This window comes from Niabella ginsenosidivorans (assembly GCF_001654455.1).
GTDB classification, from domain to species: Bacteria; Bacteroidota; Bacteroidia; order Chitinophagales; family Chitinophagaceae; genus Niabella; species Niabella ginsenosidivorans.
On sequence record NZ_CP015772.1, the window covers coordinates 2,941,244 to 3,056,586 of the forward strand.

General features: G+C 43.6%; 88 protein-coding genes, 3 tRNA genes and 1 pseudogene (1 of these 92 cut by a window edge). 30 read left to right on the forward strand and 62 right to left on the reverse strand.

The window, feature by feature from the left end; genetic code table 11:
* Window positions 1–236: 236 nt before the first annotated feature.
* On the reverse strand, window positions 237–2,507 hold the full coding sequence (locus tag A8C56_RS12225; protein WP_067756347.1) for a RelA/SpoT family protein: 2,271 nt from the start codon (window positions 2,505–2,507) through the stop codon (window positions 237–239).
* Between the two features lie 258 nt (window positions 2,508–2,765).
* On the opposite strand from A8C56_RS12225, the gene A8C56_RS12230 reads away from it, so the two are divergent.
* Together A8C56_RS12230 and tig are read left to right on the forward strand one after the other, a co-directional pair.
* Window positions 2,766–2,850 (forward strand) — tRNA-Leu (locus A8C56_RS12230).
* Window positions 2,851–2,920: 70 nt separating this feature from the next.
* Window positions 2,921–4,324, forward strand: a complete 1,404-nt coding sequence (gene tig / locus A8C56_RS12235) for a trigger factor (RefSeq protein WP_067756350.1) — start codon at window positions 2,921–2,923, stop codon at window positions 4,322–4,324.
* Between the two features lie 192 nt (window positions 4,325–4,516).
* Here the strand turns inward: tig and A8C56_RS12240 are convergent, their stop codons facing one another.
* The 3 genes from A8C56_RS12240 to A8C56_RS12255 all read right to left on the reverse strand — a co-directional run bounded on the left by A8C56_RS12240 (window position 4,517) and on the right by A8C56_RS12255 (window position 8,354).
* Window positions 4,517–6,208 carry a glycoside hydrolase family 32 protein gene (locus tag A8C56_RS12240; protein ID WP_084490179.1) on the reverse strand — a complete coding sequence of 564 codons (1,692 nt, stop codon included), beginning with the start codon at window positions 6,206–6,208 and terminating at the stop codon, window positions 4,517–4,519.
* A 74-nt stretch (window positions 6,209–6,282) separates the two neighbouring features.
* Entirely contained in the window at window positions 6,283–7,878 is a 1,596-nt protein-coding gene (locus tag A8C56_RS12245) for a glycoside hydrolase family 172 protein (RefSeq protein ID WP_169818773.1), read from the reverse strand.
* A gap of 405 nt (window positions 7,879–8,283) precedes the next feature.
* Window positions 8,284–8,354, reverse strand: a tRNA-Gln gene (locus tag A8C56_RS12255).
* Between the two features lie 193 nt (window positions 8,355–8,547).
* Between A8C56_RS12255 and mdh the strand changes: the two genes are divergently transcribed.
* Window positions 8,548–9,477 (forward strand): malate dehydrogenase, encoded by a 930-nt coding sequence (mdh, locus tag A8C56_RS12260; RefSeq protein WP_067756359.1) that lies wholly within the window; start codon window positions 8,548–8,550, stop codon window positions 9,475–9,477.
* Between the two features lie 215 nt (window positions 9,478–9,692).
* Entirely contained in the window at window positions 9,693–10,787 is a 1,095-nt protein-coding gene (locus tag A8C56_RS12265; protein WP_067756362.1) for a lipase family protein, read from the forward strand.
* Window positions 10,788–11,198: 411 nt separating this feature from the next.
* Here A8C56_RS12265 and A8C56_RS12270 read toward each other — a convergent pair whose 3' ends face one another.
* The 9 genes from A8C56_RS12270 to A8C56_RS12310 all read right to left on the reverse strand — a co-directional run bounded on the left by A8C56_RS12270 (window position 11,199) and on the right by A8C56_RS12310 (window position 25,113).
* Entirely contained in the window at window positions 11,199–15,248 is a 4,050-nt protein-coding gene (locus tag A8C56_RS12270) for a hypothetical protein (RefSeq protein ID WP_157097959.1), read from the reverse strand.
* A 65-nt stretch (window positions 15,249–15,313) separates the two neighbouring features.
* Window positions 15,314–18,250 (reverse strand): DEAD/DEAH box helicase, encoded by a 2,937-nt coding sequence (locus tag A8C56_RS12275; RefSeq protein ID WP_067756367.1) that lies wholly within the window; start codon window positions 18,248–18,250, stop codon window positions 15,314–15,316.
* Between the two features lie 107 nt (window positions 18,251–18,357).
* Window positions 18,358–19,242, reverse strand: coding sequence for a reverse transcriptase family protein (locus tag A8C56_RS12280; RefSeq protein WP_067756370.1), 885 nt, complete (start codon window positions 19,240–19,242; stop codon window positions 18,358–18,360).
* Window positions 19,223–19,513, reverse strand: a complete 291-nt coding sequence (locus A8C56_RS12285; protein WP_067756373.1) for a helix-turn-helix domain-containing protein — start codon at window positions 19,511–19,513, stop codon at window positions 19,223–19,225. Before A8C56_RS12285 ends, A8C56_RS12280 begins: the two co-directional genes overlap by 20 nt.
* Window positions 19,514–19,570: 57 nt before the next feature.
* Window positions 19,571–19,789 (reverse strand): hypothetical protein, encoded by a 219-nt coding sequence (locus tag A8C56_RS12290; RefSeq protein WP_067756376.1) that lies wholly within the window; start codon window positions 19,787–19,789, stop codon window positions 19,571–19,573.
* Between the two features lie 402 nt (window positions 19,790–20,191).
* On the reverse strand, window positions 20,192–22,168 hold the full coding sequence (locus A8C56_RS12295; RefSeq protein WP_218917183.1) for a YWFCY domain-containing protein: 1,977 nt from the start codon (window positions 22,166–22,168) through the stop codon (window positions 20,192–20,194).
* A 25-nt stretch (window positions 22,169–22,193) separates the two neighbouring features.
* Entirely contained in the window at window positions 22,194–23,624 is a 1,431-nt protein-coding gene (locus A8C56_RS12300) for a relaxase/mobilization nuclease domain-containing protein (RefSeq protein ID WP_067756382.1), read from the reverse strand.
* A complete protein-coding gene (locus A8C56_RS12305; protein WP_067756385.1) occupies window positions 23,609–24,001 on the reverse strand; it encodes a plasmid mobilization protein in 393 nt (130 codons plus the stop codon). Before A8C56_RS12305 ends, A8C56_RS12300 begins: the two co-directional genes overlap by 16 nt.
* A gap of 251 nt (window positions 24,002–24,252) precedes the next feature.
* Window positions 24,253–25,113 carry a toprim domain-containing protein gene (locus A8C56_RS12310; RefSeq protein ID WP_067756388.1) on the reverse strand — a complete coding sequence of 287 codons (861 nt, stop codon included), beginning with the start codon at window positions 25,111–25,113 and terminating at the stop codon, window positions 24,253–24,255.
* A 240-nt stretch (window positions 25,114–25,353) separates the two neighbouring features.
* Between A8C56_RS12310 and A8C56_RS12315 the strand changes: the two genes are divergently transcribed.
* Window positions 25,354–26,025: a hypothetical protein gene (locus A8C56_RS12315; RefSeq protein ID WP_067756391.1), complete on the forward strand. Its 672-nt coding sequence runs from the start codon at window positions 25,354–25,356 to the stop codon at window positions 26,023–26,025.
* Window positions 26,026–26,092: 67 nt separating this feature from the next.
* Here A8C56_RS12315 and A8C56_RS12320 read toward each other — a convergent pair whose 3' ends face one another.
* The 4 genes from A8C56_RS12320 to A8C56_RS12335 all read right to left on the reverse strand — a co-directional run bounded on the left by A8C56_RS12320 (window position 26,093) and on the right by A8C56_RS12335 (window position 30,107).
* Window positions 26,093–26,875 carry a hypothetical protein gene (locus tag A8C56_RS12320; RefSeq protein WP_157097960.1) on the reverse strand — a complete coding sequence of 261 codons (783 nt, stop codon included), beginning with the start codon at window positions 26,873–26,875 and terminating at the stop codon, window positions 26,093–26,095.
* A 248-nt stretch (window positions 26,876–27,123) separates the two neighbouring features.
* Window positions 27,124–29,037 carry an AAA family ATPase gene (locus A8C56_RS12325; protein ID WP_067756396.1) on the reverse strand — a complete coding sequence of 638 codons (1,914 nt, stop codon included), beginning with the start codon at window positions 29,035–29,037 and terminating at the stop codon, window positions 27,124–27,126.
* Window positions 29,024–29,530, reverse strand: coding sequence for an ABC-three component system middle component 5 (locus A8C56_RS12330; RefSeq protein WP_067756399.1), 507 nt, complete (start codon window positions 29,528–29,530; stop codon window positions 29,024–29,026). Before A8C56_RS12330 ends, A8C56_RS12325 begins: the two co-directional genes overlap by 14 nt.
* Before the next feature lies 1 nt (window position 29,531).
* Window positions 29,532–30,107 carry an ABC-three component system protein gene (locus A8C56_RS12335; RefSeq protein WP_067756402.1) on the reverse strand — a complete coding sequence of 192 codons (576 nt, stop codon included), beginning with the start codon at window positions 30,105–30,107 and terminating at the stop codon, window positions 29,532–29,534.
* A 438-nt stretch (window positions 30,108–30,545) separates the two neighbouring features.
* On the opposite strand from A8C56_RS12335, the gene A8C56_RS12345 reads away from it, so the two are divergent.
* The gene (locus tag A8C56_RS12345) at window positions 30,546–30,833 is read left to right on the forward strand and encodes a hypothetical protein (RefSeq protein ID WP_067756410.1); all 288 of its coding nucleotides are present in this window, start codon (window positions 30,546–30,548) and stop codon (window positions 30,831–30,833) included.
* A 13-nt stretch (window positions 30,834–30,846) separates the two neighbouring features.
* On the opposite strand, the gene A8C56_RS12350 is transcribed toward A8C56_RS12345, so the two are convergent.
* The 9 genes from A8C56_RS12350 to A8C56_RS24475 form a co-directional block, all read right to left on the reverse strand.
* Window positions 30,847–31,941, reverse strand: a complete 1,095-nt coding sequence (locus tag A8C56_RS12350; protein WP_067756413.1) for an endonuclease/exonuclease/phosphatase family protein — start codon at window positions 31,939–31,941, stop codon at window positions 30,847–30,849.
* Window positions 31,942–32,140: 199 nt separating this feature from the next.
* Complete coding sequence (locus A8C56_RS12355; protein WP_067756416.1) at window positions 32,141–32,350, reverse strand: hypothetical protein; 210 nt, start codon at window positions 32,348–32,350, stop codon at window positions 32,141–32,143.
* 116 nt (window positions 32,351–32,466) lie between these two features.
* Complete coding sequence (locus tag A8C56_RS12360; RefSeq protein WP_067756419.1) at window positions 32,467–32,757, reverse strand: hypothetical protein; 291 nt, start codon at window positions 32,755–32,757, stop codon at window positions 32,467–32,469.
* Window positions 32,758–32,783: 26 nt separating this feature from the next.
* Window positions 32,784–33,149, reverse strand: coding sequence for a hypothetical protein (locus A8C56_RS12365; protein WP_067756422.1), 366 nt, complete (start codon window positions 33,147–33,149; stop codon window positions 32,784–32,786).
* A gap of 67 nt (window positions 33,150–33,216) precedes the next feature.
* Window positions 33,217–33,744, reverse strand: a complete 528-nt coding sequence (locus A8C56_RS12370; RefSeq protein ID WP_067756425.1) for a hypothetical protein — start codon at window positions 33,742–33,744, stop codon at window positions 33,217–33,219.
* Window positions 33,745–33,817: 73 nt separating this feature from the next.
* Complete coding sequence (locus A8C56_RS12375) at window positions 33,818–34,069, reverse strand: hypothetical protein (RefSeq protein WP_067756428.1); 252 nt, start codon at window positions 34,067–34,069, stop codon at window positions 33,818–33,820.
* A gap of 53 nt (window positions 34,070–34,122) precedes the next feature.
* Window positions 34,123–35,166 (reverse strand): DUF932 domain-containing protein, encoded by a 1,044-nt coding sequence (locus A8C56_RS12380; protein ID WP_067761961.1) that lies wholly within the window; start codon window positions 35,164–35,166, stop codon window positions 34,123–34,125.
* A 62-nt stretch (window positions 35,167–35,228) separates the two neighbouring features.
* A complete protein-coding gene (locus tag A8C56_RS12385) occupies window positions 35,229–35,612 on the reverse strand; it encodes a single-stranded DNA-binding protein (RefSeq protein WP_067756431.1) in 384 nt (127 codons plus the stop codon).
* Between the two features lie 29 nt (window positions 35,613–35,641).
* Window positions 35,642–35,842 carry a hypothetical protein gene (locus A8C56_RS24475; protein ID WP_157097962.1) on the reverse strand — a complete coding sequence of 67 codons (201 nt, stop codon included), beginning with the start codon at window positions 35,840–35,842 and terminating at the stop codon, window positions 35,642–35,644.
* Window positions 35,843–36,382: 540 nt separating this feature from the next.
* On the opposite strand from A8C56_RS24475, the gene A8C56_RS12390 reads away from it, so the two are divergent.
* Entirely contained in the window at window positions 36,383–36,811 is a 429-nt protein-coding gene (locus tag A8C56_RS12390; protein WP_067756434.1) for a helix-turn-helix domain-containing protein, read from the forward strand.
* Window positions 36,812–36,929: 118 nt separating this feature from the next.
* Here A8C56_RS12390 and A8C56_RS25290 read toward each other — a convergent pair whose 3' ends face one another.
* The 17 genes from A8C56_RS25290 to A8C56_RS12470 form a co-directional block, all read right to left on the reverse strand.
* Entirely contained in the window at window positions 36,930–37,055 is a 126-nt protein-coding gene (locus A8C56_RS25290; protein ID WP_262492406.1) for a hypothetical protein, read from the reverse strand.
* 285 nt (window positions 37,056–37,340) lie between these two features.
* Entirely contained in the window at window positions 37,341–39,509 is a 2,169-nt protein-coding gene (locus A8C56_RS12395; protein ID WP_067756437.1) for an outer membrane protein assembly factor BamB family protein, read from the reverse strand.
* Window positions 39,510–39,635: 126 nt separating this feature from the next.
* Window positions 39,636–42,668: a right-handed parallel beta-helix repeat-containing protein gene (locus tag A8C56_RS12400; protein ID WP_067756439.1), complete on the reverse strand. Its 3,033-nt coding sequence runs from the start codon at window positions 42,666–42,668 to the stop codon at window positions 39,636–39,638.
* 24 nt (window positions 42,669–42,692) lie between these two features.
* Window positions 42,693–44,069 carry an SGNH/GDSL hydrolase family protein gene (locus A8C56_RS12405; protein ID WP_067756442.1) on the reverse strand — a complete coding sequence of 459 codons (1,377 nt, stop codon included), beginning with the start codon at window positions 44,067–44,069 and terminating at the stop codon, window positions 42,693–42,695.
* Window positions 44,070–44,239: 170 nt separating this feature from the next.
* Window positions 44,240–44,524: an alpha-L-fucosidase gene (locus tag A8C56_RS12410; protein WP_067756445.1), complete on the reverse strand. Its 285-nt coding sequence runs from the start codon at window positions 44,522–44,524 to the stop codon at window positions 44,240–44,242.
* 21 nt (window positions 44,525–44,545) lie between these two features.
* Complete coding sequence (locus tag A8C56_RS12415) at window positions 44,546–45,799, reverse strand: MFS transporter (RefSeq protein ID WP_067756448.1); 1,254 nt, start codon at window positions 45,797–45,799, stop codon at window positions 44,546–44,548.
* 17 nt (window positions 45,800–45,816) lie between these two features.
* Window positions 45,817–46,875 carry a glycoside hydrolase family 88 protein gene (locus A8C56_RS12420; RefSeq protein ID WP_245645446.1) on the reverse strand — a complete coding sequence of 353 codons (1,059 nt, stop codon included), beginning with the start codon at window positions 46,873–46,875 and terminating at the stop codon, window positions 45,817–45,819.
* Between the two features lie 170 nt (window positions 46,876–47,045).
* The gene (locus tag A8C56_RS12425) at window positions 47,046–48,311 is read right to left on the reverse strand and encodes a polysaccharide pyruvyl transferase family protein (RefSeq protein WP_067756454.1); all 1,266 of its coding nucleotides are present in this window, start codon (window positions 48,309–48,311) and stop codon (window positions 47,046–47,048) included.
* A gap of 42 nt (window positions 48,312–48,353) precedes the next feature.
* Window positions 48,354–49,571 carry an alginate lyase family protein gene (locus tag A8C56_RS12430; protein ID WP_067756457.1) on the reverse strand — a complete coding sequence of 406 codons (1,218 nt, stop codon included), beginning with the start codon at window positions 49,569–49,571 and terminating at the stop codon, window positions 48,354–48,356.
* Between the two features lie 38 nt (window positions 49,572–49,609).
* Complete coding sequence (locus A8C56_RS12435) at window positions 49,610–51,559, reverse strand: heparinase II/III family protein (protein WP_067756460.1); 1,950 nt, start codon at window positions 51,557–51,559, stop codon at window positions 49,610–49,612.
* A 217-nt stretch (window positions 51,560–51,776) separates the two neighbouring features.
* On the reverse strand, window positions 51,777–53,456 hold the full coding sequence (locus A8C56_RS12440) for a RagB/SusD family nutrient uptake outer membrane protein (RefSeq protein WP_067756462.1): 1,680 nt from the start codon (window positions 53,454–53,456) through the stop codon (window positions 51,777–51,779).
* Between the two features lie 24 nt (window positions 53,457–53,480).
* On the reverse strand, window positions 53,481–56,504 hold the full coding sequence (locus A8C56_RS12445) for a SusC/RagA family TonB-linked outer membrane protein (RefSeq protein WP_169818774.1): 3,024 nt from the start codon (window positions 56,502–56,504) through the stop codon (window positions 53,481–53,483).
* 721 nt (window positions 56,505–57,225) lie between these two features.
* Complete coding sequence (locus tag A8C56_RS12450) at window positions 57,226–58,437, reverse strand: FecR family protein (protein ID WP_067756468.1); 1,212 nt, start codon at window positions 58,435–58,437, stop codon at window positions 57,226–57,228.
* A 65-nt stretch (window positions 58,438–58,502) separates the two neighbouring features.
* Window positions 58,503–59,108 (reverse strand): RNA polymerase sigma factor, encoded by a 606-nt coding sequence (locus A8C56_RS12455; RefSeq protein ID WP_067756471.1) that lies wholly within the window; start codon window positions 59,106–59,108, stop codon window positions 58,503–58,505.
* A 414-nt stretch (window positions 59,109–59,522) separates the two neighbouring features.
* A complete protein-coding gene (locus tag A8C56_RS12460; RefSeq protein WP_067756474.1) occupies window positions 59,523–60,815 on the reverse strand; it encodes a lysine N(6)-hydroxylase/L-ornithine N(5)-oxygenase family protein in 1,293 nt (430 codons plus the stop codon).
* Window positions 60,793–61,845: a heparan-alpha-glucosaminide N-acetyltransferase domain-containing protein gene (locus tag A8C56_RS12465; RefSeq protein WP_067756477.1), complete on the reverse strand. Its 1,053-nt coding sequence runs from the start codon at window positions 61,843–61,845 to the stop codon at window positions 60,793–60,795. The genes A8C56_RS12460 and A8C56_RS12465 overlap by 23 nt, the downstream gene beginning before the upstream one ends.
* Window positions 61,846–61,867: 22 nt before the next feature.
* Window positions 61,868–62,491 (reverse strand): GNAT family N-acetyltransferase, encoded by a 624-nt coding sequence (locus A8C56_RS12470; RefSeq protein ID WP_067756480.1) that lies wholly within the window; start codon window positions 62,489–62,491, stop codon window positions 61,868–61,870.
* A gap of 360 nt (window positions 62,492–62,851) precedes the next feature.
* Here A8C56_RS12470 and A8C56_RS12475 point away from each other — a divergent pair, with 360 nt between their 5' ends.
* The 3 genes from A8C56_RS12475 to A8C56_RS12485 all read left to right on the forward strand — a co-directional run bounded on the left by A8C56_RS12475 (window position 62,852) and on the right by A8C56_RS12485 (window position 65,389).
* Window positions 62,852–63,652 (forward strand): helix-turn-helix domain-containing protein, encoded by an 801-nt coding sequence (locus A8C56_RS12475; protein ID WP_067756484.1) that lies wholly within the window; start codon window positions 62,852–62,854, stop codon window positions 63,650–63,652.
* Between the two features lie 400 nt (window positions 63,653–64,052).
* Window positions 64,053–64,550 (forward strand): type IV toxin-antitoxin system AbiEi family antitoxin domain-containing protein, encoded by a 498-nt coding sequence (locus A8C56_RS12480; protein WP_084490184.1) that lies wholly within the window; start codon window positions 64,053–64,055, stop codon window positions 64,548–64,550.
* On the forward strand, window positions 64,547–65,389 hold the full coding sequence (locus A8C56_RS12485) for a nucleotidyl transferase AbiEii/AbiGii toxin family protein (RefSeq protein WP_067756487.1): 843 nt from the start codon (window positions 64,547–64,549) through the stop codon (window positions 65,387–65,389). Before A8C56_RS12480 ends, A8C56_RS12485 begins: the two co-directional genes overlap by 4 nt.
* On the opposite strand, the gene A8C56_RS12490 is transcribed toward A8C56_RS12485, so the two are convergent.
* Window positions 65,386–65,661, reverse strand: a complete 276-nt coding sequence (locus tag A8C56_RS12490; RefSeq protein ID WP_157097963.1) for an RNA polymerase sigma factor — start codon at window positions 65,659–65,661, stop codon at window positions 65,386–65,388. The genes A8C56_RS12485 and A8C56_RS12490 overlap by 4 nt on opposite strands.
* Before the next feature lie 167 nt (window positions 65,662–65,828).
* On the opposite strand from A8C56_RS12490, the gene A8C56_RS12495 reads away from it, so the two are divergent.
* The 18 genes and pseudogenes from A8C56_RS12495 to A8C56_RS12580 all read left to right on the forward strand — a co-directional run bounded on the left by A8C56_RS12495 (window position 65,829) and on the right by A8C56_RS12580 (window position 80,026).
* Entirely contained in the window at window positions 65,829–66,266 is a 438-nt protein-coding gene (locus A8C56_RS12495) for a hypothetical protein (protein ID WP_157097964.1), read from the forward strand.
* Window positions 66,267–66,562: 296 nt separating this feature from the next.
* The gene (locus A8C56_RS12500; protein ID WP_067756495.1) at window positions 66,563–66,898 is read left to right on the forward strand and encodes a DUF4134 domain-containing protein; all 336 of its coding nucleotides are present in this window, start codon (window positions 66,563–66,565) and stop codon (window positions 66,896–66,898) included.
* A 35-nt stretch (window positions 66,899–66,933) separates the two neighbouring features.
* Window positions 66,934–67,242 carry a DUF4133 domain-containing protein gene (locus A8C56_RS12505; protein ID WP_067756498.1) on the forward strand — a complete coding sequence of 103 codons (309 nt, stop codon included), beginning with the start codon at window positions 66,934–66,936 and terminating at the stop codon, window positions 67,240–67,242.
* 76 nt (window positions 67,243–67,318) lie between these two features.
* Window positions 67,319–69,787, forward strand: a pseudogene (locus A8C56_RS12510) (TraG family conjugative transposon ATPase).
* A 23-nt stretch (window positions 69,788–69,810) separates the two neighbouring features.
* The gene (locus A8C56_RS12515; protein ID WP_157097965.1) at window positions 69,811–70,188 is read left to right on the forward strand and encodes a hypothetical protein; all 378 of its coding nucleotides are present in this window, start codon (window positions 69,811–69,813) and stop codon (window positions 70,186–70,188) included.
* A 68-nt stretch (window positions 70,189–70,256) separates the two neighbouring features.
* Window positions 70,257–70,928 carry a conjugal transfer protein TraI gene (locus A8C56_RS12520; protein ID WP_067756506.1) on the forward strand — a complete coding sequence of 224 codons (672 nt, stop codon included), beginning with the start codon at window positions 70,257–70,259 and terminating at the stop codon, window positions 70,926–70,928.
* Between the two features lie 10 nt (window positions 70,929–70,938).
* Window positions 70,939–71,580, forward strand: coding sequence for a hypothetical protein (locus tag A8C56_RS12525; protein ID WP_157097966.1), 642 nt, complete (start codon window positions 70,939–70,941; stop codon window positions 71,578–71,580).
* A complete protein-coding gene (locus A8C56_RS12530; RefSeq protein WP_067756511.1) occupies window positions 71,577–72,212 on the forward strand; it encodes a hypothetical protein in 636 nt (211 codons plus the stop codon). The genes A8C56_RS12525 and A8C56_RS12530 overlap by 4 nt, the downstream gene beginning before the upstream one ends.
* Window positions 72,213–72,276: 64 nt before the next feature.
* Window positions 72,277–73,521, forward strand: coding sequence for a conjugative transposon protein TraJ (traJ, locus tag A8C56_RS12535; protein ID WP_067756513.1), 1,245 nt, complete (start codon window positions 72,277–72,279; stop codon window positions 73,519–73,521).
* A gap of 15 nt (window positions 73,522–73,536) precedes the next feature.
* Entirely contained in the window at window positions 73,537–74,139 is a 603-nt protein-coding gene (gene traK / locus A8C56_RS12540; protein ID WP_245645447.1) for a conjugative transposon protein TraK, read from the forward strand.
* An 11-nt stretch (window positions 74,140–74,150) separates the two neighbouring features.
* Complete coding sequence (locus A8C56_RS12545) at window positions 74,151–74,648, forward strand: hypothetical protein (protein ID WP_157097967.1); 498 nt, start codon at window positions 74,151–74,153, stop codon at window positions 74,646–74,648.
* The gene (gene traM / locus A8C56_RS12550; protein ID WP_067756520.1) at window positions 74,632–75,966 is read left to right on the forward strand and encodes a conjugative transposon protein TraM; all 1,335 of its coding nucleotides are present in this window, start codon (window positions 74,632–74,634) and stop codon (window positions 75,964–75,966) included. Before A8C56_RS12545 ends, traM begins: the two co-directional genes overlap by 17 nt.
* A 27-nt stretch (window positions 75,967–75,993) precedes the next feature.
* Window positions 75,994–76,818, forward strand: coding sequence for a conjugative transposon protein TraN (gene traN / locus A8C56_RS12555; protein ID WP_084490186.1), 825 nt, complete (start codon window positions 75,994–75,996; stop codon window positions 76,816–76,818).
* A gap of 75 nt (window positions 76,819–76,893) precedes the next feature.
* Entirely contained in the window at window positions 76,894–77,682 is a 789-nt protein-coding gene (locus A8C56_RS12560) for a hypothetical protein (protein WP_157097968.1), read from the forward strand.
* 63 nt (window positions 77,683–77,745) lie between these two features.
* Window positions 77,746–78,672: a hypothetical protein gene (locus A8C56_RS12565; protein ID WP_067756530.1), complete on the forward strand. Its 927-nt coding sequence runs from the start codon at window positions 77,746–77,748 to the stop codon at window positions 78,670–78,672.
* 9 nt (window positions 78,673–78,681) lie between these two features.
* Window positions 78,682–79,068 (forward strand): hypothetical protein, encoded by a 387-nt coding sequence (locus A8C56_RS12570; protein ID WP_067756532.1) that lies wholly within the window; start codon window positions 78,682–78,684, stop codon window positions 79,066–79,068.
* An 11-nt stretch (window positions 79,069–79,079) separates the two neighbouring features.
* On the forward strand, window positions 79,080–79,706 hold the full coding sequence (locus tag A8C56_RS12575; RefSeq protein ID WP_067756535.1) for a hypothetical protein: 627 nt from the start codon (window positions 79,080–79,082) through the stop codon (window positions 79,704–79,706).
* A gap of 32 nt (window positions 79,707–79,738) precedes the next feature.
* Window positions 79,739–80,026, forward strand: a complete 288-nt coding sequence (locus tag A8C56_RS12580; RefSeq protein ID WP_067761965.1) for a hypothetical protein — start codon at window positions 79,739–79,741, stop codon at window positions 80,024–80,026.
* Window positions 80,027–80,329: 303 nt separating this feature from the next.
* Here A8C56_RS12580 and A8C56_RS12590 read toward each other — a convergent pair whose 3' ends face one another.
* From A8C56_RS12590 to A8C56_RS12625, 8 genes are all read right to left on the reverse strand, one after another.
* Entirely contained in the window at window positions 80,330–81,433 is a 1,104-nt protein-coding gene (locus A8C56_RS12590) for a site-specific integrase (RefSeq protein ID WP_067756542.1), read from the reverse strand.
* Window positions 81,434–81,840: 407 nt separating this feature from the next.
* A tRNA-Leu gene (locus A8C56_RS12595) sits at window positions 81,841–81,924 on the reverse strand.
* Between the two features lie 145 nt (window positions 81,925–82,069).
* A complete protein-coding gene (locus tag A8C56_RS12600; RefSeq protein ID WP_067756544.1) occupies window positions 82,070–84,106 on the reverse strand; it encodes a glycoside hydrolase family 2 protein in 2,037 nt (678 codons plus the stop codon).
* Between the two features lie 441 nt (window positions 84,107–84,547).
* Entirely contained in the window at window positions 84,548–87,859 is a 3,312-nt protein-coding gene (locus A8C56_RS12605) for a DUF5107 domain-containing protein (RefSeq protein WP_067761966.1), read from the reverse strand.
* Between the two features lie 44 nt (window positions 87,860–87,903).
* Window positions 87,904–89,241 (reverse strand): sugar porter family MFS transporter, encoded by a 1,338-nt coding sequence (locus A8C56_RS12610; protein WP_067756547.1) that lies wholly within the window; start codon window positions 89,239–89,241, stop codon window positions 87,904–87,906.
* A 270-nt stretch (window positions 89,242–89,511) separates the two neighbouring features.
* The gene (locus A8C56_RS12615; RefSeq protein ID WP_067761968.1) at window positions 89,512–92,253 is read right to left on the reverse strand and encodes a glycoside hydrolase family 2 protein; all 2,742 of its coding nucleotides are present in this window, start codon (window positions 92,251–92,253) and stop codon (window positions 89,512–89,514) included.
* Window positions 92,254–92,328: 75 nt separating this feature from the next.
* Entirely contained in the window at window positions 92,329–93,855 is a 1,527-nt protein-coding gene (locus A8C56_RS12620; protein ID WP_169818775.1) for a sulfatase, read from the reverse strand.
* Between the two features lie 211 nt (window positions 93,856–94,066).
* Window positions 94,067–96,943, reverse strand: a complete 2,877-nt coding sequence (locus tag A8C56_RS12625) for a sugar-binding domain-containing protein (protein WP_084490188.1) — start codon at window positions 96,941–96,943, stop codon at window positions 94,067–94,069.
* Window positions 96,944–97,140: 197 nt separating this feature from the next.
* Between A8C56_RS12625 and A8C56_RS12630 the strand changes: the two genes are divergently transcribed.
* Together A8C56_RS12630 and A8C56_RS24485 are read left to right on the forward strand one after the other, a co-directional pair.
* The gene (locus tag A8C56_RS12630; RefSeq protein ID WP_067756553.1) at window positions 97,141–97,470 is read left to right on the forward strand and encodes a DUF6934 family protein; all 330 of its coding nucleotides are present in this window, start codon (window positions 97,141–97,143) and stop codon (window positions 97,468–97,470) included.
* Window positions 97,471–97,667: 197 nt separating this feature from the next.
* Window positions 97,668–97,826: a hypothetical protein gene (locus tag A8C56_RS24485; RefSeq protein ID WP_157097969.1), complete on the forward strand. Its 159-nt coding sequence runs from the start codon at window positions 97,668–97,670 to the stop codon at window positions 97,824–97,826.
* A gap of 133 nt (window positions 97,827–97,959) precedes the next feature.
* On the opposite strand, the gene A8C56_RS12640 is transcribed toward A8C56_RS24485, so the two are convergent.
* The 10 genes from A8C56_RS12640 to A8C56_RS12685 form a co-directional block, all read right to left on the reverse strand.
* Complete coding sequence (locus tag A8C56_RS12640; protein WP_245645448.1) at window positions 97,960–99,174, reverse strand: glycoside hydrolase family 88 protein; 1,215 nt, start codon at window positions 99,172–99,174, stop codon at window positions 97,960–97,962.
* Between the two features lie 101 nt (window positions 99,175–99,275).
* Window positions 99,276–99,986 (reverse strand): SGNH/GDSL hydrolase family protein, encoded by a 711-nt coding sequence (locus A8C56_RS12645; protein ID WP_067761973.1) that lies wholly within the window; start codon window positions 99,984–99,986, stop codon window positions 99,276–99,278.
* A gap of 10 nt (window positions 99,987–99,996) precedes the next feature.
* Window positions 99,997–102,012 carry a polysaccharide lyase family 8 super-sandwich domain-containing protein gene (locus A8C56_RS12650; RefSeq protein ID WP_067756559.1) on the reverse strand — a complete coding sequence of 672 codons (2,016 nt, stop codon included), beginning with the start codon at window positions 102,010–102,012 and terminating at the stop codon, window positions 99,997–99,999.
* 36 nt (window positions 102,013–102,048) lie between these two features.
* Entirely contained in the window at window positions 102,049–103,341 is a 1,293-nt protein-coding gene (locus tag A8C56_RS12655; protein WP_071609338.1) for a glycoside hydrolase family 88 protein, read from the reverse strand.
* Window positions 103,342–103,345: 4 nt separating this feature from the next.
* Entirely contained in the window at window positions 103,346–106,129 is a 2,784-nt protein-coding gene (locus tag A8C56_RS12660) for a sugar-binding domain-containing protein (protein WP_084490189.1), read from the reverse strand.
* Window positions 106,130–106,148: 19 nt separating this feature from the next.
* Window positions 106,149–107,780 (reverse strand): glycoside hydrolase, encoded by a 1,632-nt coding sequence (locus A8C56_RS12665; protein WP_245645449.1) that lies wholly within the window; start codon window positions 107,778–107,780, stop codon window positions 106,149–106,151.
* Between the two features lie 141 nt (window positions 107,781–107,921).
* Window positions 107,922–109,529 (reverse strand): hypothetical protein, encoded by a 1,608-nt coding sequence (locus tag A8C56_RS12670; protein WP_067756566.1) that lies wholly within the window; start codon window positions 109,527–109,529, stop codon window positions 107,922–107,924.
* 143 nt (window positions 109,530–109,672) lie between these two features.
* A complete protein-coding gene (locus tag A8C56_RS12675; RefSeq protein WP_067761977.1) occupies window positions 109,673–111,394 on the reverse strand; it encodes a RagB/SusD family nutrient uptake outer membrane protein in 1,722 nt (573 codons plus the stop codon).
* Window positions 111,395–111,472: 78 nt separating this feature from the next.
* Window positions 111,473–114,304, reverse strand: coding sequence for a SusC/RagA family TonB-linked outer membrane protein (locus A8C56_RS12680; RefSeq protein ID WP_245645450.1), 2,832 nt, complete (start codon window positions 114,302–114,304; stop codon window positions 111,473–111,475).
* Between the two features lie 49 nt (window positions 114,305–114,353).
* Window positions 114,354–115,343, reverse strand: partial view of a RagB/SusD family nutrient uptake outer membrane protein gene (locus A8C56_RS12685; RefSeq protein ID WP_067756570.1) — the 3' portion only. Its footprint extends 783 nt past the window's final position; only the last 990 of its 1,773 coding nucleotides appear in the window; the start codon falls outside the window, past its right edge; its stop codon occupies window positions 114,354–114,356.

Consider the following 115,343-nt stretch of genomic DNA (forward strand, 5'->3'; position numbering starts at 1 on the left):
ATTCTGCAGTCCTGCAAATATTTCTTTCTGCTTTTTAATCGGTGATGCGCTCCAGGGCACTTTTTAGTTGTTTCAGTTGAATTTCATTCTTATCAGGATCGTCTGTACTGTTATTTTCCCGGTTCTGCCAATCAAGCAAAGACCCGGGGTGTATTTCTTTAACAGCCGGCAGCTCCAATAGATATCATAGCATTACAAAAGTCAGATGCTGATCCGTTGCAATTCACAACAGGGGTTTACCGGGCCGCAGAAGTAGCCGGCAAATCTTCGGTATCGTACCGCTCTACAGATTCAATCCCTTCCAGGTCTTTCAGCCGGTTTACCAGCTCATCCAGTTCCTCCTTATCATGCACATATACTTTTATATTTCCTTCGAAAAGCCCTTCCGAGGCTTCAATTGTAAGCGCGGCAATATTGATCTTTAACTCTGCTGAGATCAGGCTGGTGATCTTGCTGACCACGCCCACATCATCCATGCCGATGATCTTGATACCGGTAAGAAAAGAGATTTCCTTGTTCTTGGCCCATTTTGTTTTTACGATCCGGTGCCCGTAGTTGGCCAGCAGCTTGGGTGCGTTGGGGCAGTTGGTGCGGTGAATGGCCAGCCCCTTCCCGGTTGTAATGAAGCCGAAAACATCATCGCCCGGAATAGGCTTGCAGCAATTGGCCAGGTGATACATGATCTTATCGCTGCTTTCGCCAAAAATGATCAGCTCCGTATCCTGCTGTTTATTTCCGCCTGTAGCAGGCACGGCCTGGCTTTCAATTTTATTTTCCTGAACAATTTTTACAACCTTGGGATATTCGATCCGGTCGCCGATCACCTTAAAATCTTTTAACTCCTTCAGGTCGATATTCTTTATGGCTACCTGGTAAAAGAGCTCCAGGTTGGAGTTGAGCTTATAAAAATGCACCAGCTCATCAATATTGGATTGCTGCATGGAAGCCCCCATGCCTTCCAGCTTGCGCTGCACCGTATACCGGCCTTCGTCGGCCACTTTTTTCTTTTCTTCCTTCAGCGCTTCTTTTACCTTTGCTTTGGCCTTGGCGGTTACCACAAATGAGAGCCAGTCTTCTGAAGGGGTCTGCTTATTGCTGGTAATGATCTCCACCTGGTCGCCGCTCCTCAGTTTATAGCTGATGGGCACCAGCTTATGATTCACCTTGGCGCCAATGGTCTTTGCCCCCACCGCGGTATGTATGGCAAATGCAAAATCAAGAGCAGTGCTTCCCACCGGAAGCATTTTTATATCGCCTTTAGGCGTATAAATATAAATTTCCTCGGTAAGAAAGCTGGTTTTAAAATCCTGCAGAAAATCAACGCTGTCTGCATCCGGGTTACCCAGCGCTTCCCGTATCTGCTGGAACCATTTATCAAAACGGTTCTCATTGCTGGCTCCTTCTTTGTATTTCCAGTGTGCTGCCAGGCCCTTTTCGGCTATTTCATTCATGCGTTTGGTGCGGATCTGCACCTCTACCCATTTTCCCCTCGGGCCCATTACCGTGGTATGCAGGGCCTCATACCCGTTGGACTTTGGGTTACTCACCCAGTCCCGCAGGCGCTCAATAGAAGGTGTATATTCATCCGTAATAAGGGAATATACTTTCCAGCAATCCTCCTTTTCCCGCTCCGGTGGAGAATTGAGGATAATGCGGATGGCAAATAAGTCGTATACTTCTTCAAAGGTCACCCCCTTCTTTTTCATCTTATTCCAGATGGAGTGGATGTTTTTAGGGCGGCCGTATATTTCAAAGTCGAATTTATTCCTTTCCAGTTTTTCCTTGATCGGCTTTATAAATTCATTAATGTACCGGGTACGGTCACGCCTGGTTTCCGCCAGTTTGCGGGCAATTTCCCTGTACGTATCCGGTTCCAGGTATTTCATGGCCAGGTCTTCCAGCTCCGTTTTGATGCTGTACAGTCCCATGCGGTGTGCCAATGGTGCAAAAACATAAACGGTTTCGGAAGCAATTTTCAGCTGTTTTTCCCGCTTCATACTATCCAGCGTACGCATATTATTAAGGCGGTCCGCCAGTTTGATCAGGATCACCCGCGGGTCATCGGTCAGCGTAAGGAGGATCTTCTTAAAATTCTCCGCCTGCTGTGAGGCTGATGTATCAATCACATTGGAGATCTTGGTCAGCCCATCAACAATGCGGGCTATTTCAGAGCCAAATTCCCGTTCAATATCCTGCAGGGTAATATCAGTATCTTCCACCGTATCATGCAGCAAAGCACAGATTGTTGAGCGAACGCCCAGGCCTATTTCTTCCACGCAGATCTTTGCTACCGCAATGGGATGTAAGATATAGGGCTCACCGCTTTTCCGCCGCATACTGCTATGGGCTTCTGCCGCCATTTCAAACGCATGACGGATGATGTTCTTATCGCCGGGTTTTATCTTATCTTTCAGCGCCCTGAGCAAAGACCGGTATTCTCTTAAAATAAGCTTTTTTTCCTGCTCTTCGTTCAGACTGTATTTAGGTTTTTGCTCTACTGTTTTCATGCAATACGACTCCTGCTGCTTCTTTTTATGGGTTCAAACACTCACTAAAATTACATATTTTATATATGGATGCACAATTTGCTTAAAAAGCAATGATTCCTACTGATTTATGCACCCAATGGCCGTTGTGCGGCTCCTGTGTTACACTCCTTCTGAAGACGATAAAAATTATTGGAATGTTGTATAAAAACTGATTTTTTAACCAATAATGTGCTACATTTGCAGCCCTCCCGAAAACTTTCGGGTATAAAGTTCTTACCGGATGTGGTGAAATTGGTAGACACGTCAGACTTAGGATCTGATGCCGCAAGGTGTGGGGGTTCGAGTCCCTTCATCCGGACCATTCCAAATTTATGGTTTGTGGTTTATGGTTTATAAACTATAAACTGTAAATTAATAAACTATAAATTTTTATGGCTACGATTACGCAAGAAAAAATTGGCCCCCTGCATGAAAAACTGAGTGTAAAGCTTGAGAAGGCTGATTATTTACCCGGTTTTGAAAAATCTTTAAAAGAATACAGTAAAAAAGCAAGTATCCCGGGATTCCGCCCCGGAAAAGTTCCCTCCGGCCTCATAAAGAAAATGTACGGCCCTTCTCTTTTTATGGATGAGGTGCTGCGTTCTATTGACAAAGAAGTGGTCAATTACCTGGAAACAAATAAGGTCAGCATTTTTGCCCAGCCACTCCCGCTGGAAAATGACCTGTCTAAACTGGATGTGCGCAATCCCGGTGAATATGACTTCCATTTTGAAATTGGTTTAAAACCGGATTTTAAAATGCTGGACCTGGCCAAGGCCGAAATTACCGGTTATAATATTGACATTACGGATGCAATGGTGCAGGAAGAGATTGAACGGCTGCAAAACCGGTATGGCAATATGGCCGATAAAGAAACGGTTGAGAATGACGACAATGTTGTAAACATCACCTTTACAGAAACCGATGCTACGGGCAATGAAACAGAGGATGGTATAAAGAAAGACAATTCCCTCCTGGTAAAATATTTTGCACCTGCGGTAAGGGAACAGCTGACCGGCAAAAAAGCCGGAGACAGCATTAACATACGGCTGGGCGATGCCTTTGAAGATAAAGAATTGGATTTCATTGCACAGGACCTGGGCCTTGATAAAAAGGATGCCGCCACAAAAGACAAAACGTTCCGGGTAACCATTACTAAAGTTGGGCTCCTGGAAAAAAGAGAACTGAGCGAAGAATTCTTTACCCAGTTATACCCTGCCGGCGATGTAAAGACCGAAGAAGATTTTAAAAAGAAAGTACACGACGAAATTTACAGCTACTGGGCAGCACAAAGCCGTAACCAGATCCATGACCAGTTGTTCCATAAATTAGTGGAAGATACTGAAATTGAGTTTCCCGAAGCATTCCTGAAAAACTGGCTGACTTCTCAAAACAACCAACAGCAGGAAGGAGAACATCCCCAGCCGGTAAAAACCGAGGAAGAAATTGAGGCAGAAATGCCTTCTTTCCTGAACCAGCTGAAATGGACATTGATCACTGAAAAAATTGTTACTGAAAACAATATCCAGGTGTCGCCGGAAGAGATTAAAGATTTTGCAAAGCAGCAATTGCTCCAGTATATGGGCGGGCAACTGGGTGCTATTGATGATCAGCCCTGGGTGGATGATTATATTAACCGAATGATGAAAGACCGGAAATATGTTGAAGACGCGTACAACCGGATCCAGTCCCAGAAAGTATTTGAATGGGCAGAAACCAAGGTGCGCCCCAAAGCAAAATCGATCAGCGCTGAGGAATTTACAAAGATGGTAAGCGAGCACCATCACCATCATTAATCATCACCACGATAAACAGATTAAAAGACCGTCCTGATCATTGAGACGGTCTTTTCTTTGATACGATCAGCTCCAATGAAAAACTGTCATCCCAATAAGCTTAAATGCAACGCTTTTATGGTTGCCTCACCATGACATTCGTTTTTAGCAATGTACTTATCCTTTCAATCGTTAATGTCAGAAAAGATGATATTACTGCCATATACTTTTTAGCTCATATACTTCAAGACCGGAAACTTTAACCGTGCCTCCTTTGACGGCCAGCGACAAAGAGCGGTTACTGTCTTCAATATTGATATTAACGGGCATATATACAAGGCCATTATTGGCAAACAGCTCAAGCCCGGTTCTGTCTGCATAGATCTGCAGGCTTAGTTTTCCATCCAGCAAAAGAGCCGGCGCTTTCACCCCATCCACTACCAGTTGCTGATGCAGTACATCATACGTTACCCTAACACCACGAATGTTCAACTGCACTTCTTTTGCTTTACCGGGTCTGAGCTCCATACGTACCTCTGCCAGTTCAATGCTGATATTCTTTAAAGGATTGGCACTATGTTCCCTGAGGGTTTTATTGCCCAGCTTATACATTTTACCCCTCAGGCCCTCCACCTCTTTTACGGGCATACGGGTCAGCCGTATGCCTCCGGCAGTTTTAATCAGCCTGAGCTCCATTGGCAAACTCATCGATTGATTAAAAGGCATTGCCCCCTTTGCGGTATTGGTACGCCACCAGCCGATCTCAATACGGCGGCCGGCAGGCGCCTCATTAAAGGTTTGAGGAGCATAAAAGTCGCGCCCGTATTGGTTTTGCAGCTTTTTTTCTTCTTCTGTAAAATGCGTACCGTCAAAACTGCCGATCGCATATTCTGTATTTGCGCCCGTAAGCACCCATTTCTTTACCCCGTTCATACCCTGTACCGGCAGCTCATAGAACTCGGGGCATTCAAACAGGTAGTGGTCGTTGCCAATGCCCCCGTAAGTAATACTTACCGGCGCCCAGTTTTTAAGATCCGGAGAAGTAAGGAACTGCATACTATTCTGCCCGTTATTACCCCGTTCTACCCATAAAACCATTATCCATTTTTTGGCAGGCTCATACCAGATGACTTTGGGATCACGGTTGTCTTTATTAATGCGTGGTACCACTGCTTTATGGTACTGATGAAAATTGCGGCCGTCTGTGCTCCAGCTCATATACTGTCCCCAGCCCCTGGCGCCTGTATGGAACAATACCATTGCCGGTTTTCCGTTTTCGCCCAGCCCGCTGGTATTATTTTTGTCTACAACTGCACTGCCGCTGAATACCGGTCCTCCCTGGTCCGGGTGTATGGCGTCACCCAGTTCTGTCCAGTGAATCAGGTCTTTACTTACCGCATGCCCCCAGGTCATGTTGCCCCATTCCCGTCCGTAGGGATTGTGCTGGAAGAACAAATGATATTCGCCATTAAAATACACCATCCCGTTCGGGTCATTGGTCCAGCCCCGTTTGGGTGAAAAATGGAACTGTGCCCGCAGCGCTTCTTTATATTCATTGCGGTTGGTATCTGCATCACTTTGCAGTACCGGTTCAAATATTGTTGTTGTATCACTTACTTTATCCACTCTCAGCTCAACGGGCCTCCCTTTCCATTCATCAATGCGCATATAAGCATACCAGTCCGGCTTGCCCTCCGCTAATTCCATATCCCAAAAACGGGTGTTTACGCCATCCACCCACAGCTCCAGATTCCGTTTGGGGGCGCCATTTTTTACAGGCAACACCAGGTACTTTTTTTCTGCTGTAAAATAGGTACTGATGCTTTTGGTATGCACCTGTTCCTGAGCCAGGCCCGGCAGAAGAATTGCGAGCAATAAAGTGCTGCTCATTATGTGCTTCATCATATATTCTATGCTTTTATATTAAGTTTACTGCCTTATAGCTGTTATGATCTTATTGTTTTATAACGGTTATAACATTATTGATCATCCGAGCCCGGAGCACCATACCAGTAGGTAGTGGCGGCAGCGTCAATGGTGCCTCCCTCCCAACTCAACATTTCCATGTCAAAGGAAAACGCCTTATGAAAAGGTATGGCGTCTAATATCCTGGTTCTTGTAAAGGTATTGTATCCTTTTGACGAAGGGTTGTCGACTCTTGGCGCATTGGCAAATGGCGTCTGATAGATCACAACAGGTGCCCACGAGGTGTTATAATAATCTTCCAGCCCGGTACCAAACTCTGAAGGAAAGGTTTCGTTGTCAACATAAGCCTTGGCATCCCCCTCTCCATACCATGTGCTCATATGATTGTTTACAGATAATGTATTGCCCATATAAATACCTTTTCCTTTGATAGCGGCAAAATTCCAGTCGATAGGGGCATCCGGATCTTTGGCGGCAACCTTTGTTACATCATAATCCCATTTGGCGTCCTTTATATTTTTTTCATATTTATAGGTTGTATGAAAATATAGGGTATTGGCATCCCAGTTCAACGGGGCTGTTATTGCAATGCCACTCAGATTTACTGCAAAGTCATTTTGGTTTATAAAAGAGATTACAGCTGTTCTTTTGTAAGGCATCACCCATCGGCTGGTGAGCGCTCCCCTGTCTGTTAATTCCCTGTACCAGCTTTTGACGGGCATGCCGCCATAACCGCTGCCTATAAAATCCCCAAGCGGGCAGAGCACGGTCTGCTTCCCGTCAAATATTATCTTTAAAAATACGCTCCGCCATATTTTTCCATAGTCCTTTTTTTTATCTGCTTTATCTGCAGTCAGCTTTATCATAATTTCCCGAACGGCATTTGCACCACCCGGTAAAGGAATGCCGGCCGTTTCTCCTTTGACCAGTGTTTGCTTCCATACCGTTTCCTTCCCTGATGGAGGTGCCGGGTTCCACAGCAATGCTTCGGCTTTATTAATAGCTGCCTTATACAGGGAGAGCTGTTTAAAAGCAAATGTTTCTACTTTTGTTCCCGGCGCATAGGTTCTGTAATTGATCTGGTAATAGTGGGGCTTATTAAGGGCGGATGTGTCTGTATATTCCCAGGTTACCTTACAATGTTTTTGATACAGCAACGGAAGATATAATGTATTGCCCCCTTTTCCTTCAGGCTCATAGCTGCTATGCGGGTTTAACAATGCCGATCCTAACCGGAACCCCTTTAATAAATCAAATGCTGGTATTTTAAGAGATGCCTTTTTTTCATTGTCAAAATAAAAGCGCAGGGTCCCGGGCTTTACAACTGTGGTCAGCCAGAAACGTACAATAGCGCCCGGGCCGTCAGCATCCATCATTACAAATTCTTTACGCCCTTCATTTTTTTCGTTCCTGATAAACTGGTTAAAATCAGCATTTGCAAACCATCCCGGCTGATCTGCGGCTATGGATCGCCTGTCATAACTACTTGCCTGTCTGAGCGTATACTGCGGATCGGGAAATTTTGCAATAGCCGTAAAGTCGGTCATCTCCCCCAGCAGCGCCGGCAGGGTTATTTTTTCCTGGCAGTTGCCATAAAGTGTTACGGCAAGTAATAGCATAAAGTATGCAAGTGAGCTCTTTTTCTGCATCAGCATATTTTATAAACAGATGGCAAATAATTTCCCGGCATCAGGAGCATTACCAACAAATGTTTTACAAGTGGTTACTATATCTGGCCCAAAGTTATACAGAAAGCATTTATTGCTGTTTAAATCTTCAGATCAACGAAAATACTTATTTTTTACGCATGGAATAGCCTGCAAATACCAGAATAACCAGGATAATAATGATGAATTCGAACATGCAATAAAAGTAAGAAAGATCAATGATACCTGTTTGAAAATAAGACCTGTAAAAAATCTTCATTCATGCTCCGGCCATACAAATTTCAACCTGATCCCTAAATATAGGATCACAATAAAAAAGAAGGTAAAATAAAAAAGCGCAGATTTGTGTATACCTGCGCTTAATCAATTGAAATTCAATATTAGTTGTTGACCCATAAGGATTCGAACCTTAACAGACAGAACCAAAATCTGTAGTGCTACCGTTACACCATGGGTCAATCCGCCCAAAATGCTGATGAGGATCAGATTTGGGATTGCAAAAATAGGGAAATCTGCTGTTGTAACAATACGTTTTAAAAATATTTTTTCCGGCTTTTTAATTTAATACGTCGATTTTGACCTTACGTTAGTTTCATGAAGATTAATGAGTTAAATTTGTTACTATTCAATTCATCTTTAAAACGATTTATAATGAAAGTTACTGTAGTAGGAGCCGGAGCGGTTGGAGCTACCTGTGCTGACAATATTGCCAGAAAAGAATTAGCATCAGAATTGGTTTTGCTGGACATTAAAGAGGGCGTGGCTGAAGGCAAGTCGATTGATATGATGCAGACAGCAGCGTTGCTGGGATTTGATACAAAGATAAAAGGTGTTACCAACGATTATGTGGCTACAGAAAATTCCGATGTGGTAGTGATCACATCCGGCCTGCCGCGTAAACCGGGCATGACCCGCGAAGAGCTGATTGGTGTAAATGCCGGGATCGTAAAAAGCGTAACTGAAAATATTCTGAAATATTCTCCTGATACTATCCTTATTGTAGTATCCAACCCGATGGATACCATGAACTATCTGACCCTTCAGACCTCCGGCCTGCCCAAAAACCGGGTATTGGGAATGGGCGGCGCCCTGGATTCTGCGCGGTTCCGTTATTACCTGAGCCAGGAACTGGGCTGCTCACCGGCAGATCTGAACGCTGTGGTCATTGGCGGACATGGAGATACAACAATGATCCCTTTAATAAAACACGCTACCTGGGGCAGCACGCCGGTAACGAACTTTTTAACACAAGAGCAGCAGGATAAAATTGTGGCGGATACTATGGTAGGTGGCGCCACACTAACCAAACTGATCGGTACCTCTGCCTGGTATGCACCGGGAGCTGGAACGGCGGCAATGGTAGAAAGCATTCTGCGTGATGAAAAAAAGCTGATCTCCTGTGGTGTGGCGCTGGACGGGGAATATGGCCAAAAAGATATTTCACTTGTAGTTCCGGTAACCCTGGGAAAGAACGGCTGGGAAAAGATTATTGATTTTAAACTATCTGACGAAGAACAGGCTGCATTTAATAAAAGCGCTGACGCGGTACGCAGTATGAACAATGTATTAAAGACCTTATAGTTTTTCATGATTGTTTGTTTTTATCCCGGTTCGTTCGGCGGACCGGGATTTTTTTACCGGCGCGCTGCTGCATTACATCCCTCAAATCCGGGCAGGGCTATCTTATGACTGCAGCCTTCTATTCCTACAAAACATACCCGTAACATTCCGTTCCCCGCCCGGAGTAGAATAATGTACAAATGGCTATTTTTGACCGATTCTAAATAATAGGGCTTATGAAATTAAAGCTGTTGATCCTTCCTGTTCTTTTAATTGTTATCCGGACTGCGGCGCAGAAGTTTGAGCCGGTCTTTGACCCCAAAGAATATGCGGCGTTTCTTTCCATGGCATTTTATAAAAGCAGCATTCCGGATAAAGAGCAACGAAGCAAGGTAAAAGATCCTTATCATATGGTATATGAATCGCATGAAATGGGAATGAAAAATCTATGGTGGCTCTATACCAATGATCATAACCAGGCCGTGATCATTATTCGCGGGACTGTTGGAGATATGGCCAGCTGGCTGGAAAATTATTATTGCCCGATGCTGCCTGCCACAGGTTCGCTGCAGCTAAATGACACCACAATATTTCACTACAAGCTGGCGGAGCGTAAGGATGCCTATGTACATGCGGGGTGGACGATAGGAATGGCTTATCTGGTAACCGATATGCTGCCAAAAATTAAAGAATCGTATCAAAAGGGCATAAAGGATTTTTACATTTTCGGGCATAGCCAGGGAGGCGCACTGGCCTACCTGGTAGATTCTTATTTATATTATAAAAGGCAGGCGGGAGCTCTTCCGGCAGACCTGCATTTTAAAACCTATACCAGCGCCGCACCCAAACCGGGTAATGCGCAGTATGCCTATGACTTCGAGTTCATTAATAAAGGCGGCTGGACCTATTCCGTTGTAAACAGCGCTGACTGGGTACCGGAAACCCCTTACAGCATTCAGCGGGTATCTGATATGAATACCGTAAACCCGATTGTAGACATTCCAGAAGCCCTGAAGAGAGCCAGATTTCCTTTACGGCAGGTAGGAAACTTCTACTATGGAAAGCTGAACAGGAAAACCCGGAAAGCTCAAAAGAAATACACCCGTATTCTCGGGCACAAATTATATAAGCTGGGCATAAAAAAAATATTACCGCAGTTGAAGGAGCCTCAATACATGCCTTCCATGAGTTACATGCGTGCAGGAACACCGGTTGTATTAATGCCGGATGAAACCTATTATAAAAATGTAACCCTGAAAAAAGACGACAAATTTGCCCATCATCATTTTGCACCGTATTATTATTTACTGCAAAAGCAGTACCCGCAATAATATGAACGAAGAACAAATAAACCGAGAGTGATTTTATAATCAACACAAGCGGAATGTCACCCGGCTTGTCAGGTTACGGGGCCTGATTTCATCGTAAAAAAAATCCTTTGTTTCTCCGCCGGTTCGGATCTGGCATTAAATATTGACCCGTCATTGAACCGGACCCTATAACGCCTGTCGATAGTGCATTGAAAGCATAAAAAAAACCGCTCTTTTTGAGCGGTTGTGTGCCCGGGACTGGATTCTCAATCCCGTAGCTATAAATTTGTTATAAGTAATATGTGTCAAATATGCGTCAGGACTTCGTTTCAGCCGATTTTTATCACTTTTTTACAGTTGTTTCCTGTCAATACAAATCTAAGTTTTTTGTGCAACAAATTAAAAGAATGTGTCGGTCTATTTTAGACTCACTCAAAACTTATTGTTTTCAATATATTTATCAATATACTTCCCAGATAGGAGAAGAAGAAACATCCCCCAGCTTTCCGTACAAACTTTTAAGCGTTCTACCCATCCAGAAACTGTCTCCATATTAATTGCTAATTGATAGTTTTCTTCATCACCTTTAGGTTCTGGGAAGATGTAATCTCTAACATTAAGCATAGCTTTAAAATACTCTTGCTCTTCTTCGCTATTTATGTAAGCGTCCTCGTCGAATGGAAATGTATTTATCCAATCGAATAATGAATCTAATACTGTTTGAAAAGATTGCTGTAGTTCTAAACCTACTTTATTCAAATGTTGTTGCAAATTATCTTTATCAGATTCAGAAAGTTCAATTTTATCAAACAGTCTCAAGTCATAGAAATGATCAACCAAGAAAATTAATTTCCCATATGCCTCACTTGCCCTATTAATTTCGTTAAATTCTGGGTACAACATTTCCCAACTATCAATATTGAGTTTTGTACGAATTTCTTCTTCGATAGGCTGTGTGATTGCATTGACAACAGATAGTTCTTCAAATGATTTATCTTTAAGCATATACATTCTTACTTCATTCCAATGATTGTTCAGTGTTTTACTTTGAACTGTTTGAATAAAATAAAAGTTTGAAAACCATATTTGTAACATTAAGTATTTCAAACTTGTGTATTCTGGATTATCAATAGCTTGATGTAGAATGTTATAAGCTTCTTTAAATCCCATTAGCGACCAAAACGGACGTTGACTGTCAATTATCAAAATTGGCTTGCCATCCGTAGTTCTATTATTGACATATTTTATTGTAAAGTAATCGGACTTTGAAGCTTGTTTTAGCTCTTTTATTATTCTGTTTTCAAAGTCAAGTTTTAACTTCAATATTCTGCTAAATGAGTGATCTCCTTTGTTGTTTTCATTCAGAAAATCCTTCCAAATAACGGCTGTAGTAAGTAATGCATTTACTTCCAATCTTGAATTATGGTTAGGGTCTATGTTTCCTAAAACATTTTTATATTGAATATTATATTCGGTAAGTTTATCTATTGCATCATAAAGATTGGTTTGCGATAACCGCTCAATATTTTCATCGTGGATATGACCCTGCTCCGTTTTTAATTTAATTCTTGAATAAAGTGTTTGGGCTGACTGGCTAATAAAATTTTCAATACTTCCTTTGAAATCTGAAAGACTCTTAAAATAGCGTTCATATTTGGATTGCAGTTTTTTGTTTAATTGCTCCCTTTGATTGTCGGAAGCTGAATCTTTCTTCTTTCCTCCATATACTCCTAACGAATCAGTAATGGATTTTGGCTCTTTAACCATTTCAGGCATTTTCAGCAGTGCATTTTGCATAACTGGAACAACAGGCTTATATGTCTTACTACCTGCGAAAAGTTTTGCAAATGAGCTATTGAACTCGTTTACCCTTTCTTTAATTAAATTTTCCCATTGATTAAGTTGAACCAAATATTCTATCCAATCTGCTGGTCTACCTTCATAATCATATAACCTGGTTATAAAAGCATTAATATTTACCCATTCTTCCAATGGCAGATTTTCAATAGGCATTGTTTTGTGAGTTGAATCGTAATCAACGGCTAAAGTTTGTAAACGATGACCATATCCTTGAGAATTGAATTTTTTCTTATCTGGTAAAGCTGTTCTGATAATATCTAAGATACTAACAACGAAATCATTGCTTGACCTTAATTCTGTATTTTTTAGAATATCAATAATGAAATGAATAGTTATTTCTTCTCCGTCCAAATCGAAATGTACAATGTCAAATTCTTCTTTAATCTGCTTTATAAAATATTCGATGTATTTCCGCCTTATAATATCCAATTCAGACGAATAAGAATGCATCCCCAACATTAATTTAGATAAACTCTTACTATCCATCATTTGAAAAGCTTTTTCAAACTCTGCTTCATCATAGGTTTCTACGACTGGTTTGTCATTGGGTATATTTTTCAGCCAAAACAAAGACTCTCCAAAAGACTTCCATTCAAACACTGTAAAAGGAGATTCGCTTGGGAAATCAAGTTTATTTAATAGTATAGTCGCTAAGTTGAAAATAGTTTCTTTTGCAGATATCCTTTTATTAATGTCATCTATTTTCTCTCTACGTTCATCATCAGCTTTTAGCAAGTCAAGCATTCCATTTTTCTCATAATTACTCGAAAACATAAAATCAATAAAAAACATCCACGCTCCACCATAAATTTCTCTGCATTCATCAATTACTTCACGATTAGTTTCAACATATTGTTTTGTTCCAAGCCATATAAAAGCTTTAACAATTGATACGTATGTAGCCCAGTTTGCTACAGAAATTTCCTCATTTAATTTCTGAATAAATTTGTCTGCCTTTAGAATTTCAAGGTTGAACAACTGTAGAAGAAACAAATACAAATCTTCTTCAGCTAACAATGGAATTGCTTTATAAGCGTAATCTTCTTTATGATTAATAAATTCATCAAACAATATTTCGGTTAATTTTTGAGAGCGAACTATATGTAATCCTTGAATGTAGTTTTTATCTGAAGATTTTTTAATTAGATATTCATTTTCCAATTTTTCAACTATAAATTGATAGTCAATACTGGAGCCCAATTTTGAAACATCAATCTTTGCACCTACATAATCTGCAAGACTTACAATTCTTAAAAACTCAATTTGATGATTGACGTTTTGGCTATCTTCCTGTTTTATTTGTAGAATTTGTTGCTTTAATTTATTGAATAAAGAATCTCCTTGTGTAATGGAATAAACAAATTCTAATAAAGGGGCATCATGACCTAATTGAATCCAAGCCTGTTCAAAATCAGTAAAGTGGCTTATTTTATTTCTTTCATTTAATTTTAAGTAAATAGTTTCTGCTTCTTCTTTAGTAAGTGATAAGTCAATTTCTTTATATTCAAATTCAATGCCTACTGCTGAAGCCCTATGCCAATCTTCATTCCTAATGGCTACGAGAAACTTGATGTGCTCTAAATGTGAAGATTCTTTTATTACTTTAATCCATTCAGTAGTATTAGGCGTTACATTTATTACAAAAACAGTAGGAATATCTAACCTCTTACTTATAGATGAAATAGCTTGAATAGACTGTTGAGTAATTATAGGATATTGTTGAATATTAAGTTCAAAAGAAAGCCAATGATTGATATATTTATGAACATAACTATATAATAATGCCGTCTTTCCCTGTCCGGAAGCACCTTTTACCATTATGGCATTATTTTTCCGTAACTCTTCATCAATTTTCTCTAAATGCTTTTCTCTATTAACATCAAGCCCCAATAAAATATGTTCATACTTTGTAAGCGTTGCATTGTAAAATTCTTTTTCTAATTGTTGATGATTTGCATCATCTGTTGAAATTTTATGTAATGGTTTTAGAACTACGCCATATTGATTGTGTATAGCAATTCTCTCACTTAAATATTTTGCAAAGTCCTGCACTTTATCATATAAATCTTTTTTCGTAATAGGCTGTTGTTTTTCAGCAATAAACTGTAACCAGTATAACAAATATCCGATGGTTGGTATTGGGTCGATCTCTGTGAAATTTTCTTTTATCAGTTGTTCAACTTCGCTTGCTATTGACTCTTCATTGATTTCGATGAATTGTGTTTTGGTCTTAACTACTTTCCAATCTTCTGGAATTATTTTATACTTTTTTAAAATAGCATTTTCTTTTTCGCTAATACTGTCTTTATGGTCGCTCCAATTTTTGAGGTCTTTGCTTATTTCTCCATAAGATACAAGTATAGGAATCGCTTCACGATATTTATCTAAAAATCTTTTAACGAATGATGTTTTAGTCTCTGATAAAATATTAGATAACGTAATGGTATTTCCTAAATTTTTCAATTGAATTGCAAACAAAATTTGACCATTGTTATCTAATATATCTAAATCCTCTTCTCCTTCTAATCTGTAAATGAAGTCATTTGACAACGAGGATAAGATGTAATGCAATGAATATAGGAATTGTGTTCTGTAACCTTTAAGAGCTGAAATTGCGGACATTAGAAGTTAATTTTTTTCGATTGGCTAATACAAATCACACATCATGATTGTAAAGGAATTCAATTTTATTTTGATGTAATAACAAGCAAGTTTTGACAGTTGTTAGTATTTTTAATCGCAGTGTTTGCCGCTGATAAAAGATGCGATATTCTATCCTCTATTCCACTTTTTGTAATACCAGGTTGTACAAGGATAATCTGAAACCCGACTTTCACACCTCTATTGTTTGCAATAAAATCCTTCAAAAGTGCAACATTATCGCTGCAAGTTCCATCAAGAGTCTTGCCGCGTTGTCTTCGTTCCAACTTTTGTATAAGCCTTGTATAATTCGTATAATTTAACGACTTGATACCCTGTCCCAGAACTTCATAAATATCTTCAACCCTGTTACCAGGATTTCTGGCAGATGAGCCCTTACAGTGGTACAATTTGATAAGAATTTCGTTTGTATCCATTTCAGCAGTAATAAAGTCTGCGATTTCGCCAGAACCGTGATCATAATAGGAAAAGGGTAAATTCCTTCCAGCTAACTGGGATTTCAAAAAGCAATGTATTGAAGTATCTCCTGTGCATTCGTTTTCTATGTCTATGTTATTTTCAGTCCACGCTGTAGAATCATCCAGATGTTCTTCTGGAAATACTTGCCTATCTCTTGGTGCATCTAAATAGTGACTTCCATTGTACAGTAAAGAGAAATCAGAATAATAAAACACAAGTGGATAAGAATTTAAGTAATCCATTATTCCCATTCCTCTATCACTCTCCGTCCTATATACAACGATTTGGTTGGATAGCGCTTCATTTTCTGAAGTAAAATGATTATCATAATTGTAAGAAAAGAATAATGGCAAGGAAAAATGATCGCAGTTCAAACTTATCCTATAATGTTCGTTGTCTGAATCGTTGTGATTAAAAGATAATTGGATATCTATTAATTCCATAGTTATCGTTTCTTCACCATTAGTATAAACCACTTTTATAAAATTTCTAAATGCCGATTCATGCCAGTTAACCGCCACAACTTCTTTGTCAGGAAGAACATCCAGTGCCACTGAGGTAGGTAAATCATCAATTGGTGTATTGGTACGCCCATCCAACCGTTCATTTATTTTATGTGCTATTGCTTTAGCCCACATTATTAAAAGATGCAAATTTCCATTGCGTTGACTCCAAACTTTCGAGGAACTACTCAATCCAATCGTAATGCTTGAACCATCTTCAACCCCCTTCCCAAATAAATGCCCCCTATGGAAGTTATCAGCGTTTCTTCGGTCAATTGACAAATGTGCGGTTGGACCTGTAACAATCCTATAGCTCTCATTTGTTCCGTAGTGGCTTCTATTTCTCATGCCAATGTTAAAAAACTCTGCCTCGTCAATATTTGCCAAAACACTGTTTAGTTCCCGATCTGAGAGAAGAACTCCATCCGCGCCTACGCAATATGACTGAAGAATAAAGTCATAAAACTCAACCCTTTTTTTGATGGTTGAATTAATAAATAATAAGGAAGAATTACTGTCAAAGTAAACAACAACCAAGTGGTTGGATACATTTACAAGCGTATTGCTTTTTGACCATTTAGGGAAGTTAATATCTTGCAAGACTAACACAGAAATATTTTCTTCAGAATTTTCCTCCCGGTGAACAATTTCCAGTCCAAATGCCGATAGGTCTATTGTCATGTCGCACTGAAATCCCCCTCTGTTTATCGAATATATTTTGGAGTGGAAAGATGGCTCAATACTACTTAATGAAAGTTCTTCGAACTCTTCTGCCGTATCATCTTCATTTACCAGGAACCCGTCAATCATTTCTCTTGAAGAAACCTCTTCATCAATTCGGCTTTCTGACATTTCAATTATCAGTTCTCTCCAAATTGAATTGGTTCTATACAAATAATGTTTTTCTATCTCTATTTCTGCAGGTATTGCTATAAACTTAGCATGTGTCACATTTTTTGCATTGGTTCTTGTAAAACGACCAATAAATTGAAGTGTTGCAGCCAATGATTTGTGTGGTGAATGTATTGCTGCTATCTTTAGATTAGGGAAGTCAAACCCTTCTCCAAGCATATCAACGCATATAATTCCATCAAGGTTTCCATTTCTCAAATTGTTGAGCGCATTTTCAACAGCACTGATACCTACCTTACTATGAATTAACTGCAAGCGAAGGGCAGTATTATTCTTATAAATTTCGGAAAGTTCTTTTGCCCTTTTTATAGAATCTGTCCTTACCATTACATAATGAACGATATCTGCTGGCTCGGATCTAAAAACCCTTTCACATTCCTGAGCTATCGCTATGTCATTTCCTGGTTCTGCTGCCACCGGTATAAATTCTGTTCTCCCAAATATTCCTTCTTCATAAGCTTGTGAAATGGGATAATTGTAGATGATTTTACCTGGAATTTCCTTTTTGTCCCTGCGAAAAGGGGTGGCAGTAAATAGTATCTTTTTTGCTCCAGGATAATGATTAAGAATATCTATCCATGATTTTGCAGGCGTATGATGAGCTTCGTCTATTAGGATTAAATCAAAAAAGTCTTCAGAAGAAGTCTGTATTCCTTCTATACCAGGGCTTACGCAATGAGGGGTGCTCACAACAACATGATAGTTGCTCAGTTCAGCCCACATTTGCATATTTACAACTTCCTTTTTCTGCTCCTTCACCCTTATTTCACTTGTGGACAGATTGAGAACACCTAAATTCCTTAACGGTTGTAAAGCAGCAAATCCTCTCGTTATTTGATCTCTAACTAATTTGCTTGGAGTGATTACAAGAACCCTATTCGCTTTAAGAACAAAGGGGCACATCATTAAAACAGCGGTTTTCCCTGTACCCGTTGGCATTACTACGATTCCAGGCTTCTTACTAATTGTAAAATGACTGGCTATACTATGGATAGCCCCTATCTGCGCCCGGCGTAAACCAAAACCGGGTCTGTCTTCTTCTGCAATTGGATAGGTGATTAAGTGATAATTGTTCGCAAAGTATCCCATATTTTATCATCCATTTTCAACACTTTGCCCATTTTATACAACAACTGACTTGTTAACTATTATCACTTGCTGTAAATAGCCAGAATGTATAAGTCATATTTGTCAGCCTATTTCCTTATAGTCAAAGTGCCTGCTTTTAAATTTCTATTTGTCATTCTAATGTTACCCAGATAAGTAGTATAAGGTTTGTGCAGCAAACTTGCATCGCTTCCTTCTGCTTTTGCCTTTTCTTTAATTTTATCCGGTGCATCAATATAGTTGTTAAACACCCTTATTCCTGTCAGAGTCTGATCTCCTTCATATTTCGTTTTCCGATAGCTGATTTTAAAGCCACTGCTTCTTACAATATCCAATATCTCATTTGTTAGTGGCCGGAAATTCTTGTAAGCTGAAAAAGTAAGATCATCCACAAACCTTGTATATGTTATTTGGTTTGATTTACACAAGGCGATGAGTTTTTGATCAGTATCCCTAAAAACAAGATTCGCAATAGCAGTACTTGTGGGAGTTCCCTGCGGCAGTTCAAATTCTATGGATGTTAATTTAGTTAGCCAGTGAGCAATGTGATTGGAATAACCTAAATCCAGAAAGAGTTTAAAAATCTGTTTATGCGTTACACTTGGAAAAAAATCCTGGAGGTCGGTTGCGAATTGATATTTATTGCCCTGATGTGCTTTAGCATTGGTGATATTGCTTTTTTTCTTCACTCCTCCTTGTATATTTTCAGGCAGCTCAATTTTGGACAGAATATTTATTTTTATTGATTTTTGAATCTGTTTCAAGCGTGAGTAGCTGGGTCGTATAATCCTCTTTTTGGAGGTGCCGTCAGGATAGGTTTTTACTTTACCGGTATCCTTGTCTTTTTTTTCTTCAACCCAATTCCCATAGTAACTTTCAATATTTTCGCACAAATATTCAATCTCTGCAGGGCTACAGCATAAAATGGATGCTAAAAACTGAAGCTGCTTTTTTCTATATTGTGAAGATTTCATTAATTATCTCTTTTACGGTATCACCAACAGCGTTAAACATTTCCTTTTTTTCAGGCTTAACGTCTTCCTCTGTTATTGACAGAAAAAATAGTATTGGCAAAGGGACATCTAATTTCTCAGCAATCGTTTTTATTACAGATAGATTGGGTTCTTTCTGGTTATTCTCAATCTGAGATAAATAAGTCTGCGTTATATTACATTCCGTTGCAAATTGTCCTTGCGTAAAGCCTTTATTTTTTCTTATATTTTTTATAGTATTTCCTAAATTCATAAAAGAAAAAATTAGAGAGCGTTAGACTACTTCATAAAAAACCTCCAATCACATCGCTTAAACAAAAAACTTAGTGAGCAGCGAAACCGCCTTAACTATAAGCAACAGGCTTGCCACATCGGTAACATCGTTTCTTTGTTTATACTTCTTCAGTAGGATGATTGTTTGAAACAGGAGTTTACGATCTTCATCTAATAGAGAACACCGGTTCTCGATGATGGATTCAATACCTTGTATCAAATCATCAATGTTTTGGGATGATACTTGTTTAATCATATTTTAATTTTTAAATAGAGAGCGGAATTACCCTCTTGCTTATAAAGCAATTCATCCTATTTAAAAAACAAGCTATCAAAAGCGTAAGCGATGTTCTCATTGCACTCTCTAATCCCTCTTGCTTTTAAAAAATAATAAGCGTACTTCTCAAAGCTGGCATTATGAACTTAAGACGTATGACGCGGGAATAGCGCATAGGTCAGGACGCAGCAATGGCCTGGCTCGAGAAATAATCCCTCTCGGGTTGTCTTTTCAGACTTTTAAATGGACTCCTTTCGATAACTTGCCCCAAAACACTGTTCAAAGAACTTAATAAAACAAAGTTAGTAAAATATTACTGTCAGTTAAAAACAGATACTAAAATAGTTATCAACATAATGTTAATAAAAACTTTCCCTTATTCTATTTTCTTACTACCATTCCCGCCAACCCTGGCGTATTCATTATCCTGTCCATTTCATCCTCCACAATGGCTTTTGCTTCCCGCTTGATGCGCAGAAAAGTCTCCCGGATGTTTTTTTTATCTACATGCTCTTTAGGCAAGGGTTTATACTCGGCTTCTTCCTTTTTGAGCGCATTAAAATCATGCTGTATCTGTGCATGAAACATCTTTTGCGGAATACGCTGATCGGGGTTGTCCGCTACCATACCCACGACCTCACCTGCAGAAAGGCTGGATATAGTAGATTGAGGAATAGCATAATCCAATTGTTTGGATTTGTTGAGGGACGTATCGCTGCTGTTAATGGTAAGGCTTTGCCGGTCCTGCATGATCTTCCCGAACCTTTCGGAAAGGGATTTGGCGCTATCTCCTGTAACCTGCCCGGAGATAATATTACCCACCATTGATAAAATAACATTTGCCTGCTTTTCTCCATAATGCAGAATAAGCTGGCTGGCATCCTGTATGACTAAGGTTACATTTACCAGAAAGCTCCTGCAAATGGATAAAAACTTGTCCGCGCTATGCCAGGTAATATTGGCGAACTCTTCCAATAAAATACCACAGGGTTGCTGCTCCTGCTCCTTTAGGAGCTTTTGCAGGGTATTCAGGTATAAAGAGATTACCGCGCAATAAACATTTGACACTTGTGGGTTATTGGCAATACAAACGATCTGCGGCTTTTTAGGATCGTTTATTTCCATTGTAAAATCATTACCGGAAAGTACATAATACAGCTTTTCGCTGGCCAGCGTTCCCAGGCTGATCGCCGCCCCGGAGATCTGCCCGATGAGCTGCTTGCCGGCATCTTCCTGGTACGCCCGGACGAAAGGCGTTGCGATCACTTCCAGCGTTGGCTCGGCCATAAGGATAGTAAAGAGCTTATCCAGCGGTGTTTGTGCCAGTTCTATAACATGCGGTAAAGTGCAATATTTGCCATCCTGGTAAATACGCAAAAACCAGATCAGGGCGGTAATAAAGCTAATACTACTCTCCACCCAGAAATCCCCTTGCTGGTCAATCCATTCCTGGTTTAGACCTAACAGGATAGCCCGCGAAGCAGATGCTGCATCGGTAATGGAATTTATTGAACCTGGTAACAACGGATTGCACCGCTCCTGTATATCCTCGAAGTTCAGGATATGGAACTCCGGGGCTACCTTATAACGATGCTTATTTCGCAGGAAATGGTTGTAGGCAACTTTTGTTAAGTCAGGATACTTGAAGTCATGGATGAATAAAGCATAGCCCTTAGCGATCTGCTGTTTCAGTATCTCTTTTGCTACCAGGGTTTTTCCACTTCCGGGCAGGCCCATCAAAAGAACGCCACCCCTGAACCCGTTGATGATATTGATCCAGCCGTTGCGTTCTTTGTTCTTTAATTTATACCGGGTTGGTATGTTAACGGAATATTTGTTTTCCAGTTTGCGTTCTTCCTGCGGGAATGTTTCATTGACCGTATTAAAGACATCGCCGCTGAGCTTTTTTTTAATAATGCGGAACAGCAAGGTGCCACCAGTCAAAATGAAAATAAATCCCATTGTTGTTACTATCATATAGAATAAGGCAATAATGGTATTGCTGGCCTGTAGCCAGAACAACAAACCACTGATAAAATAAAGCGTCAGGCCGGTTATCAGGTAGGCAATCGCCAGCCGGTAATTAAATTCCTCGCCTTTCTTTGCTTTCACGCCCAGCAGCGATAAAGAAAGAAAGCCTAAAGCGATAAATTTTGCTTTGTGAAAAGCATTAAATAACCCTGTCCGGTGGATATTATCTAATATCTTATTGCTGACGGCATGTGTCCAGCCCTTTTCCTGGAAAAAAACATAACAACTATCATAAAAGTGCATTAACAATACGGCTACACTGATCAGCCGGGTCATATCCATGATCTTCTTTAACCCCATTTCGTTTTCATTCGTCCTCATTGTCATACCACACTTTTTTAAAATAAATGATTTATAATTCCCATTGCTTAGTAAAGCCCTTCTTCTTTTTGCGCTGCTCTTCGGTAAGCAGTTCCTTATTGATGGCCCAGCTTTCCCCGCTGTCCGGGTCTACCACCTGTTCAATAATTTTGGAAGCGCCTTTGCTCACTTCTTCCAATGCCGGTTCTTTTTCCGGAGCCTTTGTTTTATCAGGCTCTTTTCCCGTTTCCGGTTTCCTGGCTTTTGAACTGTTTTTTTGTTTTGTTGCCGTCTCCTGCTGATGTTCAGGCTGTTGTTTGGCAGCATTTTCCTTGCCGCTCCGCTGCTGTACCTGTGAATGATTTTTTTGCTGGGCTACTGTCTGCTGTTTCTGCTGCTCTTTTTCGGGTTGCTGCTGCGGTTCCATCCCCAGCCGCTCCAATATTCGTTTGGCAGCATATTTTTTGTCTATATCACTGCCGTTAAAGACTGTTTTCTTGTCATGATCTATATAGGTCAAGCCAAATACCCGGCCCTGCTCATTACGCCGGACTACCAGGTCTATGCGTTCGCGCTTTAACAGCTTGGCCAACTCTGCCAGAGATCGCGGTCCTGACTGCATCGCCCATTCGATAGCCGTTTTGATGTGCTTCTTATCAGGCAGGCGCTTTTTTTCGTTCTCCCTGCATTTTTCTTCGATATAATCCAGTGTCGGTTTGCTATAAAAGGCACTGGCCTTAATGGGCTTGGTGAGCGCTTTACCGTTTTTATCTATTACCACATAAGTCAACCCCCGGTGCTTATAAATCCGGCCATCTTCCGCGCCGCGATCCGCTTTTACGTTATACAGTTTTAAAACAGCATTCAATTCATGAATTGATGTGTATTTATAGCGGTCAATGACATGATCCAGCACATTGGTAATGCTGCGCATAGTGGCAGATTTTCCCGCCTGTATTTTTTGTGGAGTAACTGTAAGTTGTTTTTCTTCTTCCCGCCGCTGTTCTTTTTTATCAGCAGGAATAAAACCATACTGCTTTTCCATCTCCTTGCGTACCGGCTCGGAAACATTTTTTCCAATAAAATGCGTGGAAATGCGTGTACCGTCATCCCTGATCAATGGAGCCAGCACATGAATATGGGGGTGACCGGCATCTTCATGCTGGTAGACCAGGTATGGCTGATCGCCAAAACCGATCTTATGCATGTATTCATCAGCCAGGTGGATCAGAAATGTTTTATCCAGCCGTTCTTTCTCCGAAGGATGAAAATTGAGCGATATATGAATGAGCTTTGTTTCTGCTGTTTCATGCAGCGTTATTAAATCTTTAAACCGCTGTTCCTTATCATGAAAATTCAGCTCCTTTGGGAGCTTGAAAAAGCTATGCGCATGGAGCAGTTCAGCACTGCCTTTCAGCACTTTTTTTTCATGGTAATTGAGTGCTTTTTTGAGGTTCGTTGGAAAGGTTATTTGAGGGCGCATTGCAAACGGATTTGATTCATAGAAACGCGGATTTCTTCAATCTTTTTTACGAGGTTTTGCCGGGTGGATTCGGTTAGCTCTGCCCATATTTTTATCTCCGGGATATGATCCAAAGTGTGCAGCTTATGAACGGTCTGATTGAAGTTATTCCCGATAGCTGAAAGCTCCCTTGAAAGCTGGTTTAAGGCTGACAAAATTTCACGGGAGGCTTCGTCTTTATAAAGAATAACAACCGGCTTTTGCAGGAGTACCTTGCGCACATACTGGCTGAGTTTGGTGCAGGTCGTTTGCTTATATAATTTATAAATGGTTGTATATTCATCCGGCTTTACCCGGATGCTGATCCAGGCTTTGGGGGTTATTTTTTCTTCATTCATCACTATTTCGTTTACACTGTTTTTAAATTTTCCGCACGAGTTTCGAGTGCGGAAACCATAAAAATCCCTCTATCCTTTTTCCCGAAGCGACTTTGGAGCGAAGGGCAAGGTCCAAAAGTTGCACTTTTGGTACACCTTGCCATCCCCGCGCGGGAGCAGGGGGATTGACTGCCCGCAGGTATCCGGAGGGTGCAGCAGGCTGATTAAAGGCGATACCGGTCACTGGTGGCCGGCATACCGCTTTGCGGCATTCATGCCGCAGGTCTGGGGCCAGTGCCAAAGTGCTGGTGCCAATCGTTCAGATCTTTGTACCCCGCATACCAATGGCGTTCGTCACTGAACCGGTCAGGATCTGTTGCAAGTGCAAGATTGGTGTATTTGGTGCCGGTCTTATCATTATCTAAATACAAATACACACGATCATAAGCCTGCATTATTGGCAGTTGCATTTCAAAAAAAGAAGTGCTGTTCAGCACTAAAAAATCACACTGTGGAACCTCCTGGTTGATGTGGATGGTCTGGTAAGAAAGGAAGTCAAAAAAGCCTTCAAAAACAGACAGGTTTTCCGTTCCATTTTTGAACCAGGTGGGGCCTTTCGGGTAGCTTGATCCTTTGAAATAAGCAGTGCGTAATTCATAACCATCGGCATCGTTTTTAAAGCCCAAAGCGTAGTAGTTTTTATCACCGTTTTTATACCGCACTTCGCGCAGGTATTTATCGGCTATTTCAGTAGCAATGCGGCGGGATTGATAGTAACGGATCAGCGCGGCAGAACTGACCACATGAACGGACAGGGTTTCTATTCTCGGCGCTCCCGGGGGTAATATCTCAGCAACATACTTTGGCCGCTCACTGGCCTGCTCCAATCGCTTAAGCGCTTCCGAAATAGAAACATCCTCATATAGCAGGATAAAGTCTAACAGATTACCGCCTTTGCCTTCACCAAAGTCATACCATTGATTACGGCGGCGGTTGACTTTAAAGGATGGTGTTTTTTCGATTCGCAACGGGGAATAATACCAATAGTTTTCGCCACGCACTTTTGCAGGTTCAAAACCGGCCACAGACAGGTAGGCTACAATGTCAATGGCGTTCGCTTCTTTGATTGTCATAACAACACATTTTCAGGTTCACAAATTCAATGACGAAACAAAAGTAGGTGCAACAAATGCCCAAAAGTACAACCGTGTCGTATAACGGTACGGTTGAATCGAAAAGTTATGACCTTCCCCTTTCCAGGAAAAGCTGCCGATGGTCACTGGCTAAAGCTAAAGTCAAAACCTTAGTATATTTACTACTTGTGTTAGTACCAGCAGCACTATATCCAAAATAAACAATAATTACCAAGCATAATGAAGGAGAGAATCGCAGTTGAAACATTGACATTAAGTGAAATTGCTAACATCTTTCAGCAGTCTTTTGAAATCGCTAATCCAAAATTCAATCGGGTTCTTGAAAAAGAATTAAAGCGTCAAAAAAAGTTTAAGATCACTAAACATAAGTGGATAAAATCCTATGAAGAATTTAAAGGTGCAAGGCTCAATTTCTATTGCGAAAAAACCCCATTTCAAGAAAGACCATTCGTATCTATTGGAATGCCTTACAGAACTACAAAAGGGTTGATTTTGGTCACAGTTGATATTTCTAATGGCGGTATTCCGACAAATGGATTTATGGGAAACACAGGATGGAATAAGTGGGTACGGATATACACAGCACATTTTTGTGAGAGATTTGCCGAACGTATTTTGAATTCCGAGAAGGCGACTTTCCAGGTAGGGTCGGAAGCAATTATGTATTCCGACCTGTTAGGTCCTGTCCGGGTTACAGAAACTGTAGCTGATAATTTGGAAGAAATAGAATTTCAATTTAAAGAAGGACAGGCATACGGCTACCGTGATAGTAAAAGCAAAATAACCTACTTTAGGACAGTATATTCAAACGATATGCTAAAGCGTGAACGACTTGATTTCAAAAATGAATGGGAACAGCCACTTGCTGAACTATATGAATTGTTTAAATAGAAATAACAGACAGTGAACAGATAGAAAGTTTCTTCTTGTGTACACCATGAAATGGTGTAGCAGTCGCCTATAATCTTTCAAAAATCATTGCATCATTTTCAGCGGAAGTCCAGGATTTTTTTTGAACCGCCTTATCATTGAATTCATTGAAAACCCATTTAGGTGAACTGATTGTAATTGTAATCTGATTTTGATTATTCAAGTTATATTCGGTCAAAACATATACCGCAGAAAACTTTGCTTTATCAAGTCTTTTCTCTAGTATTTTATTAATGTACTCTATTGCTTTTCTTGCATCCGGAAACTCTTTGTTTTTAGGGAACTCCACATCAAAACTACCCTCATATCTAAAATCAGGCTTATAGATAAAAAGTGTCCTGTCCTTCAAAAGCATAGAATCTTCAAAACTCTTATATTGTTCTGCCGACGAAAATACCTTTTTATAATAATTATATTTCATTGGAAAACATGAGGAAAGTGCATCAAGGATACCGATATCAAAAACATTCGGACTCCCATCCGTATTAATATTATTGAACTTAGGACTAATAGACCAACGGTCAACTATCTTATTATTTTTTGTAACAATAAGCGAAAAGTTGTCATTTTCCATAATATTCCTGACACGTTCACCATATCTCACAGTTTTGATCAGCGAATCAATGACCGTTTTATCAGTAATAAAAAAATTGTATTTCTGATAGGTTCTGTTTTCGTCATACGGGGAATCCATACCTATCAGCTTTACCGTATCATTAAGAAATTGCTGGTCAAATAAAAGATGGCCCTGACAAAAAGAAATTAATCTAACGCCCAGCAAAAGCAATAGGATACAAAATAGTCTCGGCATTTAGTACATTGTTATCCGGTAAAATAATATCAAATGTATAACATATTCCAATCTTCTCACCATTTTGTATAAATCATTTAAAAACGCTCGTACAACATAAATGGGAATTTGCCGTATCAGTAAAAATTCACTGTATCATATAGCGGCACGGTTATTAAATAGAAAAGACTCTTAAATACAGAATCCAGATGTTACAATAAGTATTTTAATTCAATGTTATATATTGAATAGCTTGATATAGGTATATATTATTGAGATTTCATCCGCAAGGATTTGTCATTCGAACTATATTCTCGGCCTATACAAAGTGGCGTATTATTGAGATCGTCATTAACCATAGAAGTGGTGAAGATTATCTGATGAGGGTTTTTCAAGCCATTAGAAATGTCGGTAATAGCTTTTTGAAAATTTTGAGTTCGTATTTTTTCCATTCCATTATCTTCCATATTGTCGCACAGAATAAAACGAGGATAGCGGAAATAATCCAACTCTACTCCAGCGAAAAATATAGCAAACAATACCGCATTTTTAAAATAAGTCTTAGAACTCGCTGAAAAATTATTCCCTCCATCGAGAGTGAAGACATCTTTCATGAAATCTATTTCCAAATTTCGAGGATTTTTGAATTCTTCTTGACGATCAAGATCAGCTTTCAAAATCTGCAATGTATATTCTTTTATTTTCCGCATTGCCTTATCAAAGTTGGCTCTTTGTCTGGCTTCCTTATCCTCGATTTCTAATTGTAGGCCTTTGATTGTAGCCGCAAGTTCTTCCAATTCACTTTTCAACTGTTTTAAAACGCTGACTATCTTTATTTGCTCGGCGAGATATTCCAGTTGCCGAGTTAGTTCTCCTTGACGAATGAGCAGCGCATCTATACGGTCGTCACGGGTAGATTGCACATTAGAAATGGCGGCGTCCAGCTGTTTTTGTTCCAACCTCACCCGCTGTTGTAGTACAACCAATTGGCCTCTTAGATCCAGAAGCTGTTTTTCCTTTTCTTCTAACAGACCTTCGGACTCCTTAATCTGTAATTCCATTTCCACCAGCAACCTTTTGGCATTCGCTTTTTCAGCGTCCTCAGTCAGCGGCTGTTTGCACAACAGGCAAATACTCTCGGGGTGATTGGCATCGAGCAAAGACAAGCACTGTGGGCAGTGCGTAAGTGGAAGTTCCCCTAATGTTTTACGTGTTAATAAAGAATTATTAAGATCATATACTCGCTTCTCCAATGTTTTAATAAATTGTCTTGAGTCAAACACATCAAATTCCAGCTGATCAGCCTGTTCCTGGGTTGTCTTCAAAGCACTTTTGGTTGATGAAAGAGCTTGTTGCAGAACTTCCGAATTAGTAGCCGTCCGAGTATTTGTACGTACTCTTTGGGTAGCTTTGAGTTCTACGATTTTTTCTTCATTACTGTTATACTCTTGCCTTGTATCTTCTATCTGAGCCTGAATAGCTTCTAAGTTTGTTTCTGTTCCGGATCGGCTAAAAAGACGATTCAAGTGTTCATACTGTCTTTTCTTATCTTCCTGTAATTTTTGAGCCGTCCGAAGATTCAGGCGTTGCGTGTACAAGGTGTCGTCATAAACACCTAATAATACTTCAGCAATGGTTTGCCGCGTCAATGGTAAATCAAATCTTTCAAACCGAAATAGGCTTTGTGTTGGAGTATCTTGGTCAATGTACATCAGCCTCAATAACTGGTGCATTGTAATATTGCTGTCAGTATCCGTATTCTTTACTTCTGGAAAGTTCAACGCTTTAAAAAGAATATTTGTATAGCTGGTTGTCTGGGCCGTCTGACGATATGGATATGTCTGCCATTCAATTGCATTTTTCCGAGATGCTTCATAAGCTCCCCAAAAAATGTTCATCGGCTTATTGCTGCCTTCTCCTATATATCGCCGCAAAGTTACCACGGCGCCATTAATGTTAACTTCTGCAAATACCTCCCGGCACTTTAAAGCTTCAGTAGTCCAGTTCTCAAAGTTACCTCCAAGAGCAAAGAAAATGAAATTGGCGATAGTGGACTTACCAGAACTATTCACGCCTCTAATAATGTTTACGCCTAAATGGAACGTTTCATCGTAGGCGATTACACCGGTATGTGTTACTACTACCAGCCGATTCAAAAAGAGATAAGGTCTATTTTGGGTCATACTTAAAATCAATAAGTCCTGTTCGTTCTTTTAATCCAGATTTACCAAACAAAGGCAGCTCATTAAACCCTTCGACTAATTTTAAAACGTTCTGCTGTTCAATATTCAATTGGGCCAATTTTTCTTTAATTTCATCGGGGATTGTCTGATCCGTTCTTCTTATAATACCCCGGTTCAATTCTTCGGTGTCAATCAGTTTGTAAGAAGCCAAGCATTTCAAAGCAGCCTCTTGATAAGATCTCATACGCAATAAAATCCTTTTCGCATCCATGAGGTCTTCGTATGGATTAGGAGCATTAGACTTGAAAACTCGTTTTAACTCTTTCAGATCCTGCGGAAAACGTATTTTCCTCGCTTCGTTTGGGAAAGTGAGATAAAAATCCCATATCCGTAGCCGATCTACTTCCACATCTTTACGCTTCATGTGCTCAAGTATTTGAAGTATCCTGAAAACGCAGTGATAGAGGTCAAATGCGGGATGATATACTAACATTTTATCGAGTCCATTTTATATGACAATTACCTGTTAAAAAGAAGATCATACCCATAATATCTTCTTCAGTATATTTAAAAATATTAATGCCTAATTCTTGCATCACAGGGTTAATGATCCGTTCCCGAATTAATAGATTGATGACATTTGGTGATTGTCCTTCTATAATCATTGAATAGACCTCCATTACAAATGCAGTCTTTACCTTTGCTAATATATGTATGTTAATATCCTGTGCTACAAGTGAATATTGTGAAGTGGCTATAAGTTTTTTATGAAACCTTTCTTTAACTTCGGTAGCATATTTTATCAGTTCCTGGCGTTTTCCGGCTTCTAATTTATTTTTAAGCCCAATAATCTCTTCCTTCCCGTTCTGCGTAGTGAAATAATTCAAATCTTCACAGATTTCTTTGAAATCTGGGTTGTCCTGCTTTTCCTTTTCAAACTTCTCGTACAAATTTTTAAGGTAGGCACTTTGCGCCTGCTTGGTCGAAAAATCAAGAACAATTTTATCCCGGCCAGTCAAATCACCTCCAATCTGAGTATCTTTTACTTCAACCTGGTTTTCTATCGCCATAGATTAGTTGATTTTCTTATCCCGACCAGTTAGGTCACCACCAACATTAGTTCCCGACACAGACACACTATTATTATTACTATTACTGATTTGCTTCTTTATTTTATAAACGGTGCTGACCACAAACAAACTAATTACGAATCCAATAATTCCGCAGATGTCGGCTACAATAGAGATTACTTTTTCCATAGAAAAATAAACAATAAACAGTTAATATACTCCTTATTCATTGGTTTTCATAGCCCATAACAAGGAGAGAATTTTAAAAATACTAAATTTTTGTGATACAAGAGCCTAAAAACAAGATTTTAATACAGTCATTACAGCCTTCCTTTGACCGTGTCGTATAACGTTACAGTGAAACTGCTTCAATGCAAAAGCAGCGATTTATTTTTACACCTGTGAAAATGATTTTTTTGTTAATTAAAAACGTGAAGTATGTTAAGTGAAAAGGAAGTTGCGCTGCTCTATGAAACCATTATGAGCGCGCCGGGTATGAATGATGCGGTAAAGCTGGATCTGCGCATCCCGAGAAAAAATGTTTTGCTATTGGTGAAAGTGTTGGAGAAAGGTTTGCAAACCAAAACCGGCGATGCGCTGGAAGGGCTAATGAGGGCGGCAGGTGAAAGCAGCCAGGAATCCATGCAGCAGATCGGTACCGAACTGTTAGAAAAAGCCGGTTTATCTGATATGCATACCCGGCTTAGCACCTTACATCCCAAATAACCCAAAGGGACTATCAGGAAGGATCGTCTTCCTTCTGCGGCGGGCGCTCGCGGGACTGCAGGTAATCATCCGTATAATCCATACAAATTTCTACCCACATGGGCAAATGGTCGGACATCTGGTGTGTGCGCCAATAAGTTTTGTAATAGGCGCTTTTGTTGGTACGCGGTGTTCCTGCTGCAGTGGTATGATAGGCTTCGCCCATTTCTTTTACATATTCGGCTTCATCTTCAGCCCTGAACACTGTATCATAATAATCAAATACGCCTGCTTTGCCTGTGGTGTTAAAACGTCCCGGCCTTACTTTAAAAGCGATCTGGTCGTAAAATTTATTCTTTAAAGCGTTTGAAGGTAAATGTTGCAATTCGAGCGGAATGGTAAACCCGGCGTTGACTATGGCCGCATAAGTAAAATCGGCAGGGTCGTAAATGTTGAAATCGCCTAACAGTATATTGTTGTTGGACCATTCTGCTTTACCGTCCGCTCTTTTGGAAAGCGTGGTGGCAATTGTTTGGATTTCACGTATTCGGTCCGGGTTATCAGGTTTGGCATCGCCGTATAAAACATGAACGGTGGTCAGTTGGAAGTTGGTCCAGCCAGCGGTAAAGCCACAGGTATAGGGCGTACGCGCCAATTGCTGTACCGGCTCATAAATAGTTTGTCCTGTTTCCGGGTCTTTTTTCTGAAACGGAGGCAATACCAATTCCCCGGCCAGCCCGCCAAACTTTACTTTTCGGGTGTCAAATACAAAAGCCAGCCGTTCTTTATTGCCCTGGTTACCGGCAGTAACATCGGTAATTACATAATGCCAGTTACTACCTAAGATTTGTACCAGTTTTTTGAGCGCTTTCAGGTCGTCCCGCACTTCCTGTATGGCGATAATATCAAAATGGGAGACGATCTCTGCGATATAGTAAAAAGATTCCAGCAGCCTGTCGGCATAAGCGGGTGAATCAAATTCCCTGATATTCCAGGTAGCCAGCAGCAGGTTACCTTCCAGTTGTTTGACGGGTACTTCGGCTTTCAGCTTTTGCCGGAGTGCCAGCAGGCGTTGCAGGGTGCGCTTACCGGCTGGCGTACCTGCCTGAATATATTGATAGAACGGCATAGCATTGGTTTTTTACAAAGGTAGCTTTTCCGGGACTTTGCAAATGAGAATTAAATCCAGGCTCAGAGTATCGGGCATAGCTGCCTGTCAAACAAAAATACAACCGAAGGTTACCATCCGGCATCAGCGTTTTTCTTTTGTGAACTTTTCTTTTGTGGCTGACAAAAGAAAAGTTGCGCGGGGCTTTGTGGGGAGCGGTTTAGTTTTTTACTATCTTCCACAGCCAGCGAAAGATTATATAGAGCAAAGCGCCAATGCCCACCAAAATTCCACCTACCAGTTTGAACAGGTTAGCCACAAGAAAAAACAACCCTGTAACCAACTGCCCGCCCTGATCGCGGGCAGCTTTGTTAGATGCAGGCAGGTAATAGCCCCTTGAATGATCCTCTTTAAATTCCCAAAAATTCATACCCTAATTTACGCAAAAATCATGCAGCAGAAAAGAAAAAAGGCTGCTATTTTTTGTCTAAAACAGACGTCAAAATGCAGCCTACCCACCCGGCCTGAATAAAGTGTTAACCCACGTTATTGTTTGCAGTTCAGTTGTTCAAATGCTTTCAGTGAAAGTACCGGCTTATGACCTGCGATTTCGTCGGTATCGGGCAGTATTTCAAAATCTCCATAATACATATTGCCGATAGGGATCAGCCCATTAGTCTCCCTAACAAAAATGAAATCGCCGTCCTTATCGTGAAGTTTTAAACTGCCATATGTCCATGAAACAAAGTCAGTTTCTATTATTGGGCCGTCCTCGCCCCAATCGTTCATTTCTTCGTCAATGGTTTTTCTGCCGTGAAAAAAATGCAGGTACATCATATCGTTTTTTTTAAGTTAGTTGAATGCTATAAAGCAGGTGCAGCTTCTTTAGTTAGCAGGTAATCTGCTAAAGCAGCACTGCAATAAATATCCAGTTCGCTTAGCTGCACCTTTATTTCTTCGGGATAACTATCTCCTTTCAGGATGCCGGTAATTTCAATGTATTTTCCGCGCAAATGAATTTCTTTGATGGCGGCATAGTCAACATAGCCGTATTTGCTGTAAAACGGAAAGTCCGGTATGTCATCATAAATATCTGCCGTCCATTCTTCGTCTTCATCGCCAGTAGCTGAAAAAAGTATAATGCTTTTCTTTTGCATGACTATTTGTGCTATTTCCTGCCGCGCAGCTTCTTTGATTTCGTGGAGGTCTGCTAAATAATTTCTTTTCATGAGTTTAATTTTTAAATGAAAAACTTGTGTTTCTGGTTCCTCTTTTTTGCTTTAAGTGTATATGTTTTCATGATCTTTTCTTTTGTGTTTTGATCTGCGCCTTTAAAAAGCTAACGGCTTCTTCAACGCTTTGGAGCGGCTTGGTAACCCGATTGAAGCCGTTTATTGCTCCTATGGTGTCAGGGCCGTATCTGTTGAGCTGCTTCCCTGTTTCATACAATAGTTCCGCATTGTCCAGCTCACCCGGTAAAAAAACGATGGAAATACTTTTATTACGGTTATATTGGTTGGGAGATCGCGAAAATCTTTCTTTAGTGAAGAATACGGATACCCGGCAACCTAACCCCATAGGGATTAACCGATCTGCACCATAATCCCAACCGGGAAGCTGTTTTTTTATTTCATCTAAAACCGGTCTTAAAAGGTCCTCTGTCCAGTGGGGCCCATGAAGTTTTTTTAACCGCTGATTCAATCTTTCGATTTGCCGCTGCCGGACGTATATTTTGTTTTGTATTTCGTTGCGGGTAGTCTTGAATGTTTGAAACCGCGAACAGAAGCTGTCCTTTATAGCGGTAAGTATATTTTGTTGTTCCATTTTAATTATATTTTAAAAGAGAAAAAAATAAGGGCGGCGTTTGCCGCCCGCTTTATTTCATCGTTATTTATCTTCAGGAGTTTCTTATTTTTCTTATCTCATCTTCCATGATCTTATTGTAAGCGTCATATTCCGATTTATGAATGAATATCGGAAGGCAATAGTCTGTAGGGATGAGCTTCCCGTGAATGTCATAGGCCTGTTTCCCTAAGCGAATGGTTTTTAAGGAAGACAGGTATGGCCGGGGCCATTCCCAAACTCTTATGTTACCAATCCAGATTTCGTCTTCTTTTTTATCGGCATGTACCGGATTTGATTTTGACATATTTGTTGATTTTAAGGTTAAAAAAAGGGCGGCGTTTCACCGCCCTTTAAGGTTTAATTGAGTAATAAAGCATTGCTTCCTTTGGTGGCAAAATCATTGCACCGGTTAAATGCAGCCTGTGTGCGCAGTTGCCCGGTTCCACCAAACAAAATGGATTTTAATTTGCTTTCGCTGTCTTTGTAAGTGCGTACATTCTGGAAATAACCTGTAACGGCATTGTAAGCCCCAAACACAGTTCCTTTGGTGGTTTCCATTTGCTGTGTGGGGTGTGTCATTGCATATTCGTACACAGAATTGCAGATATTTTTAAATACCGCGGATATTTCATCTTCCGCACCGGTTTGTAAATTGTGCAACACTTCTTTATTAGGAACCATTGCAAGCTGTATCAGCTTCTTTACTTCTGGGTCAGTAATGCGTACTTTCGTCCAGCGATTAAAAATCTGTTCCAGTTCCAACGAAAGGTTATTACTGATGCCCATTACTTTGTGCGCCTGTTCCAAACGCTCTTTAGCGTTTGCGGTATGGCGAATTTTAACCGCTTTGCTGTGGCTGCGCATAGCAGCATTTAAGGTGTTGGCGCAAACAACACGTACCGGAGTAAAAGCGGCGGTAATGCTGCCGTATCCATCGTGGGAAGTAGTTAAGAATAAATATTGCTCTATAAGGTCATTATTACCCACTTTAATATAATGGGGCAATTTGGCAGTAATAAAAATTCGTTCTCCTTTACCGAGCGCCCCGGCTGTTTCATACTGGATGCCTTCACCGCCTACAATAGCGTCAAAAAAACTAAAGGCATCCGCATTTTGTACAACTTCGTAATCTTTACCGACTACACCTAATACATCGCCTGTATCTGTACGGACTGTGGCAGAGTGGGTTCTGATCTGTTCGGTATAATGACCATCACGTTTATAAGAAGTAGTAAAAATATCTGCTTTAATTACTTCATAATCCAGCCCGGCAAACCGGATGGCTTCTTTGCTGGTGGGATAGTCCTGTACAATTTTTCCCAATCCATGCCACGCTTTTTCTTTTACTGAAAAGAAACTGTACTGTCCTGTTTGCTCATTGAAATTTAGATTATGTGCCATAAGTTTTATTTTTAAAATGATTAAAGGAAGCGGCACAGGCAACGCACCGCTTCCTGAATAGATTAGAAGGGTAAATTGTCTTTTTCGGTTTGGGTTTCCGGTGCAGGTTCTTCACTGCTTGCGCTTGCTGTCTTTGCTTTGCCGTGTAACTGGATGTACTGCACATGCAGGGTTAAACGCGCTTTGGCGGTACCGTCTGCGCCCTGCCATGCGTTCACGCCTACACGCCCGGCAGCTTCAACCAACATGCCTTTTTTCAAATGGGCGGCAATACCGGTACCCATCCAGTAAGCACATTGATAAAAATTAGTTACCTGCTTTACTTCGTCTGATCCTTTTACTTTAAAGCGGTCATTTTGGGCAATAGTGAAACCGACTACTGTACGACCATCTTCTAATGTTGCGATTGTTGCATCTGCTGTTAAGCGTCCGATAATTGTTTGCATGATTGATAAATTTTAAAGTGAATGAATGATTAAAAAAGTGTGAGGCTGTGGGTGTCTATCCGGCCGGTATAGCGTTCCGGGCTGTGTTTCCTGACTAAGTGATACACGGTAATATCTTCATTCAGGTAAATCGCCCACGCGCTTACTAATGATTTGGAACGGTTGCATTTCCTGCGGCGCTGTATCTGCCAGGATAGCCGCATTAACTTTGATTTGTGTTGTTGTTGCATACGGGTTGTTTTTATTTGTTTTCTAATACTCGGCCTATGGCCTCGTCGTCAACCTCGTAGCAACCTGTCCTTACAACGGAACCTGGGAAAATCAAGGTTTTTGTAATAATTTTTACTACCTCCGTAAACAATCCGCCGAAGGCGCCAAAATGAGGTGGAGAAAAATTTTACAAAACCCGTGGCCAGTCCCGCCCCCAGGCGGGATGCAGACCTTGCTTTTGCTAAGGGCCGTTTAAGAAATTCGCGACAGAAGGTCGCAAGGCCGTAGGCTTAGCTATTAGTGCGCAGGCCGGAAATATTTCCGGTAAAAAAAAGAAAAGAAGTAGCAGAAAAAGAAGATAGAAGCACTATAGTACAAGAGTGCGACGCAACAAAGTATCATAGTAACAGATTAGCTGGCTACATACATAATCACCCAATGAATAATTCTAAAAAAAATTAGTAATTTTAAGAGCCAGTGGACTGCCTGGCTAAAACAGACAAAAAGGCCATTGGTAACGATAGAAATGTTATTTTTGAAGCCTATAACAGACGTTGAATATGATAGAAATAGAACAACCTAAAAAAGTCCATCATGGCCGTAACATTAAACGTTTCCGTGAATTGTTTGGACTAAAACAGGAAGCATTAGCTTTAGAGTTGGGACCGGACTGGTCGCAAAAGAAAGTGTCGCGCCTGGAAGAACATGAGGTAGTGGAAGATGAAATCCTTAAACAGATAGCCCTGGTATTGAAAATACCCAAAGAAGCTATTGAGAATTTTACAGAAGAAGCAGCTATCAATTACTTTAATACGTTTAATGATAATAGTGGTTCCGGATCGTGTAGCAGCTATAGCACTTTTAATTTTAATGCACCGGAAGATTATAAACAATTGATAGAAGAAAACAAAAAGCTCTATGAAAGCTTACTGACCGCCGAAAGGGAAAAAGTAGCACTGCTGGAAAAATTGTTGAACGAAAGGAAATAAACTTAAGCTGCGATAATAATAGTGGTATTCATGTATCCAACCAGTTCATCACAGTGTCTTAGACTACCATAATCTGATAAGATAAGTCAACTAAAAATCTTAGAGTGCTTGTTATAAATTAGGCATCACTGCTAAAAGCGCCACAAACCAATACATAATTGTTATCAATGCGTGCTGCTATGCGATGAACTGTTCCAATAAAGGCACCTTTGCCCCCGCCTATCATCCCTAGCCTTAGTTTCATTTATTAATCACTTTAAATTATAGTGCCAATTGTTATTCGGGGGGCTAATGATCATTCATTATTTACCCTCATTTGTAAAAAGTGGCAAATTGATCCATCCTTATTAAAATGCCAGTCATTGCCATCTTGTTTTTTTCTGTCGGAAAAAAAGAAATGATTATTTCTCCTCTTTCTTACCCCGGTTGATATAGCTTAAATCATTTCTGACTAGGTACTTAAACGCCTGAATGTTTTTCAGTAAAGAATCAACCATTTCAACAGTTGTTATGATACTGAATACATATTTTATAAGGAAAACGCCACGTAAGTATCTCCAGATTTGCTCCCTATTTTGCCTCCTCCGCATGCAATAACTACATATTGCTTGCCATTTACCATATATGTTGCCGGGGTAGCATATCCAGCCGCGGGAAGCGGTGCCTGCCATAATAATTTACCGGTTTTTTGATCAAAGGCTCTGATTTTTTCGTCTTTCGTAGCTGCAATAAATATCAATCCGGCTTTGGTAACAATGGGACCTCCGTAATTCTCGGTACCCGTTGGGGCAATTCCTCTTTTTGTTAACTCTGGATATTCACCTAGCGCAACTTTCCATAGCAATTTGCCGTTGTTCAGATCTACAGCATTTAAGGTTCCCCAAGGTGGTTTAATACCAGGATATCCGTCCTTGTCTATAAAGCGGTTATACCCATTCATCATATAAGGAATACCCTCGTGTATATCTTTAGTACTTTTTACAGTGTTTTTAGTTATTGTTCCTGGTTCCTTTTCTGGAATTTTAAGTAAAAAAGCAATAATTGCCTTACGTTCTGTTTCAGAAATCTGCTTAAAAGGAGGCATCATGTTGCGTCCGTTAACGATCAAATTATTAACCTGCGTCTCATTATATTTTTTTTCGATATCGATAAGCGATGGAATATTAACTCCATTCCCTTTAAGTTCGGGACCGTGACAAGCCATACAGTATTTACTGTAAATTGCTTTACCAAAAGTATTTGTAGAATGACTACCACCAATGCTTTTCGGCACATCAATCATTACCTGGGCCCATGGCAATTCTGAACAATTTACATATAGTATATGAGAACTGGGATCAACTGCTGCGCCTCCCCACTCACCACCGCCATCAAATCCCGGAAAAATCCATCCGCCTGCTTTAGATGGCGGAGAAAACATGGTGCGGTTTTTTACCAGTTTAAATTTTGCAAGCATTTCGTTATAAGATGCTGTATCCATATCGTTAATATCTTGTTCATCAAAATGCTGGCGGGCAAATGGCTCTGGCAGCACAGGGATAGGTTGTGTAGGCCATGGTTTTTCGCCGGGCAGGGCATCCTGTGGCACCGCCTTTTCATCAATTGGAAAAATGGGTCTACCTGTGGTACGATTCAGCAGAAACACAAAGCCATGTTTCGTAATCTGGGCAACAGCATCAATCTGTTTCCCATCATGGTTTACGGTAACCAGATTAGGGTTGGCTGGCAAATCGCGATCCCACATGTCGTGGTGCACCACTTGGTAGTGCCATATATATTTCCCTGTTTCCGCATCCAGGGCCACTAGACTATTTGCAAAAAGATTTTGCCCTTTGCGGAAGCCGCCGTAAAAATCGGGTGTAGCTGAGCCGGTTGGTATATACACTATACCTCTTTTTTCGTCCAGCGCCATACCAGCCCAACAGTTTGCCCCCCCTGTTTTTTTCCAGGCATTTTTATCTTCCCATGTATCGTACCCCAATTCGCCGGGGTGAGGAATGGTGTGAAATATCCAGCGCCTTTTACCTGTATGTACATCAAATGCACGAATATGGCCGGAGAGAGCATCCTCACCTTCCGTAAGGCGCATCCCCATTATTAACAAGTCTTTATAGATAATACCCGGAGTAGTACCTGCCACATATGCATCCTCTGTATGCTCCTGGTCAAGGTCTTTTTTCAGATCAATAGAACCATATTCGCCGAACCCATCAATTAGTTTACCATCTATAGCATTAATTGCATAAAGTCTGGAACCTGCACTATATAAAATGCGTTTTCCCTGTCCATGTTCATCTTGCCAGTACACAACGCCTCTGCTAATCTGATTAAGTGCAGATGGCTCTATATGATGCTGGCTATCATTGGCAGGATCGAATGACCATATCTGCTGACCAGTAGCGGCGTCAAGTGCGAACAACTTTAACCGTGGGCTTGTACCATAAAGTATGCCGTCCACTATAATCGGGTTGCACTGATTTTGACTATGATTGTCAGGATCTTTATCTCCAGAGCTATACGACCATGCCACCTTCAGTTGGCTTACATTGGCCGGAGTAATTTGTGTATTTGGAGAATATCTGTTCCCATCTTTTGACCCGGCATATGTATGCCATTCATTATAATAATTGGTTGCTGGCATGTTGCATGAAACGAAACCTATTACAACGATGAGTAAAAGAATACTTTTGTCTTTCATTTTTATTAATAGTTATTCTGCTATCTCTATAGCTATTTTATATATCATTTTGTAAGAATTAAGGAGGCTTAACTTCAATCCTTGTTTCCTCAGCTATTTCTCGAACGATGTTTATGCACTAAAGAATTAGGGATTATTATTCACTGCAAGTTGATTAGAATAAGCAGAATTACACCCATTCCGTATAGCGTAAACCCGATAAATATATTCTCCGGTTGTCGATAAGGTATCTGTATATGTTGTAACACCTGCCGCCAGGGTTGCAACTATCGAGAATTCAGATATACCCAACCTCCTTTCCACTACATATCCTGTTTCATCGGTAGCTAAATCACGCCATTTCATCGCAATTGACGAAGCTGAAATCGATGTAGCCTCAAGTGAATCAGGAGCAAGCGGATCAATACCTGCAACTTTTTGATACCCTACACCATCAAACATACTTCGCGACGTACTTGAACCTGCGTTGTAATCATCTATATCAACCGCAAAACCAGTAACATGTTGAACCGTGCCAATTTTACAGCGATATAACCTGTCTAAATTACCAAGGCTGTCAGGTATCAGGACAGTACCCGGTGTGGTACGATCATAAAGGGTATAGGCTGACTGTGTACTCAACTTTGCCTGTGTTTTCCATGGCTGCGAAGCAGGAGAAGTATAGTAGAAAAAGATGTCGTACGTGCCACATGAATCAAGTTGATTATTCACTACCAAGGTAATAACCGGGCAATTTTCTGTTGCAGAAGATGAGCGCATGAAATCACGATCGACCGTTCCCAAACCCCCTGAATTTTGCAACGTCCATTGATTATCGGTATCACTCTGAACTGTCGCAAATGCTGTTGATGGACTGCAATTGTCATACGCTACATTAATAAAGACGTGATCACTACGTGAGGTATCACTTTTAAAAACAGCGAAGTTTTGCCATGCGCCTTCAACACCGTAGCAACTGGCACGCACCTGGCTTTGGTAATAGGTTTCAGGTAACAAATTAAGCAGCTTAATAGTGGTATCCTGCAGATTGTGCGCATATTTCCAACCCGTGTCTGCTTCAGCTTTGTACCTCACATCATAGTTAATTGCTCCAGGCACAACATTCCATTTAAGTTTTGCCGTACGACCTGATATGCTATCCGTATGCATACCAATTGGATTGCCACATGATGGCAGACTACCACATATGGAAGTATCTACCCGAAACAGCACGACCGAAGTAAAGGGCTGCAAAATCAATGATCCGCAATAGGCCTGGTTTTTTACATCGATAAATCGACCAGTTGGGAGTGTTATAGTTTGAACGGAAGTGGTTTTGTTATAGTAGAATTTGATCACATCGTTACGGTTTACCAGCTTGTCATATTTAATCGGCGCGGCAACCGTACCGTTAATTTGCGGCGCAGCGGCCTCCCATTCATATGGTGTATATCGTATATTGTTTTTCTTAAACCCGTTAGCCTTGTAACTAGCTATTACAGTTTTGTTATTGAAAGGATTTATTATGTAATTGGAAGTAAAGGTGCCCATATCGGCATAGGTAAAATCCTCGTTATGGTCTGAGTTAAAAACGTTATGGTTGGCAGACGTATCCGTGGTTACCAAAATATTTTCGCGGACGATATAGCCTGGCGGTGAATTGGGCTTATGTAGATCCATCTCGCTTACTCCACTGCTGAACGAGGTATTGTTATAGAACTGGTTACCGGTATTATTAAAATTCGCGTACAAACCCATTCCGTTCACAAAAGCAACGGTATTATTCCTCACAGTTACGCCGGTACTCAGATTGTCTACATAAATACCATTGGCAATGCTGAATAACTCCGGTGCGCCAAGCCGCTCACCTATGGTATTCAATACGATGTTCTCTTCGATTATCTCTCCGCTATTTGCACCATTTTGATAGTTCGTATATATACCGCCATTATCTTCTAAGGATAGGCAGGCACTGTCTACCAAGTTATGTTTTACCAGATTATTCAATCCGGCACACAGTATAGCACAGTAACCGGTTTTGGCAACGTAATTGTCGGAAACCTCAGAGTTGGGACAGTCAATATCCAGCCCTATAAAGGTTTTACTTTTACCGAAGGCTTCATTTCCAATGTTAGTAATACTGTTATTTTTAACAAGGAACTGACTGTTATTGGTTGCAGCATACACGCCAGTGTTGTTCACATCGTTCACGGTACAGTTGCTAAACGTACCTATTGCGCAATTTGCATAGTTTACACCATCGCCGCCGGCGACCGCAATGTTCAGGCTATCCAGCAATGAATTGGGACAATTGGATACAAATACAGAGAGTTTGTTTGAATACCTGATATCGAGATTTTTTATTACCACGTTTGATGAATTGCGCACAGTAAGTAAAGTATCGATGCGGGGAAAGTATATATTCTGCGTATTCGGGTCGGTAGACGAATAAAGATAAACCTTACCTGTACTGTTTTTATAAGCCCATTCTCCCTCTGCGTCAATTGCTTTAATATCATTCACAAAAAAATACCCATAACCGTCGCGCAGATGTTGAATGCTTGCATTTGACGGAATAGTAATGGTATGGCCCGAATGCGAGGAAACTGTGGTTCGCACCATGCGCCAACGCTCGGAACGGATAACTACATCTGCCCCTGTCCAATCCGGCGTAGCAGGCAGGTCGTCATCGGTAAACTGGGTAAGCCCTACATGACTTTCCATATTAAGGTATCCATGGTTTACGCTTTGATTGGGGAAACGTGAGACAGGTAGTTTAATGTCTTCAGCTATCAAGTTGTTCATAATTGCTGGTTTACCTGCGGCAAAAGTAGTTTCCCAAATATTCCCGCTATTTACCGTCCATGTTGTTGTTATTTTTTCCAAACCACTGATAACTGGATTACTACCTGTACCATAAGCGCTTACAGTAACGCCTGTATTTTTAATGCGTAGTTGCCCAAAAAATACATCACCCCTTTTAAAAAGTATTTTATCTCCGTTGGCAAACGTTTGGCTATTCACTTTGGCAAGCGTTTGCCATGGTGTTGAGGTTGAAGTGCCCGCCGCAGAATCGCTGCCGCTTACAGATACATAATAAGTTACCGCACAGCTCTGATCTGCCAGTAGTGTAAATACAGCACCGACAAATAGTTTCAAAAGTTTAAAGATCGGTTTCATATCATATGATTTAAGGTTTCCAGATTACTTTTTCACCAGCTTGAACTGATGGTAGATTGGCTTATTAATAGCGTATATCTTATCTGCAATGTCATTCAATTTGCGGGTTATAACTGCCTCATTAGGCTTATTGCGCAGGTAGTTATCAAATTGTGTTTTGTAGAAATTGAGATGCCCACTTGCTTTGGCCGAATCGAGGTATTGATCCAGATAATTCTTTACGCTTAAACTATCTTTGGGTCCTTTATAATCTGCTAAACGGCCAAACTCTACAAGCTTTATGTTGCGTATGGTGCTCTCCTGCTTGCGGTATTCCATGCAAAGCTGTAGTATTTGTTCTGCCTGCTGGTATTGAGGTGTATTTGTTTGTATGGCCAGATTAACGCCAGTTCTTAATTGTGCGGCTGTATAAATCGCTATTGGACGACCATCTATCAGAAGCTGATAAGCTCCGGTATCTAAGTTTAAAATCTGCAAAACCTCCTGGTTTAAATCATCAGTAAACGGTACCCATTTCAATGCTTCGGCAGCATCCGGTTTTATTGGAAATGGTAAGCTATTTTCCAGGCACGAAAAAGATATCTTGCCTTGGTCGGCATCATAATTACTGATTTTACAGTTAAGGCTTTGACCCTTATTGTCGCCTGAATTCTTTCCAATTACTATTTTGGCAACGTACTTATTGGGCTGTAGCGTTTTCAAAAACTGATAGGCCATCACAAAATGCCCTAGCGAACCAGGATGCACACGATCTTTACCCGTAATCGTAAAATTTAAATCTTTTTCCTGCAGTTCGTTGTTAATGCGATTCATGATCGACCAGTAATCCACCAGACGGGTATCATATTTTTTCGACATAGCCTCCACATGATTGCCAGCCATTTTCAGCGCATCATTAACACCATAAAAATTTTCTTCGGGCAGTTTGGCGGTTTGATCATAAATTGTAGGCTTTTCAAGGATGATCCCCTGATTATACTGTTTGAATATTTTGATAATATCTTCCGTTTTTTCACGATAAACTGCAAGAGCCTCAGCTTTTTGCTGATCTCCACTGGGATTGTTGCGGTTCTTTTCAGTATACAGTGTGCGTTTAACATCATTCATCCCTACCATCAATACACACCAGGTAGGATGATGTATCAGGACATCACTATCCAATCTTTTAAGTATGCCTGAGGCTACGTCTCCGGATATACCGCAGTTAATAAAGCGCAGCTTTTCATTTGGATAACGCGTGGCATAATACAGATAAATAAAATTGTAGAACTCACCGTTATTGGTAATACTGTTACCAACAAAACAGACTATATCGCCGTTTTTAAATAGTGGCGGGGCAATATTTTGTGCCGGTGCCTCAAGGGCGACTAGCAGCAGAATAGCTAATATTCTCATTTTCATAATGATTGTTTTTTATTTTACGCTAATCTCTATAACAGGTATCTCTACATTGGACTTTATTATGGGAATTTTCAAGTAACACATCATGATTGGTTACGATTTCTGAGGTATTAACTTCTTTCTCGGTATTAGAGTGGTATTTATCTCAGAAGCATCGTGCAGAAATTGGGCTATTCCTGTGGGTCGTAAAGATCAGGGTTAAAACGCTCGAAATATTTGTGGTAATCAGCAATGCTTATCTTCTCGTTGCTCATTACCCATTCATACCCTTCGGGCAAAGCATATATCCCCCAGTAAATGTACATGCCGAAGCGAGCGTTTGTCCACCACTGCACTCTTTGCGTTTTGGCTTCGGCTGTTTCTTTTACCCAAACGGGTGTTGGGGTGCTCACATCCTGCACCTTTGTTTTTAGCGCGAGCAGCGCCAAGTGCGAGAAATAAAGTATTTTTTTCATATTATTTTCTTAAGATGGAGATCAATTGTTGTTAGTCTCCAGATAGTTCAGATCTTTAGAAAAGGTTTCCTGCATCCGGCTTAGAGACCAGAACGCCAGCGCAAGGCAAACCGCACCTACCAAGGCTGCAGCTCCTCTTCCAGTATGGAAAATATCAGTTTTTAGGTATTCAAAGGCAATGGTGATGGGCACGACCATCCCCCTTACAAAATTGGGCGCGGTAGTAGTTACCGTAGCTCTAATGTTGGTACCGAATTGCTCGGTGGCAATCGTCATAAAGATCACCCAATAACCCACCGAAAAGCCCAGTCCTGAGCAAAGGACATAAAATGATGCCAGGGAAATCCTGTTTAGATTGATAAAGATAGCGACGCCAGCCGCAGCCAAAAACAGGTAGAAGTAAACCACTTTAACACGGCTTTTTAACAGCTGGCTCAGCAAACCGCTTATAATATCGCCGAGCACCAATCCGCCGTAGCAGCAGGCCACGGCAGCACCTGCATCAACCGGGCCTCTTACTTTCATTTCACGGCCGAACTCCGGTGAGAAGGTGATGAGTATACCCACCACAAACCAAAGCGGAACGCCAATGAGAATACAACGCAGGTACTTGAAAAAACGCGACCAGTTGTTAAACAGCAACAGGAAACTACCATGACTTACCTGTGCCTTCCTGCTTTTTGAAAACACGCTCGATTCGGAAACCTTTACCCGGAGCAACAACAAGCAGAGACCTAGGCTTCCACCAATAAAGTAAGAAATACGCCATGGAAAATGCCGGGCGATAAAAAAGGCCACCACCGCACCAAACACGCCGACCGAGGCTACAATGGTGGTAGCATAACCACGCTTTTCTTTAGGCATCAGTTCGGCTACCAGGGTAATACCTGAGCCTAATTCACCGGCCAGGCCAAAACCGGCGATGAAACGCCAAGTAGCATAAGAGTTAATCGAAGCCGCAAAGCCGTTGGCGATATTGGCAACAGAATAAATAAGGATGGAACCGAACAGAACAGATAACCTGCCTTTTCTATCTCCTAAAATGCCCCAGAAAATGCCACCGGCCAACAGGCCTATCATCTGGACGTTTAGAATAAAAACGCCTTTATTGGCTACCGCATCCCCTTTTATGCCAAGCGATTGCAGGCTGGGCACGCGCACAATGCTAAACAGCAACAGATCATAAATATCTACAAAGTAACCCAGCGCAGCCACAATAACAGCAGCATTTAAGAGAATGATAGGCCTCTTTGGGATTGATTGTTCAGCATTCATGATTGAGATGACTTTATTTAGGATAAGGTTTTGAACTTTTGATAGCGTAACAGCGCCTCTATATAGTAATAATCGGCATAAATAAGCGGCACATCAATCTCGCTTTTCTTAGGCATATTACCCGTACTATGTTTCAGCAGGAAATGGTTATTGCCACTTGATGTAAAGTATGCTGGTCCGGATAAACAAACTAGTACCTTTTCTGCAAAGTGATAGTATTTTTCGGAGGTAACAACATCAACATATCGGGATAATTCCAGCAGCGCTGATGATGCAATGGCTGCCGCAGATGCATCGCGAGGAGCGTCGGGAATGGTCGGGTCATCAAAATCCCAATACGGTATTTTATCCTTTGGCAAACGTGGATGTTCCATAAAAAATTTAGCTATAGCCCTGGCCTGATCCAGGTATCGTTTATTTCGGGTTTCACGGTACATCACTGTGTAACCATACAAACCCCAGGCTTGTCCTCTGGCCCAGGCCGAACCATCTGCGTAGCCTTGGTTGGTTTTCCTGGCTATTACATTGCCCACGCTATCGTAACAAACTACATGGTAGCTGCTGGCATCGGGCCTGAAGTGGTTCTTCAGCGTATTATCAGCGTGAGCGATAGCAATTTCGCTCAACTTTTTATTGCCTGATGCCTTAGCCGCCCAAAACAAAAATTCCAGGTTCATCATATTATCTATAATAACCGGGTAGTTATATTCGCCCATTTTATCCCAGGATTTAATCAATCCCACTTTCGGATCAAACCGGGTGGCAAGCGAAGCTGCGCCAGTTAATAAGACCCTTTTGTAAGTCGGATCATTGGTAAGGCGATAGCCATTACCGTATGAGCAATAAAGCATAAAACCAAGATCGTGCGTTGATGTATTGTACTGTTCTCTTTCAATGGCTTCCGTCCATTTTTCGGCGGCCACTTTCAGGATGGTATCTTCTGTGGCTTCATATAAATACCATAATGATCCGGCAAAGAAACCGCTGCACCACCAATCGCTTTTCATGGTGCCCAGACTGCCGTCCACGTTGGTTGATTGCGGGAAATGTTCGGCAGACGGCAGACTTGCCAGCATGTCTTTATATTGGCGTACAGCCAGCTTAATTTGCTGTGTTACATTTACTTTTTGCTGTGCATGAGCATAACATATTATCAGCAAGGTTAGAAAACCAACCAGACAAGTCTTTAATTTCACCATTATCAAAAAGGTTGTATATAGGGTCTATTTCAGCCTATCATCTGCACTTAAATGATATTTTGTTTTAATACACACATAGTCTCTTCCTGCCGTTTTTTTACAAAGCGCTGCGCAGCGACTACTTTGGCATGAGCCGCCTTTGGATTTTTTATCATATCCAACACGGCAGGCGTAATACGGGCTACATCTTTCGGCTTATCCATATCAAACAGCCACTGGCCAAGCCCGATGTCTTTCCACATATAGCCTTTGCTGGTTTGCTCGTCAAAATGGCAAACAATGGCTGGTACACCAACATCAATACAGAAAATTGGAGAATGCATTTCCAACCCGAATAACCCGGCCGACATAGCATAGGTGCTTACGGCTTCATCTGTCATCCAGTAATGATCACGCCAAACTGTTTTGGCTTTCACATCGCCCGGCAATGGGTCATAAAGCATCTCTTTCCCTATCCTTACTTGTGTTTCATTTTCGGGAACAATGAGCAGTTTTATGTCTGTTTGTCTGGCTACCGCAATCATAGCCTCGCGGATGGGGGCATTGTCATGCTCTTTGTATTTCAGATTGTAATTCGCTTTTATCGAATCTACCTTTAGTTTCTTTTCGGGTATTTCCCACCAGGGTGAAAAACGATATTGCGGTATAACACATACAAATTTTCCGGGCTGCAAGTTGTGGGCGTTCAGGAAACTTTGAGCTGAAGTGTCGTCGCGTAAATCTATAGCAAAAGCACCATCTGGGCAAAAGCCCATTTCCGGACAATTGACACCTTTGCTTTTAGCGTAGGTAAGCGATACTGAATCGCGAAAGTAGCAAAATCTGGCCTTGCTCATCAGCGGAATATCGGCAGGATCATATTTATCCCTATCGGCAGGAAATGCATAGTTACCAGGATAAGTAATTCCATAAATACCGTAAGGTTTATTAGTTCGGCTGGTCCATTTAGTTAGTTCTTTTCTCCCAGTGAGTGATGGACCCGAACCATGCAAAAAGAAATCGGCACGGTCAATGGCATCATCCTGATCAGCTTCGGTTTTCAAGATGATCAGTTTCGGAAACCGACGAATTAGCATTTGTTCTACGCCTTTTCCGACGTCTGTAGGCCATAGTAAAACCTGAGCATCAGGAAGGTATTTCTCTAAAAGAGCAATAACGCCCGGCGTGTGACCAACATCGCCTATATTGACAGTTTGCCATGATGATCGAAGGATGATAATGCTGTTCTTTTTTTGAGAAAGTGCTTCAAACGGAAGTAGCATCGCGAGCCCCCCAATACCTATATTTTTTATAAATGTACGTCTTCTATACATGTTTACTTATTTTCTGATAGTAGTTGATTCAAAAAATTAGATTTATTGATAAATGTAGAGTCGGCCAATATCGTTTGGCTTCATAGCAGCATTCAGATGACCGATGGCTTTTTTAATTTCAGGCAGATCATACTTTTCTGATGCCTGTTTCAACATAAGTATTTGTTCAGTGGCTTTTACTTCAATTACACCACCAGTAGTCCAGGCCTTTTCACCGGTGATATAAGGAATGATAAACTTATATGGCAGTGCCAGGGTTTTATGATCCGGCGTTTGATATGCCCATAAATCATACCCAAATTTTTGTAACCCGTTTGCCAGCACATTAAACGCCTTAAGGCCATAAATAAAATAGTGAAACCCTTCAACCCGTTTTGTTTCCAGCGGTAAATCACCATTCGGCATCACCTGTGAGCTGAGTTTCTCTTTGGCAAGGTCGAACTCTTTGTCTATGTCATCACTAGTGCCGCTAAACAAACTATAAGAAATAATTTGTGCTGAATACCAAGTACCGTGATTGTTTTTTCCCGCCTTTTCTTCTTTTCCAAAATCGCTTGTTTTGAGCCAAGCATTATAATCGGCAAACCATTTTCTTAAATCATTGTCGGAGCTATTATCCCATGATTTTGATAAGCGGAGCAACTGTACATGATCGGTCATCTCAATTAATGATACTGTGAAAATGATCCCGAGCGCCATACCATCATAAACACCCGGCAATGCAGAAGCACACTTCATATTAGGGTTCATTCGTGTTTCCGGATCTATAAACCATATTCTTAACAATTCACGGGCTTTGGAGGCATATTTTTCATTACCAGAATAAAACCAAGCCAACGCGAGTGTATTAATATTGCTCACCGTTTTGTCGAAGCGGCTGAGATCAAACCTGTCACCAAAAGCTTCCTCATTATATTTGCCATCACCACGTATATAAGGCATGCCGTTCGGAGTATTTGGATTACGCCATGAAAACTTACCAATCGTATAATAATCATGCACGTCTCCCGTAGGAGGCAGATCACCATCAGTTACCTTTTCGGGTTTTGTTTTAAGTAACCGATCGGCATTAGCCAGCAAATGCTTGTAGGAAGGCAGATATTCAGATTTTCGGGCGTTAATGCTTTTCCGAATAGCTAACAAATCATTATAGCTAAAAGTAACACAATTTGGCTCATTGCTTTTTGTCTGGCCGAAAGAAGATCCAATAAATAGGATACAGCAGGTTGCTGTTAGCAGGTTTATAAAAATTTTACTCATAGTACTATTTATAAAGTGGACTATCCGGAGTTATAAAATCAATTTGCCGGTTTGTAAGTAATCATTATTTGCCCTGATTTTACAGGTTTGTCGATGTAAATCCCTATGCGTGAATAAGGCATGCCGCCTTCTGAAATTTCTTCTGATCGCAGGGAGAGGTTGTTGCCCGGCGAAGAAAAAGTTACAAGCATTTTTTCCTTTTCTCTTGTCAGCAATAACGTATTTTTGGAAACCTGATTCCATGTGGAACGGGTTGAAATAACAGTTTCAAATGCTTTGGGCCGTGTAAATTCAAAATGATCTGTAAAAGTAACACTGCCTTTTTCTGTTCTGTTATAATCCATGGTGCGTTTAAGTGTTTTTAATTCGGGCACATTGTAGGCGGAGGTAATATCAAGGGTCATCTCGTCTTTTTTAGGGCTGAAAGCAGTATGAATCGTTGCAGACCTTGCCCCTGCGCCGGCTTGTTGCTGAGTGCCCGCAACCAGGGGAACAGGGTGCCCGAATGAGCCAATCGTTTTATAAGTGTATCTGTACGCGGGTGTGAAAATATTCGCGGTATAGGGAATGGCGCCGGGATCACCAACCATGATCTGATCTGCCTGTGCAATAGTAAAGGAGCCAACATCGTTATGGTTATGAGATTCGGAATTATTCCCGCCCTTAAAAGCAACCCCAACCACGCAGGAAGAACCAGGTACAGGACGGCAGATCAACACTCCGGTACTGTCAAAAAAAGAGCGGATGAGCTGTTGCTGAGACCGTTTTTGCTGCTGTGGCTGACATAACGATGCGGAGTTGGGAAAGACCATCATAATATCATTACGGATATCATTGGTTTTCCCTTCATATGTTAGTGTATCGTAAGGCTCCAGGCCCAACCCCAGGTTACGGCTCAGATAAGTGAGTATGCCTGAATCGGGTTTTGCTCCCTCACGGCTGTCAGAGATCGCCGGATAAACGCCATTCATGATTTGAAGATGTGGCCCATAACAGGCGATCTTTTGCACTTTGGGAGTGGCCAGCAGGTCTATCTTACCACCCGTAGCCTGCCATATACATTCCCTGAGTAAAATGTAATGTCCAAATCCATAATTATAGTAGCCTATGCCTTCGGTACAGTAGCCATCGCTGCCAAAACCAGCTAAGCCATTATTAGCGTAGTATGCGCCAATAGCAACAAAAACAGCGCGCTCATGCTTGTCTTCAATTGCAGCAAGTGCGGCGCCCACAAGTCCTGCCAGGCACACATGGTTCCAGTTATTGGTGGCAATTAAAAAACTGTTTTCGTTATCTGTGTTTTGAGTGCTTATCTTGTTAAGCACAGGCTCAAAAATCCGTTTTTGCAATGCATTGATGGCAGCTGTTTTCAATTGGGGATCGATTTTAGCACCCATCAGATAAAGTGTCTGGGCAATGGTATGTGCATACAAAGAAGAAGTTAATTCTACAGAATAGGCAATTCCCTTATAATTTTTAAACCCATAATCGCTACGCGGAGATACCCACGACTTTTGATCTAGTATGGAACGCAGGCCCTCTTCTATCATGCTCGTATACCTGTTTTTGTTTTCAAGGCATTCGGCCCAGGTCAGTTTCGACAGGCCTTCAGCCCTTTTACGCATCATACCAAGTCCTCTTGCAGAAGACGAAGCGCTGCCATCTGAAAGTGAAAAATAGTCCTCCTTACTGAAGGGGGGAAAGCTATAGTGTTCCATCTGCTGTAAAAAATGATCATACTTACCCGACTGCCGTAATTTATCCCAAACGGCACGTTTGCTGCAGGGGTCACCCAGGCCCATGGGTTTATCGGGGAGTAAGCGCTCAATTTCCCGTACCCATTGTTCATCCACAGCCCTGATCGGAAAGGGCGCTTTCTGTGCAGTCAGGATCCAGCTCTGGCAAACAAGTGTAACGAAAAGTACTGCTGTTTTTGCGGCCAGAAACCACTTGTTTTGACCCTTTGGATTGAAATGTGTTTTTTGCATTGTACTGTGTATTTTTCAACTATCAATCATTGATTGATTTCCCTAATACCTTCATTGCTTCCTTTTGGTATTGCATTACTCTTTTTTTAGCTATCATTATTTTTTACTCGCGTCCTACGGGTTTTTGACTATCTGCAGACCTGTTGGAACGATACAGTCAACATCAGATTTGTTATCCATATCGAATACCCGCACCTATCTTTTAAAACTATCAGCATCACCAGCCGTATTCTGTGTTTTGCGTCATATTGGGATTGGCATCAATTTCCGGACTGGGTACTGGCCAGAGTAAAAATTTAGGCGTCCAGCTGACCACATTTAACGGTTGAACAAGGCCTCCTTCCCATGTATGTGTAGCCGCATTGTAAGTGGGTGCTGTTTTAGCCATGGCCGGATAGAATTCAGCATAACGGTACTCTTCCATCGTCCGCTTATCGTCCAGGTATCTCATCCTTATTGCATCAAACCACCGGTGCCCTTCACCAACAAGTTCAAGCCCCCGTTCATTAAATACCGCAAGCCTGAATTCCTGTTTGGATAAACCCGACTGCAGATCGGTAGGAGTGGTACGGAGATTCCCATCGGCCAGACGAGCCCGTTGCCGGAGCATATTAAATGCAGCATAGGCACCGTCAGTTGGCCCGTTCAATTCATTCTCTGCTTCTGCCTTTATTAAATAAACTTCAGACAGGCGGATAATATAAAGATCATTTTCGTTGTTCCTGGCCTGTAAACCCTTTGGGTCAATATACTTATTTATATATGGGTATTGCTCCACTATCTCATTGGAGTTGGTTATTTCAGGAAACGCAACCGATTCCCGGGTTGTACCTCTATAGCTCCACCTGGTTAAAAAAGAAACTTCCGACCTGTAATCGTTTGCATATTCGCCCTCTTTATACATTTGAACGAACCAGGGTTGAAGGCGGGTGGTTCCTCCTCCTGCACCATCCGTTGGGTTACCACAGATATTAAAGCGGGTCGTGGGCTGCAAATAATAAGCAAGTTCGCTACCTCTGGAGCTTGCACTGGCAGCAGTTGCATCACGGGTAAACTGGATAGCGAAGATGACCTCCTTATATGCATTCTTTTCCAGGTCTACATTCCACAAATCCGCATAATTACTGATGAGCGAGTATTCATTTGACTGGATCACACTATCAGCATAGTTCTCCGCAAGCTGGTAGAACGCTTTCGACTCCCCGCTTTGCCCTTTCAGATCAAGGTTATTGGCATGGGTCAGGTACGCTAATGATAACATTGCCTGGGCGGCACCCTTTGTGGCATGACCGAATTCCCTTGCAGGTTGCTGACTATAGGGAATACATTTTTCAGAAGCCTTCTTAAGGTCGTCGAAAATGAAATTATATACTTCTTCAACGGAATTCCTGGCCGGGTAAAAATCAGAATTACCCTGTACTGATTGCATGTGTATTGGCACTCCTCCATACAAACGTACAAGATAGAAATAGGAAAAGGCCCTCATAAAATACAACTCTCCCATGATCCGGTCTTTGTAACTATCAGAGAGGATGCCCGGCGCAAGTTTTCCTAATGTTTCCATTAAGGCATTGGCATTATTAATGGTATTGAAAAAGGAAGACCAAGCGCTTGTAAAATAAATATTAGAGGAACTGATGGTTCTTTCATTAAATAATCTTTTGGTAGCATTATTAACAGCAATATCGTCGCCTCCGTCAATGATCTGATAAGGAAGATTTGATTTAAAGGAGCCGAAAGTAGGAAAAAAGGAATAAACACCATTTAACTGGAAGAAAGCATCATCTTCAGACTGGATAAAATTATCTGAAATGGCAGAATCGAATATCTTCTCCTTAAGACTACAGCCAGTTAACAGTAATGCTGTAATAAGAATAGCTATATATTTCGTTGTCATTTGCATTCGTTTTTATGTTTAACTTTAAAAGCCGACATTCATACCTATTGAAAGGCTTCTGTATTGGGGTATGGAGCCGTTATCAATCCCGGGAGTCATTGAATTATCTCCATGACTGTTTATTTCAGGATCATAACCTTTATAGTGTGTAAGCGTGAGAAGATTACTGCCCGTTAGATAAAACTTCAGATTCCGGGCAAATTTTATTTTGTTGTTTTCAAATGTATAGGAGAGAGTAACATATTTTAACCGCACAAATGAGGCATCTTCAACAATAAAATCTGTAAACCGGTTGCTGAAGGGAGAAGCAGACGTAGTGGCCTGGGGGTATGTATTACTGGTACCTTCCCCGGTCCATCTGCCCTCATAAGCCTCTTTACGGACATTCGCCTGTGAACCACGGGCTAACGCATCCATTGTATAACGGTTGGCATTAATAACATCCTGACCAATATTGCCTAATACGAGGAAAGACAAACTGAAACTTTTCCAATCCAGGTTGTTTGTCAGCCCAAATATAAAGTTGGGGTAAGGGTTGCCAATGATCTCCCTGTCGTCAGCAGAAATGACGCCATCGGGTACACCATTTGGTCCGCTAATATCCTTAAACTTAAAACTACCCGGCTTATTATTGGATGGATCCTGCGGACTTTTGTCAACTTCTTCCTGGTTCTGGTAAATACCTATGATCCGGTAACCGTAAAAAGAACCAATCGGGTATCCCACTTCAAAAATATTCAGAGCCTGGCCTCCTACTGCAGTAAAAGCAGGACCGGTAAATGAGTTCACACCCGGTCCTAAACTGATGATCTTGTTCCGGTTGAAAGAAATATTTCCTGATACATCCCATTTCAGGCCCCTGGTCAATATTTTTGCGCCCAGGTCAAATTCATAGCCTTTGTTTTCAACGGTACCCTGGTTGGTATTATATTGCGTGAATCCGTTTGAGGGTGGTATCGTTAAGCCGATCAATAAACCATCGGTGCGTTTTTTATAATAATCAAATCCGAATGTGATCCGGTTTCTGAATAATGTCATATCAAGCCCGATGTTCTGTTGTTTTGTAAGCTCCCAATGCAGGGTATTATTGGCCATGTTTTCCAAAACGTAACCTATTTGTATTCCTTCATTAGCAACACTTCCGGTGGAGGTAAGGCGCGCCTGGGTAGCTCCTACAGGAACTGCCTGGTTGCCTGAAAGGCCATAACTTCCGCGCAGTTTAAGTGAAGTAATGGATCTGGCGTTCCGCATGAATTTTTCATTGGAAACATTCCAACCCAGAGCTATAGAAGGGAAAAATTTCCATTTGTTGCCTTCGGCTAAACGGGTGGAACCATCTTCCCTGGCCGTAAAAGTTGCCAGGTAGCGATTATCAAAACTATAATTGGCGCGACCGATAAAAGAGGCAAGTCCCCATTGTGTGGTGCTGGTTTTCGGATTGCTGATAGAAGATCCGCTACTCAAGTCATAATAAGACATATTATCGTTGGGAAAATTGAGCACATTAATATTAAAAGCTTTACGGGTCCATTGTTGCCAGGTGTATCCTCCCACCGCATTTATCCGGTGTTTTTTATTAATTGTTCTGTTATAGTTTAAAGTATATTCTGTCAGATAATTGAAAGAGCTGCTCTCTCCAAGATAGGCATATCCTCCTTCCAGATTACCCAATGTTGTACCTCTTGGCATATAAAAGTCACGACGAGAATTCCTGGTATTGACCCCTCCGTTTACTTTAAAATCCAAACCCGGGGCCAGTGTATAATTCAAATACATATTTGCCAGTACTGTGGTAACACGGTTCTGGTCATCTGCAAGCTCAATGATCGTGAGCGGGTTACCAATCTGGGTCTGGTCTATTTGGTCGTCCGCGGTCAGCGGGGAATCGAACGGCCTAGACAATAATGCACCATAAACCACGGAAGTAGAAGGATCGCTTCTGTCGGAAGATTGCATGGCTGCTTTGTTTTTACTGATCGAGCCATTGAGGCTAACACCAAACTTGAACCGTTTGCTTATTTCCCGGTCTAAATTAATAAGCAGGGAGCCCCTGTCATACCGTGAATTCTTTACAATTCCCTGTTGCCCTAGGTATCCTGCGCTTACAGCATATTTGAACTTATCGGATCCGCCTGATAAGCTTAATTGATGGCTTTGGCTATAAGCAGGTCGATAGATCAGATCCTGCCAGTTTGTATTCACACTGTCATACCTGGCTATAGCGTCTGATTTGAAGACAGAATCCTGCCCGCTGTTTAAATAGGCCTCATTTGAATAGCTGAGATACTCATTGGTGTTAAGCACATCAATCTTTTTAGGGAGCGAGCTTATATCAAACCGGGCATTATAGGAAAGGCGGTCCCGACCCGTTTTTCCGTGTTTTGTTGTTATCAGAACAACACCGTTGGAAGCCCGTGATCCGTAAATAGCAGTAGCAGAGGCATCTTTTAAAATTTCAACTGATTCTATGTCGGCAGGATCAATGTTCGCCAGTGCATTGTCGTCTGGCAATTGATCCAGATACGATGACTGGCTTCCGGAAGAAACTTTAACAGACCCATTGTCTGAATCAATAGGGTACCCATCGATAACGATTAACGGTTGATTTGATCCGCTAATAGAGGTTACTCCACGAATTGAAAAGGTAATTCCACCGCCTGGAGCACCGGTATTGGATGTAATTTGCACTCCTGCCGCCCGCCCTTGAAGTAGTTGTTCAATGGACGTTGCAGGCTTTTCTGAAGGATCGTCTAAGGTTACTTTCGCAACTGAACCAGTAAGGTCGCTCTTTCGCACTGAACCGTAACCAATGATGACAAGCTCGTCCATTTTATTTCCAGCATCATTTAATTTTAATGAAACATTTAACTGCCCACTATCGAGTATTGTTTGGGAAATAACTATTATACTGGTTTTATATCCTACATAGGAAATCCTAACAATGTCTCCTATTTTCAGATCTATGTCTGCATACCCATTACTATTAGTTACAATCGAAATCCCCCTTTTTTCAATAGCAATTGTGGCCCCGGACATTGTATTTCCCAAACTGTCTGTAACTTTAATCCTAATTTTCAGAAAATTCTGCGTTGCTATTTTTTGATTGAAAATGTTATCTAGTTTGGGGGCTTTTAATGTTAGAATAATATTTTCTTCAACAATCTTGTAAGTAAATGGCTGATCTTTCAAAGCTTGATTTAAAAATTTTGTCAAAGGCATTTTTGTTGCAGAAATCGTAACAGCCTTACCAAACCTTAATAAATCTTTTGTATAACTCACACCAAATCCGGTTTGTTTTTTAACTGCCGAAATAACTTGTTCAAGCGGTATATTTTTACCCTCTAGCGTTATATCTTGTGCAACTACTTTTGCGTCAACCTGTGTTATGGCAAATAGCAATAAAAGAATATTCAATTTCATAACCAGAAAAATAACATTTCGCTTTGAATCTCGGTCTCTATGAAAGAATAGCCATCTTTTTGTCTGATTCAAAATCCAAATGAGAAATGAGGCAAAGCTGATATACGTCTTGATTAAAATTCGTTTCAAAACACAGGGATAGCGGCCCAATGCTTTTTTAAACATTTTTTGCATAAATTGCAATCGTTTGATAATTTAAAATGGTTTGAACAATCGTTTTATTTTAAAACTTCCACCGGGAGTGGTCTCAACACTTCCGGTTTTGTTTTCACATCGCTTTTAATTTTCAATCATGATTAAAGTTTAATTTTATATTAAAAAGTATACTTAAGTTAAAATATTCTTACGCCTAATCAACGATTAGAGTTCTTCCATCCAGCCTCAAACGAGCTCCCTGTAATCTCAACGCCTCTAATGTGCCATTTAAAGAGGTATTTTGATTTAGATCTCCCTCAAGCTTAATATTTGGAATATGACCAGAGTAGAGAACTTTTACATCATACCATCTTTCTATTTTTTTCATAATCTCTTCAAAACAAATATCATTAAAGGTCAAAAAGCCGTATTTCCAAGCCATAACCTGGTCAATATTAGGCGAACTTAACTGTATATCAAATCTCATTCTTCCTAACGTTGCTTGTTGCCCAGGCTTTAGCATTCCTTCCCTCTGTCTATTACTTACTTTTACTGAACCCTCTAACAACGTTACTTTAATATCACTTTCATCTTCATAGGCGTTAACATTAAAATGGGTGCCCAAAACCTCTGTATTTACTCCATTGGACGTTACAATGAATTTTTTATTCGGATTCTTTGCTACCTCAAAATAACCTTCCCCCTTCAATTCTACTTTTCTTTCATTACCTACAAATACTACCGGGTAAGTGATGGAACTTCCGGCATTCAACCAAACATGAGAGCCATCAGATAACTGCATATCTATTACTTTGCTTCCCCGTGGGTTAGTTAACGTGTTGTATTGCAGTTCTTTTAAAATTTGCCCGTCAGCGGTTTTATAAGCAATTTGCCCGTTAGCAAGCTTTACAAGTATTACATTTCCTAATTGTGCTAATTGTCCATTGTCTGCACTGTCTAAAAATACCTGGCTGCCGTCGTCCAGCGTGATCATGGCGCGGTTGGTGGAAGGAGCAGCAATGTCTTTCTGGTCTCTATTGTCTGTTAACGGCGAATTCTGCTGCTTCGGGTTTTGAAAAAACCAGTAACCACCAAGCAGAATTACAAAAATTGCGGCGGCGACACTATACCAAATCCGCCTGCTCCTGCGGCGAGGAAGCGTAAATTCCCGCTTTGAAAGAGCCTCTTTCCTGTTAATTTTGTCGAACAACGCTGCCAATATCAGGGAGCTTTTATCCTGGCTTAAACTGTCGGGACGCGCCAAAGCTTCAGCATAGTTTTTGCCCATGATCTGTTCCAGTCCGGTGATTGAATCGGGCGCATTTTCACGTAACCAAGCAAACAGTTCGGCTGTTTCTTCCGAAGTGGCAATGCCTTGTATATAGCGTTCGAGCAATTGAGCTTCAAGAGATTGATGTTGCTGCATACATTAATATGACGAATGATTATAAAAAATGGGTGGAGACCTATTAACTTTTTTTTAATTTTTTATTAAATTAAAACTCCAAAAAGAATGGCTGTCATTAACGCAAGAATGATATCTCCCTCATCCAACAGCGTTTTACGGATGGATTCTACTGCTAATGATAAATGTTGTTTTAGCGTATTGCGGCTAATCCCCATCAGGTGGGCAGCTTCATCGTACTTTTTTCCCGCCTGCCGGACCAATCGAAAAGCCTGCCTGCGTTGGGGCGGTAATGCTTCCAATGCCTTATTGAAAAGCTGTTCATATTGCTTCCATTCCTGTTCCTGATAGGTTAGCTGGTAGATGCCAGAAGAGAGCCGGTGCCTGACCTCATCTACCAGAAGGGGGTCGCGTGCTATACGCCGCAGGGCATCAATTGCTTTATTGCGAGCTGCCTGGTATAGATAGGCCGAAAAAGAGGTTGCAACATTAAGCTGTTTTGCATCTTCCCATATTTTCAGGAAGACATCCTGTAACAGATCCTCGGCTGTCTCGGGAATTTTTACGATGCTTAATAAGAAATTGTAAATGCCCTGGTGATGTCGCTTGTACAACATTGTAAAAGCCTGCTGATCGCCTTCGGCAATCTCCTTCAATAATACGAGATCATTATGTTGATCGGCTTGCGTCATTTTACAAATATCAAGAAAAAATTTACCAGCAATACGAATCATTTACAAAAACAACTGATTATAAGAATAAAAAGTTTGCAATTTTGCCATTCGATTTTTCTGCTACCGGCTTTCTCTCCCAATTATAAATTTACGCCAAAATCATTAACACAACTGGCTTAGGGAGTGTAGTCGGCCTGTTTAAGACCGGTCTAAAATAGACGCTAAAATTTTATTTCGGACGCTGCATGGATAAAAGGCATCCACCCAAATCGCTTCCATATTCGTCATTACAATTATAATTGTTATGTGCTGAAAATAGCTTATGCCTGGTTTTTGGGATGTTGTGTGCAACTTTAAATCTGTGTTATTCTACAGGCAGATTTGTTTGCCGGAGCGATGTAAATATCGCTTGTTTGGTTCTTTGACATATTGCTATAAAACAGGCAAACCAAATTTCTGGAAGGAGGTGTTTTGCTCAATGGTGTAATAATCCTGCTTTAACAGGCTATTGATAATAACCATATTGCGATGTACCCCCAAACCCAGGTCAGCCGCGTTAAAGCCATGACTGTTTAAGTCGGCATTCTGTACAAAAATGGTTTGATCGTTGTCAACGGCATATTGCTTTTGCACGTTAAACCAGCCATTGGCATTCCAGTTAATGCGGTTACTTATAGATTTAAGAAAAGAAGGGATTTTGTAGTGATAGCCGGTTGCGAGAATAACGGAGCCGGTCGTTTGTGTAAATGATTTACCGGTGTCCCGATGCCGAAAACAAAGATGCAGGGTTTTACCTGCGGGCTGTAGCGCGGTTAATTCCAAGGAGGTAAAAATGTTTAGTTTAAAAGAGCCGCCCTGTGCGTCCATTATATACAGTTGGTCATGTATCTGTTCGATTAGCTGCCGGTTAATTCCTTTATACAGGTAGGCTTGGGAAGCGAGTATTTCGGCTTTGGCTTTTTCAGGTAGATTGAAAAAATAGTCTACGTAATCCGGCGAAGCCATTTCCAGCGCAAAGCGAGAATAGTCCATCGGCGCTATCTGACGGGAACGGGTGCACCAGTTGAGATCGTGCAACAGGTTCTCGTATTGCAATAAATCGTAAAAGATCTCTGCGGCACTTTGACCCGAACCGATTAGGGTAATACTGCCATTTGCCAGCAAAGCATGTTTGTGCAACAAATAATCGGAAGAATGGATGATGTTTGAATGTTTCGCTATTTGAACAGATTCTGGAATATAAGGTTGTGTACCGATACCGATAACCAATTGTTTCGCATGAAACGTGCCATTTTCTTTTGTAACCGGGTTGCCGAACTGAACTGTATAATACCCGGCGTTGGCATTATACGTGATCTGTTCGCAGCGATGGCTGAATAACAAGCCTGGCAACTGTTTAGCTACCCAACGGCAGTATTGATTGTACTCTGTACGCAACGGGAAGATATTTTCGTGCGCGCTGAAACGAAACAGGCGTTTTTGTGTATGCAGGTAATTGATATAGGTATAAGGGCTTTGCGGATTGGCCAGCGTTATCAGGTCAGCAAAGTAAGGCACCTGTAAACGTACCCAGGACAAGAGCAGCCCCGGATGCCAGTTAAAAGATTCTTTTTGCTCTAAAAACAAATATTCAATACCCGGATGATCCTGTAACAGCGTTGCCAGCGACAAATTAAACGGACCAATGCCGATACCGATCAGGTCAAAAACTTTTATTGTATGCATAGCGTTGTTTGATACGGTTTACAAAAAAGGTAAGGATATAGGTATCCGCCGTCGCGATTACCATCACCATTGCCGAATGAAATGTGTCCAGCTTCCTGAACCCAAAGATGGGCAGCAGCCAGCAAATTAAAACCCACTGAATAAAATAGAGCAGCGTAATGTTTTTGCTGGAATAGGTTAACAGTTTAAAAAAAAGATTATCCTTCACCTGCTTACTCACCCAATACCATATATATAATGTAAGCAGCACAATACCGAGATGGCAGCAGGTTTCAGGAAAAGGCGTGCGATAAAAACCATAAGGATTTACAGTTCTGTAAGAAATTTTTTCTACCAGCCCTTCTCCCAATAAAATCAGGCCAATGATGGCGCAGTGTTCCATTGTCTGCGCTTCTTGTTTTTTCAGGTAGCAGCCTATGCAGATACCGGCCAAAGGATATACCAGCCAGGGCAATAGCGGGAAGAATACCTTTGGCGGGTGTCCCGTTGCCAGTCCCGCCAGGTAATGCAGCACAGGTAAAGCCGGCTGCCTGTCCCAGAGCAGCGGGCTGAGAACTGCAATAGCTATGGCCGCTGCCAATGCCCACCACTGATAATTTTTTAACCGATACAGCCCATACAAAACCCATTGCGCCATCGCCGCAAAATGCAGGATATCGCCCATACCCGCTAACCGACCCACTACTGATTCTGTTCCCTCTATTTCCAACTCCTGCAACACTTCAACCGGCAACACCCCCAAACTATACGGCACAACAAATTTCAACATATTCAGCAGGTAGCCAGCCAAAAGCAGCCCTGCGGATCTTATTAGTATGGAACGCGCGCTATGCTGCGCTTTCAATGTAAAAGACAACCCCATGAGTAACATCAATAATTGCCCTCCGGGGCCTTCGGCAATAGCGATCATGCACTTTCCTAAAACAGTTGTGTGAACGGAAAGCTGGCTAAATAACATTCCGGCATGAATGGCGGGAATAAACAGCACGGTGAAGCCCCGCGCGAGGTCGAGTGAAAGAATACGGTTCATAAGGCAAATATTTTAAAGAAGATTATACCGGCCGGAAATCCTGCCGGTGCAGGCAATAGAGGTTGGCTGTTTTGTAAGACAGCTCAATGGTTTTGAGGAAACGAAAACCAGTGTTCATCGCCAGTTGATTGGCTGCATAGTTTTCCCGGTCAGGTTCGGCGAACAAACGCTGTGCCTGGGAAAATGAAAAGTAAAATTCCTGGAATACCCTGAGCGCATAGAAGCTCCATCCTTTTTGCATCTCGCGGGGCGGGCACATTAACAGGTGCAACCCGCAATCGCCGGGTAGTGCCGGGATATAGCCAGCCAGCTCATCGGCTGATACGGCATATAGCTCTATCTGGCAGACAGGTGTCTGATCCACCAGCCCGATGAACGAATGTATTTGCGGGCTGGATAATAAACCCCTGTACAAGGTTTCGATCATGGAGCGGGAGCCTTTCAATTGCCAGAATTTTTGGGCATACGCCTGGTTTACCCATTCATAGATCCTGTCTAAGTCGAGATCAGGATCGAGTGAGCGAAAGGACAAAGTCGCATCCAGCTCCGGCACTTGCCGGGTAAACAGTAAGGCGCCGGGCAGATCATCCGCTGAAGGTTTGCACCACAGGCGGGGAATGGTTTGTAAAGATTGGTTTGTGTTCATGCGTATCTATTTTATTTTTTAATAGTCGCATGGAATTCGCCGCATAGTCATTCAGGTTGGTATCGAAGTTTCCGGGCGGCTCATTTCATGTGCAACAATTTTATGCCTGCAAGCTACCTGCCCGATAGGCAAAACACCAGACAAAAAATTAGTAAAAACACACATAAACTAAATTTATATGGAAAGTTTAACGATTGTTCAGGAAGGTGTTGGCGTTTTGGAACTACTTACCCATGTGCCGGAAGAGCTGGCACGCTATGTCTTAAAAACCGCCACACCTGTTGGTTTAATGGGTGAAGGATTTAAAGCGCTGTTTCAACGCCTGACCGGCAAAGGCTTTGCCATCTGGATCAGCCGGTATTGGATGCATACCGCTACCGTGCTCATGGCAACCGGCCATATACCTGCATTGGAGTTATTGCTTTACGTAACAAGATCAAAGGTACCTGGGATAAGGTATTGCAGCCGGAACTGCCGGCATTCTATTACCAGTTTAGCTTTGTACCGCATATTGCTACCCGCGCCTGTTTTGACGCCGGTGTGGAGTATGAAACCTTTGATATCCACTTTGAGTTGAGTTACCTGGAAGAACTGGGCATTGACTATAAAGCGTTTGAACGCTTTATTGAACAAGTGCAGAAAGACCGGCCCACTGATCTAAGCCCGGAACCTCGCCGCTGCCCGGCGCTGATGCTGGAAGCAGTACAGGCGATCCTGCGCAATAATTACAGTGAGAAAGGCAAAGCATGGTTGTTACAAAACAACGTTGAGAATATTTTGCTGGCAGCACTTGAAGATGTGGATCGCCTTGAAACCATACTGCCTGATCTTAGCGAAACACAAACCAATGCACTGTATGAAGTAAAACGGCTGATTGATGAAGCCTTTCCTTATTATCCGGGCAATAAAGAGCTTTGCAGGAAAACTTACCTCAATTTCTTTACGTTGAATTTTGGATTTAAACGGCTATTCGGTGCCACACCATATAAATATTACAATGTACTAAGGATGCAGCTTGCCAAAGAATTGCTCTTACGTGGAGAACAGGTATCTTCTGTTGCTGCAGAAGTGGATTTTCTTTCGCCGCGTGCATTTGCCCGCGCTTTTAAGGAAATATATAAAATGACGCCGACTGAATATAGAGCGAAGTACCGGAAATAAAAATGGGATGAGGATGCAAAGACTGACGAAGCATATTGAACCCCAGGTAATGAAGACGAATAGCCATACAATCCGGGGAAAAATGCCTGAGTTTGTTTATAAAATATATTTGTTCACGTTTCCTGAACAAAATAAATAAGTAAACACGACAGAGCAGAAGGGTTTCAGTATGGTATGACAACTATGGAATATCGTGCAGGATATCGACGTTAAGAAAGTTGTTTTTAATTAATTATCAGTATTTAAAATAAATAATGGCTCATTCTTATTGTAATATCACACTACAAATGTTTATATTTGTGGTGCAATATTACAAATTATGCAAGAACTAGAAAATCAATTTAAGTCAAATCAAGGGTATATCAGGACCAATGGTCTGACCCGTTCAGAAAGATACCAATTGAATAAACTGATTGCAGCCGATCTGGTTTACCAGGTCCGTCATGGCCTTTATGCCCATAAAAAATACATGCAGCAGGATGATATCACTTTGGTTGCTGAAATCATTCCTAATGGCGTATTTTGTCTTTTTACAGCGTGGCTGCAATATGGCTTTACTACCAGTGTTTCGCATCGGTACCATGTGGCTTTGCCCCGGAACACAAAGGTCCATATACCCGATTACCCACCGGTTACCCTTTATTACTGGAGCGAAAAAATATTCAACCTGGGTATAACAGCAATAAAAAAGAACGGCAAGGTTTTGAAGTTTTATGATCCCGAACGCGCTGTATGCGATGCTGTAAAATTCCGCAATAAGGCAGGTGAAGATGTAATGCAGGAAGTCATCAAAGCTTATCTCGGTCAAAAAAAGAAAAATATAGACAAGCTAATGCAATATGCAAAGATTTTGAGAGTTGAAAAAATATTGGTTCCCTATTTAAAGGTAATGCTATGATTTCCGCATCGTCCATAAGATCGAAGCTCTACAATATTGCAATAAAAAAGAACATCGCTTTCCAGGTTATTGCTGTGAGGTTTTTTCATGAAAGGCTTTTGTACCGTTTATCCATATCGGAATATGCAAAACATTTTTATCTGAAAGGAGGCAACTTTATTTATGCTATACAAGGCCTTCTAACACGCCCTACAGTGGATATAGACTTATCAGGTAATAAAATTCCCAACGAGATAAAGGATTTGGAAAAAATTTTTAAAGAAATAGCAGGTATTGCATGTGATGATGCGGTAACGTTTTACTCCGAAACGATTAAAGGACAAATTATAACTGAACACAGCGATTATAGTGGCATACGTTTAACTTTTATCGCAGCTCTTGATACGATCAGGCAAAATATCCAGATAGATATCGGCTTTGGTGATAAAGTAACACCTAGGCCTACAGATATGTTGTTCCCTGCACTATTAGAGGGAATACCGGCACCGCACTTATTGGCCTATACTGTTGAAACGGTCATCGCGGAAAAGTTCCAGACTATGATTTTTTTAGGGGAGATAAACAGTCGTATGAAAGATTTTTACGATGTCTACCATTTGCTTACAACCAAAAGTATTGATGCAGAAATGCTCAGGCAGGCCATTACCACAACGTTCAAGAATCGTGGTACAGATCTGTCACCCGAGCACTCTTTATTTTCAGCCGCTTTCCGTAACGATCCGGCACGGGTTAAAATGTGGGAAACATTCCTTAAAAAAATTAAAAGCACCGACCCCGTTTCTTTTCAGCAGGTAGTGGAAACGATTATTCAAAAGTTACCGTCAAAACTGTCTGTTTAATAACCAGGTTTTCCAAAGTATTGCCAAAGCTTATAGATGCCCATTACCTGCCGGGTGCGGATAGCGGTCATACTGCGGTTCACTATAGGAGCGATCTCCCGTAAAGGAATGCCTTTTTTATAATGCAAAAGGATGACCTGCTGCATATCGGGCGGCAAAGTAGCGATGGCTGCATTAATCTGTTGTTCTGAATATACCCGGTTCATCGCCTGCCACCAGGCTTGTCGTTCTTTATTGTTGCTTAGTCCCATGCGATTTTCCAGCCGCAACATATCCCCTGCATTTATTTTGTGCAACAAAACCGGTGTCTAAAATAGACGGCTTCCCGTCTAAAATAGACAATGCCGCATTTACTAATTTTCTGTCCCATTTTACTTGTTTTATGTCTGCTAATCGGCCCGTCAACCACGCAATTTTGTATTGTCAAAAACAAAAAATTATGCAAAGTGTGATTACGTGGGAGCAGTTGCTCATTTACCTTTTTATATTTCTTATAATTTATTATGCGGTTGTGCTGGCTTTGTTCTATCGCCATGATCTTGTAAAGCTGGGCAACCGCTTTACAAAACAGGAACTGGCGGATGCAGGTTACCTGACTGAAGAATCAGCTTCATCCAATGAAGGAAGCGATTATGACGCCCTCTACAATAATGTTCATGAGTTAATGAAAGATTGCAAAGATATTTTTATCAATGTGACCAATGCACCAATAGATAAAGCCCGGCTGATCGCGGATTTAAACCAAAAAGTGAAATCATATCCCCAAATCAAAGGGACAGCCTTTCAAATTTCTATGTCCAATCATATTGCGCAGGAAGCCTCGCACCGGTTAGGCATTGAGCTGGAGAATGATGAGCTGGAACAAATCTGGCAATAGTCAGGAAGATATGGTCTCCGTTTCCCTCATGTGCAGCATTCGGATAAGGTGGGAAGGATCGGGAGCGGAGACCGCCAAACCTCACCCCAGCCCCTCTCCTAAAGGAGAGGGGAAAAATGGGAGATTGGAGTTTTACCTGTCCGCAAAGCTCATTCCCTCTTACGGTGGTCGTCTCAGCCATTGGGATGGGCAGCGGCAGGTTTTATATAGTTCACCTGCTTATAATTCATAAGGCAGTGTGTGAGTGAAACAGTGGAGCGTGAAGTTCTTATTAATTATAAAAAGCAGATGTGTGTATGAAAATGTGGAGCGTGGCTGCTTTCGGCAGCAGAAGGGCGAAGTTGTGTGCGCTTGCCGGTGTGGTTCTTTTAATAAATGGTTTGAAGGCATCCGCGCAGGATGGCAGCGCCGGTATTGAACAGGCAAATTCTCTGGTAAGGCAATACTTTGATACCGGTATCAATTTAATGTACGCGGTCGGCGCTGTGCTTGGGTTAATCGGGGCGGTTCGCGTGTATCAGCGTTGGAGCGCGGGCGATCCGCACACCGGCCAAATCGCGGCATCGTGGTTTGGTAGCTGCATTTTTTTAGTGATTGTAGCAACAGTGTTGCGTTCGTTCTTTGGATTATAATGGTAAATAGGGTTAAGCAAGTAGTAAGTAGGGTTATGGCAAGTGTTTATCAGATCAACAGGGGTGTAAATCAACCGGTAATGTTTAAGGGTTTGAAAGCTCAATATATATGGTACCTGGGCGGAGGGCTGGTGATCCTGCTGGTTTTCTTTGCCGTCCTGTATATCTGCGGTGTGAATATGTTTATCTGCCTGGGCATAATATTTACCAGCGGCGGCATACTGTTTAAAAAAGTATATGGCATGAGCCGTAAGTACGGTGAGCATGGGCTAATGAAGAAGTTAGGAAAACGCCAGGTACCGGAGCTGATCAAAAATAACAGCCGGGAGGTTTTTATAAAGTAATTGTGGGCAACCACCATTTGTGAATAATAGAAAAAGTGAGTGTATGGAAAAATGGTTGAGTGATCTGCTGCCCATCATGGATGTGGAGCATGATTGTATTTTATCAAAGCAGGGAGATATCTCCATCGTATTTAAGGTAGCGCTTCAGGAGGTATTTACACAGTCGGATGATAACTACGAAGCGTTACACCAGGGTTTTATTAAAGCTATCAAAGTGTTGCCGAAAGAAACGGTGTTTCATAAGCAGGATTATTTTGTACAGTCCAAATATGAGCCTGGTACAACAAATCATAGCTCCTTCCTTTCGCAAAGCAGCGACCAGTTTTTTGAGGGAAGGCCTTATCTGAAACATGACTGTTATATCACGCTGACCAAAAAGCCCGTGGACAGAAAAATATCCAGCTCGGTATTTTCCAGTTTGCTGCGCCCGACCATTGTGCCGGGGCAAACCATCAGCCGTAATGCCTTGCAGGAATTTGAGGATTGTGCCGGACAATTTGCAAGAATACTTTCTGATGCAGCCGTGCAGCTCGAACGGCTGAAAACAAAAGATATTATCAGCCATAAAAATAAAGTAGGACTGATTGAGCGGTATTGTACGTTATCTGAAAAGCCGGATCATTTGCTGGTAAAGGACCTGCAACTGAAAGATAAGCTTGTGATCGGCGATCAGCATTGCCAGCTCTATACGCTGGCAGATGTTACCGACCTGCCGTCGCTCTGCGGTTCGCGGATCAATTATGACAAATACTCTACCGACCGGACAAAATTTTCGATAGGCTTTGCTTCCACGCTCGGTTTACTGCTTCCCTGCAATCATGTGTACAACCAATACATATTTATTGGCGATGCCGGCAAGACTATGAAAAAGCTGGAAAGCAAACGGCTGCGCCTGCAATCGCTCGCGGCATATTCAAGGGAGAATGCTATCGCGCGGGACGCGGTAGGTGATTTCTTAAACGAATGCGTGAGCGAACAAAGGCTGCCTGTAAAAGCCCATTTCAACATTTTGGTATGGACAGACAAACCGGATGAGCTAAAGGATATTAAGAACTTGGTTACGTCAGGGTTGGCGCAAATGGAAGCAGCCGTAAAGCTGGAAACAGCAGGAGCCGCGCAGATATGGTGGGCGGGTATTCCCGGAAATGCAGCGGATTTCCCTGCCAATGATTGTTTTGACACGTTCGCTGAGCAGGCCTGTTGCTTTCTCAACCTGGAAACCAATTACCAGGACAGCGATAGCGAAATTGGCATACGGCTGGGTGACCGGCTAACCGGAAAGCCAGTACATACGGATATATCGGACGAGCCTATAAAAAAAGGCATCTGTACGAACAGGAATAAATTCATATTGGGGCCCTCCCCGTGCCGGGCCATTCTTAACTAGAGTGGCCCGGCATATTCTGGATCAGGAAAGAGCTTCTTTACGAACCACATGGTAAGAAGCTATTACGAACAGGGCACGCATATCGTGCTGGTAGATGTGGGACATTCTTACAAGGGCTTGTGTGATCTGGTGAATGGTTATTACTTCACCTATTCAGAAACAAACCCGATCAAATTTAATCCTTTCTATATCGGCGCCGGTGATACGCTTGATATTGAAAAGAAAGAGAGCATTAAAACGCTCCTATTAGCTCTTTGGAAAAAAGATGATGAATCCTTTACGCGCAGTGAGTACGTTGCTTTATCCAATGCCTTACAGGGATATTTTGACAAGCTGGAAAATGACAAAAGCATCTTTCCCTGCTTTGATACTTTTTACGAGTACGTCCAAACAGATTTTCTAAAAATCCTGGAGCAGGACAAGGTTAAGGAACGACATTTCGACATAGATAATTTTCTTTTTGTACTAAGACCTTTCTATCGTGGTGGGGAGTTTGATTTTTTGCTGAACGCCACAAAGAACCTTGATCTGTTGCAGCAGCGTTTTATTGTCTTTGAACTGGATAATATTAAGGATTCCATTTTGTTTCCGGTCGTCACGCTGATTATTATGGAAACCTTTATCAGCAAAATGCGGAAGCTGAAAGGCATCCGCAAAGTTATCCTGATAGAAGAAGCGTGGAAGGCCATAGCGCGGGAAGGAATGGCGGAATACATCAAGTATTTGTTTAAAACTGTCAGAAAATTTTACGGAGAAGCGATTGTCGTTACACAGGAAATAGAGGACATTATTTCCTCGCCGGTGGTGAAGCAGGCGATCATTAATAACAGCGACTGTAAGATTTTATTGGATCAGTCGAAATATCAGAACAAGTTCGACCAGATACAGGAGCTGTTAGGGTTAACGGAAAAAGAAAAGGCGCTGGTGCTAAGCGTCAATAAGGCGAATGATCCGACCAGGAAATACAAGGAAGTATTTATTAGCCTGGGTGGTGTTTTATCAAAAGTGTATCGCACGGAAGTATCGCTGGAAGAGTATCTGGCTTATACCACAGAAGAACGGGAAAAGGTAAAAGTACAACAGTATGCAACGGAATATGGAAGTATTGAAAAAGGAATCGAAATACTTGCGGCTCAATTAAGAGCGCAGGAGGCATGAAAAATAACACAAATCAATGATATATGAAATTAACAACATCCTACTTGTGTATTCTTGTCAGCTACATGATGAGCTGTAACAGGATCTCCAATGACAGCGTTATGGATTTTATTCCCGGTACTTATGAGCGCACTATTAATAATGAATATTCAAAAGGCCGGGACAGGCTGATCGTAAAGCAACAGCATGGCAATGTTTATACGATTGAAAAAAAATCAGCTATTGTCCGCATCCGGGACGGTAAGGAACTGCCGGTCAAATATGATACAGGGACCTGGACGGGTATTTATGACAGTAAAGACCAGGTGATCTATGAGCAGCGAAAAGGGAAGGTGATTTCTTTCAAGCCAAAAGAAAATAAGCTGCTGGTTGGGGCGTCAGTTTATCGGAAAGTAGAATAGTTTATAGTTGATGATTCATAGTTCATGGCAATCGTTGATAACTAAATGTAAACAATAAAAGAAATGTGATGAAAAAGATAGTAATGATATTTATGTTATCTATAGGTCTTTCCTTAATGCCTACACAAAAGAGCCATGCCGTTGTGTGGGTGGTGGTGAAGGCTGTATTGGTAAAAGTGATCAAGGCAATGGACCTTGCCGTACAACGCCTGCAAAATAAAACCATTTGGTTACAGAATGCGCAAAAGACGTTAGAGAATACTTTGTCAAAAGTGAAGCTCGATGAAATTTCCGATTGGGTAAAAAAGAACAAAGAGCAATACGCAAAGTATTATGATGAGCTGGCGCAGGTAAAAGAAGCAATCACCGGGTATAAGCGGGTAAAGGCCATCATGGAAAAACAGGTTCGGGTGGTAGAAGAATACAAAAGGGCCTTTGGGCTTTTTAAGCAGGACAAACATTTTACGCCGGATGAAATTAATTATATGACAAAAGTATATTCCGGTATTGTCGATGAAAGTTTAAAGAACCTGGATCAGCTCTTTTTAGTAGTGGGCACCCTCGGCACCAAAATGAGCGACGGCAAGCGCCTGGAAATTATTAACAAGGCTGCCGAAGGCATTGATGAGACCCTGGGCGATCTGCGCATGTTTAATTCGCAAAACGTCCGGTTAAGCCTGCAACGATCCAAAGACTTGCAGGAAGTGCAGACAGTAAAAGCTTTGTATGGCATTGAATAAAAGAGCGGGTATGAAACGAGTGTTTATGACAATAATTGTATGTATGGCGATTGTTCCGGTTACACGAGCGCAGGGCATCAAAGAATGGTTCAGCCAGAAAAAGACGCAAACCGAATACCTCACGCAACAGATTGCAGCATTACAGGTATATATCGGGTATTTGCAAAAGGGCTATAAAATTGCGAAAACCGGGTTAAATACCATTGGCGATATTAAGGGCGGGCATTTCAAATTAGACCAGGTATTCTTTGACGGGCTGAAGACGATCAATCCCAATGTAAAAAATTACAGCCGGGTAGCGGATATTATCACGCTGAACATACAAATTGTAAAACTTTCAGGAAAGGCAATGAAAGCAGCACAGGCAAGCGAGCGTTTTAATCCTAATGAACTGGGCTATACAGAAAAGGTTTTTACTCATGTAACGAATGGTTGTAATGAGCTGATAGATGAACTGACACAAATCCTGAGCCCGGGTAAACTGCAACTAAGCGATGATGAACGGATCAAACGGATTGATGGCGTATATGCAGCAATGAAAGATCGTTACAGTTTTATCAATAGTTTTTGTAAGGACCTCGGCAAGCTGCAAATACAGCGTAGTCGGGAATTAAGAGATGTAAATACGCTACAAAAAATATACGGACAATGAAAAAGTGGTGGATGGTTATAGTGGTGATGTTTTTATGTTTAGCTGGATCGGTTCGGGTATCTGCGCAGGAAACAGAACTGGCGCAACTGGCTTTGAACATTGAAAAGCTGGCGCAGTTTAAACAGATACTTTCTGATCTCAAAAAGGGTTATGAAATTTTGACGGGTGGGTATAATACGATTAAGAACATCTCGGAAGGTAATTTCAAATTGCACCAGGTGTTTTTGGACGGGTTGATGGAAGTCAGCCCGGCTGTAAGAAAATACAAACGGGTCGGTGATATTATAGATTATCAGTTGCGACTGGTAAAGGAATATAAGTCAGCTTTTAGCCGATTCAAGCAAAGTGGACAATTCCTTGATGGCGAGATCAATTATATCGGCAAGGTATATGGAAAGCTGGTGAATGAAAGCCTGGAGAACCTGGATGATCTGCTGGTGGTTATTACGGCTAACAAGCTGCGCATGTCGGATGAAGAACGATTATCTGCTATTGATGATATTTATAAAGATATGGCAGACAAATTATCGTTCCTGCGCCGGTTTAATAATCAAACCCAGGTACTGGCTTTACAGCGGGCTAAAGAAAACAAAGACGTAAAAGTTATGAAGGAGTTGTACGACGAACCCTGATTACTTTAGGATTTGATGCGGATAGTGTGCGTTGGATTAGTGAGAGATTAAATCTTGAATAAAAATGAGGAGAGCTTGGAAAGCTGCGACGCTTATCGCAGTAGTGGGCATGTTATTGCCAATAACAACGCAGGCGCAGACAATCAGCGGATGGGCCGATGAAATACAAAGCCTGCATAGCGTCCTGGATCAGTTGCATGCGGAAATGCTGCCGATGTGCAGCGAATTGATCGGCGTGGGACGCGGCCTTGCAGGGTTTGCGGCGCTCTGGTATATCGCTGCGAGGGTGTGGGGACATATATCCAGGGCTGAATCTATTGATTTCTACCCTTTATTCAAACCGTTCGTTATCGGCGCGGCAGTGGCTTTTTTCCCGTCCGTGATCGCCCTGATTGAGGGCGTAATGCAGCCGGTGGTTAATGGTACCAAAGGTATGGTAGACAAATCGGACGCTGCTATTGCTGTTTTGCTGAAGCAAAAAGAGGAGGCGGTAAAAAATTCTGATGTCTACCAGATGTATGTAGGCCCTACCGGGGAAGGCGACCGGGACAAATGGTACAAGTACACGCATCCTGATGAAAACCCCGACGATGAGGGCTGGATGGAAAGTGTCGGCAATGATATTCGCTTCGCTGCCGCCAAATTTGGTTACAATTTCCGCAATGGTATTAAAGAAGTAATCGCTGAAGTGCTGCAGCTACTCTTTGCTGCGGCGTCCCTTGCCATCAACACGATGCGCACTTTTAATCTAATTATACTGGCCATCCTGGGGCCGTTGGTTTTCGGATTGAGCGTCTTTGATGGCTTCGGTCATACGCTCAAACATTGGCTGGCCCGGTATATCAATGTATTCTTATGGTTACCTATTGCGAATCTTTTCGGGGCAGTGATCGGCAAGATCCAGGAACAGATGTTACAAATTGACATCAGCCAGGTAGCAGAAACCGGCGATACCTTTTTCAGCCGTACCGATCTGGGCTACATGATATTTCTCATTATCGGCATCATGGGTTATTTCTCTGTACCCAATATTGCCAACCAGGTGCTTTGGGTTGGTGGCGGCGATTCCCTTACCGGCAAGGCTACCGGTGCAGCTATGGCAGCAGGTGGTGTTGCGGGTGCAATGGCAGGCCGTGCACTTGCCGGAGCCGGTAATATCATGAAAACGCCCTACAATATACATCAGGGGTATTCCGGTAAAGACGGAGGCTCAGGTACGGCGGCGGACATTGGCAGCAAAATAGGTGGTGCAGGCGCTTATATGTATGATAAACTTAAAGGCGGTAAAAAGGATAAGGAAAAAGAGTAGTGTATGTTCAGAAAAATGAAAAATATAGATACGGCGTTCCAGTATATGCGGATGTTTACTATCCTAATTGTAACAGGTAGTTTACTGCTCTGCGGTTATGTAGTCTATCGTACGAGCGCTACGCTGATTGCAGGCCGGGGTAAAGTCTATGTATTGATAAACGGAAAACTGGTTGAGGCGATTGCACAGGACCGGAACCTGCCCGTAGAATTAAGGGATCATATCCGAACCTTTCATACATTGTTTTTCACTTTATCTCCGGATGAAAAAGCAATCCAGTCGCAGATCACTAAAGCCCTGTACCTGGCTGACGGTTCAGCTCGCCGCATCTATCAGAACATGAAAGAAGCCGGGTACTACAATAATATGATATCGGGTAATATTTCACAGACTATAGAAATAGACAGTATTGAGCTGGACATGGAAAAAGCTCCGTATAAGTTCCGTTGTGTGGGCCGCCAATATATTACCCGCCCAACTTCCGTACTGACGCGCAGTATTGTTACAGCAGGATATATCAGGCCGGGTTTGGTGCAAAGTGATAACAATAATCACGGTTTTTTGATTGAACGATGGGAAATTATCAGTAACCAGGATATTAAAACAGAAAGCCGTTAAAACGATGAGTTATGTTTAAGCTATTCAGGAGAAGAAGGGACAAACCCTCGGTGATGCATGGGGTATTTCAAAAGTTAGGACAGTCAGTGGAACGCAGCCAGCGCCGTGCAGCGAACTACCTGAACCAAAAGACAGCTACGCTCTCGCGCAGGCAAACGATTGCCGGGCTGGTGCTGTTTTGTGTATTGTTTGGTGGCAGCTCTGCTTTTACGATCTGGCATTCGCTACGCTCTTCAGCCGGTAGTATTCGCATTCAGAATATGAAGGTTCCGGCCCATACGATCATTATCCCAAACAATGATAATAATGATTTGGAGCTGACCGGTCGTGAATTGTATCGTATAAAATCTTTTCGCCGCTACCTGGACAGCTTACAACAAACTAAAGAAGGCAAGGCTGTTTATGACAGTATCGCCAGGTATAGGCCGGGTTTGCTGGATAGCCTGGCTTTTATTGAACAAGCATATCAATTACAATTAAAAACAAATGAAGATGAAAGAGAAAAGTGAGGAAAGTACGCAGCATTCTGCTAAAGTGTTACGGCAACGAAAGTTTTTATTAATAGCGCCCGTACTCATTGTACCATTTTTGATCCTGCTGTTATGGACAACAGGGCTGGTGGGCAATGCAAAGCAGGCATCGCCGGTGGCAGCCTTACAGGGCCTCAATTTAAACCTGCCTTCAGCAGCTCCTGCCAAAGACAGCAACTGGGATAAGATGCGGTACTATGAGCAGGCTGATAAAGATTCCGCAAAATTAAAATCGCAACTGCGCAACGATCCTTTGTTCTGGTCTTTAGATGATGAAGATACCGAAGCATCCGGCATGAAAGGTGTATCAGAAGCAGATTTAGCCGAAATGCAGTATGGCCATGATCCTGTAACTACTCCTTATAAACCGGATCGCAATGAGCAAAAGGTATATCAAAAGTTATCCAGGCTGCAGCGCGAACTAAACACGGAACCGGGGAGAGCAGCCCCGGAACCGGCACAATCTTCCAACTCTGTAAATCCTGATATCGAACGGCTGGAAAATATGATGCAGCAAATGCAGGGTAATAAGGAGCCGGATGCGGAACTAACACAATTAAATGGAATGTTAGAGAAAATTATGGACATCCAAAACCCCGAACGGGTGCAGGAAAAACTTCGCCAACAATCGGAGCAGAATAAAAAGCAAGCATTTGCTTTGGAAGCGCCACCTGAAAATGTGATCTCCCGGCTGGAACCCCGTCAAGATTTTTCAGCAATGGTCAACCGGTACAAGGGCGATACTTTGCCGGACGCTTTCCAGTCTTACATGAACAGCAACCGGTTTTATTCTTTGGAGGAAGCAGGTGCGCAAACGCAGTCCCGTCCTGCGATACCCGCGGTAATACCCGAAACACAAACCATTGTAAGTGGCGCAACAGTGAAAATGCGGCTACTGGAAAACGTTTATATCGCTGGCGTCAAAGTACCCAAAAATCATTTTGTATATGGACAGGCCTCTTTGAATGGTGAGCGTTTACAAATCGCCATTTCTTCTATTGAGTATGATAACAGGATACTGCCGGTAGCGCTTACGGTCTATGATAAAAAGGATGGGCTTTCAGGGATCAATATTCCCGGAGCCATTACCCGTGATGTTGCAAAAAAATCTGCTGCCCAATCCATGCAGGGTTTGGGAACGATTGGTACGCTCGATCCTTCCTTTGGTGCGCAGATGGCAACCGCTGGTTTAAACATGGCGCAGAACCTGGTAGGCAGAAGCGCCAGGCTGGTACGGGTTACACTAGCAGCCGGTTATCCTGTATTGCTCAAAGACGATAATCAGAAAGATAAATAATTTTTAACCTTTTAAATTTTCCAAGTGATGAACAGATTATGTGTGTCCCGGTTAATGGGGATCTTTTTTCTCTTTGCAGTTAAAACCGTAATAGCGCAGGATACAGAGCTACCTGCAACAACGATTGCACCTTATGACATTTCCGTCAGTTATCATCAGACTACCAACCTGATTTTCCCTTACGCGGTTAAAAGTGTTGATATTGGCAGTAATACAGTGCTTGCCCAGAAAGCAAAAAATGTTGAAAACATCCTGCAACTAAAAGCAGGTACCGAACAGTTTACACCTACCAACATTTCTGTGGTAACGGACGATGATACATTCTACTCTTTTGTCCTTCATTATACCGACAACCCATCCAACCTGAACATCAGTTTTGCAAATGGCGGACCGGTGCAGTTGGCCGGTAACCTGCCTAATGCGCGGCTGCTGGAACAGGAAGCCTGGCAGGTAGCAGCGAAGCGCTCATTTATGCATTTGAAACAAAATGAACAGGCGCTCAACCTGAAATTAAACGGCATGTTCTATTCTGAAAAGAACCTGTGGCTGAAGCTGGGAATAACCAATCAATCCGAGGTGGATTTTCAACCGGCGTATCTGCGTTTCTTCCTGCGGGATAAAAAGCAGGTGAAACGTACTGCCCTTAATGAAACAGAAATACTTCCACTATTTAAGCCTTCACTGTACACGGTTAAAGGAAATGCATCATCCGTATGGCCTGTTGCTTTTAAACCTTTCACAGTGCCAAAACATCAGCGGTTAATCGTGCAGGCAAGTGACGAAAGCGGAGGCCGTATGATCGTGCTGCCTATTAAAAGCAGGTTTTTTCTCAAAGCACACCGGCTGCCTTAATTAAGGAAAACAGCAATGCTGTTGTTTTCAGCACAACCGGTAAACCATCTTTTTACAATTAATAAATCAAGAAAAATGAAAATATTCTTTCAATCTATTATAATCGCGTGCACAGCACTTATCATTTTTTCGACGGGCTGCAAAAAAAGCGAAAACGCAAAGTCAGCCCCAACAGTATCAGAGACCGAACCGGCTAACCTGCAGAATCCCTATGACAGCTTTGGGTATTGGCATAATGTTATCCTGGATTCTATCGAACAGCAGCGAAAGACTGGCAACTGCGCCGGGTTCAGCGCATCCTGTAATTATATCCGCAAGTTCTATCGCATGAAGAACTGGCCGGAGCTTGCTCAGGACCATTTTAATAAAATCCCGCAGGAAGTGATGGACGCTGCCACGGATGTTAACGGCTTTATTGACCGGTACAGATGGAGCGATTCTGTAAAAACAAGATTAGCCCATCTTGTTAAAATAATAGAAGACGTTTCAATGGATAGCTGCACTTACCCGGAATTTAAAAATACTGTCAGGTGCTTTGAAGAAAATGTACTGCAAAGCGGGCTGCCGGATGCGGATCAGGAAGTTATTTTAAAAGCTACTTCCATTGCCAGATATTCCGGGTACCGCTGGATACAAGACCCTGAACTAAAGGGAGAATATGACCCTAATGCGCTGTTCCGGCAATTTCAAACGGCTGGTCTTGCATCGGTTACAGCCAAAGAAGTCCGTCCATTAAGTCTTTTTACAAGGGTCGGAAAATGGATTGCCACTACGATGATTGATATCACCTGTGCTATCGGAGAACTTAGTGTTGCTACCGGATCAGAAGCGAGCGATTTTTTCCGGGAGCTTATGAAATTGTAGTAATAGTCATTATGGCCTTGTAGCAGTATCTATTTGGAAAGGGAAATTTGAAAATTTCATACCATGAAGATAGCAGGAGTTGATGCGGAATACTTTACCCAGGTATTTGACCGGGCATTGAAAGATGGCGACCGATATGTCTGTCTTAGCACGGGAGATGATAAGCAGCCTTTTCCCGCAGAAACCATTCGCTTTTTTAAAGATAAATCAGAAGCGCTGTATTACAGTTACTGTAAACGATCAGAAGAAAATGTGTATTTGGAAACACTTCCTATTTTATCTGTGCAGGAACAGCTATGCAGAAAAATAGAATTGCAGCAGTTAACCAGATCACCCGGACTGGAGCTAAAGGATATTATCATAGATACCGCCCATATTCATTACCTGGAAAGAGCACGCCGGGAAATATTCACTGAGGATCTTGTAAAACGGCTTCGTGACCAAAATATTAAAGTAGATCAAAAACAATTACAGGATTATATCAGCGCCGATTTTACAAAATTTCAGATTAAAGGTATGCGATGGGAACGGGATGCGGAAACGCCTTATATGATACAAATAAAGCAGAACGAAAGCAGGGCCTTTTTAATAAGCTCAATCAGGATTCATCAAACAATGGATCAGCAAAGAAAGCAGGAGTATATGAAAAATGCTGTATTGACAGGAAAGTTAACGGAGAAAGACGCAATAGAGCTTAAAAATGTATTAAAGGCTGAAAGGGATAAAGGAAATTTTTATGCTGTAATTCCTGCCGGTAAAGATCAATTAAAAAAAGAAGACTTTTCTTTCGTTCGGTCGGTCTTCGACGCTTGGGAACATATCGGGCGGCAAAGCTCCTCCATTGAAGGGAAGGTAATAATACGGTCTATCAGCCTGCTCAAAGATGAAGTGGAGCAGCAATTGGATAGCAAAAAGGAAAAGGAACAATCATTGGAACAGCAGCCGGAACAAAAACCCCCACGTGGAAATGATCTGTCAAGGGAAAAATGAATCTAAGATATGTCAGACGGAGGTGCATATAGTAATGATGCGTTAGAAATCAGGGATAAGTTACGCATCGAGATCGAAAACGGGAATCGTTTTGTGTCTTTCCCAATGGGTAAGCAGGGTTTGACAAAGGAAGATTTTGCAGTTTTCAAAACCGCTGTTGAAGCACATGAACATGCGTATAAATGTACGACAAATCGTGAAAGTTATGCGGTACGCTCCATTAATACCGTTGAAAAGGGAATGGACAGGCTGCTCCACGACAAAGAAAGGCTTTGGCTGGTCAATATGCAAAAAGAAATAAAACAATTACTTGATATCGTCGAGCATATGCAGCAAAAAAAGGTTGCTGAAAGTGGACAGGAAATAAAATCAAACGACCAACAGCTATCAAGATAAAATTAATTATCATGGATAAAGAAGTCAGAATGGTAAATGAACAGGATTTAAAAGAGGCATTTGTAAGTTTTCTTTCCCGCAAAATGGCTAAAGCGGATTGGTATTTTAAATATTCAGATAGCTCTTGGGAGTGGAATTTGGGTATTAATGAGGTTGAGGGAATAAAGCAAGAGCTTAAAGCATTATCGAGATTGAATGGTGGAGTTGAAGAAGCAATAAAGCTGTGGGAGCAGCATGTCCCTAAATATTCAGTTGCTAAACCTCCTTATTTCTACGATCCCAATATATTAAATCTTGAAGTGGGGGGATGTTTTATGAAAGACGACATACCTAAACTCCGGGAAGTTCTCGAAACAATGCAACGCGATGGGAGTAGGTTCGTTGTATTTGAAGGTAATCCTTTATTATCACCGGAAGAAAGGTTCATTGGATTTAAAGGGGTTCTGGATGCAGAAAATTTCGCTCGGCAAAACACTACGCCTGAATCAGGTCATATCGTCTATTCAGTTGAGGGTGTGCAGAAATATCTGCAAAAAATTACAGAACCTGATTTTTGGAAAGAGCATACTTTAAAGGAAGTGATGGATAAATTTCAAGACACAGGTAAATCACCTCGCGGTTCGGAATTATCCAGGTAATGCAATATTCGTTAACTATAAAAGCAGTGAGTATGTATTTGAAGCAGTTGATTGGCTTTTTTATCAGGGCAAGCCGGGATCACCGGATAGGGCCGCATCATGTGGCGTTATATGTGGCTATATTCCAGGAGTGGTGCATACAGAATGGAAAAAGCCCTGTATCTGTAACACAGGCCCGTTTGCGGGAGGTGGCAAAGATCGGGCGAACCACTTATCATAAATGTATGAAGGAACTGGAGGGGTATGGATATATAAAATACCTGCGATCATACAGCCCGATACTGGGGAGCCTGGTGTATTTGGTGGAACTGGACCGGTAATTAAATTACCGGAGATTTTGTGAGTAAGATAAAGCCCGAAAGGGCTTTGTTTGTTTTTAATTTTAAAAAATGTTTTGTGATAAGAAAGGACGATTTGATTATAATGAAGGGAGTTGCGTTATGTTTCAAGCCGTATTTAAAACCGGAGGAGGCCTACATTTATTGCAACCTGGGACATACACAATTTGCTAAGAAATGTGAGGAATTTGGAATCGTAAAAAATGACAGCGGTTATTACAGGCGGGAGGACCTGCATAAAATAATGAACGGAGCACCCTCTCTGCATAAAACCGCTGTGAAAACCTAATTACTGAATATGGGTGGCAACTGTTTCGGGAGAGGTAACAGATGTATAGTTGACGTCTGATCTTTGGGCCGGTGCCTTTTATAATTCTTGCTCACTTGTTTGGTAGTAGCATGTCCCATTAAATAGGCTACAGTAGCATCATCTACCCGCTGATCCTGTAGCAATATAGAAAAGCTTAACCGACCGCAGGACCAGGTAATATGCTTATTGATACCTGCAGTGCGCATCCATTCTGCGAGAATCTTATTACAGGCGTCCTGACCCGGAAGCGCAAATACTTTCTGGCCAGCATATTCTTCTTCAGTACCTGTGGGCCTCAGCACATTTAATATTGCCATAGCTACCGGGTGCAAGTACAGCATAACGGGAAGGCCTGTTTTATGTTGTATAATGCGTGTTGTAAGCTTGTTTCCGTTTAACTGATGCCAGCGCAGGTCTTCCACATCGCACCATCTTACCCCTGTATAGCAGGTGAACAGGAAACCAAATTGTACCTGCTGATTGGAACAGGGGGTCTTCAGCAAAGCGAAGTATTCTTCTACTTCTAATAGCTCTTTTAAATGTTTGCTTGGGTTAGCGCGTGCTGCTACTTTTTCAGTGGGCGCTTCACGAAAATAACCATCGCTGGTAGCTGCATTGACTACCCACTTAAAACGGGAAAAATAATTCATTGGCGTATCGCCGGTGAAATGATCTAATAAAAATCTTCTAAACCGTTTGGCGAGGTTCTCCGTAATTTCAATTGGAGCAACAAAACTCTTATTGATAAATATTTTAAACTGCGTGAAGCTATTTTGCAGGTGCCGGTTACCTTTACGTTTATTCTTTTCCACATAGTCAGCATAGTAATCAAGGAAATTCGCCTTAAACTTATGCTGGGGAATAAATCCTGTTCCCACTGACTGCTGATCCAAAATAGCCTGGCCTTTTTTTACATCAATTAAAGCCTTTGTTTCAATATTATGCTGCTTCTCTGCAGCGTTTTGAGGTTTTACGTAAAGAAATAAGCCCATGGAGGGGCGTTGGCCTTTACCCCTGCCGTTATCATAGTAATAAAGATACTTATCGCCTTTCGCGTTCTTTCTTCTCCCGATATTCATACCCTCTGCATTTTAAAGGTGATAAAATTCGTAGTCAATGAATGTGCCGGAATACCGGGATTATTGTATCCATTGATAATGGAGGAAGACTGTGGAAAGAATCGTGAAAAAGAAATTTTCTGCGTCACATTCGTTTGCGTGCAACAGTTGGCCGGTTTGGCAGTTGTGTGTGTCATTTCATGTGTCAAACCGTGTGTCAATCGGTCAAAAAAATCCTGAAAAGGGAGTTGATTTCGGCAGCATTGTGCCTGTTTTGTGCTGGTAAGAATCCAGTAATTTCCGTGTGTCATACCCGTGTGTCAAATATGTGTCATTAATGGTGGAAACAAGCGTAAAAAAGCGACACTTTTTTGACACACGCAAAATTAAAAAAGGTTGTAAGTCAATCACTTACAACCTTTTTTGTGTGCCCGGGACTGGATTCGAACCAGCACATCCTTTCGAACGCTGCCACCTGAAGACAGTGCGTCTACCAATTTCGCCACCCGGGCGGGAGCGCAAATATAGTTGAAAAAATGAAAAATCAAACAATTTGTTTTGAAATATACTTCAAATTCTGATCGCTATTTAAAAAGAAAAATAAAAGAGTGCTGTCGCTACGCCAGGCAGCCATTTTGTATGCAGATATTGTCGTTTTCACCTGGCCTGCTTTAAAGTCCAGTACATCAAATCTGAACAGGTTTTGCCTTTCCCGGCAATTGCTTCGATCTTATTTTTACCTTTTTTAAGGGTTACATCAAACAGCCAGTGCTTATCGTTAACACCGGCGCGTCCAGCTATTGTTTTACCATTCAGCTTTAAGACAACCGGTCCCATATTTGCAAAAACCTGGATGGTTGCTGCAGATCCTGTGCGTATACTGTCGCGCCTGTTAGCCAGGTATACCATCGGCTCCGGGCTCCAGTTGGCCTTATACCAGTAAAAAGCATCTTTTTTCCGCCGGCGATCGAAAGTAACAATCCCCTTAAGATTACGAGCGTTCACCCCGCCCCTGTTCCATAAAGGCGTGGCAAACTCAAACATGTTCCATAAATATGAGGCCAGTATGCAGGGATGCTTTTCAATAATGGCCCATTGATGTATGTGTGTTTCCGTCTGGTAATTTTCCGGGGAGAACTGGCCGGATACCGGATCAATGCTTTTACGGTCAGGCAAAGTGTCTGAGCCCTGATCTATATTGCCGTCGGCGCCGTACTCCGTAAGCATTACCTTATAGTCCGGGTATTGCTGCTCTATGGTGGTCGCCCATTTTTCCAGATCGTCAATGGCGCCTTCATACCAGCCATAATAGCGGTTCATGCCCTGCACATCGCCTGCAAGGTTCTCGGGCCGGTCCATCGTACCATATCCATTCACAGAAGCTGTATACCGGTAAGGGTCATTGGTCTTTGCAATATCATTCAGTTCCCGGGTCAGTACCGGCACATAATCATCTTTTGTTTTTGAATACACTTCATTATGCATGCCCCACATGTAAATAGATGGATGGTTCCTGTTCTGGCGTACCAGTTCCTCCATCTGCTGTTTAGCGTTGGCTCCTTCTTTGGTGGTTACCGCATTTACAAAAGGGATCTCTGCCCAGATTAAAAAGCCAATGGAATCTGCCAGTGAATAAATATGATCCGATTGCTGATAGTGGGCCAGCCTGATGGTTGTAGCCCCTATTTCCTTTATCAGCTGCATATCTTCTCTTTCCTGCCCGGGTGAAAGGGCGTTACCATATTGCCAGCGATCCTGGTGCCTGGTAACACCGTACATAGGGTATTTTACGCCATTCAGAAAAACACCTTTACCGGCTATAAGTTCAATGTTCCGGATGCCCAAAGGCTGCTCCACCCGGTCTATTTCCTGCCCATTCCGAAGCAATGATACGTCAACCCGGTACAAATAGGGATCTTTTATGCCATTCCACAGATGGGGGTTCTTCAAATACAGCGAATCATTGGCATAAGTAATTCCCTGGGGGCTTAAGGCTATCTTCTTTTGTGTTTCCACCACCAGGTTCCCTTTGCTATCCAGCAGGGCCGTTTTCATTATCACATCCCGGTAATGCATTTCCCTGTTTTCCAGCTTCGCATTTACGGTTATATGCGCTTTTTCTGGTGAAACCTCTTTCTGTATGATCTGAATGCCGGAAGAAGCATAATCAGTAACGGTAATATTTACCGGTGACGTTACGATCATGCTTACGGGGCGGTAAATGCCCCCGTAAACAGGGAACAGGAAATGATTAACAGGAATAATATCCGGGTGCGCCGCATTATTGGTCTTTACCAGCAACTCATTCAGGGCACCGTATTTTATAACATTTGTAATCTCAAATGCAAAAGCGGAATAGCCGCCCCTGTGCTCTGTTAAAAATTTACCGTTAACGTATACAGTAGCAATTTCGCCAACCCCCTCAAACCTTAAAAAAATCCTTTTTCCTTTAAGTTGGTCGCCTACTGAAAATTGTTTCCGGTAATAGGCATCTCCCGTATAAAAATTTTTACCCAGCTGCATATCGGTCTTATTGTAGGTATGGGGCAATGTAACCGCTTCCCACTTACCGGCAACTGTATCCTTTGTAAAATTCCATCCCGTATTGAAAGCAGTTATTTTACGACTGCCCTGAGCAGTCAGTTGGTTGCCACAAAGCAGGGCAAGAACAAAAAATAAAACCGATCTTATCATATCATCGTCATTAAAAATTCTGTCAATCAGGTAAATCAGGAGTTGAAGGGTTGTTTACCCGGGCTCTTCTGCACTGCTTTACACGAATTATAAAATGTTATCTCTCCCTGCCATTGCCCGATCCCGATCATTAACGGGTTCTTTGTACCGGGTCAATACAAGGTTTTCATTAACCATACGTTCAACCAGCAGCCTACTAAAATAAAAAAAATACTTTACCCTTTCCGGTTCAAACGTTTGCACAAAGCAGTACCCGTTATCCTTTTAGGAAAGTGGCATTTTAATCAGGCTAAAACGTTTTTGGAAAAGACGAACCAGCGGAAGAACAGGGGTACAGCGTTTGTTCCAGGTCTATAATGCATATCACTGTTGTATTAAGAAAAAGCCCGGATCTGTTCATAAATCCGGGCATATTACATTTTAAAGATAAAGCGTTTACTTTCATCCTACAGGCATTGGGATCCTGTGTATTGCCGCACCGGTATGTGCCGGATCCAGTTCCAATACTTTATTCAGGTATTGGTCTGCCTTTGCTGCATTGCCCAGTCCCAGATAACCCAGCCCCATCAGGTAGCAGCAATGAATCCTGTTGCGCATATCCAGATCATCATCAAAGATCATCAGGTCGGGCAGGGATACTGCAAAAAAATCAATCGCCACCGAGTCATTGAGGTGTGCTTCGCCGTACCGGATCAGGTTACGGAACCGTTGCTCCGCTTCTTCCTGCCTGCCTAATTTCTGTAATGCCATCCCCTGGTAAAAAATCTTATCCGGCTGCTGATCGTTGTAATAGATAGCGGGGGCTGGTTCTGAAAGCCCCACCGCGGCTTTCTCCCAGCAGCTCTTTGCAGCAGACCAGTTACCGCCGGCTTCCTCCACGCATCCCAGCCAGTAATAAATATCATTTTCCTGTGCGCCGTACAGTTTTCCTTCTCCCAGATTTGCAGGATATACCTGCGCCATATGCAACAACCTTCTGGCATTGTCCAGATCCTTCTTTGCGAGTGCCTGCTTGGCGCGCTCCACATGAATCAGCACGTGCTGCCCGGAGGTTTTACCCTCACCGCCTTCCCAGGGATGAAAATTACGGGCCTTCAGCAACCGGTCGGCTTCTTCAAACCGGCCCAGCAGCGAATGCAGCCCGATGTATTCAATGTACAGATCATCACGTTCCCGCACCTGTTCGGGATACTGGTTCAGGAAGGACAGCCGGAGCTCAGGAAGATTATTAAACCTCTTTTTTAACTGGTCCAGTTCAAATAAAACCCTTGCATCTGATGGGTCCGCGTCAAACGCTTTCCGAAACAGACGAAGCGCTTCTTCTTTTTTATTGAATTTATTGTAATAAGCAATCCCAAGGTTCCGGTTGGTTGTGGCAAAATCCGGGTTTATAGCAAGCGACTGCTCCCAGCAGGTGCGGGCAGGATCATATAACCGCTTTCCATAATAGTAATTACCCAAATAATAAAGGGCTTTATAATCCCCGGGATTCAATGCTACTGCCGTTCTTAGCACCGCAATGTCTTCAATACGGTTGGGGAAAACGCCATCCGGTCCCATGAGAAATGCTTTCAGGAACCATTCCTTTGCCGGGCCCTCATTGCCGGACAAATGTGCCCAATACCCCAGATAATAACAGACCATCGGATCTGTTGTATGGTCTGCCGTCAGTAATAAAAATGCTGTGGCATCTTCATATAAGCCTGCGGTGGCATATTGCAATGCCATTTCTATAAATGAATAGGAACGGTTGCGCATCTGCTGCCGGAGCTGTTGCAGTTCTTTTTCAGCAACAGCTGTGCTTTCCTGCTGCTGCAGGTGCCGGCATTCTTCAAACCGGGCGGCGAAATCAAACACATCAATGGTCAGGGTTTCTTTTAGTAAAGCAGCTGCTTCTTCCACACGTTGCAGCTTCCGCAGCGCTACCGCCTTTATATGACGTGCCTTCAGGCTGTTGTAGTTTCTTAAAACAGATTTTTCAGCAAATTGCGCACAGGCCTCCCAGTTGTTCTGAAGTGCACTAATGTATGCCAGCTGCAGGTAAGCATTGTCCTGCATGGCAGCATTCCAGGTACTTTTATACAGCCAGTCTGTTGCTTCTTCCAAACGATGCCGGTACCGCAGGCAAAGCCCCAGATTATATAAAGGCTCCCCGTCATAAGGATTAGGATTTTTAGCTGTAAGTTTTTCCACTGCTGCACGGAAATAAGGCTCCGCAGTTTCAAACTGCCCGCGGCGCAGGTACCAGAGGCCCATTGCATTATTGCACCGCACATCTGTTGCATCCCGCTTTAATGCCTCCGAATAATAATCCAGCGGGGAGTAAGTGGCGTGCCGGTATTGCTCCAGGTGCAGGCCGGCCAGGTAAAGTTCTTCGTTGGTGGAAAGCTCTTCCGGTTGCGGTACCGGCTTTGCCGGATCCGGTATGGCATCCGTATTCCGCTCTACCGGAGTATAGGCAATCAGCGCTTTCCCGTTTTCATCCAGCACTTCCACCCTCAGCTGCCGGGCGTCAAATGCGCCTGCAACGCAGATATGTTCTTCAAAACTTTTCCGGGGCGATAGTACCGCCGTTCCGGTAAAGAGCACCTTTTCTTCCTGCTTCAGCCGAACGGTTACTGTCCGCTCCTGTGTTACATATACCTGAACAATGGCAGTGTCCTGCGTGGTTTCCAGGTTTACCATGGCGTCTATTGACGCATTTTTTACATACCCGATGTTCTTATAGGGCATGAAGTATTGTTTGAAGGTTCTTACCTCATTGGGCATGATCCAGCTAAAATCCGGCTGGTTATCGGTATACACCCCACACATCAGCTCAAAATAAGGACCATCCTCGTCTGTAAGTTGCCGGTCCCAGGCTTTACCAAATTCACCACAGCCCCAGGTCCATTGTTTTTTACCCGGACTTATATGATGATCTGCCACATGCATAATACCTGCCTTTTTTTTATGATGATATCCTCCCACAAAATCAAAGGCACTGTTTACCGCCATATAAGAGGTAGGTACCGGTATATTTGTATAGATCGAAATATCAGTGCCCGGTGAATAATTTACCTTGTAGTAAGTGCCTGTTGCAACAGGAAAGGAACTCACATCCCGTTTACCATGATCAAAAACAGCATTTACATCCGGGGGAAATACGCTCTGGTAATGCTCATCTACTGCAACCGCCGGGTTAGCCCACCATAAAAAGGTTTGTGGAAAAGGGGTCCGGTTATACAACTTTGCTTCCAGCTCAATATAGGCCTTATCAGGATACAATGTAAAGCCCAGTGCGCACTTGGTACCAAATAGCTGCTCGTACTCATTTACCCATACGGTTTTGCTGCCGTTTTTATTTTCAACGATCTTAAAGTCGGTCGCATCAAAAGTAGTGGGCCGGTGGTGCTGGGGCCAGTTGAACTCAATACCACCGCTGATCCAGGGGCCCAAAAGACCTACCAGTGCCGGTTTAATGACCCTGTTGTGATAAACGAAATGATAGTCGTTCGTTTTATCATAGGCCATCTGTATACGACCACCCAGTTCGGGCAGGATCATCACTTTCAGGTATTCATTCTCCAGGAATAAGGCGATCCACTCCTTCTCTTCTTTTTCATCATATACTTTATCAATTACCTGATAAGGATATACCACGCCACTGCTTCCCTGGTACACGCGTTTTTCCAGAAACATCGGGTTCTTATCGGGTTGCCCGGTTTTATAGGTGGGAATCTTAACCACTTCCTGCCATGCATGCACTTCCATTGTCTTCTTTTTATGTATTGTAGAAAAATTTTTTGCTGTTATGATCAATGTCCCGAAAAAACAGCGTCCATTTCTTCGAGCGATTTTCCCTTGGTTTCCTTTACCCGGTACCTGATGAATAAAAAGCCTAAAATGCAGACACCTGCATAAATATAAAAGGGTGTGTAGGTGCCTAATTTTTTCGCCAGTATCGGAAATGTAAATGTCAGCACGGCATACGAAGCCCATAACGCCAGTACCGCAATGGAGGTTGCTGCACCTCTTACTTTATTGGGAAATATTTCCGAGATCAATACCCACGTAACAGGAGCCAGGGTCATTGCATAGAGCCCGATGGCAGCCAGCAACGGCCAGGAAGCCATAGCGGATCTTTGTTTCAGCAGGGTGGCACTTACTACATAGAGTACCGCCAACCCGATGGCGCCCAGCACCATCAGCGGTTTTCGTCCCAGCCGGTCTACCTGCCACATAGCCACCAGTGTACAGATCATATTGACCAGGCCGATAAATACGGTTTGCTTTAGCTGATTATCCTGGCTAAAGCCCACGCTTTCAAAAATAGTTGCAGTATAATTGAATACCACGTTGATGCCGCATAGCTGCTGGAATACCGCAAGGCCAATACCAACCAATACTACCGGAAAAACGGAGCGCTGAAATACGTCCTTATAACGTACTACGGTATCGCCTGCCACCGATTTCCGGATCGCCGCCAATGTGTGCACGGCATAGTCCCCGCCACCAATCTTTTTTAATATCTTTTCCGCAAGGGAAAGATGCCCCGCCTTGGCCAGCCAGCGCGGGCTTTCCGGCAGCCAGCAAACGCCCAGTAAAAAAAGCGCAGAAGGTACTGCACCCAGTCCTACCATCCAGCGCCAGGCATCAGCTCCTTCATTCCGCAAACTATAGTTCACCAGATTGGTCACAAAAATCCCGATCACAATGGTCAGCTGGTTGATGGCCACCATGCGTCCGCGCATATTGGTGGGCGCCACTTCTGCAATGTACATTGGCGACAAAACAGATGCCATTCCCACTCCGATCCCCGCAGCAAAACGGGCAGCAATGAACACCACGCTGTTGTGAGAAAATGCCATTGCCAGTGAAGAAATAAAAAACACCGCTGCGGCCAGCATCAATCCTTTACGACGTCCCCAGCGGTCGGAAATCCGGCCTGCCAGCAGACATCCTCCGATACATCCCAGCGCCAGCGAAGCGGTTGCAAAGCCTTCCTGCACCTCATTAAACCCAAACTGTTCTTTTAAGAAGGGTAGCGCTCCGGCGATCACCGCAAAATCAAACCCGAAAAGATAACCGCCCAGTGCCGAAATAAAGGAGATGCCGATAATATAGGATGTATTAAATGAATACTGACTTTTCATACTGAAGCGATTTTTGCAGCACAAAGATGCGCACATAAAAAGGTAAATAGAATGGATATCCTTATGAAAAGGAAGGATTATTTTATGAAGATAGCGCTAAGCATCCTTTAAGAAATTCCTAATCGGAACAAAACAGGCTAAGCGGAGTGCACTGGTGGGACATGTGGGACTTGGGAGACATGCAGATATCCATATAAATCATGCGGATAGCACTCCATGTTCTGCCAGTTGCCCCGATGACCCGCAAACTAAAAAAAACAGGCGGTTACTTTATTTTTTCAGCGATAGCAGTTGCTCTGTTGTGAGCACTGTTTCCGGCTTAAATTCTGCGCTCTTCATATATTGTAACAGGCTGTAACGCAGCTGGCGCGCTGCAGGCCGCTCTTCCAGCCGGTCGGCAATATTGATGGAGGTCATGAGCAGCTTTCCTTTTCCTACACGCGCCTCGAACACATTTGCCATTTTCCGGTTCTTAAAAAAATTATCGATCACACGGACCACGGGCGTCATGTCCGGCAAAGAATCAATGATCATTGTTTTTGAAGAAGTGATCAGCTCCCACCATTGCCAGTCGCTATGGAATGCCGTTGGGAACTGCTGTAACGCAGGGTGCTCCGGGTTGCACAGAATACCCATGGTACCCGGCTGATCAGGGAAATGTACAGGGCTCCAGAACACGGGAGCAAAGCGGCCGCTTACCCCTTTGAGGGCTGCCGTATCCGGATTGAATAACACATTCCTGCCTTCTTCCAATAACCGGCGGGCTTCCGTAAACGAACGGGTAAAGAATATATTCGCTGCTTTTTCCTCAACCGTTGCCGGATACACCCATATCCGCCATTTATTTTTATACTCAGTGCCTTTGAGTAACAGTTCTATTGTAAGCGTTTCGGCTGTCTTTATACTGTTTAATGCAAACCGCGCCTCCCCTATCCGGCTGCTATTTCCTAAGGGGAGGTCGGCTGCCTGCCACTCTTTTGTAAACAGGATCTTTCCGGAACGGTCCTTAATGATCAGCTGCGGCAACACCCGCTTCAATGCGCCCGCGCTGAAATTAGCTACCGCTGCAGTAACTTCAAACGCTTCATCATTTGTATAAACCGCTTTGCTGAAACGGAGCAATGGCACTACTGCTGAGCTGTACATCCGGTGCTCTTCAGGCCGCACCAGTTGTTTGCTGTCCCAGAAGGCATCCAGGATGCCCACCAGTGCCGTACCCTGCCCGGGAAAATCATGCAGGTCCAGCAACTGGTACCCGCTGATGCCATTTGTTTTTAATGCCCGCTCCATTTCTTCCTTGTACAATTGCGCTGCAAAAATGCCGCTGGCAAGCGTAAACGAATCTGCAAGCTGCAGGAGGTGCTTTTTCCGGAGATCATTCCGCACCGCTTTAAAATTCAGGGGGTCCAGCACGCCTGTATATTTATTAATTTCCCTGAGATTGGGATATACAGAATATTGTCCGATCTCATGCGTAATGAGGGGCACCGGCGCTCCTTCAACCGCTGCCGTATAATCGGTGGAGAAATCGGGCGCATGGTCATTAAAGACTCCCTGCCCTCTTACCCATCCTTTTTTGGTATACTGCGTAATAAAAAAATCATCTCCGGCTTCCGGCCAGCGGCCGTGGTCTTTCTGAAATGTAAACGTGGTAGTGGTATACAGATGCCGGTTATCTTTTTGCCTCAGCCGGGTCAGCAAGCCGTGCAGCCAGTTGAAATCGCCCTGCAATTCATTGCCCAATGACCAAAGGCAGAATGAGGGATGGTTACCATAAGTTTCGCTGATGCGCTTTGCCTCCTTCTCCAGGAACCGGTTGGTAGCAGTATCTTTCCCCGCATATTTGCTCCAGAAAGGCAGCTCTACCTGCAAATAAAAGCCTATGGAATCTGCCACCTCAAAAGCAGCTTCCGGCGGGCACCAGGAGTGAAACCGCAGGTGATTCAGGCCATAGCTTTTAGCAGTTCGGAATACTTTCAGCCAGCCCTCACGCGTCATGGGCGGATGCCCGGTTAAAGGAAATATATTACATTCCAGTGTACCTCTTAAAAACACCGGGCGGCCATTGATCCGCAGGGTTTGCTGATCGCTCGTCATTGTCCTTATCCCAAAACGGGTCTCTTTCCGGTCCAGCAACTTTCCACCGGCTGTCTGCAATGCAACCGCTACCCGGCATAACTGCGGGTCAAATTCATCCCACAATTTTGTATTGCTGTTAAGTGTTAATCCGATCTCCTTACCGGTTGTGCCCTGTGGCAGCGTAACGGGTACTTTGCGTGCGCCCACCCGTTTTGTACCCTGAAATACCGTTGCCTGCAATATAGCCTTTTGCACACCCGAAGTGAGATTTTCCAGCTTTATCTTTAACCCCACACTCTTTTGTGCGGCATCCGGATACGCCTGTACCGCAGCCACCCCCAGTTGGTTGCCGGCGCTTAATTCTATGGCACCGATAACGCCGTTCCATATGATCTGCGTTCCATCGGTATACGCATGTGCCATATCCTGGTAAGAGATATCATGCTGTTTCCTGTTGTCGATGCGGAGCGTTAACAGGTGTTTTCCGGGCGTAAGGTATTTACTTAATTCAAAAACATGCGGAGTGCTCAGGCTTTCATCTGTACCGGCCTCCCTGCCATCGATCCAAACCTGTGTATTCCAGATCACGCGTTCCAGGCACAGCCGGATCACTTTACCGTTCCACCCGGCGGGGATTACTATCTGCCTGCTGTACCAGGCTGGTCCGATATAAGTATGTTTACGGGTCAGCCGGATCATCACTTCCCTGTTCATCACATTCGTGTCCAGCTTTATTTGCTCACCAATACCGGCATCATCCAGTGTTCCGGGCAACTTTACAGGCTGACCTTCATCTTTGCTGAACCACTGTTCCGCTACACCCCGGTCTGCTTTATCCAGTCGCACCTTCCAGGTACCGGCCAGGGAAATCTCCTGCTGCGCCCGGATCTGTATAACACAAAAAAGAAAACAGCAAAATAAAAATTGTTTCATGATGGTTGGTAATAACATAACATTTTTTATAAGTGAACTGAAAAAAAATCTTCAATAAATGATACTGATCAACAATTAATTTGCTGGAAACGGAGTGGGATATAAAGCTCCCTGTTGTTTCAGCCAACCAAACAACTGTGATTTTAACGCGCTTACTTTTCGGGGATACCTGTCTGCCAGGTTTATTTTTTCAGAGATATCCTTTTCAAGATTATATAACTCATATTTATCACCAACATAGGAGTGAATCAGTTTCCATCCTTTTTCCTGCACGGCTGATGAAGGCGTTCCTCCCTGCGGACTAAAGTGAGGATAGTGCCAGAACAAGGATCTGGGCGCTATTATTCCACCTTTAAATAAGGGCAGAATACTTATCCCGCCTGTATGTTGCTGTGGCATTAACGACAGGTTGGCCGCTTGCAATAGGGTTGGGTAAAAATCAGTACTCATGACCGGTGTTGTATTAATTGTATTGGGTTTGATGATGCCCGGCCACTTTACGATAAGAGGCTCCCTGATACCTCCTTCATACAACCATCCTTTGCCGGTACGTAACGGTGCATTTGATGTAGGATGGCCTTCTGATGTGGACAAACCGCCATTATCAGAAAAGAAAATAATCAATGTATTTTTATCCAATTTTAGCTCCGTGAGCTTATCTAAAACACGCCCGATAGCCTGATCCATAGCATCCACCATTCCTGCATAAATAACATTAGATTGATTGGCTCTTACCTTTAATTCTCCTTGATTTTCGAACCGGTCATCCAGTTTAAGTTTTTCTTTTTTATCTGTATATTTTCTTTCCAGTTCCTTAGTGGTTTGTAAAGGGGTATGCACCGAATAGAATGACAGATAAACGAAAAAAGGCTGCTCCTTATTGGCTTCAATAAACCGGGTTGTTTCCTCTGCCAGTCTAAGGGGCAGGTATTCCCCGTCAGGACCATCATCCAAACGTGGATTACCATAAGGAGAAAAATATCCATTATATCTCTTTTTTGCATTAAGATTAGGGTGTCCCATGGAATTACCACCTTTATTGATATCAAACCCCTGATGCTCCGGCCAGTATGCAGCGCTATCTCCCAAATGCCACTTACCGGCAATAAAAGTTGTATAGTTCGCTTTTTTTAAGGCCTCTGCAATAGTTATTTCGCCTAGCGGCATCTTTGAAACAGAAGGTGCAGGCAAAAAAGGATAACGTGCTCTCAACTTAGGATTATCTAAAATCTTCTGAGGATCAGGTGCACCTATATAATCTGTAAGCCCCATGCTTACCGGGTGTTTTCCTGTCATAATACTGGCCCTGGTAGGGGAACAAACCGGCGAAGCAGCATAAGCATTTGTAAACCGCATTCCTTCTTTAGCCAACCTGGACAAATTAGGGGTTTCGTAAAAAGTACTTCCATATGGCGTGATATCCATCCATCCCAAATCGTCAGCCAGAATAAAAACTATATTTGGCCGGTGCCGGTGCAAAGTTTGCACTACTCCCTGCGCAAAAGCCATGCAAGTCAACGCCTGGCATAGAATAGCAATTTTCCATTTTAATAAACTACGCACCTTCTTTTGTTTTCTTTCTATGTTTTCAACAGTCTTCATTTTGTAATAATTTTTACCAAAAAGAATCATACTGCAAGGCTCTTCCCTCAACAGCATATAAAAAAATTTCGGCAGCTTCCATCGCTCCTGGTTTCACTTTTCGTTATAAATGAAACAATGTTTGTTTCGCGCCCTGTCTAAAGGTTATGTGGCATAGAACAATAATTTTACATCCTTTTATTTTCATATACTCTTTGATCTTATTATCAAACTACAAAATTTCTTTTAGTTGTTCAAAGCTCAACATCGTGGATGGACGGAACCGGTCTGAATCCATATAACGCAGGATGCTGTAATACAATTGCCTTGCAGCCGGGTCTTCCTTTAACTGATCCAACGGGCACATGCAAACCAGCAATTTTCCTTTACCCGCGCTGCATTCAAAGATCAGTCCCAGCTTATGGTTCCGGTCAATATTATCGATCACCTGTACCAGCGGCCTGTAACCAGACGGCAATGCATCAAGGATCAGCGGCCGTGCCTGCTTTACAATGGTCCACCATTGCCAGCTGGTATAAAACTCCGTTGGAAAATGACTGAACAAGGGTAACTCCGGCCGTGTGAAAATACCCAATGTACCAGCTGACTGCGGTCGCTGTTGTTTTTCCGCCGCATCCTTAAACACCTTCCAGTTCCAGAATTCACTGATAAACTGTCCTCCTACTGACCGCTTCTTTATGCTTTCCTGTTCCGGGAACAACAATACTTTTGCCCCTGCTTTTAATTGTGTGATGGTTTTATCATCCAGTTTCTCTGAAATGATCACTCCGGTGGGAATGGTCAGTTGCAGTCTGGACGGATATACCCAGATGGGGCAGCTATTGTGGTAAGCCGTACCTTCTATCTCCAATTGCACCATTAGTTTTGTGGCTGCAGCAATATTATATAAAGGAAAAAGAATCGTTCCAACAGGTATTATAGCCTCGTTTCCTTTTGCGATCTGCAGCTTCCCGCTTTTCAGCAGCCGGTGCCCCGGGCCGGTTATTGTCCAGCGGATGGTCTTCCCGGAAAGATCCTGCGGACTGTAGTTCACCAACCGGATATCCGCGGAGAACTGTTCATCGTTTGTCCAGGTATATTTGTCCATCAGCACCTGCAATGTACGGTCATTACAAAACTGCCGGAAAGCCTCCGGGCCAACCAATCCTTTGCTGCGCATAAAAGCATTCAGCAATCCCACCAGTGCTGTACCCTGACCAGGGAAATCCTGCAGGTCCAGTAACTGAAAGCCCCCGAAGCCAGGTGTTCCCAGGGCCATTTCAATTTCCCGCTGGTACAATTGCACTGCCAGCATGCCCGATGCCTTAAAGAAATCAGCAGCCTGATCACCCATTCCTGCTTGCTGTAAACGCCTGCGAAAGATCTCCAGGTTTACCGGCTGAAGTACGCCGGTATATTGCGGTATCTCCGTATAATCCGGATAGATCTGGTACTGCCCCGCTTCATGCCCCACCACCGGCAACCGGTAAGACCGGATGGCTTCGCTGTAGTTGCGCCGGGTACCGGGGCGCATGGTATTTAAAATTCCGCTTCCGATATCTTCTGTTGTAGCAAAACCACCCCGCACATCAAACCAGCCATCGGCGGTTTCTTTACCGGTACGCATCGTTACCCAGAAATCATCTGAAGTACCCGGGTGCGGATCGTTATAAAAAGCATTGGAGCCAATGGCATAAAGCCGCCGGTTGCCATCATATGCCCGCAGTTCCTTTATCATTCTGCCTGCAACAGCTTCATCTCCTGCCAGCTCATTTCCCAGCGACAACATTACAAAAGAAGGATGGTTCCCGTAGGCATCCAGGATGGCTTTACCTTCCTTATACTGGAACCGGTTCCGGAAACTGTCCTTACTGCTGAAGTTTGACCAGTTGGGCAACTCTGCCTGGATATAAATGCCTTCAATATCTGCGGCTTCAAAAGCCGCTTCCGGTGGTGTATAGGAATGAAAACGGTAATGATTGATGCCGTACTGTTTTGCGATCCGGTACAGCCGCTGCCACTCCGCAGTAGTTGCGGGCGGAAATCCTGTTAAGGGGAATACACAGCTTTCCGTTTTTCCCCTCAGAAAAGTGACCCGGTTATTAATACTGAATTGTGTGCCTTTTGGCCGGAACGTACGCAGGCCGGCATTCAGCGTCAGACTGTCTGCAATACCCTTCTGATCGTACAGCGTTACCGTAATGCAGTAAAGTGCCGGATGGTATTCGTCCCAAAACAATGCTTGCTGCCCCAGCTTATAATCCAGCAGCAGAGCGCTATCCGCCTTATAAGAAGCCAGGTTGTACCACTGCGTTTTTGCCCTATGCCGTTTGGTGGTATTCCATGCAGTAGCCTGTATTCTTACCCGGGCCGTTTTATAATTGGCGTAACGACCGCTTAAACGGATCCTGAATTGAAACAGCCGTTTCTCCGCATCCGGTTGCACCCTGACCTGTTCCAACCGAAAACGGTTACGGCACTCAATGAATATATTTCCAATAATGCCGTTCCAGTTGGTTTGCGTATGTACGCTTAATGCATGTGAACCACCCACAGCAAAAAGCGAAGGGGTATTATCTACGCAGATCGTTAACAGATGCCATCCGGGTTCCGCGTTATTGAGTTCAAAGACCTGAGCGGCAGACAACAGCCTGCTTTTACCTGCCGGCACTCCATCCAGCCACAAAGTCGTTGCTTTGGTACGCTCCAGATGCAGCGTTACCTGCTTACCCTTCCAGGCTGCCGGTATGCGCACCCGTTTCTGATACCAGGCTTTGCCGGTATAAGACCACAGTTCATTCAAATGTTGCGTAGTGGGTTGAGTATTCCTGATACCCTTATGCCATAACGCCATAGAACCGGGCAGAGGTATTGTTTCGGTAAACAGACTGTCCATCCAGTGCCGGGCAATTCCAACGCCTTCCTGATCCATACGGAAGCCCCAGCTACCATTCAGGAAAATGCGTTCCCCGATGGGTGACTGTGCATTGCCATACGTGCACAACAACGTGCACCAAACAATAACGGCTATCCGTATTCTTAAAAAGTCTGTCCTCATAAAAACGGCCGGCAATCCGGCAAGCATCCTCCGTATTTCATGTTCAAACATAGCATCAACCTGTTGTAATTTCAATGGCTAATCTTCGGAAAAAGATAGATTTTCTGATGTTGAGTTCAATAGGGCTTCTGTGGGACATGAGCGACTTGTGGGAAAGATCGACTTTTATTAATTATAAAAAGTAAGTATACTGGCAAAGCGTCCAGTAATAGAACACCAAAAATTGTTGCTCAAAACCTATACACCAAATGAGCCATTTAAAGGATATTTACGAGTTGCAACATGACAAGTCGGCCCGGGATCTTAAGTTCTTTTTTATAAGCAAAGGTCAGCAAGATGTTGTAAAAGTGATTCAATATGCGTTTGTACAAAAATTAAATGGCAGAAATGTATATAACCTTGGCTTTGGTGATTATGATTTAGATAATGATGCCATTCTTCATCATGTAAATACTATTTTAAGTACTATTCCTGTTTTCTTTAAAAATTTTGGAGGCAGCATCTTAATGGTACAGGGCAATGACGGAAGACCGGAGTTTGTTGAGCACTGTAAATCAACATGCAGAAAAAATGCCTGAACGAATGCAAAAATTATAACAGAAGAATTACTATATGCCGTGGATACATTAATAAGCATTATGACGAATTAATAGCTGATTATCATTTTCTTGGTGGCATTAAAGATCAAACACAGCATATTCTGTTAGGACCTTATGAATGTTATAAAGCATATGATTCTGTATTTCTTTTTCAAAAAAATATATAATTTTGTTGCATGGAAACTAAAAAGACAAAATCAAAAAAGTTGGTAAAGGTAACTGAAGCCGGGCTTTTGTCTTTAATTGCCGCTAAACTTAAAGGCAAGGTTTTATTTCCCCAAAAAGTTGAAGATGCAAAAAGCCATTTGCAGAAAGTAAAAATTACATCTGCATAAAGTAAACGTATAAAATAAATTTTAAGGCGTCAGCAACTGACGCTTTTTTTATTGCAGCCAAGTAAAATTGGAATAACGGTTTTGGCTCCAGTCATTCCAGATCCAACAACATATTCAGCCCCGGCTACGTTTGTTACCGCTTCATTCCCAGTTTCCGGTACCGTTGTAATGCTTCAGTATAATAATAATCGGCATAGATCAACGGCACATCAATGTCTGCTTTCCTGGGATAGTTGCCCACCCCATGTTTCAGGAGAAAACCGCCGTTCCCGCCGATAGTGGCACGATATGCCGGTGAACAAAGGCTTTGCAGCATCTTCTCCGCCGCTTTCATATAACCTTTACTTTCTTTTAAAGGCGTATACGTAGCCAGCTCCAGCAGGGCTGAACAGATAACGGCACCGGCCGAAACATCCCTGGGCGCATCGGGGATGCCGGGGGCATCAAAATCCCAGTAGGGTATTTTATCTGCCGGCAGGCGCAGATGCTGCAGCAGGAAGCGCGCAATATGCCGGGCCTGCTCCAGGTACTTAGGGTCACGGGTCTCACGATAAGCCATGGTGTACCCATAAAGGCCCCAGGCCTGTCCCCGCGCCCATGCAGAGCTGTCTGCAGCGCCCTGCACTGTTTGCTTTTTTAACACGCTGCCATTTGCCGGGTTATAGATCACCAGGTGATACGAACTGTAGTCCGGGCGGAAATGATGCCTCATAGTTGTATTGGCATGCGCTACCGCAATGCGGTAGAAGGAGGAATCACCGGTCATCCGGGTAGCTTCAAACAGCAGTTCCAGGTTCATCATATTATCGATGATCACCATGAACCTGCCGGGATCTGAATCCCAGGAACGGATACAACCAACCTTTTCATTGAACCGGCTTGCCAGCGACCGCGCGCTGTTGATCAGGATCGTTTTGTATTCCGGCTTCGGCGCCAGCCTGTTGGCATTGCCAAAAGAGCAATACATCATAAAGCCCAGATCATGCGTTGTTTTATTGTATTGTTCCTTTGCCAGGACGTTTAATTTTTGTAAAGCTTCCTTGTACAAAGCGCTATCCTTTGTATACTCAAAAAGGTACAGTAGAGCCCCGGGATAAAAACCACCTACCCAGGGTTCGGAGCCACTGGTTACCAGTTTGTCTTCTTTGGCATACCAGGTAACCGGGAAACGGGCTGCATCCAGCCGCTGCATCATTACTTTATATTGCTGTGCCGATTCATTGATGCACCGTATGACTTCCCGCTGCAGTTCTTTCCGGGTCTTTACCTGATGTTGTCCGTTTAACCCATTCAACAAAAAGCAACATAAAAGTAACCCACCAATCTTACGCACCCCGATTTTATTCATAATATGCTATTTAGCTTCAACAATCTTGTTTTTAAGGCAAATGTATTTGAACCATTAAACAATTAAGATCACTAATCAATACGGGGAACTATCTTTTCAACCTAAAACCATTTCATAATCCGTTCTGCGATCAGCCGGTGCCCCTTTCCGTTAGGATGGTTGCTTTGCGCCATATAATCACGAAGCTGTTTTCCGCTCCGGGCCTGTTCATAAAAAGCGTCATAGCTGTCTGCAAGGCCGATCTTATATTTTGCGGCAAGCTGTATCAACTGCCGGCGGAACTGATCCAGGATGTTACCCGGCTTCAGGATATCCACGGTCAGATCCGGGGATGGCGTCAGCAGGATGATCTTTATTTTCTTTTTCAGCGCCCGCCGGATCATTTTCTCCATAGCGATCCGCGATGCTTCCGGCCCAATGGCCCGGTCGTTCAGGGCGTAGTCGATGAACAATACATCCGGGCGATGCGGCAGCACCTCTTTCTTAAACCGCTTCTGCCCCTGTACAGAGTTTTCTCCCCCAATGGAAGTAGTGATCACATTGATCACGGCATCGGGGTATTGCTCCTTTAATTGCTGCAACACCTGATGCGGATAGGCTTCCAGCGTGTGCACCGCGGGGGTTTGAAAATACCCGCTGGGCACAGAATGCCCGTGAAACACCAGGTTGATGGTGCGGTTAGCCGGCCATTTCTTTTTTAATTCGGTCTTTATATCGTCCAGATAGGTTTGCGGATCTGCCTGCGCTATTCCGGCCGCAGCCATATGCAATGCAAAAAAGAGTAATAATAAACGAGCGATTCTTTTTTTCATTCTTATTTTTTTAAATTTCATTAATGCCGGCAGCTATCGTAGTGCCATCCTCCGGCAGCTGCAACTTCCATTCCTGTCCGGCTATCTGTACTATCACCATCCCGCCCCTGTGCAACGGATCGCTGACATATAATTTTCCTTTGTTGAGAAGGATCATGCAGGGCCGGTCCGTTTGCAGGTAATGCTGCTGATCCAGCATCAGTTTGCCCGGTGCATAAAAAGCGGCCATCACCACACCATCTGAAAACCGTATTGCCTGTATGGATTTGTCATTCTGCAATACGTTCCAGTCCGGTTTTGAAGCCAGCTTTGCTGCCTGTGCTGCAGTTTTAGCGGCACTTAAAACATAGCCGCAGGATTGCAGCTGCGGGTGCCACATTACCGGCATGAAAACGGCTTCACGTACCGTATCCCGGGATTCTGCATTATTGATGGCGTACCAGGTTCCGGAAACGTTCTCCGCATGCAGCTCCACAACAGCCGGCTGAAGCGGTATATACGCAAAGCCCGCATGATGGATCCAGCGCACATTAGTAAGCCGCCTGACGCCATTCCATACTACCTGTTGCTGACTGTTGATCGTAACAGGGCCGCGCAAACGGCATTGATCCAATGCAGTGTAAACAGTACCAGGCAACTGCCTGGTTTTCAGATCCGCTATCAGGCAGATGACCTTATCCTGATAGCAGGCCCAGAGCTTACGGGCTTCCAGTGTTTGTTTTCCGGTAGTATCTGTAACAATGTAGTGCATGGCCGTTACCCCATACATTGAATCCCCAACACTGCCCGCAAAAGCCTGCCGGTTCGCCTGATAAGCGCCTTTAAAAGCAGTAATCCCGGGCAGGTGCGCCCAATCCCATACCGGCATCAGATCCGTATATTCCTTACCATCCCTGATGAGATAGGCATCGCCACTGTTGAGCAACCGTCCTTTAAGATTTTCATGGTTGATGGACTCGGTGGCCAGTGTACGGGTGGAGATGGTTTTCAGAAAAAAACTAAAGCTGTTCCGGTGGTATGCAGTAAAATCAGAATAGGGATAATAGCGGAAACCCAGCAGGCTTTCCCTGCCATTCTGGATATTGCTCAGTCGGTCCCACTCCGCCGCTCCGGAGGGCTGCAGCTCTTTCATAAAAGGTATTAATGCACGCACGTCTGCACTTTCCAGCTCTCCTTTTCTTGAGGCCGAGCGATCCATGGTTCCGGGCACCGTGTAAATGCCCCGGGCCATCCATTGCCATCCGTTCAGCATCATTCCGGTGAGCAACGCTACCTTTTCCTCCGGAAAGGCCAGCGTTGTACCTTTTAACTGCCATGCAATGCGGAGGCTTTCCCATAAAAAAGCTTTCCCGTACTGGTACATCTGCAACCGGTGGCCATGCTGCTGAAAACTGTAATCCGGCTGAATGCCCTCTGTTGTTCCTGTTTTAATTTCCCGAAGGATGAGGTCTCTGCATCGCTGCACCAGCTTTTCATCACCGGTAAGGGCTCCGTAATGCATCCCCAGGTCGGCGCACCATACCAGGTTGCCCGCAAGATAATCCTCGTGCACCCGCAACTGGTTCAGCACTTCCAGTGCCTGCTTCATACGTTGCGGGCTCAATTGTTTCCGGAGCAGGATGAGGATATCCCGCATATAACGGGGAATGCCTATTTCATTGTGCCACCAGTTAGTGCTCTGGTACCGTTTCAGCAGCCAGTGGTCGAGCGCTTTTTCTATTGCGGCCAGCAGCAGGGCGCTGTTCCGGTCCGGTGATGCCGGAGCTGCCCAGCACAGTGCCATATCGCGTATGCGCTTCAGGTGGTCCGGCACTTTCCATGCCGCTGGCTCCTTATCATTATAATCAATATCCGGCCAGCGGCCATCCGGCTCCAGGGTACGGATCCAGCCGGTAATACTTTTTACGGGCAATATACCGGTACGGAACAGGTACTGGCTGTACCGGTTCAGCAGGGTGTCCGCCTGTGCCTGTGCACCTGCCACTAACAAAAAGATAAAAACAATATTTAAACCGATCCTGCGCATATACTATTTTTGTGATCTTCAAAAACCAGTGCCCCCTTATTTTCCCAGGGCCCGGTAACGCATCAGCGCCTCAATATAATAATAGTCTGCATAAATCAGCGGTACATCTACCTCAACATTTCCCGGCACTCCGCCTGATGCATGTTTCAGGATAAACCCGCCGTTCTCACCGGTTGCAGCGCGGTAAGCCGGTGAGGATAACGACCGGAGCATCCATTCCGCCGCATGCAGATAACGACCACCCGTTCCGGGATCAACATATCCTGCCAGCTCCAGCAGCGCAGCAGCCGTAATGGCCGCCGCCGATGCATCGCGGGGAACCGTTTTATATTTTGAAGGATCATAATTCCAGGGCGGATCAAATCCTTTCTGGCCCACATTAAAATCCCAGTAAGGGATCTTATCTTCCGGCAGATTCGGATGACTAAGGAAAAAATCGGTCATGCCTTTTGCCGTTTGTAAAAAACGCGGATCCTTTGTTTCCCGGTATACCATGGTAAACCCATAGATGCCCCAGGCCTGTCCGCGCGACCAGGCCGAATTATCCGAAAATCCCTGCTGTGTTTCCCGGCTCTTCACCGCTCCTGTTTCCACATCATAGTCTACTACATGATAGCAACTGAAATCGGGACGCACATGGTTCTTCATGGTCATCTCCGCATGTTTTACTGCAATGTCTTTGTAGAAGGACTCTCCTGTTGCCTTTGATGCAAAGAACAACAACTCCAGGTTCATCATATTATCAATGATTACCGGAAATTTCAGGATCCGCTTTCCATCAAGAGATTTTACCTGGTCCCAGGACTGGATACATCCCACTCTCGGATCAAACCGGCGGGCCAGTGACTGTGCCGAGCGTACCAGGATGGCTTTATCTGCCGGGTCACCAAACAACCGGTAGGCATTGCCAAAACTGCAATACATCATAAAGCCCAGATCATGATTAGCCGTTACCGTTTTCAACGGCTCCATCTTTTCCAGTTTTGCCTTTGCTTCTTTTAATAAACTGTTATCATGCGAAAACTCATACAGATACAATAGTCCGCCGGGATAAAAACCACTGGTCCACGCATAAGGCGTTGCCGTTTGTAATTTTCCGTTCTCAAAGGTCCTGGGCCATTGATCCGGCTGCAGCCGCTGTTTTAAATAAGCGTACTGGCGCACAGAAGCCTGTAAACTTTCCGTTACTACTGCCTGCAGCCCCGGATCGGGTTGCAGCCGGTTTTGTTCCTGGGCATCTACCAGGGATGGCATTACACCCCAAAACAACAGGCTGCTTCCAAGTAAGATCTTCTTTAAACCATTCTTTATATCGTGCTCAAAATTCATCCCATTATTTTTTAAATAGCTGCTGCAACAAAGCCGGGGGCACTTCTTCCGTGGGAGCAAACGCATTGCTGCTGACATACCGTTTCAGACTGTACAGTAATTGCCGGGCCACAGGGCGTTGTTCCATCTGGTGTTTCAGATCGATGGCCGTAACCAGCAGTTTGCCTTTACCCACGCGTGCTTCAAACACCAGGCTGATCTTACGGGGATTGTTCCAGTCCGGGATCATTTGCACCAGCGGTTTAAACCCGAACGGAAAATGATCCAGCACCACAGGCTTTGAATGCGCCACAAGATCCCACCACTGCCAGTCGGAATGAAATGCCGTAGGAAAAAACTGCAATGCCGGATGCTCCGGGTCACAAAGTATGCCCAAAAGATTGGGGGGCATGCCGGACCATACGGTGTTCCAGGAAATGCCGGAGAACCCCGGTGCCACATCGGAGCGCAGTTTTGCAGTATCTGCCAGCAACAGCACGCTGCCGCCTTTCTCCAAAACCGTTGCCACCCGCTTATTCCAGCTATCGGCCACCAGTACCTTACCCGGGTCTGCTTCCGCCTCCTGTTTTTGCGGGTATACCCATAGGTTCCAGTCATTACTGTAAGAAGTACTACGGATATTAATCGTAAGCTTCAGCTGTGTGGCGGTCTCAATTTTATCCAGTGGCACGGAGATCTCCCCTAATGTAAACGGGCTTCCTACCGGAATATCAGCCGGGGCAAAACTCCCCGAAGCATATACTTTTCCATCCGGGAAACAAAGCCGCCATTCCCCAACAGTGCCTTTCAATACCGCGCTGTCAAAATTAGCAAACTGCGCCGTAGCTGTAAAGGTCTGCGCATTCGTCCACGTAAAAGATGCGGTACGTAATAAAGGTACCCGTGTGTTTTGAAATTTGTGGAAGGCTGCCGCAGTTACATAGGGCTTGGGGTCCCAGAAAATATCCACCACGCCCACGGGGGCTGTGCCCTGGCCGGGAAAATCATTCAGCTGTAACATATGATAACCGCCCAGTCCGGGTGTACGCAGATAAGACTCCACTTCTTCCTTCTTCAGGATGACCTGGAACTTCCCGGAAGCCATCATGAAATCTTCTGCCTGGTCCAGCATATTGCGTTCGCGCAGCAGTTCCCGGAACAGTTCATAATTATAGGGTTTTAATACACCGGTATACTTCGGAATCTCATTAAAGTCCGGATATACGCACCACTGGCCGACCTCATGCGTGATCATCGGCACCTTGTTTTTGATCACATAATCTGAATAATCATACCAGGTATCCAGCGCTTTTACATTGAACCGGCTTTTCAGCCCTTCCTTCCAGCGGTGCGGACGGGCACCATACAGCACGTGGTAATCGTTTGCATCGATCAGGGGATATGCTGCGCTTCCCGTATAGAGCCTCCGCGGGTCCATTTGTTTCCAGTGGGTGACCTGTGCCGTAAGGAATTCCTTTACTGTTGGCCCTACCAGCTCATTGCCTTCGCAGAACATAATAAAGGACGGATGATTGCCATAGGCATTTAAAATCCGCTCCCCTTCCCTGCGTAAAAAACCGTTCACAGCGCTGTCTTTTCCAACAGTAAACCGCCAGTCGGGATTTTCCACCTGCAGGTAAAAGCCCAGTTCATCGGCCGCCTCAAAAGCTGCTTCCGGCGGGCACCAGGTATGAAAGCGCATGGCGTTCAAACCATAATCCTTACAGGTGGTGAAGATCCGGATCCACTCCTTTTTATCTGTGGGCGGATAGCCCGTAAGCGGGAATTCTGAAGAGTTCACGGTACCTCTTATAAATGCGGGCCTTCCATTAAAAACAAAACGGGTGCCCTGTGTGGTCAGCTCACGCACACCAAATGTCACTGTGGTAGCATCGTTATACCGGTGGTCTTTACCCGTTGCATTCAATGTCAGCTGTAACCGGTAAAGCGCGGGATCAAATTCATCCCATAACTGTACAGGTGTTCCCAGCGGAATCTCCGTTGTAACGGTGATCAGGAAATCTGCTCCGGAAAAACGGATCTCCTTTTCCGGCACTGACTGTGGCTTTGCTGTATGTACAACTGCACCATTGCACTGTATGCTTCCCTGCACTGATTTACCGGTGGTGTTGCAAATGCTGACAAGCAGCCGTACTGTTCCTTTCGCGGCATCCGGGTAAGCCTGTACATCTGCGATATGTACTCGGTCAAAGGCCCGCAGTTCTATCTTTCCAATGATGCCGTTCCAGTTGGTTTGCGTTTCTGCACTGATGGCATGCGCATATTCAATATCGTAGATCTTATCATTGTTGACCCTGATCCGTATTTTATTTTTCTTACCGGGCCGTAACAATGACGTGATCATATAGCGGTGGGGTACGGAAAGACTTTCCCGTTTGCCCGCCGGCTTATCATTGATCCATACATCTGTTTGCCAGTGCGCCCTTTCAAGGAAGAGCTCTACTTCCTTATCTTTCCACTGCTCCGGCACTTCGATCTCTTTCTCATACCAGGCAATGCCCTTGTATTCAAAGGCGCGTGTTAAACGCAGTGAGGTCATGCCCTGGGTCTTGTACCCCTTGCCCGCCTGATCGGTGGAACCAGGCAGTGTGATCGTTTCTGCCAGCGGTGGCAGTAACTGCACCCCATTGCTGTTTACGCCGGTTTCAAAGGGGTCCAGCTTAAACTTCCACACCCCTTCCAATCCTAATGTGTTACGGAAGGATAATTTATTTTGCTGCGCCTGTATTGTAAACACACTGCCCAGCAGTATTGCTGTTATCCAGTAAACAGGAATTCGTTTCATCATCTGCTCAAAATTGTTACTGTTATTGCCGGCACATTCCGGTTACGGTTACTACTGATTTAGGAGGCAGCCGCATTTCATTTGGCTGTACCACTGAATGCTTCAGGTTCTGTATACGGTCTGTAGTATACACCCCAAGCGGCTGATGTTCTATACCCTTCAATTGTACGGACTGTTCCCGGTCCTCCGGGTTGATCAGCACCACAACCGTCTTCTTTGTATCCTTCTCCTTATACGCCGATACCAGAACGTTCCCGGCTGCTGCCTTGCCGGAGACCGTTACTGTAATCCGTTTCATTCCCGGCCGTATAAAACGGGCAAAGTTCCCAAGCGCCCAAAGCTGTTTTGAATCTGAAACGATCCCATCTGTTTTGCAGGCTGAGGCGTCTATTTTACCGGAAGGCGTGTTGATGTATACCAGCGCATCGCTGTAGTTATAAGGGCTCATGGCCAGCCACCACTGCCAGGAAGTGGCATTGGCAACGGTCAGATCATAATGGATGACTTTAGCAACATACAATCCGTAGTCAATACCGGTATTGCGTGGTGCGCCCCTGTATTGATTACAGATATTGCCAAGAATACCGAACTCCGTTTGCCATACCTGTAAGGGTGCAAGCTGCTGTGCCACTGAACGCACCTGCTGCCGGATGCTAACGGCTGCTGCATCCGGACAGGTTGTAAAATAACTGTGCGCAGAAATAATGCCTGCTACCTGCGGCAGGCCGCCGATGTAGGTGGCGGCGCCCGGCGTAAAAAACCGGCGGGCCTGATCGCCACAGCCTTTTTCATTTTTGCCAAAGACATAATCCCACTGGCCCGCCTCGCCCACCACGATCTTTGCAGGAACATTTTTCATTTTGAGCGCAATCGCCTTCACCAACGCAGCAATCTCCGTGTTCAGGGCCTGTGTGCCTTCCTGGCCGGCACCATCGGCCTTGCCCCATTTCCATTGGGGCTCATTTACCGGGCTCAGGAAATCAAATTTAAAATGAGCAGTTACTTTTGCCAGAAAAGCAGCATAAGCCCCCATCATTCCCTCCCGGATATTCATTCGCGTTCCTCCTGAAGCATTATAGGCTTTTCCGTTCTGCGTCATAAACACAGGAGGCGTTAATGAAAAGCCCAATGTGTACGCCACCCCCCGTTTCCGCGCCGCCTGCAAAAACCATTGCTGACCTTTTTGCTTTTTCCAGTTGTAGGAGCCATCTGCATTTATAAAACATTCTTCCCGCCGCCATTCATCTTTTATATTGCTTGCAGTGCCCTGCTCAAAACTTCCGCCACCGATGTTAAACCGCCATAACGAAAGTCCAATGCCTTCCGGGCTTCCATCCCTTAATGTATCCATGCTGAAAAGCAGGTCTGCAATCCGGTTCTTTTTCTGTTCATCCGGCCAGTTGCCCACAAATTTTGCGGTCCAGCAATCCGAAGCACCAAAGCTGTGTATGGTCTGCTGTTCCTTTGATGGGTATAGTGTCACTACTATTTTATCCGGTGGTTCAACGGTGCCGGCCCTATTGTCCGCCGGCTTTTTATCACAGGCCCAGGGGAGCGACAACACATGCAACAGCACAAAGACACATCCTGCCTTTTTTACTGCTTCTTTTATTTTTTTCCGTTTGCTTTCCGATCTGTTTTTAAAAAATTCCATCCGATTGTTTATTCACGTTTAAAGTCCTTTTGGATATATTGCACAGGGACATGTACCACGGCAACCTTCCCCGCTATCTGTACGAACCATAAAAACGTTATGCGCCAGATCCTTCCCTCCTTATTATCGCTATTCCTTTTCTTAATTTCCTATCCTCACAATCCGGAACCGTTGTAACACCAGGTCATAAGAGGCTTTATAAGTACCTGCCGGACTGGTTGAAAAGCCCCAGTTGGCGCCACCGGAGCTGGCACCCACAGCCCCTACAATAGTGATCAGATCCCCATAATCATCTTTCATGACTGCCCTGGCTGCCGACAGGCGGAACCATCCCTTGCCCCATACATCCCCGCCCAAAACGGCCAAAGGCGCATTCAGGCTCATATTTGACGATCCCCCGGTGGTTTGGAAGGTGCCGGCAAATAAATATTTATTATCCGGGTCACGCATCAGTTTGGGTGAAGTGGCCGCTTCGGTCCACCCGCCTGCACTGCCGGTAACGGTAGGCCCTGTTACGGAAAGATACTCCCAGGGACTGGCATCGGACCATCCCGGATATTTCAGGGCATCTGCCGGTAATGTGGGCGTGTAAGGTGTAGCACTTATTGTACGCCTGGTCATATCTACAGTAATGTGGTAATATCCTTTCTGTGATACCGGCAGCTTAAAGCCCGCCTGTTGCAGGTCTACAGTAAGTGTTCCTGGTGAAGCCGCGCTTGAACCTATGACATTTTCACCATCCAGTGTATAATTGATCCCGGCCTGTGTGCCACCGGTGTTGTTAAAGGGTTTGTCATTACCCAGGAACGCAATAAACCGGATATTTTCCGTTCCTGCAGCGGGGTAATAGTAATCGATCAGAAACGTATTAGCCCCCTGTTTTTTCATGGAGTAGATCGTACCGATCCCCCGGCAGCCTCCTGCCTGGTCGTATCCCTGCCCGGTCACTTCTGCGGCATTCTGTGCATCGGACAGATAAAGACGATCCACATATCCTACGCTTACCTCTCCGCCCATCGTCTTTTTATTGCCGCTTGCATCCGTAGCCCGTATAATATACTGGTACAATCCCGGTTTTCCGGCAGGCAGTTCCAGGCTTTTTGTCAATGTGTATTGTTTTTTAGCAGCGCTGTCTTCCGGTGTAATCATTTCGTAATGCTCTACCGGCTGGCCATCCGCAGTCTCTCCCCACAGCTTGATCTCGATGTTATCAATTTCCCTATCACTGATTTTAGCTTCAAAATCAACTTTAACAGGCACTGCCGAAAATCCCAGGAATTTGGTCACCGCAGGTTTCACCACCTCTATATCCGGCGGCAGCTCATCAGGATCATACCCGGGGATAAGGTTTTCAGCCGAAAGATCCTCTACTGTTACATATTTCTTGATCAGACCACCCTGTGTATTGGTGATCAGGAACTCCAGCTTATGCTCCGTGGGATTCACATCCTTTGGCACCGGGAAGCTGTCCTTTATAGAAAACGTCTGTTGATCGTTGACATTAAAAAGCGTATCCAGTTGCCACTCGCTGTTCCGCATCTGCACCTTTTTTATTCCCTGCTCATCCTTTATAGTTGCCTGTACGGCCACTTTGTAACGGGGCCCGATCCAATGCAGGCGGGCAGTAGCACCCTCCAGCACCGGCAACGGGGTGGTGCTGCCTTCAGGAAAGGTGAGCGCCTTGTTGCAGGCAGCAAACAGCCATAATAGGGCTAAACCCGTCAATAAGCTGCTATATATTCTTTTCATAACCGGACTATTTTAAAATTCAATAAAGTTGATTACCTGTAAAAACCATTAAGAATACACGGAATATTAAGACGTAACTATTCTTAGTGGTTCCTGCACACAACGTAACAACATAACGATCAAAACCCTGATCCGCTTTGCCACTACCAACCGGGACTTTGTGTAAGATTTCCTTCACTTTTTAACACTTCCGGTTCAGGAATGGGATACCAGTACATCTTTGGCTGAAAAACCCGGTCCTCCGCTTTGCGCACCAGGTATTTGAACGTACCCTCCGGTGTTTTGGTGATCTGCATGGCCATCAGCGGCAGGTTTTCGGTCTGCTCTGCAATCTTCCATCTCCGCACATCAAAAAACCGGTGCTCTTCAAAAGCCAGTTCTACCCGGCGTTCATTACGGATATGCTCCCGCATCTCTTCCTTTGAAAGACCCGGAGGCAGCAGGGGCATGTTTACGCCCGGCCGTTGCCGCACCTGATCTACTGCTGCTTTCGCCGTCATAGAATAACCGCTGGCCGTTTCAGGGCCATATGCTTCATTCATGGCTTCGGCATAGTCCAGCAATATTTCTGCATACCGGAAAAGCACCCAGGTATGTACACTGCTGGTATTTTTTTCAAGATCCAGGCCCTCGTCTACAAACTTGCGTAAATAATATCCGGTGGTTGTAGCATTCAGTTTCCCCAATCCGTCCAGACCACCTACCCAGCTTTCTACCGGGCGACCTTTGAAGCTTGTATTATTGGTAAGGATCGACATACCCAAACGCGGGTCTCTACCCGCATAAGGATTGGCAGGATCATAGCCGGAGCCTGGTTCGCCGATCGCCATACCGGTGGCTTTCATCTCATAAGCATCCACCAGGTTTTGAGAGGGGCAGGTACTCCCCTGTCCGCCCTGGCTGTACCCCACCGGGTAGTTCATCCGTTCAAAATCATTACGGGCCCAGCCCTGTATGGCAAAGATTACTTCCGTATTGCCATCAGCACCATTGCCCAGGCGGAACAAACCGCTGTAACTATTATGCAGCCCGTATTTACCTAATGCGATCACGTCATGTGCTGCTTTGGCGGCAGCGATCCATTTTGCAACATCGTTGGAAGGATTGTTCAGCGGACTGGCAGCATACAACAGCAGGCGGGCTTTCAGCGCCAGCGCTACCGCCTGTGTAATGCGCCCCCTCCATTTCTCAGATGAAAAACCCACCCAGGTGTCCTTTAACTGCGGATAGACACTGTCACATTCGGCTTTTATAAATTCGGTGCACTCATCAAATGTTTTGCGTTTGAATTGTTTCAGTTCATCATCCGTGTAAGTGGACTTATCGACCAACGGTACACCACCATACCGTTTGATAAGCTCAAAATAATACAGGGCCCGCAACAGCCGTACTTCTGCCCGCAACCAGGCAATGTCTTTTACATTGGCCTCGTAACTGCTTTTGTTGGCAGGGTCCAGGGTATCGCGGTAGATGATCTGCTTATAGTTCTCAGAGTTTTCCAGGAACAGGTTGGCCCTGCGGATGCCCTGGTAAAAAAAGCTCCAGCAGTCTTCCGGGTTAGACGTTGCCGTCCAGGTACCGGTATTGTATTTCTGGATGGCAGATGAGGGGATGGCATGATCCGCTTCATCACAGGCGGAAGCCAGCATGGCATTATCAATCCGCTGAAAGCCAAAACGGTTATACAGGAAGGCATACACGCCGAAGCCTGCCTGCTGCATACGGTCGTAGTTCACAAACACTTCATCTTCCTTGTAATTGGATTCCACCTCGCGGTCTAAAAATTTCCTGCAGCTGCTGTTTGCCATAATCACCAGGAGCACCAGACAACTGATCCAGACCGGTTTTATATTTGTTGACCTCATCTGTATATTTTTTATTGATTTCAGCCAGATGGAATTCCGCATAAAAATTTTTATACTATATTTCATTCGCTGCCTGTTTTAAAATTTGACCATAATTCCTGCCGACCATGATTTCAGCACAGGATATCCCTGCCCCAGCATTTCAGGGTCCACATCTACTGCCAGGTCATCCCAGGTAACCAGGTTCAAACCGCTCACAAATATTTTTGCCTGTTCCATCCCGATCTTCTTTACCAGGTTTACGGGGAACCTGTAGCCCAGCTCCACATTTCTCAGCCGGATAAAATCGGCATTGCGCACCCAGAAGGCAGATGGCTGATAGTTATTGGGATTGGCCTGTGTGGTCAGCCGCGGATAAGTGGCGGTAGCCTGTGTTTCCGGTGTCCAGTGCCCGTTCACCGCCCAGTCCAGAATATTGGCATTGTTGATGAACGGCTGGAATAAATAACCGTTCAGGTAAACGCTCTTATCGGCCACGCCCTGGAAGAATACATCCAGGTAAACATTTTTGTAGGATACCCCTGCCTGTATGCCGTAGTTGATCTCCGGGTAGTTTTGTTTACCGATCGCGACCTGATCATTCTCATCTATTATGCCGTCATTGTTCTGGTCCTTATATTTCAGATCGCCGGGAGCAACAATAGAAAACGTTTGCACCGGGCTGGAAGCAATATCACTTTCATCCTTAAAATAACCAATGGCTTCCAGGCCAAAGTATTGTTCTACCGGGTGCCCCTGCCGGTAACTGTATGCTTCCTTTCTGGGGGTTTCCCAGCTTTCTTTAATAGTATTGTGCGCGTAGGAGAACTGCCCGCCAAAATAATAATTCACGGCACCGGCATCCTTGCGGTACGTTGCAGCTACTTCAGCACCGGCATTATTCACCTTACCCAAATTGGCCATTGTTCCCGAAGTATAACCTGCCAGCGCAGAAGTAGTGGCAGACAGGTCTACCAGTATATCCTTCCGGTATTCTTTAAATACATCTGCCGTAAGGCTTAACCGGTTATTGAACAATGTTGCATCCGCACCCAGGTTATAGATCATTGAACGCTCCCAGGTAATATCAGGATTAGCCATTGCCAGTTGTACCAGCCCATTGTACCAGCTTTGCCCCGTTCCGAAATAATAGCCCTGGCTGCTGGCCACTCCCCAGTACTGATTGTAATTAAACCGCGGAGCGCCTTTGTCATTGCCCACACTGCCGGCAGAAGCCCTTAATTTCAGGTAGTTGATCCATTCAGTGTTTTGCAGGAAAGGTTCTTTATGCAGCAACCATCCTGCGGACAATGCCGGGAAAAAACCAAAGCGCTTACCGGGTGCATAATTTTCAAGACCACTGTAGGAAAAGACTCCCTCAGCAAAGTATTTATCCCTGTAGCTATAGGTCAGCCGCCCGGCCAGGTTCTGCATGGCAAAAGGAGAAGCATTGCCAAGCACCGTATATTTATCCTGCTGGAAGAACACCATACCGCCCAGTTCGTGCGCTCCAAACCGGCGCCCGTAGTCCAGCCCGCCCTGAAAGATGATCCGGTTATTTTCATAGTCGCCGCCGGTCACTACGGTCAGGTCCGTATCCAGGCTCCGTTGCAGGTAATATACCGAGTCCTGGCCGCCGGCCCCTTTTGTCCATATGGGCTCATAGTAGGCGTAAGTGCGGGTTTTGTCATAGCGGTTCTGTAACAAATTATCAAACAGCACCGCGCCAAATACTTTCAGCCCCCCGGTAATAAAATCCAGTTGTTGGGTCAGGCGCACATTCATCTGGATGTTCCGGTCGTGCCGCGACTGGTAGCCCCTTTTTAAAAGATCGCCCAGCGGATTGGAGGGAAATGCAGCGGTTCCCGTGATGTTCCCGTCCGGCGTCATTGCCGGGTACAGGTTGGGTGCATAGGTAAGCATGTTCTGCCAGAAAGTGGCCGTTGCTACCGGTGGAAATTTGCGGTCCTGTATATTACCGCCAAGCCCTACCTGTGCCGAAAGTGTTTTTGTGAGGTTCACATCCAGATTGGCGCGCAGGTTGAGCTGGTTGTACCCGATGTTGGCATTATGCTCCTGGTCCGTATGCGCATACAATCCCTGGTTGTTCAGGAACCCAAGCATCACAAAATATTTTGCTGTTTGGTTACCGCCGTTAAAGCTTACCGTGTAATCCTGTATGGGCGCCTGTTTCCGCAACAGTTCATCCATCCAGTTCACATCCGGGTACAGGTAAGGATCTTTTTTCTGGCGATAGCCTTCCAGTTGTGCATCGGTATACAATGCCGGCAGGCCATCATTTTGCAGCGCCTCATTGTACAGGCGGGCAAAATCATAGGAAGACGCCATTTTGGGCAATTGTGTGGGAGACTGCATTCCATACCGCATATTTAAATCAATATGGGGTTTATCAGAAATAGTTCCTCTTTTTGTAGTAACCAGCAGCACTCCGTTCCCTCCCCTTGCCCCGTACATAGCCAGTGCTGCGGCATCCTTTAATACGGATACGCTTTCAATCTCATCCGGCGATAAAAAACTGATGCTGTTTACCTGTATGCCATCAACAATCAGCAGGATGCCATTATTCAGCGTGGTATGCTGACCGCGGATCAGGACAGCAGGGTCATCAAATCCCGGTGCTGTGCCGGTATTGGTAATGGTAACGCCCGGAAGTTTTCCTGCCAGTGCGTTTGTTAAGGTGGCGACCTGCGTTTTTTTAAGCTCTGACCCGGTAACGCTTGAAACAGCGGCATTGCTCTGGTCTTTGGAAAGTGTGCCATAAGCTACCCTTACCGATGAATCGGGGTTTACATTGTACTGAACCGATTGTGCATGAACAACATTCCAGAAGAAACCGCAGCACAACAGCAACCCTATTCTGAGGCAGGGCGTTGCCATAAAGCTCTCTGCCTGATATATTCCTGATTTCATTTTCATTACATTCCTTTTGTGCGTGTACTTTTTTAATACCGTTTCCGGATCACCAGCCGGGGTTTTGCTGGATATAGCCCAGGTTCACTTCACTGATCCGGAACGGATACAGGTACATCTTATCATTCCATACCCGGTCTTCAAATTTTTCCAGGTGATAGGTAGGATTGGCACCGCCCACTAAGCGCAACCCGTACATGCCTCCTTTCATTACTCCTTCATTCCCTGCAATCCTCCACCGCCGCACATCAAAATAGCGGTGCTCCTCAAAGGCCAGTTCCACGCCCCGCTCCCGGTGGATCTTCGCACGCATATCGTCCTGGTTCGTATAGGTATAATCCGGCATGTTCACCCTTCTGCGCACTTCATTCAATGCCCAAACGATCTGGCCCGCATCCCCGTTCATCTCATTCAGCGCTTCGGCGTAGTTCAGGTAGAACTCCGCAAGGCGGAAAGTGATCCATTTTGGCGGTGGATTGGAGCCATTGCTTACCCCCTTTACAAATTTTCTGAGAAAGCCCACACCATTATAGGCATCCAGCAGTTTGCCATGCTGTTCATAAAAATGGTAGACGGTTCCGGTACCTCTTGTCCACTCTTCACCGGAATAAAATACAGATGCCTGAAAACGCGGATCCAGCTCTTTTAATTTCCTGCGGTACTGCTCATAGGGATAATCCACCCCTTCCTGTTCATCCCAGGTCTGATCCGTGCCGTCTGTTTTTTGATAGAACTTTGTAAAATTCAGTGTAACCCCGATATTGATGGGATCTGAGCCGGTATAGACAACGGTTCCGGGCGTCATAAACCGGACGAAATAATTATTGGTGCTGGTGCCCATAAGGCCCGCATCCAGAATAGTCTCATTCACGCTGGGGTTGATAAAGATCTCCTCATAGCGGTCTACGGGATTGCTTTTTCCTTTATACAGTTCGCACCAGCCACTTTCGTTGGCCGCCCAGTCCAGCACCGCTTTGCTGGCATCGGCCGCAAGTTTCCACCGGTTGGGGTCATAGCTGGTGTAACCGATCAGCTCCCG

Coding starts and splice junctions, on each gene's coding strand:
- A8C56_RS12225 (WP_067756347.1), bottom strand. CDS start 2,507: ATGAAAACAGTAGAGCAAAAACCTAAATACAGTCTGAACGAAGAGCAG.
- tig (WP_067756350.1), top strand. CDS start 2,921: ATGGCTACGATTACGCAAGAAAAAATTGGCCCCCTGCATGAAAAACTG.
- A8C56_RS12240 (WP_084490179.1), bottom strand. CDS start 6,208: ATGATGAAGCACATAATGAGCAGCACTTTATTGCTCGCAATTCTTCTG.
- A8C56_RS12245 (WP_169818773.1), bottom strand. CDS start 7,878: ATGCAGAAAAAGAGCTCACTTGCATACTTTATGCTATTACTTGCCGTA.
- mdh (WP_067756359.1), top strand. CDS start 8,548: ATGAAAGTTACTGTAGTAGGAGCCGGAGCGGTTGGAGCTACCTGTGCT.
- A8C56_RS12265 (WP_067756362.1), top strand. CDS start 9,693: ATGAAATTAAAGCTGTTGATCCTTCCTGTTCTTTTAATTGTTATCCGG.
- A8C56_RS12270 (WP_157097959.1), bottom strand. CDS start 15,248: ATGTCCGCAATTTCAGCTCTTAAAGGTTACAGAACACAATTCCTATAT.
- A8C56_RS12275 (WP_067756367.1), bottom strand. CDS start 18,250: ATGGGATACTTTGCGAACAATTATCACTTAATCACCTATCCAATTGCA.
- A8C56_RS12280 (WP_067756370.1), bottom strand. CDS start 19,242: ATGAAATCTTCACAATATAGAAAAAAGCAGCTTCAGTTTTTAGCATCC.
- A8C56_RS12285 (WP_067756373.1), bottom strand. CDS start 19,513: ATGAATTTAGGAAATACTATAAAAAATATAAGAAAAAATAAAGGCTTT.
- A8C56_RS12290 (WP_067756376.1), bottom strand. CDS start 19,789: ATGATTAAACAAGTATCATCCCAAAACATTGATGATTTGATACAAGGT.
- A8C56_RS12295 (WP_218917183.1), bottom strand. CDS start 22,168: ATGACAATGAGGACGAATGAAAACGAAATGGGGTTAAAGAAGATCATG.
- A8C56_RS12300 (WP_067756382.1), bottom strand. CDS start 23,624: ATGCGCCCTCAAATAACCTTTCCAACGAACCTCAAAAAAGCACTCAAT.
- A8C56_RS12305 (WP_067756385.1), bottom strand. CDS start 24,001: ATGAATGAAGAAAAAATAACCCCCAAAGCCTGGATCAGCATCCGGGTA.
- A8C56_RS12310 (WP_067756388.1), bottom strand. CDS start 25,113: ATGACAATCAAAGAAGCGAACGCCATTGACATTGTAGCCTACCTGTCT.
- A8C56_RS12315 (WP_067756391.1), top strand. CDS start 25,354: ATGAAGGAGAGAATCGCAGTTGAAACATTGACATTAAGTGAAATTGCT.
- A8C56_RS12320 (WP_157097960.1), bottom strand. CDS start 26,875: ATGCCGAGACTATTTTGTATCCTATTGCTTTTGCTGGGCGTTAGATTA.
- A8C56_RS12325 (WP_067756396.1), bottom strand. CDS start 29,037: ATGACCCAAAATAGACCTTATCTCTTTTTGAATCGGCTGGTAGTAGTA.
- A8C56_RS12330 (WP_067756399.1), bottom strand. CDS start 29,530: ATGTTAGTATATCATCCCGCATTTGACCTCTATCACTGCGTTTTCAGG.
- A8C56_RS12335 (WP_067756402.1), bottom strand. CDS start 30,107: ATGGCGATAGAAAACCAGGTTGAAGTAAAAGATACTCAGATTGGAGGT.
- A8C56_RS12345 (WP_067756410.1), top strand. CDS start 30,546: ATGTTAAGTGAAAAGGAAGTTGCGCTGCTCTATGAAACCATTATGAGC.
- A8C56_RS12350 (WP_067756413.1), bottom strand. CDS start 31,941: ATGCCGTTCTATCAATATATTCAGGCAGGTACGCCAGCCGGTAAGCGC.
- A8C56_RS12355 (WP_067756416.1), bottom strand. CDS start 32,350: ATGAATTTTTGGGAATTTAAAGAGGATCATTCAAGGGGCTATTACCTG.
- A8C56_RS12360 (WP_067756419.1), bottom strand. CDS start 32,757: ATGATGTACCTGCATTTTTTTCACGGCAGAAAAACCATTGACGAAGAA.
- A8C56_RS12365 (WP_067756422.1), bottom strand. CDS start 33,149: ATGAAAAGAAATTATTTAGCAGACCTCCACGAAATCAAAGAAGCTGCG.
- A8C56_RS12370 (WP_067756425.1), bottom strand. CDS start 33,744: ATGGAACAACAAAATATACTTACCGCTATAAAGGACAGCTTCTGTTCG.
- A8C56_RS12375 (WP_067756428.1), bottom strand. CDS start 34,069: ATGTCAAAATCAAATCCGGTACATGCCGATAAAAAAGAAGACGAAATC.
- A8C56_RS12380 (WP_067761961.1), bottom strand. CDS start 35,166: ATGGCACATAATCTAAATTTCAATGAGCAAACAGGACAGTACAGTTTC.
- A8C56_RS12385 (WP_067756431.1), bottom strand. CDS start 35,612: ATGCAAACAATTATCGGACGCTTAACAGCAGATGCAACAATCGCAACA.
- A8C56_RS24475 (WP_157097962.1), bottom strand. CDS start 35,842: ATGCAACAACAACACAAATCAAAGTTAATGCGGCTATCCTGGCAGATA.
- A8C56_RS12390 (WP_067756434.1), top strand. CDS start 36,383: ATGATAGAAATAGAACAACCTAAAAAAGTCCATCATGGCCGTAACATT.
- A8C56_RS25290 (WP_262492406.1), bottom strand. CDS start 37,055: ATGAAACTAAGGCTAGGGATGATAGGCGGGGGCAAAGGTGCCTTTATT.
- A8C56_RS12395 (WP_067756437.1), bottom strand. CDS start 39,509: ATGAAAGACAAAAGTATTCTTTTACTCATCGTTGTAATAGGTTTCGTT.
- A8C56_RS12400 (WP_067756439.1), bottom strand. CDS start 42,668: ATGAAACCGATCTTTAAACTTTTGAAACTATTTGTCGGTGCTGTATTT.
- A8C56_RS12405 (WP_067756442.1), bottom strand. CDS start 44,069: ATGAAAATGAGAATATTAGCTATTCTGCTGCTAGTCGCCCTTGAGGCA.
- A8C56_RS12410 (WP_067756445.1), bottom strand. CDS start 44,524: ATGAAAAAAATACTTTATTTCTCGCACTTGGCGCTGCTCGCGCTAAAA.
- A8C56_RS12415 (WP_067756448.1), bottom strand. CDS start 45,799: ATGAATGCTGAACAATCAATCCCAAAGAGGCCTATCATTCTCTTAAAT.
- A8C56_RS12420 (WP_245645446.1), bottom strand. CDS start 46,875: ATGCTGGCAAGTCTGCCGTCTGCCGAACATTTCCCGCAATCAACCAAC.
- A8C56_RS12425 (WP_067756454.1), bottom strand. CDS start 48,311: ATGTATAGAAGACGTACATTTATAAAAAATATAGGTATTGGGGGGCTC.
- A8C56_RS12430 (WP_067756457.1), bottom strand. CDS start 49,571: ATGAGTAAAATTTTTATAAACCTGCTAACAGCAACCTGCTGTATCCTA.
- A8C56_RS12435 (WP_067756460.1), bottom strand. CDS start 51,559: ATGCAAAAAACACATTTCAATCCAAAGGGTCAAAACAAGTGGTTTCTG.
- A8C56_RS12440 (WP_067756462.1), bottom strand. CDS start 53,456: ATGACAACGAAATATATAGCTATTCTTATTACAGCATTACTGTTAACT.
- A8C56_RS12450 (WP_067756468.1), bottom strand. CDS start 58,437: ATGCAGCAACATCAATCTCTTGAAGCTCAATTGCTCGAACGCTATATA.
- A8C56_RS12455 (WP_067756471.1), bottom strand. CDS start 59,108: ATGACGCAAGCCGATCAACATAATGATCTCGTATTATTGAAGGAGATT.
- A8C56_RS12460 (WP_067756474.1), bottom strand. CDS start 60,815: ATGCATACAATAAAAGTTTTTGACCTGATCGGTATCGGCATTGGTCCG.
- A8C56_RS12465 (WP_067756477.1), bottom strand. CDS start 61,845: ATGAACCGTATTCTTTCACTCGACCTCGCGCGGGGCTTCACCGTGCTG.
- A8C56_RS12470 (WP_067756480.1), bottom strand. CDS start 62,491: ATGAACACAAACCAATCTTTACAAACCATTCCCCGCCTGTGGTGCAAA.
- A8C56_RS12485 (WP_067756487.1), top strand. CDS start 64,547: ATGATTTCCGCATCGTCCATAAGATCGAAGCTCTACAATATTGCAATA.
- A8C56_RS12490 (WP_157097963.1), bottom strand. CDS start 65,661: ATGTTGCGGCTGGAAAATCGCATGGGACTAAGCAACAATAAAGAACGA.
- A8C56_RS12495 (WP_157097964.1), top strand. CDS start 65,829: ATGCAAAGTGTGATTACGTGGGAGCAGTTGCTCATTTACCTTTTTATA.
- A8C56_RS12500 (WP_067756495.1), top strand. CDS start 66,563: ATGAAAATGTGGAGCGTGGCTGCTTTCGGCAGCAGAAGGGCGAAGTTG.
- A8C56_RS12505 (WP_067756498.1), top strand. CDS start 66,934: ATGGCAAGTGTTTATCAGATCAACAGGGGTGTAAATCAACCGGTAATG.
- A8C56_RS12515 (WP_157097965.1), top strand. CDS start 69,811: ATGAAATTAACAACATCCTACTTGTGTATTCTTGTCAGCTACATGATG.
- A8C56_RS12520 (WP_067756506.1), top strand. CDS start 70,257: ATGAAAAAGATAGTAATGATATTTATGTTATCTATAGGTCTTTCCTTA.
- A8C56_RS12525 (WP_157097966.1), top strand. CDS start 70,939: ATGAAACGAGTGTTTATGACAATAATTGTATGTATGGCGATTGTTCCG.
- A8C56_RS12530 (WP_067756511.1), top strand. CDS start 71,577: ATGAAAAAGTGGTGGATGGTTATAGTGGTGATGTTTTTATGTTTAGCT.
- traJ (WP_067756513.1), top strand. CDS start 72,277: ATGAGGAGAGCTTGGAAAGCTGCGACGCTTATCGCAGTAGTGGGCATG.
- traK (WP_245645447.1), top strand. CDS start 73,537: ATGAAAAATATAGATACGGCGTTCCAGTATATGCGGATGTTTACTATC.
- A8C56_RS12545 (WP_157097967.1), top strand. CDS start 74,151: ATGTTTAAGCTATTCAGGAGAAGAAGGGACAAACCCTCGGTGATGCAT.
- traM (WP_067756520.1), top strand. CDS start 74,632: ATGAAAGAGAAAAGTGAGGAAAGTACGCAGCATTCTGCTAAAGTGTTA.
- traN (WP_084490186.1), top strand. CDS start 75,994: ATGAACAGATTATGTGTGTCCCGGTTAATGGGGATCTTTTTTCTCTTT.
- A8C56_RS12560 (WP_157097968.1), top strand. CDS start 76,894: ATGAAAATATTCTTTCAATCTATTATAATCGCGTGCACAGCACTTATC.
- A8C56_RS12565 (WP_067756530.1), top strand. CDS start 77,746: ATGAAGATAGCAGGAGTTGATGCGGAATACTTTACCCAGGTATTTGAC.
- A8C56_RS12570 (WP_067756532.1), top strand. CDS start 78,682: ATGTCAGACGGAGGTGCATATAGTAATGATGCGTTAGAAATCAGGGAT.
- A8C56_RS12575 (WP_067756535.1), top strand. CDS start 79,080: ATGGATAAAGAAGTCAGAATGGTAAATGAACAGGATTTAAAAGAGGCA.
- A8C56_RS12580 (WP_067761965.1), top strand. CDS start 79,739: ATGTATTTGAAGCAGTTGATTGGCTTTTTTATCAGGGCAAGCCGGGAT.
- A8C56_RS12590 (WP_067756542.1), bottom strand. CDS start 81,433: ATGAATATCGGGAGAAGAAAGAACGCGAAAGGCGATAAGTATCTTTAT.
- A8C56_RS12600 (WP_067756544.1), bottom strand. CDS start 84,106: ATGATAAGATCGGTTTTATTTTTTGTTCTTGCCCTGCTTTGTGGCAAC.
- A8C56_RS12605 (WP_067761966.1), bottom strand. CDS start 87,859: ATGGAAGTGCATGCATGGCAGGAAGTGGTTAAGATTCCCACCTATAAA.
- A8C56_RS12610 (WP_067756547.1), bottom strand. CDS start 89,241: ATGAAAAGTCAGTATTCATTTAATACATCCTATATTATCGGCATCTCC.
- A8C56_RS12615 (WP_067761968.1), bottom strand. CDS start 92,253: ATGAAACAATTTTTATTTTGCTGTTTTCTTTTTTGTGTTATACAGATC.
- A8C56_RS12620 (WP_169818775.1), bottom strand. CDS start 93,855: ATGAAGACTGTTGAAAACATAGAAAGAAAACAAAAGAAGGTGCGTAGT.
- A8C56_RS12625 (WP_084490188.1), bottom strand. CDS start 96,943: ATGTTTGAACATGAAATACGGAGGATGCTTGCCGGATTGCCGGCCGTT.
- A8C56_RS12630 (WP_067756553.1), top strand. CDS start 97,141: ATGAGCCATTTAAAGGATATTTACGAGTTGCAACATGACAAGTCGGCC.
- A8C56_RS24485 (WP_157097969.1), top strand. CDS start 97,668: ATGGAAACTAAAAAGACAAAATCAAAAAAGTTGGTAAAGGTAACTGAA.
- A8C56_RS12640 (WP_245645448.1), bottom strand. CDS start 99,174: ATGAATAAAATCGGGGTGCGTAAGATTGGTGGGTTACTTTTATGTTGC.
- A8C56_RS12645 (WP_067761973.1), bottom strand. CDS start 99,986: ATGAAAAAAAGAATCGCTCGTTTATTATTACTCTTTTTTGCATTGCAT.
- A8C56_RS12650 (WP_067756559.1), bottom strand. CDS start 102,012: ATGCGCAGGATCGGTTTAAATATTGTTTTTATCTTTTTGTTAGTGGCA.
- A8C56_RS12655 (WP_071609338.1), bottom strand. CDS start 103,341: ATGAATTTTGAGCACGATATAAAGAATGGTTTAAAGAAGATCTTACTT.
- A8C56_RS12660 (WP_084490189.1), bottom strand. CDS start 106,129: ATGATGAAACGAATTCCTGTTTACTGGATAACAGCAATACTGCTGGGC.
- A8C56_RS12665 (WP_245645449.1), bottom strand. CDS start 107,780: ATGGAATTTTTTAAAAACAGATCGGAAAGCAAACGGAAAAAAATAAAA.
- A8C56_RS12670 (WP_067756566.1), bottom strand. CDS start 109,529: ATGAAAAGAATATATAGCAGCTTATTGACGGGTTTAGCCCTATTATGG.
- A8C56_RS12675 (WP_067761977.1), bottom strand. CDS start 111,394: ATGAGGTCAACAAATATAAAACCGGTCTGGATCAGTTGTCTGGTGCTC.
- A8C56_RS12680 (WP_245645450.1), bottom strand. CDS start 114,304: ATGAAATCAGGAATATATCAGGCAGAGAGCTTTATGGCAACGCCCTGC.